At 57.4% G+C, this 115,343-nt stretch carries 94 protein-coding genes (1 of these 94 running past the window's edge); 50 read left to right on the top strand and 44 right to left on the bottom strand.

All coding sequences use genetic code 11. The features are described 5' to 3' along the window. Both aspS and Q1A74_RS16240 read right to left on the bottom strand, forming a co-directional pair. A protein-coding gene (aspS, locus tag Q1A74_RS16245; RefSeq protein ID WP_299598716.1) for an aspartate--tRNA ligase crosses the window boundary here: on the bottom strand, nt 1-513 show its 5' end (the start). 1,266 nt of this gene lie to the left of the window's left edge; only the first 513 of its 1,779 coding nucleotides appear in the window; the start codon lies at nt 511-513; the stop codon falls past the left edge of the window. 78 nt (nt 514-591) lie between these two features. Beyond that, the gene (locus Q1A74_RS16240; protein ID WP_299598713.1) at nt 592-849 is read right to left on the bottom strand and encodes a zinc ribbon domain-containing protein; all 258 of its coding nucleotides are present in this window, start codon (nt 847-849) and stop codon (nt 592-594) included. A 277-nt stretch (nt 850-1,126) separates the two neighbouring features. On the opposite strand from Q1A74_RS16240, the gene Q1A74_RS16235 reads away from it, so the two are divergent. The 4 genes from Q1A74_RS16235 (at nt 1,127) to Q1A74_RS16220 (ending at nt 5,181) form a co-directional block, all read left to right on the top strand. Further along, nucleotides 1,127-1,558: an HU family DNA-binding protein gene (locus Q1A74_RS16235; RefSeq protein ID WP_299598710.1), complete on the top strand. Its 432-nt coding sequence runs from the start codon at nt 1,127-1,129 to the stop codon at nt 1,556-1,558. Between the two features lie 122 nt (nt 1,559-1,680). Then, nucleotides 1,681-3,411 carry a proline--tRNA ligase gene (locus tag Q1A74_RS16230; protein WP_299598707.1) on the top strand — a complete coding sequence of 577 codons (1,731 nt, stop codon included), beginning with the start codon at nt 1,681-1,683 and terminating at the stop codon, nt 3,409-3,411. Between the two features lie 108 nt (nt 3,412-3,519). Next, nucleotides 3,520-4,080 carry a lytic transglycosylase domain-containing protein gene (locus Q1A74_RS16225; protein ID WP_299598704.1) on the top strand — a complete coding sequence of 187 codons (561 nt, stop codon included), beginning with the start codon at nt 3,520-3,522 and terminating at the stop codon, nt 4,078-4,080. A gap of 42 nt (nt 4,081-4,122) precedes the next feature. After that, on the top strand, nt 4,123-5,181 hold the full coding sequence (locus Q1A74_RS16220) for a helix-turn-helix transcriptional regulator (RefSeq protein ID WP_299598701.1): 1,059 nt from the start codon (nt 4,123-4,125) through the stop codon (nt 5,179-5,181). 243 nt (nt 5,182-5,424) lie between these two features. Here Q1A74_RS16220 and Q1A74_RS16215 read toward each other — a convergent pair whose 3' ends face one another. Beyond that, nucleotides 5,425-6,615, bottom strand: coding sequence for an NnrS family protein (locus Q1A74_RS16215; RefSeq protein ID WP_299598698.1), 1,191 nt, complete (start codon nt 6,613-6,615; stop codon nt 5,425-5,427). After that, complete coding sequence (locus Q1A74_RS16210; RefSeq protein WP_299598695.1) at nt 6,612-6,929, bottom strand: c-type cytochrome; 318 nt, start codon at nt 6,927-6,929, stop codon at nt 6,612-6,614. The genes Q1A74_RS16215 and Q1A74_RS16210 overlap by 4 nt, the downstream gene beginning before the upstream one ends. Before the next feature lie 340 nt (nt 6,930-7,269). Between Q1A74_RS16210 and Q1A74_RS16205 the strand changes: the two genes are divergently transcribed. Continuing rightward, nucleotides 7,270-8,121 (top strand): peptidylprolyl isomerase, encoded by an 852-nt coding sequence (locus tag Q1A74_RS16205; RefSeq protein ID WP_299598692.1) that lies wholly within the window; start codon nt 7,270-7,272, stop codon nt 8,119-8,121. Continuing rightward, the gene (locus Q1A74_RS16200) at nt 8,118-9,131 is read left to right on the top strand and encodes a HupE/UreJ family protein (RefSeq protein WP_299598688.1); all 1,014 of its coding nucleotides are present in this window, start codon (nt 8,118-8,120) and stop codon (nt 9,129-9,131) included. Before Q1A74_RS16205 ends, Q1A74_RS16200 begins: the two co-directional genes overlap by 4 nt. On the opposite strand, the gene Q1A74_RS16195 is transcribed toward Q1A74_RS16200, so the two are convergent. The 6 genes from Q1A74_RS16195 to Q1A74_RS16170 all read right to left on the bottom strand — a co-directional run bounded on the left by Q1A74_RS16195 (nt 9,132) and on the right by Q1A74_RS16170 (nt 16,570). Continuing rightward, nucleotides 9,132-9,608 carry an Lrp/AsnC family transcriptional regulator gene (locus Q1A74_RS16195; RefSeq protein WP_299598685.1) on the bottom strand — a complete coding sequence of 159 codons (477 nt, stop codon included), beginning with the start codon at nt 9,606-9,608 and terminating at the stop codon, nt 9,132-9,134. A gap of 124 nt (nt 9,609-9,732) precedes the next feature. After that, the gene (locus tag Q1A74_RS16190) at nt 9,733-10,926 is read right to left on the bottom strand and encodes an aminotransferase class I/II-fold pyridoxal phosphate-dependent enzyme (RefSeq protein ID WP_299598682.1); all 1,194 of its coding nucleotides are present in this window, start codon (nt 10,924-10,926) and stop codon (nt 9,733-9,735) included. Nucleotides 10,927-11,085: 159 nt separating this feature from the next. Beyond that, the gene (locus Q1A74_RS16185) at nt 11,086-13,287 is read right to left on the bottom strand and encodes an autotransporter outer membrane beta-barrel domain-containing protein (protein ID WP_299598679.1); all 2,202 of its coding nucleotides are present in this window, start codon (nt 13,285-13,287) and stop codon (nt 11,086-11,088) included. A gap of 86 nt (nt 13,288-13,373) precedes the next feature. Next, on the bottom strand, nt 13,374-13,889 hold the full coding sequence (locus Q1A74_RS16180; RefSeq protein ID WP_299598677.1) for a DUF2878 domain-containing protein: 516 nt from the start codon (nt 13,887-13,889) through the stop codon (nt 13,374-13,376). A gap of 99 nt (nt 13,890-13,988) precedes the next feature. Next, nucleotides 13,989-15,506 (bottom strand): deoxyribodipyrimidine photo-lyase, encoded by a 1,518-nt coding sequence (gene phrB / locus Q1A74_RS16175; protein ID WP_299598674.1) that lies wholly within the window; start codon nt 15,504-15,506, stop codon nt 13,989-13,991. Between the two features lie 20 nt (nt 15,507-15,526). Further along, nucleotides 15,527-16,570, bottom strand: a complete 1,044-nt coding sequence (locus tag Q1A74_RS16170) for a DUF523 and DUF1722 domain-containing protein (RefSeq protein WP_299598671.1) — start codon at nt 16,568-16,570, stop codon at nt 15,527-15,529. A 246-nt stretch (nt 16,571-16,816) separates the two neighbouring features. On the opposite strand from Q1A74_RS16170, the gene Q1A74_RS16165 reads away from it, so the two are divergent. The 3 genes from Q1A74_RS16165 to Q1A74_RS16155 all read left to right on the top strand — a co-directional run bounded on the left by Q1A74_RS16165 (nt 16,817) and on the right by Q1A74_RS16155 (nt 21,754). After that, nucleotides 16,817-19,894: an FAD-binding and (Fe-S)-binding domain-containing protein gene (locus tag Q1A74_RS16165; RefSeq protein WP_299598668.1), complete on the top strand. Its 3,078-nt coding sequence runs from the start codon at nt 16,817-16,819 to the stop codon at nt 19,892-19,894. A gap of 1 nt (nt 19,895) precedes the next feature. Then, the gene (locus Q1A74_RS16160) at nt 19,896-20,684 is read left to right on the top strand and encodes a tetratricopeptide repeat protein (RefSeq protein WP_299598665.1); all 789 of its coding nucleotides are present in this window, start codon (nt 19,896-19,898) and stop codon (nt 20,682-20,684) included. A 644-nt stretch (nt 20,685-21,328) separates the two neighbouring features. Further along, nucleotides 21,329-21,754 (top strand): hypothetical protein, encoded by a 426-nt coding sequence (locus Q1A74_RS16155; RefSeq protein WP_299598661.1) that lies wholly within the window; start codon nt 21,329-21,331, stop codon nt 21,752-21,754. Nucleotides 21,755-21,878: 124 nt separating this feature from the next. On the opposite strand, the gene Q1A74_RS16150 is transcribed toward Q1A74_RS16155, so the two are convergent. Next, on the bottom strand, nt 21,879-22,559 hold the full coding sequence (locus Q1A74_RS16150) for a hypothetical protein (protein ID WP_299598657.1): 681 nt from the start codon (nt 22,557-22,559) through the stop codon (nt 21,879-21,881). Between the two features lie 277 nt (nt 22,560-22,836). Then, the gene (locus Q1A74_RS16145) at nt 22,837-23,103 is read right to left on the bottom strand and encodes a hypothetical protein (RefSeq protein WP_299598652.1); all 267 of its coding nucleotides are present in this window, start codon (nt 23,101-23,103) and stop codon (nt 22,837-22,839) included. A gap of 196 nt (nt 23,104-23,299) precedes the next feature. Here Q1A74_RS16145 and Q1A74_RS16140 point away from each other — a divergent pair, with 196 nt between their 5' ends. Beyond that, entirely contained in the window at nt 23,300-24,298 is a 999-nt protein-coding gene (locus Q1A74_RS16140; RefSeq protein WP_299598648.1) for a rhodanese-related sulfurtransferase, read from the top strand. Nucleotides 24,299-24,330: 32 nt separating this feature from the next. On the opposite strand, the gene Q1A74_RS16135 is transcribed toward Q1A74_RS16140, so the two are convergent. The 3 genes from Q1A74_RS16135 to apbC all read right to left on the bottom strand — a co-directional run bounded on the left by Q1A74_RS16135 (nt 24,331) and on the right by apbC (nt 26,758). Then, on the bottom strand, nt 24,331-24,669 hold the full coding sequence (locus Q1A74_RS16135; RefSeq protein WP_299598643.1) for a hypothetical protein: 339 nt from the start codon (nt 24,667-24,669) through the stop codon (nt 24,331-24,333). Between the two features lie 494 nt (nt 24,670-25,163). Further along, complete coding sequence (locus Q1A74_RS16130) at nt 25,164-25,553, bottom strand: hypothetical protein (protein ID WP_299598637.1); 390 nt, start codon at nt 25,551-25,553, stop codon at nt 25,164-25,166. Nucleotides 25,554-25,579: 26 nt separating this feature from the next. Then, the gene (apbC, locus tag Q1A74_RS16125) at nt 25,580-26,758 is read right to left on the bottom strand and encodes an iron-sulfur cluster carrier protein ApbC (RefSeq protein ID WP_299598633.1); all 1,179 of its coding nucleotides are present in this window, start codon (nt 26,756-26,758) and stop codon (nt 25,580-25,582) included. A 204-nt stretch (nt 26,759-26,962) separates the two neighbouring features. Here apbC and metG point away from each other — a divergent pair, with 204 nt between their 5' ends. The 6 genes from metG to Q1A74_RS16095 all read left to right on the top strand — a co-directional run bounded on the left by metG (nt 26,963) and on the right by Q1A74_RS16095 (nt 34,247). Then, on the top strand, nt 26,963-29,014 hold the full coding sequence (metG, locus tag Q1A74_RS16120; protein WP_299598630.1) for a methionine--tRNA ligase: 2,052 nt from the start codon (nt 26,963-26,965) through the stop codon (nt 29,012-29,014). Nucleotides 29,015-29,177: 163 nt separating this feature from the next. After that, nucleotides 29,178-30,110: a D-2-hydroxyacid dehydrogenase gene (locus Q1A74_RS16115; protein WP_299598624.1), complete on the top strand. Its 933-nt coding sequence runs from the start codon at nt 29,178-29,180 to the stop codon at nt 30,108-30,110. A gap of 138 nt (nt 30,111-30,248) precedes the next feature. Beyond that, nucleotides 30,249-32,840, top strand: a complete 2,592-nt coding sequence (locus tag Q1A74_RS16110; protein WP_299598619.1) for a zinc-dependent metalloprotease — start codon at nt 30,249-30,251, stop codon at nt 32,838-32,840. Between the two features lie 251 nt (nt 32,841-33,091). After that, nucleotides 33,092-33,382 carry a hypothetical protein gene (locus Q1A74_RS16105; protein WP_299598615.1) on the top strand — a complete coding sequence of 97 codons (291 nt, stop codon included), beginning with the start codon at nt 33,092-33,094 and terminating at the stop codon, nt 33,380-33,382. Nucleotides 33,383-33,454: 72 nt separating this feature from the next. After that, on the top strand, nt 33,455-34,036 hold the full coding sequence (locus tag Q1A74_RS16100; protein WP_299598610.1) for a hypothetical protein: 582 nt from the start codon (nt 33,455-33,457) through the stop codon (nt 34,034-34,036). After that, the gene (locus tag Q1A74_RS16095; RefSeq protein WP_299598605.1) at nt 34,005-34,247 is read left to right on the top strand and encodes a hypothetical protein; all 243 of its coding nucleotides are present in this window, start codon (nt 34,005-34,007) and stop codon (nt 34,245-34,247) included. The genes Q1A74_RS16100 and Q1A74_RS16095 overlap by 32 nt, the downstream gene beginning before the upstream one ends. A gap of 9 nt (nt 34,248-34,256) precedes the next feature. Here Q1A74_RS16095 and Q1A74_RS16090 read toward each other — a convergent pair whose 3' ends face one another. Further along, complete coding sequence (locus Q1A74_RS16090) at nt 34,257-35,603, bottom strand: nitrate- and nitrite sensing domain-containing protein (protein ID WP_299598602.1); 1,347 nt, start codon at nt 35,601-35,603, stop codon at nt 34,257-34,259. Nucleotides 35,604-36,121: 518 nt separating this feature from the next. Between Q1A74_RS16090 and Q1A74_RS16085 the strand changes: the two genes are divergently transcribed. From Q1A74_RS16085 to Q1A74_RS16070, 4 genes are all read left to right on the top strand, one after another. Continuing rightward, nucleotides 36,122-36,970: a formate/nitrite transporter family protein gene (locus Q1A74_RS16085; protein WP_299598599.1), complete on the top strand. Its 849-nt coding sequence runs from the start codon at nt 36,122-36,124 to the stop codon at nt 36,968-36,970. Between the two features lie 213 nt (nt 36,971-37,183). Beyond that, on the top strand, nt 37,184-38,935 hold the full coding sequence (locus Q1A74_RS16080; protein ID WP_299598596.1) for a bifunctional protein-serine/threonine kinase/phosphatase: 1,752 nt from the start codon (nt 37,184-37,186) through the stop codon (nt 38,933-38,935). A 73-nt stretch (nt 38,936-39,008) separates the two neighbouring features. Next, the gene (gene cynS, locus Q1A74_RS16075) at nt 39,009-39,458 is read left to right on the top strand and encodes a cyanase (protein WP_299598593.1); all 450 of its coding nucleotides are present in this window, start codon (nt 39,009-39,011) and stop codon (nt 39,456-39,458) included. Between the two features lie 136 nt (nt 39,459-39,594). Beyond that, nucleotides 39,595-40,521, top strand: coding sequence for an NAD-dependent protein deacetylase (locus tag Q1A74_RS16070; RefSeq protein ID WP_299598591.1), 927 nt, complete (start codon nt 39,595-39,597; stop codon nt 40,519-40,521). Between the two features lies 1 nt (nt 40,522). Here the strand turns inward: Q1A74_RS16070 and Q1A74_RS16065 are convergent, their stop codons facing one another. The 4 genes from Q1A74_RS16065 to Q1A74_RS16050 form a co-directional block, all read right to left on the bottom strand. Further along, nucleotides 40,523-41,593, bottom strand: a complete 1,071-nt coding sequence (locus Q1A74_RS16065; protein WP_299599271.1) for a transporter substrate-binding domain-containing protein — start codon at nt 41,591-41,593, stop codon at nt 40,523-40,525. Nucleotides 41,594-41,781: 188 nt separating this feature from the next. After that, on the bottom strand, nt 41,782-42,663 hold the full coding sequence (yghU, locus tag Q1A74_RS16060) for a glutathione-dependent disulfide-bond oxidoreductase (protein WP_299598588.1): 882 nt from the start codon (nt 42,661-42,663) through the stop codon (nt 41,782-41,784). Nucleotides 42,664-42,743: 80 nt separating this feature from the next. Continuing rightward, entirely contained in the window at nt 42,744-43,310 is a 567-nt protein-coding gene (locus Q1A74_RS16055) for a transglutaminase family protein (RefSeq protein WP_299598585.1), read from the bottom strand. Between the two features lie 37 nt (nt 43,311-43,347). After that, nucleotides 43,348-43,803: a GNAT family N-acetyltransferase gene (locus tag Q1A74_RS16050; RefSeq protein ID WP_299598582.1), complete on the bottom strand. Its 456-nt coding sequence runs from the start codon at nt 43,801-43,803 to the stop codon at nt 43,348-43,350. 251 nt (nt 43,804-44,054) lie between these two features. On the opposite strand from Q1A74_RS16050, the gene rsxA reads away from it, so the two are divergent. The 9 genes from rsxA (at nt 44,055) to Q1A74_RS16005 (ending at nt 56,240) form a co-directional block, all read left to right on the top strand. Further along, nucleotides 44,055-44,630, top strand: coding sequence for an electron transport complex subunit RsxA (gene rsxA / locus Q1A74_RS16045; protein WP_299598579.1), 576 nt, complete (start codon nt 44,055-44,057; stop codon nt 44,628-44,630). A 12-nt stretch (nt 44,631-44,642) separates the two neighbouring features. Further along, nucleotides 44,643-45,251, top strand: coding sequence for an electron transport complex subunit RsxB (gene rsxB / locus Q1A74_RS16040; protein WP_299598576.1), 609 nt, complete (start codon nt 44,643-44,645; stop codon nt 45,249-45,251). Then, nucleotides 45,248-47,437, top strand: coding sequence for an electron transport complex subunit RsxC (gene rsxC / locus Q1A74_RS16035; protein ID WP_299598573.1), 2,190 nt, complete (start codon nt 45,248-45,250; stop codon nt 47,435-47,437). The genes rsxB and rsxC overlap by 4 nt, the downstream gene beginning before the upstream one ends. A 9-nt stretch (nt 47,438-47,446) precedes the next feature. Further along, nucleotides 47,447-48,499: an electron transport complex subunit RsxD gene (gene rsxD, locus Q1A74_RS16030; protein ID WP_299598570.1), complete on the top strand. Its 1,053-nt coding sequence runs from the start codon at nt 47,447-47,449 to the stop codon at nt 48,497-48,499. After that, complete coding sequence (gene rsxG, locus Q1A74_RS16025; RefSeq protein ID WP_299598568.1) at nt 48,499-49,212, top strand: electron transport complex subunit RsxG; 714 nt, start codon at nt 48,499-48,501, stop codon at nt 49,210-49,212. The genes rsxD and rsxG overlap by 1 nt, the downstream gene beginning before the upstream one ends. Continuing rightward, on the top strand, nt 49,212-49,937 hold the full coding sequence (locus Q1A74_RS16020) for an electron transport complex subunit E (protein WP_299598566.1): 726 nt from the start codon (nt 49,212-49,214) through the stop codon (nt 49,935-49,937). The genes rsxG and Q1A74_RS16020 overlap by 1 nt, the downstream gene beginning before the upstream one ends. Before the next feature lie 465 nt (nt 49,938-50,402). Further along, nucleotides 50,403-51,122, top strand: coding sequence for a TetR/AcrR family transcriptional regulator (locus tag Q1A74_RS16015; protein WP_299598563.1), 720 nt, complete (start codon nt 50,403-50,405; stop codon nt 51,120-51,122). 248 nt (nt 51,123-51,370) lie between these two features. Beyond that, entirely contained in the window at nt 51,371-53,707 is a 2,337-nt protein-coding gene (locus tag Q1A74_RS16010) for a transporter substrate-binding domain-containing protein (RefSeq protein ID WP_299598560.1), read from the top strand. A gap of 142 nt (nt 53,708-53,849) precedes the next feature. Next, a complete protein-coding gene (locus Q1A74_RS16005) occupies nt 53,850-56,240 on the top strand; it encodes a transporter substrate-binding domain-containing protein (protein ID WP_299598557.1) in 2,391 nt (796 codons plus the stop codon). Between the two features lie 98 nt (nt 56,241-56,338). Here the strand turns inward: Q1A74_RS16005 and Q1A74_RS16000 are convergent, their stop codons facing one another. The 4 genes from Q1A74_RS16000 to Q1A74_RS15985 form a co-directional block, all read right to left on the bottom strand. Beyond that, on the bottom strand, nt 56,339-57,376 hold the full coding sequence (locus Q1A74_RS16000) for an SO2930 family diheme c-type cytochrome (protein ID WP_299598554.1): 1,038 nt from the start codon (nt 57,374-57,376) through the stop codon (nt 56,339-56,341). Between the two features lie 100 nt (nt 57,377-57,476). Next, entirely contained in the window at nt 57,477-58,790 is a 1,314-nt protein-coding gene (locus tag Q1A74_RS15995; RefSeq protein ID WP_299598552.1) for a parallel beta-helix domain-containing protein, read from the bottom strand. Between the two features lie 472 nt (nt 58,791-59,262). After that, on the bottom strand, nt 59,263-59,865 hold the full coding sequence (locus Q1A74_RS15990; RefSeq protein ID WP_299598549.1) for a Yip1 family protein: 603 nt from the start codon (nt 59,863-59,865) through the stop codon (nt 59,263-59,265). Nucleotides 59,866-60,372: 507 nt separating this feature from the next. Further along, entirely contained in the window at nt 60,373-61,437 is a 1,065-nt protein-coding gene (locus Q1A74_RS15985; protein ID WP_299598546.1) for a branched-chain amino acid aminotransferase, read from the bottom strand. An 821-nt stretch (nt 61,438-62,258) separates the two neighbouring features. On the opposite strand from Q1A74_RS15985, the gene Q1A74_RS15980 reads away from it, so the two are divergent. From Q1A74_RS15980 to glpQ, 14 genes are all read left to right on the top strand, one after another. Further along, nucleotides 62,259-63,569 (top strand): hypothetical protein, encoded by a 1,311-nt coding sequence (locus Q1A74_RS15980; protein WP_299598543.1) that lies wholly within the window; start codon nt 62,259-62,261, stop codon nt 63,567-63,569. 156 nt (nt 63,570-63,725) lie between these two features. Continuing rightward, nucleotides 63,726-65,144 (top strand): hypothetical protein, encoded by a 1,419-nt coding sequence (locus tag Q1A74_RS15975; protein WP_299598540.1) that lies wholly within the window; start codon nt 63,726-63,728, stop codon nt 65,142-65,144. A gap of 40 nt (nt 65,145-65,184) precedes the next feature. After that, on the top strand, nt 65,185-66,381 hold the full coding sequence (locus Q1A74_RS15970) for a hypothetical protein (RefSeq protein ID WP_299598537.1): 1,197 nt from the start codon (nt 65,185-65,187) through the stop codon (nt 66,379-66,381). A gap of 109 nt (nt 66,382-66,490) precedes the next feature. Then, nucleotides 66,491-68,056, top strand: coding sequence for a hypothetical protein (locus Q1A74_RS15965; RefSeq protein ID WP_299598534.1), 1,566 nt, complete (start codon nt 66,491-66,493; stop codon nt 68,054-68,056). A 497-nt stretch (nt 68,057-68,553) separates the two neighbouring features. Then, entirely contained in the window at nt 68,554-70,644 is a 2,091-nt protein-coding gene (locus Q1A74_RS15960) for a PEGA domain-containing protein (RefSeq protein ID WP_299598531.1), read from the top strand. Between the two features lie 57 nt (nt 70,645-70,701). Further along, nucleotides 70,702-70,986 carry a hypothetical protein gene (locus Q1A74_RS15955; protein ID WP_299598529.1) on the top strand — a complete coding sequence of 95 codons (285 nt, stop codon included), beginning with the start codon at nt 70,702-70,704 and terminating at the stop codon, nt 70,984-70,986. Between the two features lie 114 nt (nt 70,987-71,100). Continuing rightward, nucleotides 71,101-71,895 carry a MotA/TolQ/ExbB proton channel family protein gene (locus Q1A74_RS15950; protein WP_299598527.1) on the top strand — a complete coding sequence of 265 codons (795 nt, stop codon included), beginning with the start codon at nt 71,101-71,103 and terminating at the stop codon, nt 71,893-71,895. 108 nt (nt 71,896-72,003) lie between these two features. Continuing rightward, entirely contained in the window at nt 72,004-73,308 is a 1,305-nt protein-coding gene (locus Q1A74_RS15945; protein ID WP_299598525.1) for a hypothetical protein, read from the top strand. After that, a complete protein-coding gene (locus Q1A74_RS15940; protein ID WP_299598521.1) occupies nt 73,298-74,380 on the top strand; it encodes a VWA domain-containing protein in 1,083 nt (360 codons plus the stop codon). Before Q1A74_RS15945 ends, Q1A74_RS15940 begins: the two co-directional genes overlap by 11 nt. Beyond that, a complete protein-coding gene (locus Q1A74_RS15935) occupies nt 74,377-75,378 on the top strand; it encodes a VWA domain-containing protein (RefSeq protein WP_299598518.1) in 1,002 nt (333 codons plus the stop codon). The genes Q1A74_RS15940 and Q1A74_RS15935 overlap by 4 nt, the downstream gene beginning before the upstream one ends. 50 nt (nt 75,379-75,428) lie before the next feature. Continuing rightward, nucleotides 75,429-76,085 (top strand): hypothetical protein, encoded by a 657-nt coding sequence (locus Q1A74_RS15930; RefSeq protein ID WP_299598516.1) that lies wholly within the window; start codon nt 75,429-75,431, stop codon nt 76,083-76,085. Further along, the gene (locus Q1A74_RS15925; protein ID WP_299598513.1) at nt 76,072-76,827 is read left to right on the top strand and encodes a hypothetical protein; all 756 of its coding nucleotides are present in this window, start codon (nt 76,072-76,074) and stop codon (nt 76,825-76,827) included. Before Q1A74_RS15930 ends, Q1A74_RS15925 begins: the two co-directional genes overlap by 14 nt. A gap of 45 nt (nt 76,828-76,872) precedes the next feature. Beyond that, nucleotides 76,873-78,339 carry a M48 family metalloprotease gene (locus Q1A74_RS15920; protein ID WP_299598510.1) on the top strand — a complete coding sequence of 489 codons (1,467 nt, stop codon included), beginning with the start codon at nt 76,873-76,875 and terminating at the stop codon, nt 78,337-78,339. Between the two features lie 274 nt (nt 78,340-78,613). Further along, a complete protein-coding gene (glpQ, locus tag Q1A74_RS15915) occupies nt 78,614-79,744 on the top strand; it encodes a glycerophosphodiester phosphodiesterase (protein WP_299598507.1) in 1,131 nt (376 codons plus the stop codon). An 8-nt stretch (nt 79,745-79,752) separates the two neighbouring features. Here the strand turns inward: glpQ and Q1A74_RS15910 are convergent, their stop codons facing one another. Further along, the gene (locus Q1A74_RS15910; RefSeq protein ID WP_299598504.1) at nt 79,753-81,633 is read right to left on the bottom strand and encodes a diguanylate cyclase; all 1,881 of its coding nucleotides are present in this window, start codon (nt 81,631-81,633) and stop codon (nt 79,753-79,755) included. Between the two features lie 446 nt (nt 81,634-82,079). Continuing rightward, nucleotides 82,080-82,859 (bottom strand): enoyl-CoA hydratase, encoded by a 780-nt coding sequence (locus tag Q1A74_RS15905; protein ID WP_299598501.1) that lies wholly within the window; start codon nt 82,857-82,859, stop codon nt 82,080-82,082. A gap of 313 nt (nt 82,860-83,172) precedes the next feature. Between Q1A74_RS15905 and Q1A74_RS15900 the strand changes: the two genes are divergently transcribed. Beyond that, the gene (locus tag Q1A74_RS15900; RefSeq protein WP_299598498.1) at nt 83,173-83,955 is read left to right on the top strand and encodes a tryptophan 2,3-dioxygenase family protein; all 783 of its coding nucleotides are present in this window, start codon (nt 83,173-83,175) and stop codon (nt 83,953-83,955) included. A 78-nt stretch (nt 83,956-84,033) separates the two neighbouring features. Here the strand turns inward: Q1A74_RS15900 and Q1A74_RS15895 are convergent, their stop codons facing one another. Both Q1A74_RS15895 and Q1A74_RS15890 read right to left on the bottom strand, forming a co-directional pair. Continuing rightward, complete coding sequence (locus Q1A74_RS15895; RefSeq protein ID WP_299598495.1) at nt 84,034-84,459, bottom strand: biopolymer transporter ExbD; 426 nt, start codon at nt 84,457-84,459, stop codon at nt 84,034-84,036. A 167-nt stretch (nt 84,460-84,626) separates the two neighbouring features. Beyond that, entirely contained in the window at nt 84,627-85,097 is a 471-nt protein-coding gene (locus Q1A74_RS15890) for a methylglyoxal synthase (protein WP_299598492.1), read from the bottom strand. Between the two features lie 267 nt (nt 85,098-85,364). Here Q1A74_RS15890 and Q1A74_RS15885 point away from each other — a divergent pair, with 267 nt between their 5' ends. Further along, nucleotides 85,365-85,796 (top strand): hypothetical protein, encoded by a 432-nt coding sequence (locus Q1A74_RS15885; RefSeq protein ID WP_299598489.1) that lies wholly within the window; start codon nt 85,365-85,367, stop codon nt 85,794-85,796. 155 nt (nt 85,797-85,951) lie between these two features. Here the strand turns inward: Q1A74_RS15885 and Q1A74_RS15880 are convergent, their stop codons facing one another. Then, nucleotides 85,952-86,785: a hypothetical protein gene (locus Q1A74_RS15880; protein ID WP_299598486.1), complete on the bottom strand. Its 834-nt coding sequence runs from the start codon at nt 86,783-86,785 to the stop codon at nt 85,952-85,954. 123 nt (nt 86,786-86,908) lie between these two features. On the opposite strand from Q1A74_RS15880, the gene Q1A74_RS15875 reads away from it, so the two are divergent. Further along, nucleotides 86,909-87,784, top strand: coding sequence for a hypothetical protein (locus Q1A74_RS15875; protein WP_299598484.1), 876 nt, complete (start codon nt 86,909-86,911; stop codon nt 87,782-87,784). 81 nt (nt 87,785-87,865) lie between these two features. Here Q1A74_RS15875 and Q1A74_RS15870 read toward each other — a convergent pair whose 3' ends face one another. From Q1A74_RS15870 to Q1A74_RS15860, 3 genes are all read right to left on the bottom strand, one after another. Continuing rightward, a complete protein-coding gene (locus Q1A74_RS15870) occupies nt 87,866-91,027 on the bottom strand; it encodes an efflux RND transporter permease subunit (protein ID WP_299598480.1) in 3,162 nt (1,053 codons plus the stop codon). After that, nucleotides 91,024-92,268, bottom strand: a complete 1,245-nt coding sequence (locus tag Q1A74_RS15865) for an efflux RND transporter periplasmic adaptor subunit (protein ID WP_299598477.1) — start codon at nt 92,266-92,268, stop codon at nt 91,024-91,026. The genes Q1A74_RS15870 and Q1A74_RS15865 overlap by 4 nt, the downstream gene beginning before the upstream one ends. Nucleotides 92,269-92,578: 310 nt before the next feature. Beyond that, the gene (locus Q1A74_RS15860; RefSeq protein ID WP_299598474.1) at nt 92,579-93,280 is read right to left on the bottom strand and encodes a cyclic nucleotide-binding domain-containing protein; all 702 of its coding nucleotides are present in this window, start codon (nt 93,278-93,280) and stop codon (nt 92,579-92,581) included. A gap of 421 nt (nt 93,281-93,701) precedes the next feature. Here Q1A74_RS15860 and Q1A74_RS15855 point away from each other — a divergent pair, with 421 nt between their 5' ends. From Q1A74_RS15855 to Q1A74_RS15845, 3 genes are all read left to right on the top strand, one after another. Then, a complete protein-coding gene (locus Q1A74_RS15855) occupies nt 93,702-94,925 on the top strand; it encodes a TonB family protein (protein WP_299598471.1) in 1,224 nt (407 codons plus the stop codon). A 202-nt stretch (nt 94,926-95,127) separates the two neighbouring features. Beyond that, nucleotides 95,128-97,218, top strand: coding sequence for a M13-type metalloendopeptidase (locus Q1A74_RS15850; protein ID WP_299598468.1), 2,091 nt, complete (start codon nt 95,128-95,130; stop codon nt 97,216-97,218). A 279-nt stretch (nt 97,219-97,497) separates the two neighbouring features. Next, nucleotides 97,498-99,384 carry an MFS transporter gene (locus Q1A74_RS15845; protein WP_299598465.1) on the top strand — a complete coding sequence of 629 codons (1,887 nt, stop codon included), beginning with the start codon at nt 97,498-97,500 and terminating at the stop codon, nt 99,382-99,384. Between the two features lie 109 nt (nt 99,385-99,493). Here Q1A74_RS15845 and tpx read toward each other — a convergent pair whose 3' ends face one another. The 6 genes from tpx to Q1A74_RS15815 all read right to left on the bottom strand — a co-directional run bounded on the left by tpx (nt 99,494) and on the right by Q1A74_RS15815 (nt 106,870). Next, nucleotides 99,494-99,988, bottom strand: coding sequence for a thiol peroxidase (gene tpx / locus Q1A74_RS15840; RefSeq protein WP_299598462.1), 495 nt, complete (start codon nt 99,986-99,988; stop codon nt 99,494-99,496). Between the two features lie 143 nt (nt 99,989-100,131). Then, nucleotides 100,132-101,538 (bottom strand): M20/M25/M40 family metallo-hydrolase, encoded by a 1,407-nt coding sequence (locus Q1A74_RS15835; RefSeq protein ID WP_299598459.1) that lies wholly within the window; start codon nt 101,536-101,538, stop codon nt 100,132-100,134. A gap of 80 nt (nt 101,539-101,618) precedes the next feature. Beyond that, complete coding sequence (locus tag Q1A74_RS15830; protein WP_299598456.1) at nt 101,619-101,966, bottom strand: hypothetical protein; 348 nt, start codon at nt 101,964-101,966, stop codon at nt 101,619-101,621. Nucleotides 101,967-102,033: 67 nt separating this feature from the next. Next, complete coding sequence (locus Q1A74_RS15825; protein WP_299598453.1) at nt 102,034-102,660, bottom strand: 1-acyl-sn-glycerol-3-phosphate acyltransferase; 627 nt, start codon at nt 102,658-102,660, stop codon at nt 102,034-102,036. A 40-nt stretch (nt 102,661-102,700) separates the two neighbouring features. Continuing rightward, nucleotides 102,701-104,284 (bottom strand): peptide chain release factor 3, encoded by a 1,584-nt coding sequence (gene prfC / locus Q1A74_RS15820; protein ID WP_299598450.1) that lies wholly within the window; start codon nt 104,282-104,284, stop codon nt 102,701-102,703. A 195-nt stretch (nt 104,285-104,479) separates the two neighbouring features. Continuing rightward, a complete protein-coding gene (locus Q1A74_RS15815) occupies nt 104,480-106,870 on the bottom strand; it encodes a TonB-dependent receptor (protein WP_299598447.1) in 2,391 nt (796 codons plus the stop codon). A gap of 338 nt (nt 106,871-107,208) precedes the next feature. On the opposite strand from Q1A74_RS15815, the gene Q1A74_RS15810 reads away from it, so the two are divergent. Beyond that, the gene (locus Q1A74_RS15810; RefSeq protein ID WP_299598444.1) at nt 107,209-108,984 is read left to right on the top strand and encodes an aminopeptidase P family protein; all 1,776 of its coding nucleotides are present in this window, start codon (nt 107,209-107,211) and stop codon (nt 108,982-108,984) included. A gap of 36 nt (nt 108,985-109,020) precedes the next feature. Here the strand turns inward: Q1A74_RS15810 and Q1A74_RS15805 are convergent, their stop codons facing one another. From Q1A74_RS15805 to Q1A74_RS15780, 6 genes are all read right to left on the bottom strand, one after another. Next, complete coding sequence (locus tag Q1A74_RS15805) at nt 109,021-110,445, bottom strand: MATE family efflux transporter (RefSeq protein ID WP_299598441.1); 1,425 nt, start codon at nt 110,443-110,445, stop codon at nt 109,021-109,023. Nucleotides 110,446-110,520: 75 nt separating this feature from the next. Further along, nucleotides 110,521-111,051 carry a ribosomal protein S18-alanine N-acetyltransferase gene (rimI, locus tag Q1A74_RS15800; RefSeq protein WP_299598438.1) on the bottom strand — a complete coding sequence of 177 codons (531 nt, stop codon included), beginning with the start codon at nt 111,049-111,051 and terminating at the stop codon, nt 110,521-110,523. Nucleotides 111,052-111,257: 206 nt separating this feature from the next. After that, the gene (locus Q1A74_RS15795) at nt 111,258-112,061 is read right to left on the bottom strand and encodes a hypothetical protein (protein ID WP_299598436.1); all 804 of its coding nucleotides are present in this window, start codon (nt 112,059-112,061) and stop codon (nt 111,258-111,260) included. A 24-nt stretch (nt 112,062-112,085) separates the two neighbouring features. Further along, a complete protein-coding gene (locus Q1A74_RS15790) occupies nt 112,086-113,621 on the bottom strand; it encodes a 2-isopropylmalate synthase (RefSeq protein WP_299598434.1) in 1,536 nt (511 codons plus the stop codon). A gap of 522 nt (nt 113,622-114,143) precedes the next feature. Next, on the bottom strand, nt 114,144-114,638 hold the full coding sequence (locus Q1A74_RS15785) for a MarR family transcriptional regulator (RefSeq protein ID WP_299598432.1): 495 nt from the start codon (nt 114,636-114,638) through the stop codon (nt 114,144-114,146). Then, nucleotides 114,635-115,114, bottom strand: coding sequence for a glutathione peroxidase (locus tag Q1A74_RS15780; protein WP_299598428.1), 480 nt, complete (start codon nt 115,112-115,114; stop codon nt 114,635-114,637). The genes Q1A74_RS15785 and Q1A74_RS15780 overlap by 4 nt, the downstream gene beginning before the upstream one ends. Nucleotides 115,115-115,343: the final 229 nt, after the last annotated feature.

The following is a 115,343-nucleotide window of genomic DNA, read 5'->3' as shown; positions in this document are numbered from 1 at the left end:
AGTCGCGCGAGTCAGGATCGGGGTTTCAATATCCAGGAAACCTTCGCCATCCAGGTAGTTGCGGATGGCATTGGTAATCTGGGAACGGAAACGCAGGTTGCGCTGCATTTCGTTGCGGCGCAGGTCCAGGTAGCGGTACTTCAACCGAACGTCTTCGCCCACCGCGGTGTGCTCGTCCAGCTGGAAGGGCGGGGTTTCGGCGCTGTTGAGGATTTCCAGCTGCAGGCCGTACACCTCGATCTCGCCGGTCGCCATATTCGAGTTCACCGCTTCCGGGGCGCGTGCGCGCACACGACCGGTGACCTTGAGGACATACTCGCTGCGCACACGGTCGGCCAGCTCGAAGTGCTCTGCGGCGTCCGGATCGAACACCACCTGGGCAATACCGTCGCGGTCGCGCAGGTCGATAAAGATCACCCCGCCGTGATCGCGGCGTCGGTCTACCCAGCCACACAGGGTTACTTCGCGGTCAATATCGGCGGATCGCAGGGCGCCACAATAGTCGGTGCGCATGGAGTCTTATTCCCTTAGTAGTGTTTCAATTCTGCTTGCTGTTCTGAATATTGCCTGTTCCAGCCTGGCTCAGATTCATCAGCTGGCTTTGGATTCTGTGCTGCTTCCGCCACTGGCGGGTTTGGCAGCATCACCGGCAAGGTTCTTCTTGCTGCCGGTTTTGAAGTCGGTCTCATACCAGCCGCCGCCCTTGAGGCGAAAGCCGACGGCACTGATCTGTTTGCTCAGTTCCGCTTTATTACAGGCAGGGCAGTCCGTCAGCGGAGCATCGCTCATACGCTGCAGGGCTTCCAACTGGTGGCCACAGGCCTGGCATTGGTATTCATAGATAGGCATCGCTTTGTACCCGGATCTCACTGAATATAAAGGGGCGCAGATTATACATGAGCACCCCCAAGGGAAGAAGGAGCCTGTGATTTGCGGGCACAGCGTACTCCGACGCGGAGTATTCAGCCCATTTCGAGGGCCAATTTTCGAGAAAAACCCTGTAAAAAAGCACTTTTTTCTGTTTTTACCCCGTGCGTGCGGACAAAAACTGGATATACTTCAGCTCAGTACTTGAAGTACGACCACTTTCACCGGAAAAACTCTCATATATAGAAGGAAGCTAACAATGGCCGCGAAGAAGAAAGCAGCAGCTAAGAAAGCACCCGCCAAGAAAACTGCAGCCAAAAAGGCTCCAGCCAAGAAAGCAGCAGCCAAGGCCGCCCCCAAGGCCAAGAAAGTGACTGCGATCAAAGAGAAGTACACCAAAACCCAGATCCTGAACCAGATCGCCGAGAACACCGAACTGTCCCGCAAGCAGGTTCAGTCTGTTCTGGACGAGCTGACCGACCTGATCGAAGGCCACGTGAAGAAGCGCGCAGTAGGCGAATTCGCCCTGCCGGGCCTGCTGAAGATCACTACTGTGAAGAAGCCAGCCAAGAAGGCGCGCAAGGGTATCAACCCCTTCACTGGCGAAGAAACCATGTTCAAGGCCAAGCCGGCGAGCATCCAGGTAAAAGTTCGCCCGCTGAAGAAGCTGAAAGAAATGGCCGAGTCCTGATTCTCGCCGCTTTCCGCCGTGAAAACCCCGCTTTTGCGGGGTTTTCTGTTTGTGGGTTCCCGGCGTAAAATGGCCGCCCTCTGACCTTCACCTAAATTCCATCGACATTAAAAGAAAGCACTATGCGCGCATCCCGCTATCTGATTGCCACCCAGAAAGAAACTCCCAATGACGCTGTGGTCATCAGCCACCAGCTGATGCTGCGCGCCGGCATGATCCGCCGCCTGTCTTCTGGCCTTTATACCTGGCTGCCGACGGGCCTGCGCGTATTGCGCAAAGTGGAAAACATCGTGCGCGAAGAAATGAACAACGCGGGTGCGCTGGAAGTATTGATGCCGGTGGTGCAACCGTCAGAACTGTGGGAAGAATCTGGCCGATGGCAGCAGTATGGCCCGGAGCTGCTGCGGATTCAGGATCGCCACGACAACCCGTTCTGCCTGGGCCCGACCCACGAAGAAGTGATCACCGATCTGATCCGCACCGAAGTAAACAGCTACAAACAGCTGCCGGCAAACTTCTACCAGATCCAGACCAAGTTCCGCGACGAGATCCGCCCGCGCTTCGGGGTGATGCGCGCCCGCGAGTTCACCATGAAGGATGCCTACTCCTTCCACCTGACGCCGGACTCGCTGCAGGAAACCTACGATGCAATGCACGATGCTTACTGCCGCATCTTCGATCGCATCGGCCTGGACTACCGCCCGGTACTGGCAGACACCGGCTCCATCGGCGGATCCCACTCCCACGAATTCCACGTGCTGGCACAGAGTGGCGAAGACGATATCGCCTTCTCTTCCGAGAGCCGCTATGCGGCAAATGTCGAGCTGGCGGAAGCCGTGGCGCCCGCGGGCGATCGCCCCGCGCCCACCAAAGAGATGGAAGAACTGCACACGCCGGGCCAGAAAACCATCGCTGCACTGGAAGAAGCGTTTGGTATTGCGGCAAACACCTCGGTAAAAACCCTGATCGTGCTGGGTGAAACAGACGAGGAAGGAGCCGAAGCACCACTGGTGGCACTGGTACTCCGTGGCGATCACGACCTGAACGAGCTAAAAGCCGAGAAACTGCCCGGCATTGCCAGCCCGCTGCAATTTGCACCGGAAGCACGCATTGCCGAAGAACTGGGCTGCGGCATTGGCTCTCTAGGCCCTGTAGGCATGAAGATCGATGTTGTGGTCGACCGCGCAGCAGCGCATCTGGCGGACTTCGTGTGCGGTGCCAATAAAGACGATTATCACCTGACCGGCGTGAACTGGGAGCGCGATGTGGCACTGACCCGCATCGCGGACCTGCGCAATGTTGTCCCCGGCGATGCCAGCCCGGATGGCCAGGGCAGCCTGGAGATCAAGCGCGGTATCGAAGTCGGCCATATTTTCCAGCTGGGCACCAAGTACAGCGAAGCGATGAAAGCCACGGTACTGGACGAAAACGGCAAGGAACAGATGGTAACCATGGGCTGCTATGGCATCGGTGTTTCCCGTGTGGTCGCCGCTGCCATCGAGCAGAATCACGACGATGCCGGCATTATCTGGCCGGAAGCCATTACCCCCTTCCAGCTGGCGATTGTGCCGATCAATATGCACAAGAGCGAGGCGGTACAGCAGAAATGCGAGCACCTCTACGAAGTGCTGAGCGCCAAAGGAATCGATGTGTTGCTGATGGACGAGCCCAAGGCACGCCTCGGTGGCATGCTGGCGGACACGGAACTGATGGGTATCCCCCACCGCATCGTCATTGGCGACCGCGGCCTGGAGAAAGGCAATATCGAATACAAGGGCCGCCGCGACTCTGAAAACCAGGAATTCTCCGCGGATCAGATCGTCGATATCCTGCTGGAGAGAATCGCCGGCTAACGTTCTGCGCTACTGGCGAATATACGGCCTCCCTGCTCCAACCGAGTAAGGAGGCTCGCTCACCCACCGAGATACCACAATCCCCGCCCTTCCCGTAAAATCCCTCCCATGATAAGAAAAACCCTGACCACACTCCTGCTGTGTCTGCTCAGCACAACAGTGACCGCCCAGGTCAAACAGGTGGATCCGCAGCTATTGCTGGCCCTGAAAGGCGCCGTGACCGATGCCGACTCTTTCGTCGACCGCTTCGACGCGGAGGTTTGGCTGATGTCCAAATCCCAACCTCTGGCCCGTTATATCAAAGAGCCCGAAGAGCGTATGCGGGTACTCAAGGCCATCCACCGAGAAGCCACCCGCGCCGAGCTGCAGCCAGAAATCGTGCTGGCGGTGATCCAGATCGAAAGTGCGTTCAATCCCTACGCCGTTTCCCGCGTGGGCGCCCAGGGCATGATGCAGGTAATGCCGTTCTGGAAAAATGAGATTGGCCGGCCGGAAGACAATCTGATCGATATGGACACCAACCTCCGCTACGGCTGCACCATCCTCAAGCACTACATCAAGAAAGCCAAAGGCAATATGCCCAACGCCCTCGCCTACTACAACGGCAGCTACGGCCGGCATACTTACAGTCGCAAGGTACTGGATGCCTGGGTGGACCGCTGGCGCTGACCCGGCGTGATACCCGCTCAAGAATAAAAACAGAGGTACCCGATGGATTACAGTTTTTTTACCGGCGCAGCCTGTGGGCTATTATTCCTCGCTGCAGCACGCATCGGTATCGGGCACCGCAACAGAACCGGCAGCCTGCCACTGCTGATACTCCTTTTCGGCCTGTTTCTGTACTTGCTGCGGCCACTACTGAATGATCAGGATTCGTTCGCGGACCTGCTGATCGATATCCCCACCATCCTTATTCCGGGCGCCTTCTGGGTCTTCACCCACCAACTGTGCAACGACAAAGAGCCCTTTCCTCGCTGGGGATGGGGAGTGATCGCGCTGGAAATTGCCATCGACCTGGCCAGCCAGCTGCACCTGCACCCGCACTTCTACCTGCTGGTACAGCCCTTCAAGCTAGGGTTAATCAGTGCTGGGCTGGTGACCCTGCTACAACAGTTGCAATCGGATCTGGTGGACGAGCGCCGACACCTGCGCATCGGGCTGTTGATAACCATCGGCAGCTATATGGTGGTGGTGATCTGTGCAGAGTTCCTGTTTTCCTACTTCCCGGTTCCCACAGGTATTCCCACGCTGCATGCGGTAATGGCAAGCGCCCTCGCCTTTGCCGCCTGCCTGTGGTTGCTGGCTCTCTCCCCAAGAGCCCTGGAAGAATCTCTTCCCACCATTACCGAACAGCCGCAGGCGTCGGCACACACCTCTGCTCACCAACTGGTAGCGCCCGCCGAAAAAACAGAGCTGGACGCCAGCCAGCACCAGCTGCTGGAAAAACTGCAACAACATATGCAAAACGGCGGCTATCGCCATACCGGCCTCACCATCCGCGAGCTGGCGGAGCAGCTGGATACCCGCGAACACACGCTGCGTGCGCTGATCAACAAGCATCTGGGGTTCCGCAACTTCAATGAATACCTGAACCAGTTCCGTATCGACGAAGCCAGCCGCCGCCTCGCGGATCCGCAGGAGGCGCATCTGCCGGTGCTGACCATTGCACTGGATATCGGCTACCGCTCCCTGAGCCCATTTAACGCGGCCTTCAAGCGCCGTCACGACCAGACTCCCACGGAGTTCAGGCGCGAGCAATTGCCCGCCTGAACAGGGAATTCACCATAGAAAGAGATCTGCAGAAAGCAAATGACGAAGTGACAATACAGGTTTAAAAATCCGTCAGATTTTTTTCAGTTTCCGCAAGCCAAAACCCGCCCCCTGAGCCACACTCAATCTTGCAGGACCTGCTCTACGGGCATTTAGCCCAGTCACCATATTGTTCGTAGACAGGTTCCTGCAAGCTTTAATATCTCCGCTCACTGAACGCAACAACCCAGCCCCCCCCACACCTCACCCTACTTTTCCGTCGGGCCGCGGGCTCGCCAATATGCCGCTGTAGCGCCACAAAAAAATGCCGTAGGCCAACATCCACAGCATTGCGCTGCTTCCCAACCCAGGGTGCATGGGTATCCAGCCGAATCCGGTAGCAATACGCAGTAACACAGACAGGTTCACCGCCCAGAACGCGAACACCATACCCTTTGGCAACACCAGTGCGCGGCCGGTATGGCCCAGGCAGACTCGCGCCATCACACCCAGGATCAGGCTACCTATGGCACCGGTACCCGCCGCATGGGTCCACGCACTTACCGGCCAACCGAGAAAAAGGTGCCCGACCAACAGCAGCAACGCCACCGGCACCCAGAGGATCGAGACGTGCAGAATCCACAGCAGTGGCTCCCCGCGGGCACGCCACCCCTGCCACTGCCACAGCCGCCACAACATCAGTACCGCCGCGATCGAGGCCAATACGCCTGCTGCGGGGGCTGCACCGAGGATCACCGCAGCCAGCAACAGGAGCATTGTGACCAAGGTCACCAGTGCCAGATTTTGACTGTTGTTCACCACGCCGGTATCCGCGCCCCGCGCTCTCAGCCAATTCGCAGTAAAAGCCGGTGTAATCCGCCCACCGACAATCGATATCAGCGCCATGGCCATAATCAGGGCGCCATAGGCATAACGCATATCCAGGTTCGTAAGAAACGCCAACTGCATCAGCCACAGGAGTGTCATCACCAACAGCAGCATCAGGTGCCGCCACTGCTTGCCCCGCACAATGCGCCACAGCAGATCCAGTGCGACCAGGGGCAGAAATGCCAGGTTTACCCCGATCACCAACCACGGCGGCAGCCCCGCGCCGAAGAGCAGCAGCAATCGCCCTGCCAACCACACCATCCACAAAAGCAGCAAGCGCACACCGTGGGTACGCTCCGTGCCGGTCCACACACAGACCGCGGTGAGAATAAAGCCCGCTATCGCCGCACTCAGGAACCCGAACAGCATTTCATGCTGATGCCAGAACAAAGGAGGAATGGCCGTGGGCAGGCTCACGGCACCAAATAGCAGCATGAGCCACAGGGGTATGGCGAACAGCGCCAAAAACGCGGCAGACAGGAAAAAAATACGAAAGGGATATGCAAATAGCTGGCGCCCGGAAATACCGGGCGCGGAATCACGAGTCCGGGGAGCAGACCCGTTCATTCTTTCGGCGTGGACATGAATTTAATGAGCGCCTTGTAATCCTCATCGGTGCAATCATTGCACATGCCACCAGGGGGCATGGCATTCAAACCATTTTTCACCGATTTCACCAGCGTATCCATTCCTTTATCCAGATGCGGTTTCCACGCTTCGGGATCGTGAACTTTTGGCGCATTGGCGACACCGGTTGCATGGCAAACATGGCACGCCCGCTGGTATTTTTCCTCAACCGAGTCCGACACCGCCAAGGTCGAAAAACCCGCCGCACATACAGTCAACAAGGCGCAGAGCGCAGTATGGTTCATTAGTTTCATAGTGACGCCTATCCCATCTATGGCTATCCGCAAGGCAGCCAAGCCAGTTTCAGAAACGTAATTCTTGACGAGGTGTATGGCGCGAGCACCGGAAACGCCCCAACCCGTCAACAGCTCCCAACTATATAGAGCGCGCTCGCCGCCTCCAACTCCGGGAGATTACGATCGGGGCCTGCATCTCCAGAATCAAATGAATCACCCGCCACCGTTCACTTCACGGAGCCCTCTGCAGCGGTAAGTTTTGATTCTTGAACTATCCTCACTTGACGTAAGAATTCTTTCTTAACGAGCCGTCGCCATCAGAGCAGATCGCCATAAAAGCATAAACCGGAGTTCGTGAATGAGTCTGCATTGGATCAGGGATCCCAGTATTCAATTCGCCGCCATTGGCGCCATGTTATTCGCGGTCAACGGGTTGTTCCAGAGTGGCGCCACCGGCGGTGATGAAGAGATCGTCATTACCCAGAACCGTATCCAGCACCTGTCCAACATCTTCGAACGAGGCTGGCAACGCCCGCCGGAACCTGTGGAGCTACAGGGACTGATCGACGACTATGTCCGCGAGGAGGTGCTGTATCGCGAAGCCATGAAAATGGGGCTGGATGAACACGACACGGTCATCCGCCGCCGCATGCGGATGAAAATGGAGTTTCTGGCGAAAGACCTGGTGGATGCCATCGAGCCCACGGATCAGGTGCTGGAAAACTACTACACCGCCAATATCGAGAAATACACCCTTCCCGCCCGCTACTCCTTCGAGCAGGTCTTTCTCGACAGCGAAAAACGCACGGAAGTGGCCGAAGACGCGCGCATCATTCTCACCAAACTCACTGCCGGCACGGACCCCAAGACACTCAGCGATAGTAATCTGCTGCAATACCGCTTCGAGAATGTGAGCAGTGAGCGTGTTGACCGACTATTTGGCAGCGACTTTTCACTGCAGTTTCTGGAGCTGGAGCCCAATCAATGGAGTGGACCTCTGACCTCCGCCTACGGCGAACATCTGGTAAGAATCTCCGCCGCCGAGCCACGCCACCAGGCTGAATTCACGGAAATCAAAGCGGACGTGCTGCGCGACTGGCAACTGGACGAGCAGAAAAACATCCTGGAAACCCAGTATCAGACGCTTAAGGAAAACTACCGGATTCGCGTTGCTGAGCCGGTTGCTGCGACGGAGGAAGCCGAGCAATGAGAAGCTTTCTTCTTCTGGTCACCCTGCTGTTTTCCTCCCTGACATTCGCCCATGAACTGCGCCCAGCATCTCTCAGTGTCATACAGTCGGCGCCGGAACAGTTTGAGGTCACCTGGCGAGTCCCCGCGCGCGGGGATATGCGTCTCTCACTCTATGTGGAATTCGATGACCAAACCCACGAGCGCAGCCTGCCTACCGCCCAGATGGTCGGCGGCTACTACGTGGAACGCTGGGAAATCTCCCACCCGCAAGCATTGATTGGCAGCACCATCGCCATCGACGGCCTCGCCAACACCATGACCGACGCTCTGGTGCGCATCAGCTGGCTGGACGGACGGGAACAGGTCATCCGCCTGCTGCCAGACCGGACCCGTTTGATTGTGGAGGACAAAGACGGAATCGTGGAGGTTGCCGGTACCTACTTTGTTCTGGGCATCGAACACATTCTGCTCGGAATCGACCACCTGCTGTTTGTACTGGCGCTGGTGGTACTGGTCAGCGGCGGACGCCAGCTGGTGGTTACCATCACCGCCTTTACCCTCGCCCATAGCATCACCCTGGCGCTGGCGGTTCTCGGCGTGGTATCTGTGCCCCAGGCGCCAGTAGAAGCAGTGATTGCCCTCAGTATTGTGTTTATTGCCACCGAAATTCTGCACAAACTGGAAGGGCGCAAAACCCTGGCAATCCGCAAGCCCTGGATAGTGGCCTTTGGGTTTGGCCTGCTGCACGGGCTCGGCTTTGCCGGTGCCCTGTCGGACATTGGCGTACCGGAGCATGCCATTCCACTGTCGCTGGGGTTATTCAATGTGGGCGTGGAGGCCGGGCAGCTGGCGTTTATTGCCGGCATCGCTGCGCTGATGTATCTGCTGCGCCGGGTAAAACCGGTGCAGCTGTGGGAAATCCGTACCGGCACCACAGCCACCGCAGCCTCGGCATTACCGGTGGCCTACCTGGTGGGTGGGCTTTCCGCCTGGTGGTTGATCGACCGTACGATTGCGTTGGTGGTCTGACTAATCCTGGAATAATAATTCCAGTGGATAGCCGGTAAACGGCTTGGTTTTTTCAATCACCAGGTGCGAAGTCATCCGGGTAATCGCCGCATCTTCATCCGCCAGCAACTGCTCGGAGACCCGATTGAAGTCCGCCGCGTCCGGGCATACGAAGCGCAGCATATAATCGAATTCACCGGACATTTTTACGCAGGAAACAATCTGTTCGATCTTGTTGATGGCACGGCGGAAGCTCTCGCTGGTTTTTGAATCCTGGCGTTTCAGCGCGACATTTACATAGAACTCTGCGTGGCGGACCTTTTCCAGGTTCACCTCTGCCTGAAATTCCCGGATAAACTTTTCACTGGTAAGCTTTTTCACCCGCGCAAGGCAGGCGCTCTCGGAAAGGCCAATCTGGTCGGCCAGGTTGAGATTGCTGATCCGTGCATTGGTCTGCAGGACTTCGAGAATTTTTAGGTTGTGACGGTCTACTTTCACGGTACTCTTCTTTTTGCTCCGCCTTTTTACTCCGCCGAATAACCGACTAAGCCCGGCAGTCGGGTCAATTTTTTCTAGGATAGCGCAATTCACGGTTGCAGACACTTGGTGCCGGCTGGACCGGCTAGCCTGCTTTCAGGCAACCGCCGGCGACAAAGCGCTCGATCCGGTCCAGCGCTCGCGAAAGCTCACTTTCGTCCGCCGCCAGTGTCAGGCGTACATGGTTCATCGCGCTTGCGCCAAAAGGCTTTCCTGGCAGTACGGACACCAGCTCTGCGTTTAGCAGGGCCTCGGCAAAAGCCTCACCACTTTCCGCCACTTCCGACACATCCACCATGACGAACATACCGGCTTCCGGCGAGTTACAGCTGAGCCCGGGGATGCGGCCCACGCGCGCCACAATCAGGTCCCGGCGCTTTTCGTAGGCTTCGCGCATCTGCTTCACAAAATAGGTATCAAATTCCAGTGCAAATGCAGCGGCTTCCTGGATAAATTGCGGCACACCGAAAATAGTGGCACCGGCAAATTCAATCAGGCGCTCCACCATTTCCCCCTGGGCCACTGCCCACCCCAGGCGCCAGCCGCTCATCGCGTGGGACTTGGACAAACCGTCAATCACAATCACATTGTCCAGGTTCTCAGCCGCTGCGCGCAGGGAGGTATGGCGGCGCGCAAAGGTGATCATGGAATACATTTCATCAGAAATCAGCCACACATTGCGCGCGCGGCAGTATGCGGCCAGATCCCGCAACTGTTCAGGAGTGGCCATGGCGCCGGTGGGATTCACCGGGGTGTTGATCATCACCGCGCGGGTATTCTCGGTAATCGCCTGCTTGATGGTTTCCGTATCAAAGGCAAATCCCTGCTGCGGGGGGCAGGCGACTTTTTTGACGTCCAGCTGCAGCGCATCGGTAATGGGCACGTAACCGATATACATGGGCTCGGGAATCACAATCTGCTCGCCCGGGTTCAACAGGCAGGACAGCACGGCATAAATGGCATTGGTGCCACCGGGAAACACCACTACGTCGTCGGGGTCGCAGGGGTGCGGACTCACCTTGCTCTCGATATCGGCAATGGCGCGGCGCAGCATGGCCTCCCCGGCAGCCGGGGAATAGTGGGTACGGCCCACCCCCAGACGCGCCCGGGCGAAATCGAGAATGGGTTCGGGAGTATCGAAGTTCGGATCCCCGACACACAGAAAGATGACGTCTTCCCCTTTATCGGCAAGGGTGTGAGCGCGGTCACTGACCGCCCAGACATCGGCGTCTGCACTATGAAGACCTTCGCTCTGTTTGCTGAATCGGGGGCTATACATCGTTGGTGTCCATTCTCAGGGTTGTTATCAACAAGTTCACATCTGGAACAACGATAACAACCACCGGGGTAATCGATGCCGCTTAAACACCGGGGTTTTCGCAGCAGGCCGATTTATTCACCGTGTTTGCCGCAGATAATGCGGCCCTGAAAGTGGGTATCAGAACCGATAGTTCAGGCTCAGGCCGCCCACGGTGTCATCCGGCCGCACCAGCACGTCCGCCGCCACCCGCAACTTTTCGTTGATACTCACCCCCACCATGGCACCCACACCACTCTGGAAATAGCCCGTTTTCTCACTGCGATAGGAAGGCAGGCGCGCCCAGTTGTTGAAGATGGATTTGACTCCAATACCCAGATCGGCGAAATCGTCTCCGCTGGTATTTTCCAGCCAGAGTTCCCCAAACCATTGGTGCTCGGCGGAATCCGGGCTGTTGTAAAAGAAGCCCCCGCGATAGCGCAGGTATTCGCGATCCTGGCCGTGCACCCACAGGGCCAGCGGATCCTGGGTGCGGCCGAATTTGTCGGTATAGGTATAGGGCGTATTCGAACGCTCGGTAAAACCGTTCACGTCGATTTCGGTCCACTCCACCGCGACGAAGGGCCCCATCTGGCTGTCGAGGTTGCGGCTGGCATCGTAGCCGGCGCGCAGGAAGACGTTGTAACCCTCGCCATCGGTATCGGCATCGAGACGGCGACGAAAGGTGTCGCCAATATGCATCGTGCGCTCCACGTCGTCGTACTGGATATCAGAAAAACCAATGCCGCCATCCACGAACCAGAAGCCGTCGTCCCAGCGTGCGAAGGCGCTGACATTGAAATTGCGCGACCTCAGGAAGACATTGTGCGGGTCGTATTCACTACCGCCGTAAGACATACCCAGGCCCCACTCCAAATGGTCGAAGCCTGCAAAGCTCATCCCCAGAAAACCATCCCAGGCGGGTAGCTCCTCGTTGATGGCAGGGCCCGCACCCAATTCTGTGTACCCCACGCTGGCACCGAAGAAAACCGTGGTGAAGGGATCGCGATAGCGCTGGGAAATCAGGTGATGATCGATATTGATCTGATGCTGGCGAGTATTTTGGTAACCAAGATCTGGCAGGACACCAAAGCTCACCGCCGCGGTGAGCGTTTCGTAGTAATAATCCGCCAGCATCCGTTGCCCCACCAGAGTCGGGTGAATACTGTCGTAAAACACCAGCATATCCGCATTAGGATCGGTGCCATTGGCACCGTATATGGGGTGGGGATTGGCGCAATTGATATAACAGGTGGCGCTCTGGTTGATATCGGCGAGGCCAAAGGCGGCCGGGTCCTGCACCAGTAGCTCGAGCATCCCCTCCATATCCAGCAGCAGAATATTGCCGATGTCATTCACCTGTCGACGCAAGGTGTCATTGAACATGTCAGTGCCGTAGTTGGCGTAATTGACCGCCGCCTGGCCCTGTACATACACCGCCGGCGTGCGCCCGATTCTCGGGGCGTTGGTCATCACGATGTATTTGGCACCGGCCGCACGGAGCTCACTGCCGGCGGTAGACAGGAAGGTGGCGGCGCGCTCCATAGACATGGGGCTCAGAGTACCGCCGCGCACGCCGTCGAGAATATTGTTGCCACCACCATTCAGGAAATACAGATCGGAGCGGGAAACCGTATTCTGCGGCAGGTATCCCTGCCCCGTGGCAAACGGAACGCCGGTGAGGGTGATGTTGTTGTTCGGGTCGTCCACCAGGGCCTGCAGGGCCGCCGGATCGTTGAAGGCGGCGCTGGCCGCCAGGACTTCGTTGGTTGTGAGGTATGGGCTTTCACCGGCTGCGGGGTCGCATACGCCATCCGCACCGCAGCGGCTGGAATCCGGCAGGATGGTCGTGAGAGTGTTGTGGTCCGCCACGGTGGTATTCGGAAACAACTGGCGAAAACGCTGAGGGCCAACCAGATCCAGCAACACATCCGCGGTGCGGTTGCCACCCACGGCCCAGTTGGGGCCATTGGTCAGTACGGAGTTGGTTATCTGCTGCAGCTGCTGGTTCAGATCGCCTGCCGCCGGAGCACAGGGAATCAGGCCACCAAAATCCGGCCCCAGGCCATAACAGGAGTTCTGTTTGTCGAGGGTCAATTGATCGGCGAGGAAAGATACTGCCGGCTGGCGCGGGTAAATCCCCTGAGGATCAGTACTGGTGAATACGCCGGCATTGCCGTTGTCGGAAAGGCTATCGCCAAAAACAATCAGAGAGCGAAAAACAGGCTCTTCACCATAGGCGAGCGGGGTACCCAGCACCGCTGCGATGGTGAGGGCCAGAACACTCATGGAACCGAACTTTGCGGGGCGGTTATTTTGCTGGATATCTGTGGTTGCGCGCACTGCGGCCTCCTTGCCACGGCAGAATTTCGTGGCAAGTATAGGTCAGCTGGGCGCGCGCAATTCACCAGTTTGCGGGTATTTCGCGCTCAGGACGTGCTGCCTTCCGCCGGCTCCATCTGCTCGATCAGCGGCATCAGTACACCGCTTAAAAACGCGGCCAGCAGACTCCATACCAGCGCTATGGCCAGCAGGCACTGCCACATGGGGCGCCCCCACCCAGCGGGGCCAAACTGCACACTGTTAAAATAAAACGCGGGCGCTACCAGCAACGCCACCAGTGCCGACCACAGAGGCCGGTTGATCAACCAGGACAGGGAGTAGCGCATGGTGGTGCCGAGCATGGCCCAGATACAGATTGACCAGGCGGGGGGAAGGTTGGAGCGGTAATCCTGCACGCCATTGGCCATAAAGGCCCACTCGACTGCAAAACCACAAAATATAAAACCGAGGATGACGAAAATATCCCGCATATCGCGCCACATCACAAAATGCAGCATTACCACAATGAACAATGCAATCAGTGCCAGTGCATTGCCATACAAGAGGGCCGTCCACCATCCGGCAACAAACAGGGTGAAATTGGCCAGCTTTTTGTAACTCATTGGCGACTCATTTATCAGAAGAACTCTGTACCGCGAGTGCGTCATGCCGGATATTCCCGGCAAATTGAATAAATCAAAGAAGAATAAATCAGAGGTTTCCTAAGACTTCAAGCTGGCAAACACCTCGATTGCCCGTTTGCGGGAGTCGGTCACATCACAGATGGGTGCCGGATAGTCAACGGGAGAAAAAAGGTCCCCGGACGGACTTTGACCCGATGCAGGTTGAACAGCAGGGCAGTGAATCTCCTTGCTGGGAAGGGAGGCCAGCTCCGGTAGATAGCGGCGGATAAACGCACCCTCAGGATCAAACCGCCGGGACTGACTGTAGGGGTTGAAGACACGAAAATACGGGGCCGCGTCGGTGCCGGTCGAAGCCGCCCACTGCCAGCCGCCGTTATTGGCGGCAAAGTCTGCATCCACCAGTTGCTGCATAAAATAGCGCTCGCCCTTGCGCCAATCGGTGAGCAGGTTTTTGGTAAGAAACGACGCCACTACCATGCGCAGACGATTGTGCATCCAGCCGGTCTGATTGAGCTGGCGCATGGCGGCATCGACGATAGGCACCCCCGTCTTCCCTTCACACCAGCGCTCGAAATCTTCCTCCCGGTTGGACCAGGGCACATTTTCGGTTTCGGGCTTGAATGGCTTGTTACGGCATACCCGCGGAAAATTGACCACCAGATGCTGGTAGAACTCCCGCCACAGCAGCTCGCTCAGCCAGGTCGTCGCACCTTCGCTAGGGCCAGCCCAGCGGCCACCATTTTCGGCGACTGCCATGGCAACGCACTGACGTACGGAAACTGCACCACAATTCAAATACGGGGACAGTCGCGACGTGTTTTTCTGCGCGGGGAAATCCCGCCAACGATCATAGTCGTCGACCAGCTCGGCAAACGCCTTCAGAGCCCGCGTGCCCGCGGCTTCACCGACGGGCCAATCCAGTACCCGATTGTGGCCACCGGGGGCTACGCCATAGTCGCCCACCGTTTCCGGAATCGTCCGTACCAGGTTGTTACTGCCAGCCACTGCGATCCACTCGGGCCACACCTCGGCGCAATCTGGGTGGCGGGTGCGCAGTGATGGCAGGGGCGCAAAGGCATCACCGCTGTTGTCGTGGCGGGCAATAAACGCACGCTTGAACGGAGTAAACACCTTGAAGCCTCCGCCACTGCCGGTGGTGAGACTGCCGGGGGGAATCAATGTGCGATCGGTAGCGTACTCCACCGGCACCCCCAGCTGTTTCAGCCGCCGCCGCACCGCTTGATCCCGGTGCAATTCATTCACCGGGTACTCGGCATTGGCGAACAGCGCACCCACCTGCAACTTTTCTACAATCTGCGCCAGCGCCGCAGGCACGTCAGTAAATTCCGCCAACTCGAGAAAAAACAGCGGGATATGTTTTTTCGCCAGCGCCACCTGCAGCTGGCGAAGGCTGCGCAGGCGCATAGCCACGACACGGTCACCATCCCCGTGGCTGGCCCAGGTTTGCGGGCAGGCAATATAAATCGCGGCCACGGCGTTACAAGCCTTGCCGGCGCGATACAGAGCGGTGTTATCGGCGATACGCAGGTCGTTGCGCAGCCACATCAGCCCCCGTTGATAGGCTTGTTCAGGCATGTTGAGATTCAGTCAGTGATTCAGTGAAAATCACACAGCCCTAATTCTGCGGGCTCGGCGGCCAGCAGCACCTGGCTGTGAATAAAACGGTGCGGGCTGCGAGGCAGGAAATGACGCAGTAGAGTCAGGACCGCCGACAGCGGCTTGTGTCCCAGGCGATATTCTTCAATCAGTTCCTTGAGCTCCGCTTTCTCGCGTTTGTCGAGAAATTCACTCAGGTGCCCCGCGCTGTGCATCAGTGCGTTGGTTCTGTCTTTGCGGGAGGCGGGGCGGGAGAGGATATCCATAATGCGCCCGCGCACGGCAAACGCCAGCTCGTCGTCCGACATGGATTTGGCGTCCGCAATCAGTCGTCCCAGCGCGCGGGTCTTTTCCTGATGATGAGCCAGAAGCAGGTATTTGTACGCAGTGTAAAACTCGATGATGCGTGCCGTCAGAGTCGGCAGGTTATCGCGGCTCGACGGTTCGTCTTCACCGCGCAAGGATTCTGGCGGTTGCCCGCCCTGCCCCTCCACACAACGAAACCAGGCATCGTAGGTGAACACACGTGTCAGGAAGTTCTCGCGCAGTTCACTGTTATTCAGCCGCCCCACCTCTTCCATCGGCAGATGTGGAAACTGCTGCTGAAGGCGTCGGGCGAATACGCCCACGCCTTCGCTGTCGATGCCGTGGCCATTGTCGAGATAACGACGCACGCCATACAGTCCACAACTGGGGGAGTTTTGCATAAAAATGTAGCCACGCACCTGTTCCAGCTCCGGGACCACGGAATCCGCGTAGTCGCGCAGGGGCTGTGTCACATCCACTGTCAGGTCATCTACCCCCACAACCTGCACCGCATCTACCGGCGCACCAGCCCGCCCTACCAGCAGATGGATGGGCTTGCGCGGCACCCCCATACCGATGGCGACCTCCGGGCACAGGGGCACGTAGTCAAAGCACTGGGCCAACAGCTCGGTGCAAACTTTGCTGTGTTTGTGCCCACCGTTGAAGCGCACCGGGTCCCCCATGGCACACTGGCTGATACCCACGGGGATCTTCTGTTGTAATCGTTGCCTGCTCATTCTCGCGCCCGCTCCGGGATTCCACCGATCTGTAAAGTGTACTCTCAAATGCAATTTACGGTGCTGAGCGCATGTTGGATGACAAAGGAACGTAGCCCGGTGGTCCGCAATAACCCGGCGTTACCCATTGGTTTCCCCGGTAATTGTTGCGCAGCCCGCCACCGCCGCTAAAATGCCAGTCCTTCTGTATCGACTCAGACAGGTACCCAGACAGGTACCCACATTCAACGAGACCCGGGGCCCGGAATGATTCCAGCACTGCGCGAAATCAACGAAGTACAGGCGCTCTACCTGCAGTTTCTGCAAGCGTTAAAGCAGGGGGGCTTTCACGGTGATGCCAGCCCCAGCTATGCCAGCCGCACAGTGCTCTCTACGGATAACTCCATCTACCAGGTACTGCCTCAGGCGGTGGTGTACCCGCGGGATATCCACGATCTGCAATTATTGATGGAGCTGGCGGACCGGGAAGAATTCCACAAAGTGGTGCTCTCCCCCCGCGGCGGCGGCACCGGCACCAACGGCCAGTCCCTGACCGATGGCATCGTGGTGGACATTTCCCGGCATATGAACCGCATATTGGAGATCAATGCCGAGGAAAGCTGGGTGCGGGTACAAACAGGGGTGGTAAAGGACCAGCTGAACGCGGCGCTGAAACCCCATGGACTCTTCTTTGCCCCGGAGCTCTCCACCAGCAACCGCGCCACCATCGGCGGCATGATCAATACCGACGCCTCCGGCCAGGGCTCCTGCCTGTACGGGAAGACCCGCGACCACGTTCTGGAATTGAAAACCGTGCTGATGGGAGGCGAACTGTGGCACTCCCAGGCAGTCGACGACGGCGAACTGGCAGATATCACCGACAATGACACCCGTGCTGGCAGAATCCACCAGCTGGTAGATGACGTACAGCGGCAAAAGCGCGACCTGATCCACGCCAAGTTCCCCAAGCTGAATCGCTGCCTCACCGGTTACGACCTGGCCCACATCAGAGATGAAGAGAAGGGCAAAGACGGCCGTTTCAATCTCAACAATATCCTGTGTGGCTCCGAGGGCACCCTGGGCTTTATTGCTGAGGCCAAACTCAATGTGCTGAAGATCCCCAAGTGCGCAGCACTGGTGAATCTCAATTACGACCACTTTCAGGACGCCCTCAAAGACGCCACCGACCTGATGAAAGCCGGCCCCACCTCCATCGAGACAGTGGACAGCAAGGTGCTGCAGCTGGCCATGGGCGACATCGTTTGGGACAGCGTCAGTGAGTTCTTTCCGCAAGACGACCGGCCTGTCCAGGGCATCAACCTGGTGGAATACACCGCAGAATCTGAAGAGGCACTGCAAGCCGCGCTCGATAAATTCACCGCCCACGTGGACAGTCTGATCGGCCAGCCGGGCAAGAGCTTTGCCTACACCATCGCCCGCGGCCATGCCCAGGTGAACAAGATCTGGGGCATGCGCAAGCGCGCCGTCGGCCTGCTGGGCAATGTAGCGGGCGAACAGCGCCCGATTCCGTTTGTGGAAGACTGTGCGGTACCGCCAGAAAATCTGGCGGATTTTATTGCCGAATTCCGCGGGGCACTGGACGAAGCTGGCTTTGCCTACGGTATGTTCGGCCACGTAGACGCGGGCGTGCTGCACGTGCGCCCGGCCATTGATATGAAAGACCCGGAGCAGGCGAAACAGGTGCGCGTCATCACGGAAAAGGTGGTGGCCCTGGCTAAGAAGTACAACGGCCTGCTGTGGGGTGAACACGGCAAGGGCGTGCGCTCGGAATTCGCACCGGAATTCTTCGGCGAGCTCTACCCCGAACTGCAGAGAATCAAGGCGGCGTTTGACCCCCGCAACCAGCTAAATCCGGGCAAGATCGCCACCCCCAGCAACGCCTCAGGCCTGCTCAAAATCGACGAGGTGCCTACGCGTGGCGAGCACGATCGCCAGATCCCGGTACAGGTATGGGAGGGATACTCCGAGGGTGTCTACTGCAACGGTAACGGCGCCTGTTTCAACTGGAATCCGGACGATGCCATGTGCCCCTCCTATAAAGGCACCCGCAATCGCATCCACTCCCCCAAGGGCCGGGCCTCGCTGATCCGCGAGTGGCTGCGCCTGCTGGCGGATCGCTCCGTCGACCCGGAAGCGGTGGCGCGCAAAAGCCGCGAGCAGTCATTTATCATCGGCCTGCCCGCGCGTATCAAAAACAGCCTCGCCCGCGCCCGCGGTGAATACGACTTCAGCCACGAGGTGAATGACTCCATGCAGGCCTGCCTGGCGTGCAAGTCCTGCGCCGGCCAGTGCCCGATCAAAGTGGACGTGCCCACCTTCCGCGCCAAATTTCTCGAGTTGTATTACAGCCGCTACTTGCGCCCCATGAAGGACTATTTTGTCGGCGGGCTCGAGTTCATGATGCCGCACCTGGCGCGGGTGCCTAAGTTGTACAACCTTCCCCTGAGCCTGAAGCCGGTGCGCTGGGTCATGGAGCGCGGGCTGGGACTCGCGGACTCGCCCAAAATCTCTGCCACCCGCCTTGACAAGGTGATGCGCGAGCTGGGTGTTCCCTACGCCAGCACCGCCAACTTGCGCGCCATGGGCCCCGCCCAGCGGGCCAAATCGGTGGTGATTGTGCAGGACGCCTTTACCAGTTATTTCGACGCAGACGTGGTGGCAGACACCCTGCGGCTGCTCAAACTACTGGACTTCAATCCCCTGGTGGCGCCGTTTCGCGCCAACGGCAAGCCGCTGCACGTGCACGGCTTCCTGCGCCAATTCGCACAGACCGCCGCCAGCAACAGCGCCATGCTCAACAGCCTGGCGGAAAGCGGCGTGCCGCTGGTGGGGGTAGACCCCTCCATGACCATGACCTACCGCGCGGAATATCAGAAGCTGCTGGGCGACAAAGCGCCCAAAGTGCAGCTGTTGCAGGAGTGGCTGTCCCAACACACCGAACACCTGGCCACCAATAAAACACGCCTGCAGGCCAGCAGCTTTACCCTGCTACCCCACTGCACCGAGCAGTCTAACGCCGCCGGCTCCACCCGACAGTGGCAGCAGGTGTTCAGCGCTCTGGGGATGGAGCTCAGCGCGCAGGCTGCCGGCTGCTGTGGCATGGCCGGTACCTACGGCCACGAGATGGCCAACCGGGAGACATCGCGTACCATTTTCCAGCAATCCTGGGCGCCGAAATTGAATGGCGACACAAGCGCCATTCTGGCAACCGGCTATTCCTGCCGATGCCAGAGCAAGCGCTTCGCGGATACCGAATTGCGCCATCCGCTACAGGCACTACTGGCGCAAATCGAAGATTCAGGGTTTACTGTCAGTAATCACTAACTTGTCCGCCGGTGCACCTCTGTGCACCGGCGGCCCTGAAGATGGACTGGCCATGCTGAGCGCGCGCACACCCCGCTATTTTCTGTTGTCTGCCCTTCTGGGGCTCACCGCCTCCCTGCCGCTGGCCAGTACAGCGATGGCCCAGGGCAACGGCACCAGTGCCGGTACCAGTGCCGGTACCAGTGCCAGTGCACTGATCGTGGAAGCCGAGGAGTACGCGCTGGAGGGCAATTACGACGCAGCCCTGCCACTGTATGAACAGGCCATTGCCAAGCTGGCCAACGAGCCACACCGCCAGAATCAATTGCGCTACCGCTACGGCATCATTCTCAACGCCCTGGGCGGCCAGCGGCCGGACCTTTACCCGCTGGCCCGCAGCCAGTTTGATGCGGTGCTGAGGTACGTTGAATCCTCACCCGGGCTGCCCTTTGAGCACTCGGCGGCGCGGATCCGCTCGGCGCTGGCGCACACTTACCATCAGCAGTCTGCGTTGCAGAGCAACCCCAACAAACGCGCAGTGATGCTGCGCAATGCCTACCAGTTGTACGCCGGAGCCATCGAGGAGCTGCGTCGGGAAGAAGACTGGCAAAACCTCGCCATCACCTCGTTCAATATTGGCCAGGTGTGCGAGTGGCAGGGCAATCTGGAAGAGGCCATTCAGTGGCTGGAGCGCGCGGTATCTCTGGACCGGCGCCACGGCTTTCCGGATCTTGAAGAAGACCAGGCCTATCTGACCGCTCTACGGGAGATGGTCAATCCCGAGCGCCCCGCGAGCAATACCGCTATCTAGCGCGTTGCTCGTCGCCCACTCGCGCACGCAACAATTCCCCTGTTTTAGGTCGATCGACCAACAATATAGACAGCTTCAAGCCTCCCGGGGTCGAAAACCTGTGGGATGGCTGGCCTAGTACGCCGGGCTATCCATCAAATAAAGCGCCTAAATTTTGCTTTGAGCGAGCAAATTCTCGACAGCCATCCCGCTTACAGCGCTGTCACCGGGCGGCGTCTTCACTTTTGAACTAGCGGTCGCAAATAACCCGAAAAAAATTTTGTTCCCTTGGATACCGCTTCCTAGCGCCCAAATCGTGCAAAAAGCCATCAGCAAAAGATGACATCGCTGTCATGTATATTTTTTACACGGAAACCCGGTGCTAATAGACAACGGGTCATTGTGCCCTGCACTGTCATCATCCGGTCACAAACGGGAAAATCACCCAAATATCACTAGATAAGCGCCATATTTGGCTCATCATCGAAGTCGAACGAAAACCCTGTACGGGAATCCGGCGGCGATACCAGAAAGATTGATTCCGTCCCGTGGACGTTTAATATGACCTTCCCTGATCAAACATTGATCACTTATTACGAAATCAACTTGGAGGCCACACAGACAGAACGAGTCTGTGACTAAAGCGCTTTCGGAGGTACTGAAATATGCGACAGAGTCTTAAAAAGTACGCGATCGTACTCGCAGCATCACTCTCGGCACTGGCCGGTGGAGACGCCTTTGCCGCTATCAAGGAGTCCACCGACAAGAAAAAGAAGTCCATGACGGTCGTCGCAACGGCTTACAACTCGGTGAAAGGCCAGACCGATGACGACCCCTGGACTGCGGCCTGGAACAACCGTCTGCGCCCCGGTGACAAGATCATCGCTGTTTCCCGCGATCTGGAGAAACACGGCCTGACTAACGGCGCCAAGGTTCGTATTGAAGGTCTGCCCGGTACCTATACCGTGCGCGACCGTATGAATAAGCGCTTCACCAAACGCATTGACGTGTGGATGGAAAAGGACATCAAGAAAGCACGCCAGTGGGGTAAAAAAGAACTGAAAATCATCTGGGATCACAAGAAAAAGTAACCAGAGCATGACAACTAGCACGCAATAGCTAGCAGGCAACAGAAAGTGCACAGGGCTTTGCCAGCGCTGCTTTCAAACAAAACCCCGCACTGCGGGGTTTTGTTTTTGTGCCGCCGCAAATTGTTCAGGGCTCGGTGGTTACTTCCACCCCCTTCAGCTCCCGGCAACCTTCATTTTCGATATAGGGAATACTCGGCTGCTGAGCCTGGTTGTACCGGTGCTCAACGCCTTCATCCCGGAACACCAGTAAATATTCTTCTTTTGCCCATCCCTTTTCCGTGCGGTATTCGCTCAGCCACAACAACGCGGGCGAACTCTCATGGCAGTTGCCGTAAAACATGCGGGTTTTCTCCACCAGCTCTTTGGTGAGGTAATCCCGGTATTTTCCCGGATAGGTGAACCGCTCGCCGGACAGATCGATGTCTGCCACTCCGTCCTCGCTCCCTTCCATTTCCACCTGGGAGCGGTCTCGCCGCGCTGCGGCACTCTCCGCGGAATCACCTTGTTCGAGGCGTGCAAATTCCTCCGGCTCGGGAGGCTCATCCTGCCCCGGGCGCGCGCGCACAGGCTGACCCTGTCGGCCATCAATTTTTTCCAGGAAGATCGCGGTGTTTTCATCGCAGTCGATACAGGTGCGCCCGGCAATGATCGCGTAGCCTCTCAGCTCAGAAATCAGTTTCGCCTCGGCGAGATCCACATCGATCACCCGGTCGTCGGACAGCGTGAGTTCGATACCCGATTGCGCCGGCATCGCCGACGAAAAACACAACAGGGGGATAACGAGAACGGGAAGGAAATTTTTCATGCAGAGCAACCACACTTTATACATCTGCAAACTGTGGCGAGCCGAAGTCCGCGACAGTTGGCACCGCCAGGGCAACTTTCCTTGCTGCCCGTTGGCGGCGCCGCGATTGGGTAGTGCTGTTACACTGTCGCGATTCCCTTCTACTAATAACCATAGCAGGCCGCGGCAAACCTGCTGCAAGTGGTGTCTTTTATTTGCAATCGCTCTGGTGAATTCCGCTTGCCGGTACTAAGCGGCCCCCGCTAGACAACATACACAGGACACCCCGACCGGCGGATCAGGGCGCCTCCCAGCTGCCACTGGCTTCTACAGGCCCGATAAACGCGCCCACCCCTTCTTCCTTCAGCGCATCCAGCGCTTCCTGCAATGCCTCTTCGTCAGTGTCGAAGGCGTCCTCCCACACGGTGGTGTTGTTGTTCTCGTCGACGATCTCGAGCAACCAGGCGCCCTCGCCATCGGCGTAGATATCGATGGCGACAGTGTGGTTGCCATCGCTGAACGCGCGGCTCAGTGGGGAATCCTGGGGAGTGATGTCATCGGCCATGGGGAAAACCTCGTTGGCTACCGGGGCGGCAAGTGAAAGTGCGGTGCCCACCCCGGCAGTATATGAACCTGCAGTCAGGGGCTGCTCTCCGCTGTCGAAAAAGTGTACGACAGCTCTCAGGTTTTTCGTTAAAATGCGCGGCGATTTTTTACCGAATGCCCCGGATTTACGCTCCGGCCTGCAAAAGGACACAACAATGACCAACGCAACCGACGTCGTCGTCTGTGCGCTGTACAAATTTGTCAGCCTCGACGACTTCGAATCCCTCCGCGACCCTCTGCTCCAGACCCTGCTCGACAATGAGGTACGCGGCACCCTGCTGCTGGCCCGCGAAGGCATCAACGGCACCGTTGCTGGCAACCGCGCCGGTATCGACGCCCTGCTCACGTATCTCAAGTCCGATCCGCGCCTCGCGACCCTGGACTACAAAGAGTCCTACACCGCCGAGATGCCCTTTCTACGCAGCAAGGTCAAACTCAAGCGGGAAATCGTCACCATGGGTGTGGAGGGGATAGACCCGCGCCAGACTGTGGGTACCTACGTCAAACCACAGGACTGGAATTCGCTGATTTCCGATCCGGAAGTGTTGCTGATTGATACCCGCAACGATTACGAGTATCAGGTCGGCACCTTCGAACACGCGGTCAACCCGAACACTACCAGTTTCCGCGAGTTCCCCGAGTACGTCAAAGAGCACCTGGATCCGCAGAAGCACAAAAAGGTGGCGATGTTCTGCACCGGCGGCATCCGCTGTGAGAAATCCACTGCCTATCTGAAAGAGCAGGGATTCGACGAGGTTTACCATCTGCAGGGCGGTATTCTGAAGTATCTGGAAAACGTTCCGAAAGACGAGACCCTGTGGAAAGGCGAGTGCTTCGTGTTCGACGACCGGGTGACGGTGAACCACGATCTCGAGCGGGGCAGCTACCAGCAGTGCAACGCCTGCCGCATGCCGGTGACCGATGAGGAGATGCAGTCGGAGCTGTTCGAACAGGGCGTGAGCTGCCCCCACTGCCACGACTCGGTATCAGAGGCGGACAAGACCCGCTTCCGCGAGCGCGAGAAACAGATCCAGCTGGCAAAAGCCCGCGGTGAAGACCACCTGGGACACGACGCCAAAGCCACCACTCTGGCCCGCCGCCAACAGAAGCAGGAACTGCGCCGCCAGCAGGCGGAACAGTCTCAGGGCTCCTGACGCCCTACCCCGGCGTGTGCCGAAGTGTTCGCTTAACTGGGCACTTCGGCGCTACTGGTCAACCAGCTCATTGCTTCGGCCTCGGTCAAAAACGAATGCAGCTCCAGCCCACCATCGCGCGCGTGATTGCGCATCACCGCGGTGGTGTTGAGTTGGGCCGTATTGAGAATGGCGACACGAGCGCCTTTTAACGCCTCCAGCTGCCCCAGGTAGGTGCCATAACGCTGCTGCTCATCGTGCGTCATGGACATTTTGGTAATACGGCGTACGTCTGCGAGCACCCGCAGCGGCTTCAGGTGACCATATTTCGCCACTAACTGGCGCACCGCTTCCATTCGATTTTCATAAGTCGCCTCTCCGTATAGCAGCATTTTGACTACTCGATGCTTACTGTCATACCGGGTCTGAAAACTCATTACTGCAACTACTCCAATCCATTCTGCTGCTACTGCTTTTGTTCCTTCCGCACCCAGCGGCACATAACCCGGGCACCGATGAAACCTGCGACATCAACACCATCCTAGACCACCAGGTCATGACTAGCATAAACATCCACACTCAACTTACTTTTATGGAACCCTGTTCTCATTAAGGTGAAAACAAAGTATCGAAATGGTCTCCTTGACCACAAGAGTAACGACCGGGAAACGACAAGGCCGGAAGGCGCCGACGGCCTTACCAGGAAGGAAGCATGCATTTGTCACTCCAATTCTGACCCAAGCGTACCAATTACGCCTAATGCTTCGCGGGAAACTGGCGCCAAAAACCTTGGGTAGCAAAAAGCGGTGAGGAGAGTAGAGGTATGCCGGAAGAGCAGGTGCCGGCCAGAGAAGGCGTAGCACCGCGATGAGAGGTAGCGGAGAAGTCAGTGAGCACCCTCATCGTCTGAGCCGGAAGTAGTGAGCCACTCCAGCGCAGCATGCTCAGTGACAAACTCCAGAATCCGCATCCCTTCCGCCTGGGCCGCGCTGTCGATGACCACATTGGCATTGCGATCAGGGGCGTGCAGTACCGCCACATGACCGTGGCTGGTGCCCGGCTGGCGGGCAACAAAGGTGCCGAAATACTGGCGCTCATCCACCGAGAGAACCAGGTCCGCACGGCGCACATCCACCAGAATCATCAGCGGGTGCAGGTGGCCGTACTTCTCGCCCACCTGACGGGCGGACGCGAGCTTTTCGTCGAGATCCACACGGTCAAAATAGACGATGGTGACGATGCGGGTTTCGGGACTGAAACGTATCTGAAAACTCAACGATCCTTCTCCTGGGCGGCTTCCGGTCAGCCAAGTTCAATTTCCGGCAACTCATCGTCGCCAGCGAGCCACACCTGCGCGGCCGCTTTGCGCGCGATGTCTTTATACAGGGCCGACACATCCCCGCTGGGGTCTGCGGCCACCGTCGGGCTGCCGCTGTCGGCCTGCTCACGGATCGACATCGCCAGGGGCAGCTGCCCCAGCAGGCGAGTGTCGTATTCCGCCGCCATTCTGTCACCGCCACCAGCACCGAAGACTGGCTCGCGGTGGCCACAGCTGGAGCAGGTGTGCAGGGCCATGTTTTCCACAATGCCCAGTACCGGTACCGATACCTTGCGGAACATCTCCACGCCTTTGATCGCGTCCACCAGCGCCAGATCCTGCGGCGTGGTCACGATCACTGCACCCGCCAGCACCACCTTCTGCGACAGCGTCAACTGGATATCCCCGGTACCCGGGGGCATATCCACCACGAGATAGTCCAGGTGGCCATCTTCAGCGCCTTCCCCCCACAGGGTTTGGGTCAGCATCTGGTTGAGTGCGCCACTGGCCATGGGCCCGCGCCAGACCGCTGGGGTGTCCTCTGTCAGGAGGTAGCCCAGCGACATGGTGGCGATCCCCTGCGCCGGTATCGGCACAAAAAACTTGCCGCTTTTCACCTCGGGTCGCAGCCCCTCGGTACCGAGCATGGTCGGCAGGCTGGGCCCGTAGATGTCGGCATCCAGCAGACCCACCGAGGCGCCCTCCGCGGCCAGTGCCAGCGCCAGGTTCACCGCGGTAGTGGATTTCCCCACACCGCCCTTACCGGAGGCCACAGCGATGATGTTTTTCACCGCACGCAAAGAGTCTGGCACCTCACCACTATCAGTACGCCCGATATCAAAAAACAGATCACTCTGTATTTCCGCCCCCTGCAGGGGACCATCGGCCAATAGAGGCTCACAGGCGGTGCGGATACGCTGCGCCCAGGCGCCCTGCTGGCTGGCACAGGGATAGCCCAGGGTCACACCGGTGTACACACGGCCCTCATCGAGCCCCACCTCAATATCCGCTTCCAGTTGATCCAGTGGCAAACCGGTGGCCGGGTCTTCCAGCGCACCGATGACTTCGGCAACGCGCTCCAGCTGGGCCTGGACGTCGGCAGGAATATCTTCGTGGCTGTGGTCATGACAGTCGTCGTGGCTATGGTCGTGATGGTCGGTCACACTGCGATCCTCGCTGGAGCTCAAATTCGGTCGGCATTGTGGGCAAGGTCTGCGGCCAACACAAGACTAGCCTTACCCCGCCGCGGGTGCCTTGCAGAGCCCATTTCTGCTATATTCCGCGCTCTTTTCCCGCCGCCCGGATACCGCGCGCGGCCGCACCAGATTTACCAGGACAATCCAGTCTCGCAGCTTTTGGAACCAACGATGTCTCAGACTCGCACCCAGCCCAGAAACATCCTCGTCACCAGTGCCCTGCCCTACGCCAACGGCTCCCTGCACCTGGGGCATATCCTCGAGTACATCCAGACCGATATCTGGGCCCGCTTCCAGCGCGCCCAGGGCAACCACTGCCTGTACATGTGTGCCGACGATGCCCACGGCACCGCGATCATGCTCAAGGCAGAGCAGCTGGGACTGACGCCAGAACAGCACATCGCCAATATGCAATCGGAGCACGAGCGGGACTTCAACGATTTCCTGATCGGGGTGGATAACTATCACTCCACCCACTCGGATGAGAACCGCGAACTGTCGGCCATGATCTACAAGCGCCTGCGCGAAAATGGCCATATCGCCTCGCGCACCATTACCCAGGCGTTTGATCCGGAAAAAGAACTGTTTCTGGCGGACCGCTACATCAAGGGCACCTGCCCGAAATGTAAAACGGAAGATCAGTACGGCGATAACTGCGAAGCCTGCGGCGCAACCTATAGCCCCACCGAGCTGATCAACCCGGTATCCGCCATCTCCGGTGCCACCCCGGTAGAAAAAGAGTCCGAGCATTTCTTTTTTACCCTGCCGGCCTTTACCGATTTTCTGAAGCAGTGGACTCGCTCCGGCACCCTGCAGAGCGAAGTGGCCAACAAGCTTTCCGAGTGGCTGGACGACGGCCTGCAGGAGTGGGATATCTCCCGCGATGCCCCCTACTTCGGTTTCGAAATTCCCGACGCCCCGGGCAAATACTTCTACGTATGGCTGGACGCACCTATCGGCTATATGGCCAGCCTGAAAAACTACTGTGACAAGAACGGTGACGGGGACAGCCTGAATTGGCTGGACTACTGGAAAAAAGACAGCACTGCCGAGGTGTATCACTTTATCGGCAAAGACATCGTCAACTTCCACGCGCTGTTCTGGCCGGCGATGCTGGACTCTGCCGATTTCCGCACGCCTACCAAGGTGTGTGTGCACGGCTTCCTCACGGTCAACGGCAAGAAGATGTCCAAGTCCCGCGGCACGTTTATCAATGCGCGCAATTACCTGGACCACCTGAACCCGGAGTACCTGCGTTATTACTTCGCAGCCAAACTGACCGGCGGTGTAGACGACCTGGACCTCAACCTCGATGACTTTATCGCCAAGGTAAACTCCGACCTGGTGGGCAAGGTGGTAAATATCGCCTCCCGTACTGCCAAGTTTGTGAGCAAGTCTGGCGGTGTACTGGCTGCCGACCTCGCTGACGAACAACTGTGGAACCAGTTTGTGGAAGCGGCCCCGCGCATCACCGATTTTTGCGAAGCCCGTGAATACAGCCGCGCTATCCGCGAGATCATGGCCTTGGCCGATGCCGCCAATGCCTGGATTGCAGAGAAGGCCCCCTGGTCGTTGGCCAAGGAAGAAGGCAAGGAACAGGAAGTCCTGGCGATCTGCTCCCAGGGCGTGAACATGTTCCGTGCACTGATGACCTGGCTGGCGCCGGTACTACCGGAAACGGCTAAAAAAGCCGAGGAATTCCTCGGCGTTACCCTGGACTGGAACGCGGCCACCACGCCGCTCGCTGGCCACACCATCAACAAATTCAAGCCGTTGATGCAGCGTATTGAGAAAACCCAGGTAGAAGCCATGCAGGAAGCGGCAAAGGAATCTCTGGCGCAACTGCAGGCGGAAACCAAAACGGTCACTGGCCCACTGGCGGACGATCCGCTGGCGGAGCAGATTCAGTTTGATGATTTTGCCAAGGTGGATCTGCGTATCGCATTGATTGCCAATGCGGAGCATGTGGAAGGCGCAGGCAAGTTGCTGCGCCTGACTTTAGATCTGGGCGGCGAAACTCGCAATGTATTTGCGGGGATCAAGAGCGCTTACAGCCCGGAAGATTTGATCGGCAAGCATACAGTGATGGTCGCCAACCTGGCGCCGCGCAAGATGCGTTTTGGAGTGAGTGAAGGCATGGTATTGGCTGCCGGCCCCGGCGGTAAAGACATCTGGATTCTGGAACCCCACCAGGGCGCGCAACCGGGCATGCGGGTAATGTAATACGCGTTACCCGGTACGCGGAGCTACCCATACGCTCAGGAACGATTTCCGGGCGGCCCTCAGGGGCAGTTTTCTGCTCCACAACCTGGCCGGCAATCGTTCCGCAGAAAACAGCCCCTGAGGGCCTTCTCGGCGAGTTTGATGATTCAAAAGGAGATGACAGGTGCGCGGTGTATTTCTGGATGCGATGACCATGAAATTGGACGAGCTGGACACTGCCGCTCTGGATAAGTCCCTCGACCAGTGGGATTTTTTCGAGACAACCTCAGCGGAAAAGACCGCCGAACGCATCAAAAACGCCGACGTTGTCGTCACCAATAAAGTGGTGCTCGATCGCGCGCTGATCGAGAACGCCCCCAATCTAAAACTCATCTGTGTCTGCGCCACCGGCACCAACAATGTCGATCTGGATGCTGCCGCCGAAAGAAATATTCGGGTCAAAAATGTCACCGGTTATACCGGCACTTCCCTCGCGCAACATACCCTCGCGCTGATTCTCGCCCTGGCCACCCGCTGGCAACAGTACAGTAAAGATGTGAAGGACGGCCGCTGGAGCCAGTCGCCGATTTTCTGTCGGCTGGATTATCCGGTTATGGAGCTGGCAGAAAAGAAGCTCGGCATCATCGGCTACGGTGATCTGGGACAGAAAGTGGCGCGGCTCGGTGAAGCACTGGGTATGGAAGTGCTCGTCGCCGACTCCTTCACCGGTGAACAAAAGCCAGGCCGTGTGCCGCTGGATCATCTGCTGGCGGAATCCGATGTCATCAGCCTGCACTGCCCGCTTACCCAGCAGACCAATCAACTGGTTGACCGCAATTTTCTCACGGCCATGAAAAACTCCGCGTTTCTGATCAACACGGCGCGCGGTGGTCTGGTAGACGAAATTGCGCTGGCCACTGCACTGAAAGATCGACAGATCGCCGGCGCAGCGCTGGATGTACTCAGCGTAGAGCCGCCTCCCGCTGATCACCCACTGCTGGCTGCGGACATCCCCAATCTCATCATCACCCCCCACAATGCCTGGATCAGCCGCGAGAGCCGTCAGCGACTGCTCGACGGCGTCGTCGACAACATCACCCGCTATTCTCAGTCATAGCTCGGCTGAGAACCCCAAAAGCGGTGGCGCGCTGGTCTCTCTTATAAAAATTTGGTTTACTCAGTCGGTCAACAGGAAGATGTACGGCTGTTTGAACCCCTGTTATGACAGCCCACACACAATAAAAGGACTTTCCTCATGGCCAGGTTTTCCATCGCGGCCAGGCTGATTTCTGCCGCCGCCATTTCACTCTTTATTACCGCCTGTAGCGACTCTTCAACAACGGAGTCTGAGAAAACCGCAGACAACGGTATCAAATCTGTCGCTGAAATCACCAAAGGCACCTCGCACACAGCCGGTCTCTTCGATCTGTATCAGGACGAGAAATCGGGCACTGTCTACCTGAAACTCGAGGCAGATCAGCTCGGAAAAAACATCATCCACCATATGCAGGTGAGCAACGGAATTCCCGGGCAGAATATTTTCCACGTGATGGGTATGTATTTTGAACCGCGGGTACTGCGCTTTGAGCGCTATTTCGACAAAATCCATGTGCGACAGGAAAATACGATTTTCACCTTCGACAAGGAGAATCCCGTTAGTCGCGCCAGCCACGCCAATATCAATCGCCCGCTGCTGGCTGCGCTGAATATCGCCGCGGAAGACAAGGTCAGCGGGGCCATACTGGTCAATGTAGACAAGCTGTTTCTCAACGAATCGTTGCGGCAACTCAAGCCCTCCCCGAATCCGGAAGAAAAGCCCGGGCAGCGACTCGGGCTCGGCAAGCTCAACGAAGACAAAACCCGATTTATCGGGCTGCACAATTACCCGCAGAATACGGATCTGGAAATCGAGTATGTATACGATAATCCAGAGCCGGTACTGCCAAAGGAATTCGGCACGGATATCAAAGATTATGCCCTGGGCGACGAGCGGAGCCTGGCGTTCAGCATCCGACATATCCTGGTACAGGCACCCAACAATGACTTTGTGCCACGCCGCGACGACCCACGCCTCGGTTATTTCACTAGCCTCCGCCAGGTAATGACTTCTGACAGCGCCGCGCCCTACGGCGACGTGATCAACCGCTGGCACCTGGTAAAGAAAAATCCAATGGCAGAGGTATCGGAGCCTGTCGAGCCCATTGTGTGGTGGATCGAAAACACCACGCCACTGGAATACCGGGACACTATTCGCGATGCAACCCTGGCATGGAATGCCGCCTTCGAGCAGGCGGGATTCCAAAACGCGATACAGGTGAAGGTACAGCCGGACGACGCAGACTGGGAAGCGGGGGATCTGCGCTATAACGTATTGCGCTGGACGGCTTCACCGCAGCCGGCGTTCAGCGGACTGGGGCCATCCCTTGCCAATCCGCTCACCGGCCAGATATTGGGCGCGGATATCATGCTGGAACTCGCGGGTATTCAACGCCGCGCCAAACTGCCGGAAATATTCAATGTACCGACCGGTTCGAACACCCATACTGCGGACCATCAGCACTTCAGCCACGCGCCACTCTATATAGGGAGCACCTTCGGGCTCGCATCACTGGATGCCATGGGTGCGGAGCTTGAAACCACCAACCGCTTTATCAAAGAATTCCTCTACTTCCTGATACTCCACGAGGTGGGCCACACCCTCGGGCTGAATCACAATTTTGCCGCAAGCCAGCACCAACCACTGGCGTCGGTGTTTGACCGCGAGCACACCCTGTCGGAAGGACTGACCGGCTCGGTGATGGATTACCCCGCGCCCAACCTGTCCCCCAACCCGGAACTGCACAGCCAGTTTTACGACGTGGCCCCCGGGGCGTATGACCGCTGGGCGATCGAGTACGGCTACTCACCAGCGGTTGTGGAGCCCGACGAAGAAGAACAGCGGCTCAGCAATATCCTGGCCCGCTCGACCGATCCCGCACTGGTATTTGGTAACGACGCCGATGACATGCGCAGACCGGGTGCCGGCATCGATCCTCGGATCATGATTGAAGATATGAGCAGCGATGCTATTGGCTACGCGCAGCAACAGTTCGAGCACAGCCAGCGCATTCTGCACACCATGCAGGAACGGATGCTCACCCAGGGCGAGTCTCGCCAGGAACTGGCCAATGCGGCCAGCTCTGCGCTGCATTACTACGGGCGAGCGGCACAGACGGTGTCCCGCTATGTAGGCGGGGTCATGGTCGACCGCTCCATGGTTGGCCAGGAAGGTGCGCACAAGCCGTTTCGCCCGGTTTCGACCGAGCAACAGAAGCGCGCTATGGACGTGCTCGAGCAATACGTGTTCGCTCCGCAGTCTCTCGAAGTCCCGTCTTCTCTGATTCAGGAGCTTCAGCAGCAGCGCCGCTGGTTCTTCTTCTACGGCAAAACCGAAGATCCGAAAGTTCACGATATGGTGCTGAATTTGCAGAAATCCGTACTGGATCACCTGCTCAACCCGGTGGTGCTCAAGCGTATCCAGGACTCGTCCCTTTACGGCAATGAATACTCGATGACCGACCTGTACGCGGATCTGAATCTTGCGATTTTCTCAGCAGACGCAACCGGCAACGTGGATTCGTTCCGCCAGAATCTGCAACGCGAGTATGTAAACCGACTGATCAAACTGTCCCAGCCCACAGCGGATGATGCCCGTCAGCAGCAGGCGCAAGCGCTGGCCAGATACTCTCTCAAACAGATCGACCGCCAGCTCAAGACCGCGGGAAATGACCCGGTGTCGCAGGCGCACAAGGAGTATATCCAGTTTGTCATTCGCGAGGCGCTGAACCCCCATGACGCCAACGGGTAAAAACCTCAGAGGAAAATCTCCGTCTGTCCGCGATCTTCTGAGCGCGACATGAAAACAGTTCGGCCCCTGATTTATGGGGCCGGATTTCCTTCCTCCCCCGCAGTGCCGCAAAATTGTTCCACCCACATATACGGTTTTGCATAAGCCCATCACGGTTAATACCGATTACTTGTATTAACGATTTTCCACTGTGGTTTTCTGCCGCGCCTTCTTACCATTCCCGCTCACCCTGACTATCGGAGGAGAGCGTCATGGCAACTGCAAAAGCCCCTAACAGTGGTACGCATTCGACTCGTGAAAAGTTGAACAAGGCCTATCACCTGGCCGGTGAAGCCGCCCACGATACTGCCGAAAATGTAAAGGCGCGCGCGCATGAGACGGCAGAAACCGTCAAGGCTCGCACCCGTGCTTCCATGGACAAGAGTAAGGAGCGGGCACACGATGTGCAGGTGAAGGCAGAAAACTCCATCAAGGCACATCCTCTGGTCAGTGTTGGCTGCGCATTTGCTGCCGGCTGGTTGATCGCGAAAATTCTGAAATAACTCCTGTCCTGAGCAGGCGATACTTCAGCGATTTACGCAAATCGTTTTACTGACGAGTGTGGGGACTTGTGAATGACCGGATCGGACAAACCGGAAAAGAACAGGGGCGGCATCGACACCAATGGCAATGCCAACCCTGACGAATACCGCGAATCCCCACAACCGGCTGCAGACCACCGCAGCCGGGATTCCTATTCGGAAAAAGGCTATGCAGACGATCGCTCGGCTGGCGGCGGTGCGGAATCCGACGCAGAACCGGAACTGAAATCCGAGATCGACGCACTGATGCAACGTGCCGAGGCCACCATGACTCTGGCCACCGCCTGGTCGGAAAATTTTACTCGCCTGGTGCATCTTGAATTCCAGCGCACCCTCGGCGCGGGGAAGCGTATCGTCGTTTTCGCCCTGCTGCTTTTTTTCTTCGCTATCGCACTGGCGATAAGCCTGTGCGCGGGCTTGGGGTTACTCGGCTACTACTTCACCCAGTCGGTCTATATCGGCTTTGGGATTTTTCTGGTTTCACAGTTTCTGATTGCAGCCGGGTTGCTGTTGTCCATTAACGGACTGCGCAAATTACTCGGCTTTGAAGAATCCAAAAAACAGGCAAGAGAGGCGCTCAACGATGTCACTGCGCTCTTTAAGCAGACAGATTGAAACCTGCCAGCAGGACCTGGAACTGCAACGCCGCAGTGCCGTCAGTCTGCTGGTGCAGCAGCGTGCGCAAGCGCTGACACAATCACGCAAGATTCCCCTGCCGGTGGCGATGGGTGTGGCCTTTGCCGGTGGCTTTGTGCTGCAGCGTTTTTTCAATACCCCGACACCGCATACACTGATGAACTGGTATCTCACCCTGAGGGCATTTTAGCCGCGCTCTCTAGCTCCGGGCTTCCGGTGCGGAGCGCGGATTATCGCCGCCACTGACCGTAGCATTCCGCTGGTTACCAATTTCGATAATCTTTGCGGCCACATCCGCCAGTTTCAGATTCATTTCCATGGCCCGCTGTTGCATGGTGCGATAGGCATCGTCCTCACTCAGCCGCAGGCTGCGCATCAGCACACCTTTGGCGCGCTCGATCAGTTTGCGTTCGGTCAACGCCCGGCGGGTTTCTTCCAGCTCTTCACTGACGCGGTGGATATGTGCCACCTGTGAGCGGATCAGGTCGTACAGGGAGTGTGCCAGGTTCTGCCCGTGCAGTGCCGGTACTCCGGTGGAGGATCCGCGGCCATAAAGCCCCGGAACCTCGGGGTCGAACAATACCGCCAGCGCGGGCATACGGCTCCAGTCGGTGGATTTCATTTTCTGCAGTTGTGCGTAGTGGTGCCCCAGTTCCGATTGCGCATCCGACACCCGTTTCCGGCTCACCTTCAACAGACGTGCGGCCATGGCATCTTCCAGCCTATGCATGGCGTCGATACGGGCAGTGGCCAGCTGATACCACACCTCACTGACTTCCGCAGCAATGGGTTCACCATTTTTCAGGCCGGCAATGACTCGACGCAGACGATTGAGGTCCCGGGTTTCCTCGCTGTCTTCAATGGCCTGCCAGCGAGCCTGTTCGGTATCTCCGGCAAACTCCTGAAATATCTCCAGACTGCGCCGCTGACAATCCTGCAATTGCTGTAAACGCTCGTGCAGAGTTTCGTCAAAGTGGCTGCCAGCAAATCCGATCGCCCCCCAGGCCCGCTCCTGTCCAGAAAATTCCTTCGCCTGCATGAAATTGAACAGGGCCACCAGCAACCGCGTCACCTCCGGATCATCCGCCACATCTGCGGCTTCAAACACCACGGACAAGAGCCCGGCGATCAGGCGGCAGAAAGCATCGGTAGACTGCAGTGCGCTGACCTCAAAGACATCCACGTGCCGGCGCAGCTCTTCCAGCTCGTCGAGTCCGTGCAGGGAATAGGCAATGCTGTTCAACAGCCGCATATCCCGCGGATTCGTACACCGCCCCTCCTGCAGGTAGTGGTCGTGCAACAGTTGGCGAAAAGAATCGGCGCTCCGGCTGCCAGCCGCCATCTGCTCTGTGCGCAACCCGGAAAATCGCTGCCCGGATGAAACCAGGTAGATATTGCTGATCCCACGTTCTCGCTGCAGCTGGTGTACCAGGTCGGAAACCGTGGTTACCAGTTCGCAGCTGTTCGCCAGCCGCTCCAGCGCCTGGATTTCCGATCGCTTTGCAGCGAGCAGGAATTTTTCTGCATCTTCACTGTGGTTTGGCATAGCGGCGCTTCCCGGCAAAGAGTGATAGAGACCGTTTCAAAGGCTCTTACTATTCCCGAGCAATAAGTATTCCAGCCGTGCCTCCCACACATTTTTCACACGCCGCGCGCTTTGCTCAGCGCTGCACACTCAGGCTGCACACGCACCAAAATCGCGCATCGCAACGAATTTGTCGCGGTATTTGGCGCCACAGGCCAGAGGCAACCGCCTCCGCTTCGCATTCCCACGGGTTATTCGCCCGCAAAGTAAAGTTGGCACCTAGATTGCTAACTATTCAGGTGTAGGTTTCTTGCGCGGGGGTTGCGTGAGAGCCACTGGGCCCAGTAAGGCCCGCAACAATCAGAACACTCTGGATAAAGGCGTCCTTCACTTTCCGGCTTCGGCTGGAGTGTGTGGGCGCCTTTTTTTGTGCGTCGGAATAATGCGCTAGCGACACAGCGACCGGGCACAAGTAGCAACTATCCAGCACCGAAATCACAGTTGGACAAACGGTCCCAAAACCAAAAAAGGTGATAGCTATGGCTTATCTCGTTCCCAATGAATTCGTGACCAAGATGGTCGACGCGGGGGAATCCAAAATATTTATGTCGACCCGCGATACCCTGGTGCGGGCCTATATGGCCGGCGCCATCCTCGCACTTGCGGCGGTATTTGCGGTGACCGTAGGGGTCGCCACCGGCTCCCACCTGGTTGGCTCCATCCTGTTCCCGGTAGGCTTCTGCATGCTGTACCTGATGGGATTCGACTTGCTCACCGGTGTGTTTGTTCTTTGCCCCCTGGCATGGCTCGACAGACGGCCTGGGGTCACCTGGGGCGGAATCCTGCGCAACTGGGGACTGGTGTTTCTGGGCAACTTCGGCGGCGCATTGACGGTCGCAGTGATGATGGCCTTTGTGTTTACCATGGGTTTCAACATCGAACCCGGTGCGGTGGGCGCCAAACTCTCCTCCATCGGTGAAGCGCGTACCCTGGGCTACGCGGAATACGGTGCGGCCGGTTGGTTTACCATTTTTGTACGCGGCATGCTGTGTAACTGGATGGTTTCCATGGGTGTTGTAGGCGCAATGGTTTCCACCAATGTCAGCGGCAAAGTCATTGCCATGTGGATGCCGATCATGCTGTTCTTCTTTATGGCATTCGAACACTCGGTGGTAAACATGTTCCTGTTCCCCACTGCGATCCTGATGGGCGGTGATTTCTCAGTAATGGATTACCTGATCTGGAACGAGATTCCCACTGCACTGGGCAACCTGGTTGGCGGTCTCGCCTTTACCGGTCTCACCCTCTACAGCACCCACTACAAAACCGCCCCCAAGCGTCAGCTGACGGCTGCCAGCGCCAAGTCCGGTAAAGAAGCGCTGGCCTGAAACTGAACCCAGCTCCCGAAAGTTCCACCGTCACTACCACGTTTAGTGGCGGTGTCGCTACCGGGTGGGCGATTGCGAGACACGCCGTGAACCCATCCATGGGGGCTCTTCTAAAACGTCCCTGTTTTAGAAGGTCTCGCAAGCCCCTACCCGGTATCGACACCTTCGCAACACAGTTCTGCGCACTCCTTCACGTTGAGAGCTCACAAGTAAATGACAACCCTCATCCTAGAAGCCGGCCAACATACCTGTGCGGGTTTAAAGGCAGAAAACCAGGACAGCTGTGGCGCGCATCTGCCACCGGAGCCGCAGCTGGGTCTGAAAGGTGCGGCCTTCGCCATTGCCGACGGCATCAGTTCGAGTTCCGTCAGCGCCATTGCCAGCGAAAGCGCAGTAAAAAGTTTTCTCGATGATTATTACTGCACCTCCGACGGCTGGAGTGTGCAGAACGCCGCGGAACAGGTGCTCAAGGCCAGCAACGCCTGGCTCTACGGCCAGACACAGCAGAGCCCCTACCGCTACGATAAAGACAAAGGCTATGTGTGCACGTTCAGTGCGGCCATATTCAAAGGAACGGAAGCCCATCTTTTTCACATCGGCGACTCCCGCATCTACCGCCTTCGGCGGGGGTCCCTCGAACAACTCACCCACGACCACCGGCAGTGGCTGGGCGAACAGAACAGTTACCTCAGTCGCGCGTTGGGGGTTGAACCTCAGGTCGATACCGATTACCGGCGACTGACACTGGAAGCCGGCGATGTGTTTATCTTCACCACCGACGGCGTGCACGAATCACTGTCCCAACAAGCCCTGATACAACATCTGGAACAGCGCGACGACACGCTACCCAGAAGCCTGGAAAGCATTGCCAAAACCCTGGTGGCAGAGGCCCTGGCCAATGGCAGTAACGACAATCTCACCGTGCAGCTGGTGCGCATTGCCGCACTGCCGGAAAGCACACCGGAGCTGAGCGAACAGGCCGAAAAGCTACCGCTGCCACCACTGCTGAAAACCGGTGACAACTTCGACGGCTACACCATCGAGCGCGAGATCCACGCCAGCAGCCGCAGTCACGTCTACCTCGCCATTGATGGCGACAGCAGCGCCCGTGTTGTTCTGAAAACGCCGTCTATCGATCTCTCCGACGACCCGGCCTACCTCGAACGGCTGCTGATGGAAGAGTGGATAGTGCGACGCGTCAACAGTGCACATGTAGTGCGTGCCGCGCCCACCCATCGCCAGCGCAATTACGTTTACACTGCAATGGAAGCGGTCGAAGGTCAGACCCTGCGCCAGTGGATGACAGACAATCCGGACCCAAGCCTGGAAACGGTGCGCGGCATTATCGAACAGGTGGCAAAAGGCCTGCAGGCCCTGCATCGCGCAGAAATTTTGCACCAGGATCTGCGTCCAGAAAATATCATGATCAGCAGTGCCGGTACCGTGACCCTGATTGATCTCGGTTCCGCGCGGGTCGATGGTGTTGCAGAAAGTTATATGGACAGTTCTGCGGAAAGCGGCCAGCTGATTCTCGGCACCGCCCTTTACAGCGCACCGGAATATTTTCTCGGCGACCTCGGCACACCGCGCTCAGACCTGTTTTCCCTCGCCGTGCTCACCTATCACCTGCTGTGTGGTGAATTCCCCTACGGCACCCGAGTTGCCCGCTGCACCACCGTGGCGGCGCAACACAAATTGCGCTACCGCAGCGTGCTCAGCGAATCCCTGGAAATTCCCACGTGGATCGATGCCACCCTGAGAAAGGCGCTGCAAACCAATCCACTGCGGCGCCACGACGCCCTGTCAGAATTTGTGCACGAGTTACGACATCCGAATCCGGAATACGTCAATGCCACGCGGCCGCCTTTGATGGAGCGCTACCCGGTGCGCTTCTGGCAATCCGTCAGTGGCATTTTACTGTTGGTCATTATTTATCTGCTGAGCATCATGAATAACACCAGCTGACATTTTCGTTTCCCCCCCGTCCCGATCCACAACCCCAACTCACAAATCCCAAAAAATAAACAGGAGCCACCCCATGATCAGTAACCGCGAACAAGTCACCGCAATGATCCTCTCCGCCAAAGTGCGCAAGGATCTCAAATGGAGCCAGGTGGCCGATGCTGTCGGCCAGTCCAAGGAGTGGACCACCGCTGCCTGCCTGGGACAGATGACCTTTACCAAAGACCAGGCAGCCGTGGTGGGCGAGCTGTTCGACCTCAGCGACGAAGCCACCGCGTGGCTGCAGATCGCCCCCTACAAAGGTTCACTGCCCACTGCAGTACCTACCGATCCGCTGATCTACCGCCTGTACGAACTGGTCAATGTCTACGGCACCACCATGAAAGAGCTGATCCACGAAGAGTTTGGTGATGGCATCATGAGCGCCATCGACTTTTCCATGGATATCCAGCGCGAGGAAGACCCGAAGGGCGACCGGGTGAATATGGTGCTGTCTGGCAAGTTCCTGCCGTACAAAACCTACTAAGGCCCGACGCGCTCTAACCACACATGCGCTGGCGGCCGCTGTGCCGCCGGCGCAACGCTCTGTAATCTGCGTGCAAACTTCCGCTGCCAGACTCGCTACAATACTGCTCCTGATGTCATCCGGAACTCCCCCTGCCATGAGTCTGAGCACACTTTCCTCCTCGAGCACCGCTGAAGAAAAATCGATTGTCGCCCCCACCGGTACGACAGAACTGGCCGCCCGGCAACTGGCTGCGTTTATTCGCCAGTACCCGCGTTTGACCGTGCTCACTGGTGCCGGTGTCAGCACCGATTCCGGCATCCCGGACTACCGTGACCGCGATGGGCAGTGGAAGCGCAAACCACCGGTGGATCACCGGGACTTTATGGCAACCCCCGCCATTCGCCAGCGCTACTGGGGAAGGGCGTTGATTGGCTGGCCGGTGATCCGCAATTCCGCACCGAACCCGGCGCACTTTCACCTGGCAGAGCTGGAGCGAAGCGGGCATATCCAGCTGCTGATCACACAGAATGTGGATCGCCTGCACCAGCGTGCAGGCAGCGAGCGTGTGATCGACCTGCATGGGCGTGCAGACGAAATCCGCTGCATGGATTGCGAGTACCGCGCCATACGACAGCTTGTGCACGACCGCAGTTACGACCTGAACCCGGAGTTTCGCCACTACACCGCGGACACCGCACCGGACGGCGATGCAGACCTGGAAGTGGATTTCAGTAATTTTCAGGTGGCAGATTGCCCGGAGTGCCAGGGTATTCTGAAACCGGATGTGGTGTTCTTTGGCGACAATGTACCGAAGGAGCGTGTCCAATTAGCGATGGATGCACTGCGTGAAAGTGACGCACTGCTGGTAGTGGGCTCATCACTGATGGTGTATTCCGGGTTTCGCTTCTGCCGCTACGCGAAAGAGTGGGGAAAACCGATTGCCATCCTGAACCGGGGAAAAACCCGCGCGGACGACTTGCTGCCGTTGAAGCTGGACTCGGATATCAGCCAGAGCTTGGCCGGTGCACTGGAGATTCTCAATTCTTCGCCAATGGAAATGACGGGCGAACGCACGAGTTGAATTAGCGCACCGGTCCAAAATATTTTTGTTTCAGGTTTGGTATCAGACCTTCCTCATGCGCGGCAATGACCTTGACGCTAATGGGCCTCGCCAGTTTACTGCCCCGAGGCAACGCAAACGCATACTTATCTGGTTCAAATATTTTTCCCACCAGATGCACGCCCATTCCCGGATGCTTGAACGTGTAGTAGGCCAGCACTGGCGCATCGCCAACCAAGGCCTGCACGTCTCCGGAGCGCAACGCGGTCACCGCTTGCTCGATACTTTTGTACTCACGAGTTTTTATCGCCCGGCGTGCCATGGATTCTTCAGCCGTACTACCATCAAGCACGCCAACCGTTTTACCCGGCAAATCCTGTAAGCCATTGACCTGGCTGGTGAGCGCAAGAGAAGTCATAACACTGGTGATGGAAGCGGTGATATACGACACGACGGCCACTCCACACACCAGCCACACCCCGCCCCAGATTCTCCCAACCCAGCCAAACAGGTTCTTCCGCTGGATTTTTCCGGTGGTCGCAATCGACATCACCGAGTAGAAACTTTCCGCCAGGCCATCCCGCCAACGGCGGGGAAACTCCGTATCAAAGCGTCTGTCAAACAGGGTGAACAGCAGGGTTGCGGTCAAGATGATTCCGATCAACCACAAATATCCCGTCAGCAAGCCCGACCGGTGCAGGCCGCGAAAAATATCTCCGATACTCGTGGTCCGCTCCGTACTGACCATGACTCGCAGGCCAGCATCAAACCAGGGCTGGGTAAAATCCACCCGCATGGCGCGGCCTTCGGTAATCGTCAGGTTCGTCACCGCGACATCGATTTTTCCCTGCTCCGTGGCATCCACCAGGGATCGCAAATCTGGGTAGATGCGATAGACAGATTTCAGATTCTGATCGCGCGCGATGTCCTGCCACAGATCGATGGCCATCCCTGTATAGCTCTCCCCCTCCTCCATGACGAAGGGTGGGCTTAGGTAGAGGCCGACGTCTACGGTCTTTACGTCATTCGCGCCCTGATCTCCGCCCTGCGTAGGAGGCGCAGGCTGCCCGTACGCGTGCCCACTGAGACCCACAGCCCCCAGCAGTGCAGATAGGGATAACCAGAACAGAAACGTACGAATCACGATTGAATAGCCTGTACTGCCGGTCGGACAATAAGAATAGAACAGGCTGTACAGAGGAGTGAAAGGGGGAATGGAAGCTGGCGATTGAAACGGGGCGGTGATCAGGCCGCCCCGTCGCACAGGAAACTCTCCGGACGTTATCCAGCGCCGTCGCCGGAACCTTCGATTTTATCCTGCGTGCGCCGATCGAAATCACTGGCGTCGTGCCGCTCGTGCAACTGCCCCGAAGGCTCACCCCAGGTGCGGTTCACCATTTTTCCACGCTGTACCGCCGGACGCTCGCCAACTTCTTGCACCCAGCGATTTACGTTCTTGTAGGTGTGCGCCTCGAGAAATTCCGCCGCATCGTACGCTTCGTTTTTCACCACCGCACCGTACCAGGGCCAGATGGCCATATCTGCAATGGTGTAGTCTCTGCCCGCCACGAACGGATGCTCGGCCAGTTGCCGGTCCAGTACATCCAGTTGGCGCTTCACTTCCATGGTGTAGCGGTTGATCGGGTATTCGTATTTTTCTGGGGCGTAGGCATAAAAGTGGCCAAAGCCGCCGCCGAGAAATGGCCCGGCGCCCATCTGCCAGAAAAGCCAGTTGAGGGTTTCTGTGCGTTGCTCCGGTGTGTGCGGCAGAAAAGCACCGAATTTTTCCGCCAGATAAAGCAGGATCGAGCCAGACTCGAATACACGAATCGACGGGGTTGTGCTGTGGTCCACCAGCGCGGGGATTTTGGAATTGGGGTTGATATCGACGAAACCACTGCTGAACTGGTCCCCTTCAGTAATGCGAATCAGATGGGCATCGTACTCTGCACCCTCGTGGCCCAGCGCCAATAACTCTTCGAGCATGATCGTGGCTTTCACGCCATTGGGCGTGGCCAGGGAGTAGAGCTGCATGGGGTGTTTGCCCACCGGCAGGGCCTTGTCGTGGGTGGGGCCGGCAATGGGGCGGTTGATACTGGCGAACTGGCCGCCACTTTCAGAATCCCACTTCCAGACGTTTGGTGGGGTATAGGCGTCCGACATCGTTGCTCCTGATCTCTATCGAGGGTTGAATGTTGAGGGTTGGGGTTCAGGAGCTAAGAGTAAACCCACTGGCCCGGAGTTCAAACGTCCGGCAGGTTTTCCTCGACCTCGGTACAGGTTGCGCACTTGTTCAGAAACGCGACAACCTCGGGCAGGGGCTCGGCGTGATTCCCCGGCAGATCCCGCTCGCCCTCCGCTGAAGGGGTATAGGCCAGGCGCTCCTGGGGAGGAATAAACTCCGCCGTGATACCCGGCTTGTTGCCACGCGCGTCAATACGCAGCCAGCCGTAGGCGTCCAGATGAACGGTGTTGAGGCCGTGCAGGCAGAAACGGCCATTCGCCTCATCCAGCAGCAGCCGTTGATAACAGAACCCCGCGGGAATGCCATTGGCGCGCAACAACGCCGCCAGCAGATGGCTTTTGGCGAAACAGAACCCGGTACCCGCTTCCAGTACATCCGAAGCGCGGCAGGTCACCGGGTTCAGCTGATGGTCGCCGCTGTGGCGGATTTCATCGCGCACGAACTCGAAGCAGTTGCGCACCGTACCGAAACGCGCCCCGGAGCGACACGCCAGGTCTTTCGCCGCTTCCTGAATCAGCGGGTGCTTCCAGTCGATGATAGAGGTGGCCTGTAAGTATTCGTTCATGCTCAATCGTTGTTATTGAATCCGCGCGGAGCGTCATTCAGAGGTCAAGCGCCATATAAACGCTGTTAGGGTCGTCTGTATATCCTCCGAAGGGAGGACATGGGCAAAAACCGTGGCGGCGATACAGGCGCCTGGCGGGCGTAAAGAAATCCATCGAACCGGTTTCCAGGCTCAAACGCTGATAGCCTCGATTGTCCGCCTCCCCGATGATGTGCAGCAACATCGCCGTCGCCACGCCACGGCCGCGAGCGGTAATATCCGTGCGCATGGATTTGATTTCGCCGTGGGTCGCACTCAGCTGTTTGAGCGCGCCGCATCCCACCAACGCCCTCTCATGGTAAACCGACCAGAAGGTGATCTCCGGCTGGCGCAGCCCCTCCAGATCCAGCGCGTGCACACTCTCCGGGGGCGATGTCGCGCGCATATCGTCTATGTGGGCCTGCAGAAATTTCGCGATGGCCGGGCCGGAAAGGTCATCAACATGGATTTTCACCCTGCTCTCCTACTGCTTAAAGGGACCAGATTCTTTCTATATGGGGGATATGGCAAGTTGAACGCCTATTTCCTCTCGCCCATAATACCGCCCCCTACTCTGACAACAGAAAACTGCAACTTTCACGCCACCGCGGCCATTGTGTACGCAAACGGCACGGCACCCTCCGGCGTCGATCCATTGCCGGCCTGATGCCCAAAATTTATACGAGCTGCAGCAGCTCCCGGCGCTATCGCCCGAACGGAATCACTATGACCGAATTTACCGTCATTCTGCTATCCACCATCCTGGTGAACAACTACGTGCTGGTACAGTTCCTGGGACTGTGCCCGTTTATGGGGGTTTCCAACAAGCTGGAAACGGCGGTTGGTATGGCTGGCGCGACGACCTTCGTACTGACCCTGGCGGCCATCTGCTCCTATCTGGTGAACACCTACCTACTCGAACCCTTCGGGATGGAGTACCTCCGCACTATTTCCTTCATTCTGGTGATCGCGGTGGTGGTGCAGTTTGCGCGTATGTTTATCGAGAAGACCAGCCCGCTGCTGCACCGGGTGCTGGGGGTTTTCCTGCCTCTGATTACCACCAACTGCGCGGTACTGGGTGTGGCGCTGCAGAACACCATGAAAGCGAACAACTTTGTCCAGTCCACCCTGTATGGCTTTGGCGCGGCGGTCGGCTTTTCCCTGGTGCTGATCCTGTTTTCCGCCATGCGCGAGCGGCTGGCGGTGGCAGATGTACCCAAGCCTTTTAAGGGCGCGGCCATCGGTATGATGACCGCGGGACTGATGTCCCTGGCCTTTATGGGCTTTAGCGGACTGGTATAAGGAGGAGCGACAATGGAATGGCTGTCTGAAGTATCCACGCCCCTGCTGATTCTCGGCGGTATGGCCCTCGTATTCGGCGCCCTGCTGGGCTTTGCCGCGGTGCGCTTCAAAGTCGAGGGCGATCCCATTGTGGATCAGATCGATTCCCTGCTGCCCCAGACCCAGTGCGGCCAGTGCGGCCACCCGGGCTGCCGTCCCTACGCCGAGGCCATCGCCAACGGCGAGCCCATCAACAAATGCCCCCCCGGCGGCCAGGCGACCATCAACGAGCTGGCCAACCTGCTGGATGTGGAGCCAACCCCGCTGGACGCCGAGCACGGTGTGGAAGACGTCAAAAAGGTAGCGTTTATCCGCGAGGCCGAGTGCATCGGCTGTACCAAGTGCATCCAGGCCTGCCCAGTGGACGCCATTGTCGGTGCCGCCAAGCAGATGCATACCGTAATCGTGGACGAATGCACCGGCTGCGACCTGTGTGTGGAGCCCTGCCCGGTGGACTGTATCGATATGGTGCCGCTGGAGGCCAGCCTGCAGCAGTGGCACCCGAACAAACCGAAAGACGGAATCCAATTGATCGCCAGTGACCGCCCCGATCTGCACACCGACGACCGGAGTGCAGCATGAGCCAGCTCGACGAACGACCGAGTGCCAGTGAACGTCGCGCCGCCCGCGAGGCGCAGCTGATCGCCAGCGAAAAGGCCCGGGACCTGTCCCGCGAGCTGAAGATCAACGATTTCCACGGCGGTATCCACCCGCCGGAAAACAAACACCAGTCCACCGGCGAACCCATCGGCAGTATCCCCCTGGCGGAGGACCTGATCGTCCCGCTGAACCAACATATCGGCGGCACCGCCATTCCCCTGGTGAAGCTGGGGGACCTGGTATTGAAAGGCCAAAAGATTGCCGAAGCGGATGGCCCGGTGAGCTGCCCGGTACACGCGCCCTCTTCCGGCAAAGTGGTCGCCATCGAGCCGATGTCGGTACCCCACCCTTCAGGCATGGTGGCGGACTGTATCCAGATCCGCACCGACGGCCGCGACGAATGGTGTGCACTCACTCCGCTGGAAGACTATCAAAATCGCGATATCGATGAGGTACTGGAGCAGATCCGCGAAAGCGGCATCGCCGGTATGGGCGGCGCCGGCTTCCCCACCGCGGTCAAGCTGAGCCCTCGCGGCAACGCCACCATCGACACCCTGATCATCAACGGCACCGAGTGCGAACCCTATATTACTGCCGACGATATGCTGATGCGCGAGCGCGCCGATGAGATTATCGGCGGCGTGGAAATACTCGCGCACCTGCTGGATCAGCCGGAGCGGGTATTGATCGGCATCGAGGACAATAAGCCGGAAGCGATACAGGCCATGCAACAGGCCGCCGAGGGCACCCGCTTCCATGTGGTGGTCTTCCCCACCAAATACCCTTCTGGTGGCGAGAAACAGCTGATCGAAATCCTTACCGGCCGCGAAGTGCCCAACGAGGGCCTACCCGCCCATGTAGGCATCGTGTGCCAGAACGTGGGCACCGCGCGCGCGGTATTCCGCGCAGTCAACCTGGGGGAACCGCTGATCAGCCGCGTCACTACCGTGGTGGGGGAGTCCCTCGAGCGCCAGCGCAATATCGATGTTCCCCTCGGCACGCCGATCAGCCATGTACTCGAAAGCCACGGCCTGAACCGTAAAGCACTACAGCGTATCGTCATTGGCGGCCCCATGATGGGTTACACCATTGAGGACGAAGCCGCACCGGTGGTGAAAACCACCAACTGCATCCTTGCGCCCAGCAAGCAGGAGCTACCTACACCGCCACCGGCCCAGGCCTGTATCCGCTGCGGCCTGTGTGCCGAGGTCTGCCCGGCGAGCCTGCTGCCGCAGCAGCTGTACTGGTATGCGCGCGCGGAAGACCGGGAGAAACTGCAGGCCTACAACCTGTTTGACTGTATTGAATGCGGTGCCTGCTCTTACGTGTGCCCCTCCAGTATCCCGCTGGTGCAGTACTACCGCGCCGCCAAGGGCGACATCCGCGAGGCGCGCCTGGAAAAAGAAAAAGCCGACCGCGCCCGCGAGCGTTTCGAGTACCGCAAGCTGCGTCTGGAAAAGGCTGAGCAAGAAAAAGAAGCCAAGCGCCTGGCCCGCAAAAAAGCCGCGGAAGAAGCGCGCAAAAAACGCGAGCAGGACGCCAGCAGCCCCGAAGCTCAGGCCGCCAAACAGGAGTCCGACGTCGTGGCCGCTGCACTGGCGAGGGTAAAAGCCAAGCAGGCCACCCCGGAGCAACAGCTCGCCCGCGCCCAGCGCACCCTCACCAGTGCCGAGCACCGGGTAGCGCGGATGCAGAGCAAGCTGGCTGAGGCCGACGACGCCCACAAAACGCAGCAGGAAGCCCAGCTGAAAGCCGCTGAGCTGAAATTGAAAGAGGCACAGGAAAAACTGGCGGAAGCAGAAAAGCAGGCGGCAGCAGCACCTGCGCCCGAGCAACCCCAGGCAAGTGACCGCAAAGCAGATCCGTCGGTTACCGCAGACAAATTGAAGGTCGCCGGTGCGTCTTCTTCCGCTGCCAGCGCCGCCATCGAAAAAGCCAAGGCCGCAGCCGCCGCCCGCGCCAGTATGAGCCCGCAGGAAAAGCTGGCCCAGGAAATCGAAGCCTTGAAAAAACGCGTGGAGAAAGCCGAGGCGCGGCTGAACAAAGCCCGCAGCGAAGACGACCCCAATACCGGCGCTTTTGAAACGGCGCTGGAAAAAATGCAGGGCAAGCTGCAGGAAAAGTTGGCCCAGCAGAGCCAGTCTGACGACCACGACGGCAGCGAATAGAGAAAACCCATGTCCCTGATGCGAGTCACTTCCCCCCACGCCCACTCCGGCCAGAGCACCAGTAAAGTCATGCTCCAGGTCGCCGCGGCCACCGTTCCCGGCGTGCTGGCACTGGTGGTCTTTTTTGGCCCCGGCGTACTGATCAATATCGCCCTGTGTGCGCTCACAGCCCTCGGTACCGAAGCCGCAATAATGAAACTGCGCGGCCGCCCCATCGCATTTTACCTGAAAGACTACAGCGCGCTGGTCACCGCACTGCTGCTGGGTATTGCCCTGCCTCCCTACTGCCCCTGGTGGATTCCGGTGATTGGCAGCGTGAGCGCCATTCTGCTGGCAAAACAGCTCTACGGCGGAATGGGCTACAACCCCTTCAACCCCGCCATGGTGGGCTATGTGGTGCTGCTGATCAGCTTCCCGGTGGAGATGACCCGCTGGGTGGCACCGGCGGAGCTGATTCAGGGCATGCCGGGGCTGGGTGAGACCTTCTCACTGATTTTCGGCAATATGAATGTGGACGGCTTTACTCGCGCCACACCGCTGGAAATCGTGCGCCACAATCAGTCCACCATCCTCGCCCAGCTGTACGAGATGGAACCGATGTTCAACACGGGCACCGTCGCCGGCCTGGGCTGGGAGATGGCCAACTTCGGCTTTCTGCTGGGCGGCCTGTTCCTGCTGTTCCGCCGCCTGATCACCTGGCACGGCCCAGTGGCCATGCTCGCTACCCTGACACTGCTGTCCATTGTGTTCTACGACGGCGGCAGCTCCCTGAGTGAAGGCTCACCTCTGCTGCACCTGTTCTCCGGCGCCACCATGCTCGGCGCCTTCTTTATTGTCACCGACCCGGTGAGCGGCTGCACCAGTAACAAGGGCCGGCTGATCTTTGGCGCCGGCGTGGGCCTGCTGGTATTTGTCATCCGCGCCTGGGGAGCCTACCCGGACGCCGTGGCCTTTGCCGTGCTGCTGATGAATTTCGCCGCGCCCTTTATCGATAACTACACATTGCCGCGCACCTACGGCCACAAGGCCGCGCGCAAGGCCACCGACCTGGAGGAACAGTAATGCTGAAGCGCTCCATCGGTAGCAATGCCGCCATTCTGGCGCTGTTTGCACTGGTCACCGCCGGCACCCTGGCGGTCACCCAGATCACCACCCGCGAACCCATCGAACGGGCCATCCGCGAAGCGGCGGCCAAGGCGCTGCTGGAAATCATCCCCATCGAGCGCCACAGCAACGACCTGCTGGTAGATACCTACCCGATACCCAAACAATATTGGGCCATGCTCGGGCTGAAACAGGGTGGGAATATCAACCTTGCCCGAGAGCGCGATGGCACCATTGACGCTGTCATCGTTCCCGCCGTGGCTCCGGATGGTTATTCCGGGCCGATCCAGATGCTCGTGGGCGTCAATCGCGACGGGACGGTAGCCGGTGTACGCGTCACCAACCACGCGGAGACACCGGGGCTCGGCGACAAGGTAGACGTAAAAAAGAGCGACTGGATTCTCTCCTTCAACGGCACATCGCTGGCGGATCCAGGCCCCGACATGTGGAAAGTACAGAAAGATGGCGGCGCCTTTGACCAGTTCACCGGGGCCACCATCACCCCCCGGGCAGTAGTGAACCAGGTGCGCACCGTGTTGGACTTTGTCGCTGAACACCGGCAGGACATCTTCAGCGCGCCGGTATCCAAACGCGCCGTGGAAGTGGAGCAGCCGCAAGTGGACCAGGACCAGAACCAGCACCAGGAAGAGCAAAAAGGGGAAGACAACTGATGGCCACGCCGAACCCCTCCCATAACTACCGGGAAATCACCCACAACGGCCTGTGGAAAAACAACCCGGCACTGGTACAGCTGCTGGGCCTGTGCCCGCTGCTTGCGGTAACGGGCTCTGTGGTCAATGCCATTGGCCTCGGGCTCGCCACCACCGCGGTACTGGCCTGCTCCAACCTCGCAGTCTCCCTGGTGCGCCACCAGATGCCGGAGACGGTACGCCTGCCCGCCTCAGTGATGATCATTGCCACCTTCGTGACCTGCGCCGAGTTGTTGATGAAGGCGTTCACCTACGAACTGTATCTGGTGCTGGGGATTTTCATCCCACTGATTGTGACCAACTGCGCGATTCTCGGTCGCGCCGACGCCTTTGCCAGTAAAAACCCGGTGCTGCCATCTTTACTGGACGGGCTGATGATGGGGGTGGGGTTCAGTGCGGTACTGATCGTAATTGGCGCGGTGCGTGAAATAATCGGCCGCGGCACCCTGTTCAGTGATATGGACCTGCTGCTGGGGCCCGTCGCCGCCAACTGGACACTGCCGATACTCGGGCAGGATTACTCCGGATTCCTCGTCGCCGTACTGCCCCCCGGTGCTTTCCTGGTGGCCGGACTACTCATCGCGGCAAAAAATGCCATCGACGCGGGCATTGAGCAGCGCCGCAACGCCGGCGTCAGCGTTGTCAGTGGCAGCAAACGTGTGAGGACGACCGGGAAAATACAATAAGAACAATACGCGGGACTTGAGTCACATCATTTCCCGCGCTGCCCGGGCGGTATTGCCCGGCTAATTTGTTACTAACCACTTGGCCAGTTCAGGCCAATTCTTACCGCCGAACAAACCAATCCGCCCCTAATTCGAAGTATCCTTCAAATAAAGTTCTGCTGTAAGCAAATGTAATGGGATACGCTTCACAATCCTCAATTCTTAAGTAGCTAAGCCGGGTCACATCGCTAAAATATCGCGGCCGTCCCAGAATGGCTTGCTGGTCAAACCTATTCATGGCAATAAGCCCGCGATATTCGTTAAACTGATCGCAAAGAACAAGACCAAGCGTTTTTCTGAGTGCGGAGCACTCTGTTCTGGCAACGGCGCCCACAGTTTTATTTTCACGCTATTTATATCTGGATTTCGCATTACCTGATCCCCCGATAGCCATTCGCTTACTACCGCAAAGGAAATTTCTTCACCATGACCTTAGACAAAGGAAAGTCTGAACTGGTTTACAACGGGCGCAAAGCCCAGCGCGCAGATAGTCGTCAGCGCCGCAAAGCCATTCTTGAAGCGGCCCTGCGTCTCATCGTCAAGGAAGGAATCCGCGGTATTCGCCACCGCGCCGTCGCCAAAGAAGCGGCAGTACCTCTGGCGGCCACAACCTATTACTTCAAACACCTGGACGACCTGATCAGTGATGCCTTCACCTATTTTGTAGAACAAAATATTGATCAGACCCGCACACTACAGGAAGAAAGTTTTTCCGCTGCTCGCCAGCTCTCCGCCGAACAGCTCGCCGCCCCTGCGGGCCGTCGCCAGTTGATTCAGCAGCTCACCCGCTTTGTACTCTCCCATATCCGCGCTCAGGCCAGTAACCGGGACCATCGCGTTATTGAGCTGGCATTCAAAAACGAAGCATTGCGCAACGAGCAACTGACCCGCGCAGTAAGAATGGCGAATCAGGCAACGGAAAATATGATCGTTGAATTTTTTGAGCTACTGCGCCACTCCGACCCGATCGCCGCCGCGCAGATTGTCCACGGCACCATTCTCAATCTGGAGTTTCAGGTACTCAGTAGCGCCGTGTCGATCGACTCACCACTACTTGAACGCACCGTTGCGATGATGATCAAGGGCCTGATTCCTGCGAGCCTAGAGACTGCCGTAAACGGAACGGCTGAAAACGTTATCGCCTGACTTGCCTGGTAGCGCAACGCTACCATAAAAATTCCCTGGCGCAGGTTTTCGCTGCCCTGCGCCGGATCCCCTCCCCCCTTACAAATCGCCCCATCACGCCAGGCACAAACTCCGCGCATTAATGCTTTAAGCGCGCACCTCGCATTCAGGCCGACCGACACAGGCTAGACTTTGATACACCTGAATTCATCTTCAGTGAACCCCGATCAATGGACTGAGCGAGCCCGATGTTCCGACAAGCGACACGTTTGCGTATAAATTCTGCCTTTGCAATTACCTGCGTATTTATTGCGGCCTGCCTTACCATTTCGCTAAGTGGCTGCGATCGACAAAAGGCAACAGAAGCAGCGTCCAGCCCCGGCACAGAACCCGCTTCTGACGAAGCTGCCACACCGGCACAAAAAGGCGATCTCCGCGGAGAGGCCCTCTGGCCCCCGGAAACCACCGGTGAATACCCCATTGCGAAATACGCCAACTACGATGAGACGGGCGACCTCGATGCCATACGTCAACGAGGAAAATTACGCATACTAGTGGACGTAACACATACCGACAGCCTCCACAGAAAAGCCACTGAACAGGATATCGAACTACAGGATGCCCGGCGCTTTGCCCGCAGCATTGGCGTAGAACCCGTAATACTTTATGCCGACCATTTCAAAGATCTGATACCCGCACTTGTCGCCGGGAAAGGCGACATCATTGCGAACAACCTGATAATGACCGATGAACGAGATGAAGTAATCGACTTTACGATCCCGGTTTCTGAAACACGACTGGCGGTGATCTCGACGAAGGATGCGCCCGATATCAAAAAACTGAAGTCGCTCAAAGGTAAAACTCTGGCCGTCACAAAAGGCACACTCTATGCGGAAGCCGCAAAAGAATTCGCGAAGGACTACCCGGATGTAGAAATTCAGGTGCGTGACATAAATTACGCTGATCTACTGCTGGACGTATCTCACGGCCATATCGACTACACAATATCTGAAACCCTGACCCTCGATATGGTCAACCAGTTTCGCGACAACCTGAAACGGAATTACTTATTCCCACCGGACGACCAGACCGCCTGGGGCATCCGTGCAAACACCCCGAAACTGCAAGAAGCGCTCAACGCTTTTCTCCACCAGGAAAAGCTGACTGAGAGCCTGAAACCCTCTACCGATGATTACGCTGAGATATCCAAGCGCGGTTTTCTTCGTGCCACCACCCGCAATCAGTTTGGCACCTACTACATGTGGAAGGGGCGCGTCATGGGCTTTGAGTATGAACTGTTGCAAATGGCCGCGAAAGACATGGGCCTGCGTCTTGAGATCATCGTAGCCAACAGCCATGAAGACCTGCAAAAAAACCTCACCAACGGTCACGCCGATGTGGCCGCCAGCCTTTTATCCATAACCGAGCGCAGAAAAAAAGCGGGCATGGCATTCGGGCCCATCTATCTGTCCACACCAGTCGTTCTCGTTTCCCACAAGAGCGGCGGCGCCACCATCAGCGACCTGCAGGCGCTGACCGGGAAAACCATTACCATTTTGAAATCTAGCAGCCACTTTGATGTAGCTGAGGAACTGACACGCCAGATACCTGGCGTCGAGATTGCGTACGCGCCGGAACTTCTCAACACTCACGATGTGCTCGATAAGATTTCGGAAGGGGAATACGCCTACACAATCGCAGACCAGGCAACCGTAGAACTGGCTCTGGAAGACGGCGCTGATGTTCGCATTGATAAAGTATTGAAAGCGGAGGGAAACGACTATGGATGGATGATGCGCACCAACAATCCCGAGCTGGTTGCCGCCATAGGTGAATTCTTCTCCAAGCGCGAGAATAGAAAGAAAATCGCCGCTCTGGAGAAAAAATACTTTAAAAAACCAAAAAAATCGCGCAAAGAAATCCTAAGTCTGAACAAGAAAGGACAAATCTCGCCTTACGACACCGTCGTCCGCAAATATGCCGAGCAGTTCAACTTCGACTGGCGATTGATCGTCGCACAGATGTTTCAGGAAAGCACCTTCAATCCCAAAGCAAAATCCTGGGTCGGCGCACAGGGGCTACTCCAGGTAATGCCGGATACCGGTAAACAAATGGGAGAAAAGAATCTGTTCAATCCTGAGAATGGTGTTCGCGCGGGGGTGAAGTATCTTGACTGGCTACATCGGAAATTCGAAGACAAAGGAATCACTGCAGAAAACCGCATGTGGTTCACTCTCGCCTCTTACAATGCCGGTCTTGGCCACGTGTACGATGCACAGGATCTGGCAGAAGAAAAGGGTTGGAATAGAAACGTCTGGTTTGAGCATGTGGAGAACGCCATGCTGCTTCTCGCCGACAAGAAATACTACTCAAAAGCGCGCTACGGCTATGCACGTGGGCGCGAACCCTACGACTATGTGCGCAAGATCCAGGCGCGATATCGCACCTATGCACAGCTGCTCGACGATTACGAGCGGCAAAAACCGGCTGTAAGCTATATCCCGGGGTCGGGACTGCTGGGCCTGACCTACAGCAAATTGATCCCCTCAAGCGTCCGCTACCCGCGACCTCTCACTATAGGCCGCCCCCTACCAGTACTCCCATAAAACCGAACCTGGCGCGCCCCAAGGCTTTGGTAACTCGTTGAATAGCCAGCCAGTTCCCGGTTGGTCTAGCAGCGGTTCGCGCACAGATCTCTGCGCCACAGCTAGACTTCATTAGAATGTATATTGGAATTGTATCCGCGTCATGGAACATCCCTTTCTCACAAGGCTTTTACGCTATCTCGCACTGATCGTATTGATCGCATTAGCGGCTGCGCTAAGCGCCTGTCACAGCGACACTGCACCCGCTCCAGAAAACGAACAGTCGGGGGAAGCCCACCCGACTGAAAGCATACCAGGCGGGGAAAAATCGAAATCAGCGCCAAACAAATCAGATACCACCGGGGGAAAAGCTTCAACAACCCGAGCAGCGGATACGAACGATCTGAGACCTGAGGCGTCATGGCCTCCAGAAACCTCTGGTGAGTATCCGATCAATGCGTACGATAACTACATTGAAACTGGTGACCTGCCAAGTATTCGCGACCATAAAAAACTAAGAATACTTGTCGATATATCGAATAGTGATTCACTACACCGAGAGGCAACACTTCAAGATGTCGAGCTCAGTGAAGCAAAAAAAATGGCCCAACGAATTGGATTGGAGCCCGTCGTCCTGTATGCAGACAATTTTGATCAATTACTACCGTTACTTAAGGCAGGAAAGGGCGACATTATCGCCAATTACATGATTGTCACCGATGAGAGAGAGCAGGAAGTTGCCTTCTCGACACCCATGGCGGAAACACAGCTTGTTCTGGTTTCCCGGAATGATATGAAACCCGCCTTAACATCGGACAGCCTGAAAGGTAAGACACTCACTGTCACCAAGGGTACTGTATTTGAAACACGCGCCAGGAAATTTGTACAAAAATATCCAGACCTGAAACTGAATGTGTCAGAGAAAAACTACGTTGAGCTGGTCATCGACGTCGCAGAAGGAAGACTGGACCTCACAATCACCGAGAAATATGTTTTCAATCAAGTGTCGCAGTTCAAAGATAATATTATCGAGAATATTGTATTCCCTGAAAAACATCAGGTAGCGCTGGCGGTGCGAAAGGATTCACCTGAATTATTGACTGCCGTCAACAACGCAATACGGCATAGCAAGCTCACCCGAACCGTCAAACGCTCTACTGGCGACCTGGATGCCATCCGTGAACGCGGCTACATTCGCGTGCTAACCAGAAACCACCCCGGCACCTATTACATGTGGAAAGGGCGCGTAATGGGCTATGAATACGAACTCGCCCAGGCGTTCGCAAAAAAGCTCGGCTTGAGACTCGAGATTATCGTTGCCCCGTCACACGCTGACCTATTGCCAATGATCCAAAATGGCCAGGCTGATATAGCCGCCGCCCTCCTATCCGCAACAAAGTCGCGCGATGACAGCGGCATGGACTTCTCCAAGCCCTATATGGAAGAGCGCGTGGTCGTCGTAGGAGAGGATAATGACAGTATCGACTCTCTCGAGGAGCTGGCAGGACGAACCATCTACGTCCGAAAATCCAGCAATCATTATGAAGCGGCAATGGATCTCAAAAAGAAGGTTCCGGATGTAAACATTGAACTTGCACCGGACGAACTCAATATTCAGGAGGTAATCGATAGAGTAGCCGATGGCGATTACGATCTTGCCATCTCAGATGGCATTTCGGTGAAGCTTGAGCACAGCTGGCGAACCAATGTTGAAGCCTTGATAGACCTGGGGATTGAAGGCAACACCTACGGCTGGATGGTGCGGGAAAGTAATCCAGAGCTACTCAAAGCAATCAATGCGTTTTTTAAAAAGAAAAGCACTCAGAAAAAAATGCGCATTTTATATACCAAATACTTTGACGCCCCAAAGCGCACCCGCCCGGAGATAGATGAACTCAGTAAAGACGGAACGATTTCACCGTTCGATAAGTACGTGAAGAAATATGCAGATGAGTACGATTTTGACTGGCGCCTGATCGTTGCGCAAATGTTTCAGGAGAGCACATTCAACCCCAAGGCAAAATCCTGGGTCGGCGCGCGAGGACTGATGCAGGTAATGCCGGATACTGGAAAGCAGGTTGGCGAAAAAAACCTGTTCGACCCTGAATCGAGTGTCCGGGCGGGATTGAAATACCTGGAATGGCTACACCGAAAATTTGAAGACAAAGGCATTAGCCCGGAAAACATGATGTGGTTTACCCTCGCCTCCTACAATGCGGGACTAGGCCATGTGTACGATGCGCAGGATCTAGCGGAGCAAAAAGGTTGGGACCGCCGAATCTGGTTCGACAATGTCGAAAACGCCATGCTATTGCTCTCGGACAAGAAATATTACGAAAAAGCCCGTTATGGCTATGCTCGCGGCCAGGAGCCTTTTGATTACGTGCGTAAGATTAAAGAGCGTTTTCGGACATATGTCGCGCTACTGGAAGATTATGAGCGACGAAACACGACCGACACCGGGTATCTTCTGGACTTTGTACACCCCGAGTTCAATCGTCAGTTTATCTGGACATCGAGACACAGCGTTGATTTAGCGAATACCGCGCAGTAGTAGACAATGGTTAACCTGGTCGCATTGGAACCTGGCAATGCGACCAGGTTAAAAAGAAACAATAAACGGCGGTGAGTGACCGCCGTTTATGTTGCTGCTCAGCTACAGTTACCCGGCATTGAGGCAATCCAGGTCTTGAGCAGTTCAGCCCCTTCCTCGTGCGAGAGGCTGCGCCCCAGCTCGGGCATCATGGCACCCGGGTCTGTGGACTCCACACGGAAGTTCAAAATGGACTCTTCCGGGCTGCCGGGAACAATCGCAAACCGGCGATCACCGGAACCGGTACCTGCAGCCACTGGTGGTTTGCACACCCCCAGTTTACGCATGTCCTGCTCTGCGCCGTACAACATCAGTCCCGACGTATCCGCCGGTCCACTGGGGTTATGGCAATGGCCGCAGTTGATGTCCAGGTAAGAGCGGGCGCGCTCGTCCAGAGACGCGCTGGCATCTTTGTAATTGACGTTGTGAGGCACTTCCGCCAGATCCGGCAATCCAGTCAAATAACCCACCTGCTGCCAGTAAACCAGCTGGTTCTCAGTACCACTTTCGTAACCGTAACCTTTGTTGAGGTGACGGGCGCGAGGACCGATGGGGCGCACGGCTTTTTTGGCGTGGTTGTCTGCGTGACAGCCCGAGCACTGATTGAAATCCGGCACCACATAGGTAAACGCTTCGCGATCACCGCTTTCACTCACCAGTTCCAGCCGCTTGGCGTCTCCGGCAATTTCCAGCACGGCATCGGTCTGAGCATCGTTCCATACGTAAGGCAGGGCTTGCCAGCCATCCGCGCGCTTGACCAGTAAACGGGTTTCAATCAGTTTGACCTTGTCCAGGTTCAGGCCACTTCCGGCATGTCCCTGGGTAAAATCCTGCGAGTAGTCGTCCGTGCGCAATACGGAACCATCTTCGGCAATGGGGTAGTAAAACGTTTTGCTGATGATGGTTCCGACGGGGTAGTCGAAATCGTCTTCGCCGTAGCCCGCACTGGTGCCTTCGGGCATCCAGACAGTTCGCAGCTTGTGCGCATAATCAGTAAACAACGCGGTATTCAGATCGTAGGGCGTGACGCGCTCGTTCAGTGCGAGCTTTCCGCCCTGCACTTCAACCACGTGCCACTGGCTCAGGTTGTCAGGCACAGTATTTCTTTCGTGCAGTGTGACCGGCTTTTGGGGTGCACCGCACCCCGCCAGCGCCAAAGCCAACACTGCGCCCCCTAACCAGCGGGGCGACAGCAACTTACGCATCGGCTACCTCGTTATTTGCGTGCTGCTCTTCCTGAGGTTTTTCCTGTTCGTCATCAAACTCGAGCACAACCTGCGGCAGTTTTTTCAGGCTGCATTTGTGCGGTGTCATATCGGTAGAGATGTTTTTGTAGCCACCCTGAAGGTCGACGTTGATGATGCCCACACCTTCATCTTCGATACACAGTTTCAGGTTTTCCGGCAATTTTCCTTCGACCATTTTTTTCTTGTCGATAGCACCGTCCCAAAGAACATCCGGCAGGCTGCCAGTGAAACCGAACTTAGCGACTTTCAGTGCTTTAAGCTCCATATCACCCGGGGATTTACCACCACCAGTAAACGTGTTGTCGTAGATGTAAATACCTTCGGGATAGGGATCGAAATTTTCCTGAGTGGACTTATCGCTGTAGTAGCCGGCGGCAAAGTAGCTGCTCACGATCACGTTGGCGGTGTCATTATCGGAAATTTCGTTATTGAAGATTTCCACAAAGTCATTGGAGTTGATCACAACACCAGAACCCGGCGGAATTGCGGCTACCGGGGTACCTTCGTGGCCAAAATTTTCGTAATTGTTTTTGAAAATCTTGTTGTCGTACACGCGGGTACTGTGGCCCGGCTGCGGCAGGTTTGGCATGTTGAATACCAGGATACCGCCGGTGTTGTTGGTGGCCACATTGTCGTAGACATCGGCACCGATGGTGTTTTCGATTTCGATGCCCGCCACGTTGTACTCAGCGCGGTTGTTGCGCACGATCACATTGCGGGACTGGCCCACATAAATACCTGCGTCGGAAGCACCGATGGCGACAGTACCTTCCACCAGGGTGTTCTCTGTCTGTACCGGATAGATGCCATAGGCACCGTTCTCGGTGGCCGGGCCGTTGGTCCACTCCACACGGATATCGCGGATGATGATGTTCTTGCCTTCATTGACCTTCAGCGCATCGCCGATGGTGTCTTCGATGGCGAGGTCTTCAATGGTGAAGTCGCTGGCGTTGACCAGCAGGCCTTCCGCGCCCTGAATCTGGTTTTTGAAAGACAGGATGGTCTTGTCCATACCTGCGCCGCGAATGGTCACCCCATCCACGTTCAGGGAAAGGCTGCGATTGAGCTCGTAGCGTCCTTCCGGAATTTCGATCACGTCGCCCGACTGGGCGGTAATCAGCTGCTTGAGCAACTGCTTCTGAAAATCGGCGGACGCCGCGACTGTCTCGGCACTGACGCTGGTGTTGTCTGACCCCTTGTCCTGGGAACAGGCTGCGGCCAGGGCCGCCAGTACGATGACACCCAACTTGACTGGTGCTTTCATGGAATCTCCCGCTTTCCTTAATTATTTCGTTTTTTATGACGTTTTTTATTTGGTCCAACTGCTTGTGAGAGTACTCCCTACTCGCGGGCTCACCCCGCGTTCGGACCCCCTCCCGATACGGCCCTGACGGCATCACGGTTTCTGCCGTCATAGTGACAGATATCGTGACCAAATTCCCCACCCCATACTCAATTGGTACGATTGTACCAATTAGAGAGCGAAGAACACGGCGACTACCGATGGCTGGATAGTATCCAATGCCCAGAAGCGCAGCAACGGATAAAAAGGAACTCTGTCTCGTTTTAACCAGTTTCTTAGTGACTGGGAAGTCCAGCTATGGTTCGAAAGCCAATAGGTCCCGGTTTGCTGCTCGACTTACCGACATCCCAAACAAAACAGGCCCAGCCGACATGGGTGCCAGCTGGGCCTGCTTTTGTCGAGAATAGTTACGGAATACTATTATCGGCGGGTGTCAGTGCTGGAACACGGGTGCCGCAACAAAACTCCAGAACAATACGGTTCCAACCATCACTACCACGGCCATCACCAGACAAACTGTCACCACCGCACTGGCAAACAGGAAGCCGCGCTCCTCGTTGACATTCAGCACGATCGGAATACCCACATACAGCAGGTACACCGCATAGGCCACCGCCAGCGTCGCCAGTAATATATCGAGCCAAAGAATGGGATAGAGCCCGGCAGCGCCGGCTACAAAGATTGGAGTGGCGGTAAAGCCCGCGATCACCATCCCTTTCATGGGATGAGACTTGGCACCGTAGGTTTTCGCCATCCAGTGGATGAAATACCCCACGGCAATGACCGCAAGGATCATGGTGACGTAAAACACGGCCACCAGCGACAAGGCACTGTTACTGGTCAGGGTCCGGACCGGCCTGCCGTGACCAATATTCCAGCCGATTTCCGTGGTACCAAAATACCAGCAGAGGGCCGGCAACAACGCCAGGATGATGACGTAAGGAATCTGACGGTTGAGACCCTTCTCAGACAGTCCAGCAATTTCCTGCCACTGCCTGCGCGGTTGCACCATCAGGCCATAGAGATGATTCAGCATTCCCGTTCTCCTCACTTGCGAGGAACCTCACGGCTTGTGGCCGCGGGGGAGAGCCTTTTTCAGGAGTCACAGTCGCAATTCGACTCCTGTGTCTCAAATTGATCTGGATACTACTTGTCAAAGTGAGGGATACCGCCAAAGGCCTTTCCCAAAAGTTCCAGTTTCTTATTGTTGACGCGTGCCGTTAAAACAGCTGCGTGTTACCCGCGCAGGGCGCGAGCGCCAGCTTCGACAACCCCGCGATCCCTATGATGAGTTTTCTAAAAAGACTCTTTAAATCAGCGGCCACGAGGCAAAATTCAAAGCACCATAAAGTTGTAACACCTCAGTCATCCAAGTCAACGCGGGGGAGGCAAAAGGCGCAAATAAAAATGCGGCCGTTTCTCCAGGAAACAACCGCATTTCACTGAGTGCTACTTATGCACTCGAACCGTATTAACCGGCATTTTTACCGACCGGAGCGAGGGAGTTCCCGCCGCCTGATTTCGGCCTTGGAAGCAGCGCGCGTCAGTAGCTGGCCACCGGCACCATTTGCATCCAGCCAAAGCGGTCTTGCGCCCGCCCCTCCTGAATATCCAGTAACGCGCGCCGCAACTGCTCGGCCACGGGCCCCGGTGCCTGGCTCAGACGATAGCGCTGGTCACCATCACCCAGTTCACTGATGGGGCTGACGATTGCCGCCGTACCGCAGGCAAAGGCTTCACTACAGGTTCCGGAGGCGACCAGGGCCAACAGGTCATCGATGTCGATTTCCCGCTCGTGCACCTCGAGCCCCAGGTCCCGCGCCAGGTCGAGCATGGAGTCCCTGGTCACCCCTTCAAGGATGGAGCCGTTCAGTGCCGGTGTGTGCAGAGCGCCGTCCATGACCGCAAAGAAATTCATCCCGGAGAGTTCGTCAATGGTGTGACGATTGCCCGGATTGAGCCACAACGACTGGTCGTAGCCGCGCTCACTGAGGCCGGCAATACTCTGCAGAGAAGCCGCGTAGTTGCCCCCCACCTTGGCGTCACCGGTACCGCCCACCGCCGCACGGCTGTCCTCGCGCTCCACCCACAGGCGCATATTGCCCGCGTGGTAGGCCTCCGAGGGGCTGGCAATCACATAAAACTCGTAGGCGCGACTGGCGGTGACCGAAAGATCCGGTTGCGTCCCCATAAGGAAGGGGCGGATGTAGAGCGATTCACCGCTGTTGCCCGGCACCAGAGTGGCACAGTGAGACGCCACTGAGGCCACGGCCGCCATAAACAGGTCTTCCGGTACCGGCGGCATGCACAGGCGGCGCGCGGAGTGCGCCATACGCGCTGCGTTGCGCTCTGGTCGAAACAGCGCGACACCGTCGCCGCAGCGGTAGGCTTTGAGGCCTTCAAAACAGGACTGGGCGTAATGCAGCACCTTGGCTGCCGGGTCCAGCGCCAGCGGACCGTAGGGGATCAATTCGCCGTCGCTCCAGCGGCCATCCTGGTAGCGAGCACGAAACATTACCGGGGCCATGACGGCGCCAAACCCCAGGCGCTCCGGCATTTCAAACCCCCGCAGGCTGGTAATGGCTTCAGGTTGTATTTTTATATTCACAAAACGCTCCCACTAAACGTGCACAGTTTCCGTCGATTCCACGGATTATGGCCCCAACTGGGCACATCTCCAAATGCAACCACCAACAGAACCTCATTTTCCGCAACAATCAACCACCGAAAAAGGAATAATTAGGACAAGAATAACCAACAGCCCCAGTTCCATCCGGCCAGCGCTCTGGCTGCCCAGGCTGCCCTCGAATCGCTCACCCAGGGCGCACCGGCTCCCAGCTGCCGGTCGCCTCACCCCACAAGCTAGCTCGCCGGCAACAGTGCAGGTGTTCACAGCCGTCAGAATTTGCCCGCTTCCCCGAATTATTGGCACCGGGTTTTGTGAGAAGTACCCCCCACCTTTTCTCCGCCTGCCAGACTCATTGAACTCGTCAACAGGCCACTACCGGTCATCGGTGCGGAGCATGTGAGGCGGCCCCGGAACAGGCTCGCGCCACCGCCTCACGATGATGTTTTCGCGGCTGTGGCGCCCCACCACACCTGTAGAGGCAAGGGGCGAAAATTCGTTGGCTATACTGAAAATACATGGACGGCGACCGCCAATTGCAAGGGAAACCAATGCCAATTTACGGCTTTAGAATTTCCCGCGGCACCAGAGTCCAGCATCGACACCGACAACACACCGGGTAACCGGCAGGAAAGTGAACGAGCCACACTTCAGGGAGAGAAGCCCCGTGCAACCGGGGTTGCCGCAGGCACACCTGTGCCGGCCAGGCAGCCATCGCGCCACACGGGTTTCGAGCTCGCCAGCCCAGTTGCTATGCAACGGCAGGCGGGTCAGGCAAAACATGGAATGGAAGTGGTTCAACCGTGACACAGACAGATACCAGCAACTCAATTGCTATCGGCTTGATGTTTACAGCCTCAGCTCTGCTGTGTGGCTCTGTTACGGCGGAGGAAATCTCTGCCCTAGACTCTGCCCTCGACAACGCCAAGGCTCCTCCAGCGGCTTATATAGAAGCGGCATCAAAACCACTGGAAAAACCCAAACGGCAGCTGCGTCCGTCCCAAGCAGCCGAAGATTACCGCCAGCGCATCGAAGACATGGAAGCGGAATACGGCGCTTATGGTGCCGGCATTGACGAACAATTAATGGGACTTGCCAGCGCATTGCAGCGCAGTGGTAATCACGAAGAAGCGATTTCCGAGTATCGCCGCGCGATGCTGATCAATCGCGTCAATGAAGGGCTCTACTCCCTCAACCAGGTGCCCATGATCGAGCGCATGATTGAGAGCCAGATCGCACTGAACCGGTGGGAAGAAGCCAACGATAATCACGAATATCTGTTCTGGCTCCATGCAAAAAACTACGGCGAAAAAGATCCGCGCATGCTGCCGATCATCAACCAGTTGAGCAGCTGGCACCTGCAGGCCTATATCGATGAAAAAGGGGCAACCCTGTTCGAGCATCTGATCAATGCCACCAACATGTATGCCCTCGCAGTAGACATTATCTCGCAAAACTTTGGCGCCAATGACTTGCGGTTGGTGGAGGCCCTCCGCGGCCTGAAAGCAACCAATTATTACCTGGCCACGTATTCCGGTGAGCCCCAGGAGGCCATCGTCATCAATGCCAGTTTTGCCGGCAGTGGCAATGCGAGCCCGGAGCGGCGGGCGCAACTGGACCACTACCGCATGAACAGTTTCAGCTCCGGTAAAACCGCGATTACAAAAATCATGGATGTTTACCGGAAAAATCCGGCCTCGCCACCAGCGGCCTCGGCCAAGGCCAAAGTGGAGCTGGGTGACTGGTACATGATGTTCAACAAGTGGCACTCCGCCCGCGAGACTTACGGCGAGGCCTATCAGGCGCTGTGGGACAACGGCGCCACAAACCAGGAAATTGAAGAAATTTTCGGGCGTCCGGCGGCACTACCCACGCTGCCGCTACTGGACGAAGACCGCGAAGCCCTGGCGAATTCTTATGTGACGGTCTCTTACGACGTCACGGCATTTGGCAAGGCGCGCAACATACAGATTTTAAGCGCCAGACCGGAGAGCAAGGTGAGCATTCGCTCTCGGGTCCGCAACGTACTCAAGCGGGCCAAGTTTCGCCCCCGGTTTGAAAATGGCGAGCCGGTGGAAACCACCGGTATCGTGCAGAGGTTTGTGTTCGACTGATGTAGCGAAGTTGGTTTGATTTGGGACGCGGGAAAAACTGGCAGTAGATTAATTCTGCCTACAAAACCCGCACCGATGAAAACTGTCGAACAAGCAAGGAGCAATACGGGCCGCCGCGATTCCGCCGCGGCCCGTGAACGCATCAGGAGATAACTCATGGCATTACGGACGATCGCACAACGCTTTACCCGACATTCAAAAAACACCGATGATAAATCCATCGGTTTACGCTGGCAGACTCTGGCCTCTGTAGTGGTAATGGCCGCGGTCATCAGCGGCTGCAAAAACCAGCAGACCCAGCAACAACCGCCGGCGCAGCCGCAACAGCAGTCGAAGTCGAGCTCGTCCAGCCCCTCACAGTCGCAGTCACAATCACAGTCACAATCTTCCAGTTCGTCTTCGAGCAAGTCGCAGTCGAGCCCGTCGACTGCCAGCAGTATGCCGTCACCAAGTTCGCCGAGCAGCAGCCGCAGCCCGAGCATGTCGACGTCCAGTAGCCAGGCGCAGCCGAACACTTCTTTCCCGAGCATCGAGTCCGGCGACCGCTCCAGCAAGGAATCCAGCACTGCCTCGCGCGACGGCGAAGAATCCAAACGCCGCTCGCGCTCCTCCAGCAGCAGCGCTGAAGACCCGACGGCCAGTAGCAATTCATCGACGCCGGTATACAGCGACTCCGACCAGCGCTCGGAAGAATCCCGCATGCCACCGGACCCCTCCTCTAACAACGAGGGTGAGCCGCCGGAAGAAATCGACTTCTCCGAAGAGGAAAAAACCGCGAGCAGCAGTTCTTCGTCAAGCTCCTCGTCCAGTTCTTCGGCCAGCTCTTCGAGCAGTGCATCGTCAAGCAGCAGTTCGTCGGCCAGTGCCTCTTCGAGCAGCAGCGCGCCAAGCAGCGCCTCCAGCAGCTCGCCGTCCAGTAGTTCGCCTTCAAGTAACTCTTCCGCAAGCGGCGCACCAGCCAGTGCCCAGAGTGGGGGACAGGCCAGCGCCTCGGCAGGTGGGCAACCCAGTAGCGGCGGAGCGCCCGCCAGCGCATCCAGCGCCGGCAGCCCTCCCAGTGGTGGCAGCAGCGCCCCCAATGAGGCGCCCACCAGTTCCGCAGAGCGGGTGGCGGAACTGGAAGGCCAGTTTGAATCCACCATGGCCAGTTACGACGGCATGATCTTGCGTGAGCGCGACTATGTGCGCGATCGCCCCGCATCCGCCGAGGAACAGGCAGCCGCGGAAGACGAAGTGCCGCCCGGCGAATCTCTGGAAGATTTAATCCAGTCCGCCGAAGCGGAACTACCCCCCGGGCCACCCGCACCTCCCGCCGGTGGCGGTGAAGGTGGCAGCGGCCCGGAGCAGAACAATTCCAGTGGTCAGGCTACCGGCCCGGGCCTTCCCACCAAGGGTCGCAAGGGCGAATACAACCACACCAATACCGCCACGGTAGTGCCGGCGGATGTACCTACCGGTGATGACGACGATGTCGTCGCACGCCAGATCCGCGAGGCCGCCACCCGCGAATCGGATCCGGAATTAAGAGAGCGGCTCTGGGAAGAGTACCGGAAATATAAAAAATCACAGAAATGAGATGAGTATTCATCAGGGACACTAGAGAGAGAGTATTGCCATGTTTTTCTCGCACACACGCACAACCCTTTGCACGCTGGCGCTGAGCCTGCTGACACTGGTGGGCTGCACAACCACGGAAGTGCGCACCACCGCCTACACCCCACTCACAGTGGAAGACACCACCATTGCGGAAAACCGACTGCTGGATGTGGGCATCGTACAGTTCAATGCCGGGCTTGAGCAGGAAGAAGAACCGGAAGACGACGAACTGGTTTTCCCGGAACTGCGGCGTGCGGAATCCCGCTATATTGCAGTAACTCTGGCCGACTCACTGCAATCCAGTCAGGGCTGGGGCGCAGTGCGCGTCATTCCCAGCGCGCGCACCAACATCGATGTAACCGTGACCGGTGAAATTGTGCAGTCCGACGGCGAGACGCTTACGGTGGACGTCACCGTTACCGATTCCCGCGGCCAGGTGTGGTTTACCAAGCAGTATACCGAGCAGGCCTCCCACTACGCGTACGACCGCAAGCACCACACTGAAGGCGATGCGTTTCAGGGGGTCTACAACCGCATTTCCAACGACATGCTGATTTATCGCCAGCGCTTGTCCGATCACTACATTGCCGAATTGCGCACCATATCCGAAATCAAATTTGCACAGAGTTTTTCTCCCGGTGCCTTTGATCGCTACCTCGTGCAGGACGAAGCCGGACTCTACCAGCTCACCGCGCTGCCCGCAGACAACGACCCGATGCTGATGCGCGTACGCCAGATTCGCGAACGCGATTACCTGTTCGTAGACACGCTGCAGGGCTATTACGACACCTTTGTAGAAACCATGGAGGTACCCTACCAGGAGTGGCGTGCCATGAGTTACGAAGAGGTCAAACAGATGCGCGAACTGAAACGCAAAGCGCGCAACAACACCATCATGGGTGTGGCCGCCATTGTCGGTGGTATTGCGGCCGCGGGCGCTGGTGGCGGTGCCGCGCGGCAGGCAGGTAACGTCGCTGTCGCCGGCGGTGGCTACCTGGTGAAAAGCGGGTTTGACCGTCGCTCAGAAGCCAAGATGCACATCGAGGCACTGCAGGAACTGGGGGATTCCATGGAAGCCGAAGTGGAACCCCGCATCGTGGAACTGGAAGACCGCACTGTGACCCTGTCTGGCTCGGTCGAAAACCAGTACCGGCAGTGGCGCGAACTGCTGAAGGAAATTTATGAAGTGGAAACCGGAGGCATGAGCGATATTTAAATCGTTCCCGGCGTATTCACTGACGTTAAAGCACCTTCGTCGGCCCTTGCGAACAGAATCCTCGCAATGGCCGGCGACCGAAAATAACAGCGAACACAGCGGAATCACCATGCAACACCGCGATCCATCTTCAGAAGATCAGTCCGTCATCCAGCCCGCCGATTTTTCCTTTGGCGGATCCCCTGAGGGCGATACACCCAACAAAAAAGGTTCGGGGAAACGCGCTCAAACGCAATCTGAAAAAAACAGCAAGCTGGTGCCTGTACTTTTGGGCGGCGGCATGGTGGCGGCGCTTGTCGGGGTATTCTGGGTACTGCCACAAATGGTTGAAAAGCCTGTGGTGGCGACGGTAGCCAAATCCAGCGAAAGTAGCGCTGCCGCCGCAGCGACCAAAAAAGTCAAAGAATCTCCGTATACCGATGCCGAGATCACAGCCCAGCGCAGAGAGGTTCAACAGGTTCTGCAGGAAATTCTTCAGCTCCAGGAAGAACTGCTGGAGCGCCGAGTGGAAACCTGGGCCGCCGAGGAATATTTTGCCGCGCGCACACTGGCTGAAGAAGCCGACGGCATTTATCGCCAGCGCAAATTCATGCAGGCACTGGAACAGTACCGCCTGGCATTGGTGGGCATGCAACAACTGCGCGACAGTATTCCCGAGCGTATAGAGCAGCACCTGGCGGAAGGTCATAAAGCTCTGGATACCGGTGACGCAGAAGCCGCCCATAAGGCATTCGATCTGGCACTGACCATTTCTGAAGAGCACCCCCGCGGCGTAAAAGGTAAAGCCCGCGCAGAGCTCTTGCCGGAGGTCTGGCCACACTTCACAACCGGTGCGGAAGCCTTTTCGGAAAATGCTCTGGATACCGCCAAAGCCGAACTGGAGCAGGCGCTGAGCCTGGACCCGGATACCACACCGGCCAAGGAGTTACTGACCAGGGTTAACGCCGCCATTGTCGAGCGGGACTACAGCGAGGCCATGTCCGCTGGCTACGCATCCATTGGCAATAGCGCGTTCGATGAGGCCAAAGCCTTTTTTATCAAGGCCCGAAAACTCAAGCCGGACGCCTCTGACCCCGGGGTTGGTATCACCCAGGCCGACAATGGCATCGCACAGGCGCGAATTGACCGCCTGTTCGCCAGCGCCACCGAAAGTGAGCAGAAAGAGCAGTGGCACAAAGCCACCGAGAAATATCGCAAACTCATCGCCGAAGATGGCAGCCTGGTGGAGGCGGTGACCGGTAAGGCGCGCTCGCAGGCCCGGGCGAAGTTAGATGATCAACTTCAGGAATTACTGGACGACCCGCTTACCCTCGGTCAAAGCAAACGCAATCAGTTCGCGCGCAAGGTCCTGGCCGACGCTCGCGCACTCAACGCGGAGACACCGCGACTTTCCGGGCAGATAGAACAGTTGGAAGCAGCGCTCACCAAATCCCTGATTCCGATTACCGTCTTACTTCAGTCCGATACCAGCACCAACGTGACCATCTACCACGTCGGAAAACTGGGGAACTTTGCAGAGCGGGAAATTGCGCTGAAGCCCGGGCGTTATACGGTGGTGGGCACCCGTCAGGGTTATCGCGATGTGCGCCGGGAACTGGTCGTGGATCCGTCTGAAGAGTCGCCAGTGGTAACCATCCAGTGCGCGGAAAAAATTAACAGCGCCAATAATTCCTGATCCCCGAAACCCTTTGCCCGCGGACAGATCAAAAACTGCACGAATTCGGAATTGGATTTACACATGGGTTCACTGCGAACCCTCTGTGAACACTCCGTTACCCGGGTTTTTACGTAGCAGGTTTTGATGTGGTTTTTATGACGACACTGTCTGCGGGTCTCTCTAGATCTCTCCAGATTTTCTGACTGCCCGCCCACACTCTTGAACCGATAATTACACCGGAAAGCGCGCCGGGAACTGCACCCGTACCGCATTGTTCGGAATGGACGAAAATGTCGTCCCGGTATCGGTAAAACAGAGAAAGCCACGCCAAAAACACCGCGCCTCAGGCTGCGGCCCCGAGAGCGGGCTAAGCTGAAATGCGCGGCGTTGTCTCTGCCAGTTTGTGAACAGACACCCGCCCGGACCGGATAGGGAATCGATGCGACAGCATCGTCCGGCGGCAGAGATTTCAGCTACGTAAAAACCAATAAGTGCGCAGTAACAGGAAATCATAAATGACAGCCAAGGAAGCGGTACCCGTTCGCGCCAGCGAACCGGAAAATGAAGATGCATCCGTCATTCAACCGATCGGATTCACCCCAGCCCCGGTATCCACTGGTGGCAACAAACTGCTGCTGTCTCCCAAAGCCATCGCCGTAGCCAGCGCCCTACTGCTGGGCGCGCTGATGTTGATCTACCTGCTGGTGGCGCGCTCGCTGATTTTCGAAACACAGCCCGCCGACGCAGACGTGTCCGTCAGTGGGCTGGCACTGCCCCTGGGGGATGGCCACCTGGTGCTGCCCGGCCACTACAGTTACACCGTCAGCGCCACCGGCTACCTGCCCCGGAGCGGCGAAGTGGAAGTGAGCAGTGACAGCAACAGCCGCCACGCCGTCAAACTCGAACGTCTGCCCGGGCATCTTCAGGTTGTGACCGACCCTCAGGTACCGGTTCGGGTGCTGGTCAACGGTGCGGAAGTGGACAGCACCGACGGCTTGGCACCGTCCATTCCCGCCGGACGCAAGCGCATCACCATTCTTACCGAGCGCTACCTGCCGTTCAGCAAGGAAATTGAGGTCGAGGGGCTGGACAATACCCAGACGCTCACCGCCAAACTCCGCCCCGCCTGGGCCAATGTACACATCACCAGCAACCCGGCTGGCGCCACCGTCAGCGTGGAAGGCAAAGTGCTCGGTACCACACCCCTCACTGCCGAGCTGGTACAGGGCGACCGCCTGGTAGACATCTCGCTACCAGACCACAAAACCGCGCAGATCCCGGTTCCGGTTACCGCCGGTGTAGACCAGACGCTCACCACCGTGGACCTCAATGCCGCAGACGGTACTCTGCGTGTGGTCAGCAACCCGCCCGGGGCCAGTGTCACCGTCAACGGCGAGTACCGCGGACAGGCCCCGATGGATCTGGAACTGGCCTCCAACAATCGTCACCAGCTGCGCTTTTTCCTCGACGGCTACAGCACCGTTGAGCGCACCGTGGATATACGCGCGGGCGACATGCGCGATATGAATGTGGATCTCAACGCAGTATTCGGCAAGGTCTCCATCACCAGCAGTCCACCGGAAGCCCAGGTATTTGTTGATGGCAAACTGGCAGGTACCGCTGGCCAGACCTTTACCCTGCCAACCCGCAGCCACCAGATCACCGTGCGCAAACCCGGGTACGAGGACTACACCACCACCATTGTCCCCTCCAGCAAGTTGAAACAGTCCGTGCGCGCCGTATTGCTCACCGGAGAGCAGGCGCGCTGGAGTGGTGTTCCTTCCGAGATCACCCACGGCGCCGGTGGAAAAATGCTGCTGATGCGCCCCAACGCCCAATTCACCATGGGTTCGTCCCGCCGCGAACAGGGCCGCCGGGCCAATGAAGTGCTGCGCAAGATTGCCCTCACCCGGCCCTTTTATATCGGCGCTACCGAAGTAACCAACCGGGAATTCCGCCGCTACCAGCGCATGCACAGTTCCAGCCACGTCAATGGTGTGAGCCTGGACAACGACAGCCTGCCGGTGGTGAACATCAGCTGGAACGACGCCGCCCTGTTCTGCAATTGGCTGAGTGCACGGGACGGCCTGAAAGAGGTATACCGCAGCGAGCGCGGTCGTGTAGTCGGCTTCGATGCCAGTGCCAACGGCTACCGCATGCCCACGGAGGCGGAATGGGCCTGGGCGGCGCGTTTCGAACGCGGCGCCATGCGCAAATTCCCCTGGGGCAATGCACTCCCGGTGGGCAAAAACTCTGGTAACTACGCCGACAGCAGTGCCGGACAGATCGTGCCTGCGGTGCTGCGCACCTACAACGACCGCTACGCGGCCACCGCCCCGGTAGGCAGCTTCGGCACAAACCATATTGGCCTGTTCGACATGGGCGGCAACGTCTCCGAATGGATTCACGATCTTTACACCATCGGCACCGGGCTTTCCCTCAAGCAGGAAGAAAACCCCGTTGGGCCACAGGACGGCGACTACCACGTGGTGCGCGGTTCCAGCTGGAAGCACGCGGGCCTGACGGAGCTTCGCCTGTCCTATCGGGACTACGGTGCCGAAGCCCGGGACGACATCGGCTTCCGTATCGCCCGGTGGGTAAACTGAAACACGCGTCTGCTTGCAACAACGCAACGCACAACAAATTCGTCAGGAGGCAGTGGTATGCAACGCAAAACATTTTCAGGCGCCATCGCACTGGCCCTATCACTGCTGGCCCCGGTTGCTGTGTCGGCTAGCGCACAGACTGCCGAAGAAACCGAGGCGACCGCAGAAAATCAAGCCGTGAAAGCCGAGCCGGTCAGTGTAAAAACCACTGAAAAACCCGCAAAGGCCGCCGCAAAAAAAACACCCAGAATCAAAGCACAGAGTGCACAGAGCGCTGACAAATACGAGGCCTCTGAAGAAATCTCGGAAGATCTCTCGGTCTCCTATCCGGTGGACATTTAACCCTGAACCTACACCTGAACCGACACCTGAACCGACAGATACAGCGAACACAGCCAGAGCAATACCCGGGCCGATAGCCAACGGAATGGCCCCACAAAAAAAGCGGGAAATCCCATGAAATTCAAGTCTTCAGATTTTGTCTTCCAGCTGTTTGCCCTGCTCGGGGCCATCATCCTGGTACACGCGATTTACGTGTCGATTATTCGCCCCAATGCGGATGCGCTGATCGCTGAACAAATGGCCCGGGAAGAAGCCGGCGAAACCTACATACAACAGCGATCGATCTACATCGTCATGCGCGATTACGAGCAGGAGGCCTGTTTCGTCCTGATGCTGTGGGCCATGGCCATCATGGGGCTGAAAGCCCGCCGCAGCATGCGCGAGCGCAGACTGCTGGATCAGGCGCTGCTCAATGTGAGCGAAGGGACCCCTATCCTGCCCGAGGACGCCCGCGATCTATCGAGGCCAATACAGGCCCTGCCGGAAGAAGAGCGCAATTTCCTGCTGCCCCGCGCGCTGCTCACCGCACTGCAACGCTTCGGCTCTACCCGTAATGTGGCGGCGGTTTCCAACTCGGTCAAAGACGTTTGTGAGACCGAGGGCGATCGGCTCGACTCCGAACTCGCCATGGTGCGCTACATCACCTGGGCCATTCCCTCTATCGGGTTTATCGGCACGGTGCGCGGTATCGGTGAAGCACTGGCCCAGGCCCACCGTGCCGTAGAAGGGGATATTGCCGGGGTAACCGTAAGCCTGGGTGTGGCCTTCAACTCCACGTTCATCGCCCTGGTGATCAGTATCGTGATCATGTTCTTCACCCACCAGCTGCAGTTGATGCAGGAACGCCTGGTACTGGACACCCAAAATTATTGCGACAACAAACTGCTGCGTTTTTTAAAGGTGGGCTAGCAAAGCCGGAAATTCATGTTCCGAAAGGTCTGAACCAGAAGGCCTAAAAAAAGGGTCTACGGGTAGCCAGGGAAATGGATACCCGCACAAGGGAAAACAGGAGCTCCCATGAGCAAAGGTGTACTGGATATCAACGATTGCGGTCTGCGGGTTTTTGACGGCAACAACGAAGTACTCGAAAGCCCCGGCGTGGCCATTATCAACAATCACGAGATTGTGACCGGCACCGCCGCGCTGATGCGGTCGCGCAGCCATCCCACACAGGTCAATCATCAGTTCTGGCGCCGCCTCAGCCTGGAGTCGGTGAAGTCAGACAACCCTGGTTGCCGCCACCACGCAGACCTCGCCTTCTGCCACCTCAAGCACATCGCCGAGCTGTGTGATCTGCCAGACGAAGTGGCCCTCGCGGTACCGGGCAATTTCACCCGCGAACAGCTGGCACTGTTGCTCGGGGTCATCAAAGAAAGCCCACTCAATGCGGTCACCCTGGTGGATGCCGCCACCGCCTGTATCAGCAGCTGCGCGCCCCGGGGGGTGCACCTGCATATCGAACTGCACCGTCATCAGACGCTGGTGAGCCGCGTGGTGGTACACGAACAGGCAGAGCTGGATATTGCCGAGACGGTGACCGATGCAGGCCTGCTGCACTTCCAGGACGCCTGGGCACGGATTTTTACCGACGCCTTCATCATGCAGTGCCGCTTTGACCCGCTGCACTCCGCCGAAGCCGAACAGCAACTCTACGACATGCTGCCCCAGTGGATCGCCCGCGCCATGCGTCAGGGCGAAGTTATGGCAGAGCTGGACGACCGCACCGCAAAAGTCAGCCTGCGGCAATTGCAGGACGCCAGCACCCCAATTCTGTCGCGGGTACGGGCGATGATCGAAAATCTGGGCGAAGCCAACAGCGTAGTGTTTGTTTCCCACCGCTGGGCAGAAATTCCCGGCGGTGCACAGTTGGCAGAACGGATTCACCTGCTGCCCCACAACGCCGTGGCTCAGGCCGCAGAAAAGCACTGGCAGGAAATACACAGTGACAGCGGCAGCCTGCGCCTGATCACCGCACTGAGTGCGGCACCGGCTACCGAGGTCGCAGTGCAGGTCAATGCCGCCGCCGAAGCGGGCGCCACCCACCTGCTTTACGGGCACCGCGCCCTGGCAGCGCAGCAACCGCTGTTTGTGAGCTGGCAGGAGGGCAAGCTCGACCTGACCCCCACCCCGCCCACACACCCGGCCGCCACCATCACCAATCACGCGGGCCGCCTGGCTCTGCGCGTGGATGCGGGCGCACAGTTGATGCTGAACGGCGAAGAAATTTCTGCACCGGTCAACCTCACCGCTGGCGACCGCATCGGTGCAGCCGACTTCAACGACGTAATCACCGCGATCAGCGTGGAACACTATGGCGCGTAAAAACCGGCGGTTTTCCGCCTTCAGCCTGTCGTTCCTGGACATCATGTCCTGTGGATTCGGCGCCGTGGCACTGATCTTTCTGATCATCAAACACGGCACCGATCACGACATCGAAGCTGAAAACCAGGACCTGGCCGCAGAAGTGAATCTGCTTGAGGAAGAAGTTCAGTTTGGTCAGGAACATCTGGTACTGGCCCGCAATACCCTGGATACCACCAGCGACGACCTGGCTACCGCCCAGGGGCTGGCGCGGCGCATCATGGAACAGATCGAGGAGGTGAAAGGCAACATTGCAGAGGTGGACAGCACCACGGACGAAATGGATATTGCCCGCCTGCAGGAAAAACTGAAAAAGCTGGAGCAGGCCAAAAAAGAGCTGGAAGCCGAAAACAAAAAGCTCGGCAACAACGTGCGCAAGTTTGTCGGCGACGGCGATCGACAATATCTCACCGGCCTGCGCCTTGGCGGCGATCGTATCCTGATCCTGCTGGACTCTTCCGCCAGTATGCTCGGCGACGAGCTGATCAAGGTCATCCGCACCCGCAATATGTCCGATGCGGTAAAGCGAGACACCGAAAAATGGCGGCGCGCTAAACAGACAGTATCCTGGCTTGTGTCCCAGTTCCCTCAGGACAGCCAATACCAGATCTACACTTTCAATACCGGATTCCAGGCCGCCATTGTTGGCACAGAGGACCGCTGGCTGAATGTGGATGATCGCGCCCAAATGGACGACGCCATGAAGGCGCTGGACAACGTAGTTCCGGAAAACGGCACCAGCCTGGAGCGGATTTTCAACGCGGTGAACAGTATGTCGCCCCTGCCGGACAACATCATCCTGATTACCGACGGCCTTCCCACCCAGGGTTTGAAGGCGCCGCGGGGCAACACCATTTCCGGAAAAGACCGGCAGAAACTATTCCGGGACGCGGTCAAAGCCCTACCGAAAAGTATTCCGGTCAATGTGGTCCTGGCACCCATGGAAGGCGATCCCTTCGCCGCCAGCGAATACTGGAAGCTGGCCATGGAAACCCAGGGGTCTTTCCTCGCACCTTCTAAGGACTGGCCATGAGCAAACGCAACAAACGGCAACAGGAAGAGTTCAGCATCTCCTTTCTCGATGTTATCTGCTGTGGCTTTGGCGCCATCGTGCTGCTGTTGATGATCGCCAAAACTGTAGAACCCATCGTGCTGGAGGAAGCAGAACTGGATCTCGACGGTCAGGTACAGGAACTTCAGGAACAGCTGGCCGAAATCCGCGGCGAGACCTCGGTACTGAACCGGGATCTCAATGCGAAAAAAGAGCAGCTGGATATCGAGACCAAGCGCATTGCCAAACTGAAGGGAGAACTGGATACCCTGCAGGCTCAATATGCGCGCAAGACCGAGGGCGAAACCGAGGAAGGCAAACTCAAGGGTGAGCTGACCATCGCACTCCAGTCGATGACGGTCGAGATGAAGCGACTGCTGGGCGAAAACTACCAGCGTAAAAACAATGTCATCGGCGGTATTCCCGTAGACAGTGAATATATCCTTTTCATCATCGACACCTCCGGCAGTATGTTCAATTACGGCTGGGACCGCATGATCCAGGAGATGGTCAACACCCTGGAACTCTACCCCAACGTGAAAGGCATCCAGGTGATGAACGATATGGGGGACTACATGTTCTCCAACTACCGCAACCGCTGGATTCCCGACACCCCCGGGCGTCGCAAAGCGGTACTCGATCGCCTGCGCTCCTGGAACCCGTTCAGTAATTCCAGCCCTGTTGAAGGCATTCAGAAGGCAGTGCGCACCTTTTACGATCCGAACAAAAAAATCAGTATTTATGTACTCGGCGATGAGTTTACCGGCAAGTCCATCCGCAATGTGATGCTGGCGGTGGATCGGGTCAATGCCCAGCGCGGGGAGGACCAGCGGATGGTCCGCATCCACGCCGTCGGCTTCCCGATCCAGTTCTCACGTCCATTGCATCTGCAGACCACAGGCCTGCGCTTTGCCGCACTGATGCGTGAACTCACCTATCGTAACGGCGGTACGTTTGTAGGCCTGAACGATTTCCGTTAGCGGAAGCAAACAGAGACGAAATTGGGTTGGGAGAAACCCGGGAGCAAAGCATGAATCGCTTGTTAAATGGAATTGGCGCGATCCGACACCTCGCCCTGGCAGCGACAGTTACTCTGTTGACTGCCTGCGCGCATACCGTCTCCGTGGATGGAGAGTTCCCTGCACCTGTGGGCGACCCACACCCGCTGTCTGTGGGGGTCTACCTGAGTGAGGATTTTCAGCAGTTCACCTACAGCGAAAACCGCGATGACCGCGACGAGTGGAATATCAATACCGGGCGCGCGCAGAAAAACCTGTTTGAAACCGTGCTCGGCTCCATGTTCCAGGAAACAATCAATCTCGCGCAGTACCCCTCCAACCTGCCCCAGGGGTTAGATCTGGTGATTGTTCCGGAAGTGCGCGAGCTGCAGTTCACCATGCCCCGGGAGACCCGGGTCAATATTTTCGAAGTGTGGATCAAGTACGACATGCATGCCTACAACCAGCAGGGGGATTCTGTCGCCGAATGGGTGATCACTGCCTACGGCAAAACCCCCACGGCGTTTCTGAAATCCCAGGAAGCCGCTCTCGCTCAGGCCATCAATGTGGCCCTTCGGGATGCGGGGGCGACCCTGTATACCGGGTTTGAGCGAGTACCTGAATTGCAGGCCTTTATCGCCAACAAGCAGCGTGCCCTGACCATGAAGCAGACGGGTGACAACGAATAATTTCCACAGGACGGTGGAAATTCCATTCGCGTACGGCGTACGCGAAATTCTCAAGGAGGATGTACCGGTGAAATTCCTGAGCGCAGTATTTTCTGTTTCCGTACTGGCCCTGTTATCCAGCGGCTGTACCACGGTGGTGATCGATGAATACCGCCGCAGTACCGGTGAGCTGGCATTGGGCGATTCCGTAGTCATTCTCGGGCGCCGCCATTCCAGTGATTATGAAACCGAACCGGACCTGATCGACTGCGTGGGAAACACGCTGCACAACCCCAAAGCCGGCGTCAATGTAATCCCCGAAGCGCAGTTTGTAGACGCGCTCTACCCCTGGTTTGAACCGCGCACCGCACCCATGCACGTCAAATCCCTGGGCAAACTGATGGATATTCCCGATGTGCGCGATCGCATGGCGCAGTACGGAGTGAAGTACATCGTGTGGATTGACGGTTCCACCGAAACCACTTCCAGCGCCGGGTCTATCGGCTGCTCCATTGGTACCGCCGGTGCCGGTTGTTTCGGCTTTGGCACCTGGGACAAAGAGTCCGATTACGAGGCCTCGGTATGGGATTTCCGCGATCAGGAGCTTTCGGGAAAAATCAGTGCAGACGCGCAGGGAACCTCTTATATGCCCGCCATCGTGGTGCCGATTCCACTGATCGCAAGGGTTCAGAACAATGCCTGCAAAGGCATGGCAGCGCAATTACAGGAATTCCTGTTGCCGCCACAATCCGCCAGCCGCTAACGCGGCGGTGCTTCTCACTGGAGACAATAACGACAGGAGACCCAGATGCACACGTTCAACAAGCTACTCACAGCGATACTACTGGCAACCGCCGCGGGCTGCGCCTTCAACCCGGCCACCAACCGCCCGGATCTGGTGCTGATGTCCGAAGAAAAGGAAATCAAGATCGGCCGGGAGATGCACGAAAAGTTGGTAGCGAGCACGCCGATCTACAACGACCCGATTCTCAATGCCTACGTGGAGCATGTCGGCCAGAAGGTGGCAAAAGCCAGTGACCGCCCGGATCTGACCTACCACTTCACGATTATCGATAGCCAGGACATCAATGCCTTCGCCCTCCCAGGAGGTTATGTCTACATCAACCGCGGCCTGCTGACCTATCTGCAATCCGAGGCGGAAATGGCGGCGGTGCTGGCCCACGAGGTGGGGCATATTACCGCCCGCCATGCGGTGCGCCAGAAAACCGCGGCAACTGGTGCGGGGGTTGCCTCGGTACTCTCGGTGCTGGTTACCGGCAGCGGAGTTGTGGGCGACGCGGCCAATCTGTGGAGCACCGCAGCGGTAAAAGGCTACGGCCGGGATATGGAACTGGAGGCGGACCGCTTCGGCGCCCAGTACATGTATAACGCCGGTTACGACCCCCAGTCGATGATCAATGTAATTGCCTTACTCAAGGATCAGGAGACCTTTTCACGCCGTCGCGCGCGGGTAGAAGGCAAGAAGCAGCAGACTTATCACGGCGTATTCTCTTCGCATCCACGCAACGATGTGCGCCTGCGCGAAGTAGTTTCCGCGGCGGGCGAGCTGCCAGAAGACAAGAAAATTACCAAGGTGGAATACTACCGCGAGAAAACCGAAGGCATTGTGTACGGGCAGAATGCACAGGAGAGCGAAAAAAATCGCTTCAATCACAAGAGCCTGGGCTTTTCCCTGTTGTTCCCGGAAGGCTGGACGGTGGAAAACCAGCGCTCGGCGATAGTGGGTACCGCCCCGGACCAGTCGGCCACGCTGACCATCCGTGTGGACAAGCGGGATGGCAACCAGCCGGCGGATATGGCGTTGCGCGGCGTATACGATGTGCGCAGCCTGGAACAGGATGAGGCGCTAAGCCAGTATCGTCTGGAAGGCCACACCGGCAGGTTGCCGGTAAGTGGCGAAGACGTGCCCGAGCGAGTTGCGGTGCTGTTTTACGGAAGCCGCCAATACATTCTGGAAGGCAGAGTGAACGGGAAGCCCTCGGAGGCCAAACCAGAAACGGAAACGGAGAAGACCGCGTATGACGATCTGTTTCTGACCAGTATTCGCAGTTTCCGACCTCTGCGCAAAACGGATATGGTGAAGCCGGATATCAAGCGGGTGAAGTATGTTCAGGCGAACGATAAAACCACCTTCTCGTCCCTGGCCCGGCACATGGAAATTGGAGAGTATGCGGAGGAACAACTTCGCCTGCTGAATGGCTACTATCCCCGCGGCGAGCCAAAGCCCGGGGAGTGGATCAAGATTGTACAGTAGCCTGCTTCCCGCTCTCGGTCGCGCCTAGCGCCGGAACGGGGTTTAAAAGTGGGCCACGCCCCCTGCAATCTGCCCCCGTAGGCTATGCCGGCGACACCCCAGTCGCCGGCGCTCTTGAACGCACCTCCTCCTTCACTCAACCTTCCCCCCTCTCTCCCTTCTCTCTCCCCACTTCGCTCGCCACACGCATTGTCACAATTCGGTAGTGTTACTGGCTGTTAACTCAGGGTATGTTTAGGCAACCCTTCAAGTAGCCTTTGCACAGTTCGTTGCCATGTATTTCAAACTTAAAAATCGGTTTCCCGCTGTCAGTCTGTTTACAGCGCTCCTGCTATCGTTTTCTCCTGTTCCCGCGTCGGCCGACACTGAACTTACGCCCATTGTAATTGCCCACCGCGGCGCATCCGGTTACCTGCCGGAACACACCCTGGAGGCGAAGGCACTGGCCTATGGCATGCGCGCGGATTATATCGAGCAGGACCTGGTGCTGAGTAAAGACGACCACCTGATCGTGATGCACGACATCTATCTGGACAAGGTCACCGACGTAGCGGAAAAGTTTCCCGCGCGGGCGCGGGAAGACGGCCACTTTTACACCATCGACTTCACGCTGAACGAGCTCAAACGGTTACAGGTGGCGGGTCCATTTGTACCGGCTCTGGGAAGAAACACACCGGTGTACCCTGGGCGTTTCCCGCTGTGGAAATCGCGGTTTGCGCTGGCGACCTTTGACGAGGAGCTGGAACTGATCCAGGGACTGAATCACTCGCTTGGCTACAACACAGGTATCTATCCGGAAATCAAAAAACCGTATTTTCACCATGCCGAGGGCAAGGATATCTCCCGGGCGGTACTGGAAACCCTCAAGCGGTATGGCTATACATCCGCACAACAGAAGGTGTTTCTGCAAAGTTTCGACGCGGAAGAATTGCAGCGTATCGAATCCACCTTGATGCCTGAACTGAAGATGGATCTGCCTCTTGTGCAACTGATCGCGGAAACCGATTGGGAGGAGAAACGGGTCAAGGTCAATGGTGAGTGGACAAATTACCAGTATGACTGGATGCGTACACCGGAGGGGCTGAAGAAAATTGCAGGGTATGCGGCGGGTATCGGCCCCTGGTTTCCAATGCTGATTGAAGAGGTGTCCAGCGGTGCAGGCCTTGCGCCCAATACACTGACCGAAAGGGCACAGGCGTTGGGCCTGCAGGTACATCCCTATACTTTCCGCGCAGATCCTCAACAGGTGCCCGAGTCTATCGGGAGTTTTGAGGACCTGCTGGCACTGTTCGTAAACCGTGTAAAAGTAGACGGCTTGTTTACCGATCAGCCGGATAAGGTCCGCGACTATATTCTAAGCCGCTCCATTTCAAGCCAATCCATTTCAAATCACGCTGAGCGATAGGTTTTGATTCAGGCCGGCGCCGGATCGGTACTTTCTACCATTTCGATCTGGACGCTGCGTGTTTCGCCGGCTCGCCCGGATTGATCGTCCTGCAGATACTCAACCACGGTATTTCGCCCCTGCTCTTTGGCCCGGTACAGGGCCTGGTCGGCCTGGCGCAGCAAAATTTCCACTGAATCTTCCGGCGCACAGTGGGCCACGCCAATACTGGAAGTAAACTGAATTTGTGTGTCTGCGGCATCTACGCGAATACGGGCAATATTGTCTCGCAGTCGCTCGGCGGTATACAGCGAGTCCGGCTTGGTCTCAGTAATCAGCAACGCAAACTCTTCTCCGCCGAGTCGACCAAAAATGTCGGTTTCCCGAATTTTTTGCTGAATGGTCTGGCTAAACTGGCGCAGCGCCTCATCACCGACACCATGACCGTGGTTGTCGTTAATGGATTTGAAGTGGTCGATGTCAAACATCAGCAGGCTCACCGGCTCGCCCTTGCGCTGTGCACGCTTGATACACAGTGCCGCTTCTGCGAGGAAGCTGCGGCGATTGCGAATACCAGTAAGTGGATCCGTGCGCGCCTCGGCCTCCGCCTGTTGCTTGGCCTTTTCCAGCTCTTCAGTGCGCGCGTGTACCAGCCCTTCCAGCTCCACCTTCGATTTTTCAAGGTGACGCCGGTATTGCCGCTCAGACTCGAGCCCCTGTAAACGCACCCGTCGCAGTTTGAGCCCCATGGCCGCCATAATGGTTACCATCTCAATGAATGAGCTCAACGGCGGCAGGTAATAGTTGACCAGGTTATGCTCGACGTATCCAAGGTCTCTTAGCGCCTGGTAAAACAGCCCGCACAGTAACAGCGTCCAGCCAATGGCAAACACCATCGCTTCACTGGAACCCTGACGCCAGCGCACCAGCGCGATAACCGTGGCCGCGGGATACATCAATAGCGCAAACGTAATACTGAGAAGCGCCATTGCCTTGATCTGCAGCAGGGCACTGACGAGCAGTACCACAGCATTCCACATCATCAATTTCAAGATGTAATCAAGCCTGGGCGTGTACTTGCGCGTCTGCAAAAACTGCCGATCAAAGACCACACCACACAGGATACTCACCGCTCCCGCAGCGGACATGTAATGCCAGTGGAACTCTTCCCGCAGGAGGTACTGCTGGGTGAACCCCATGATGGTGCCCCAGGCAACGATCTTTGAAATACCGTACACGAAGTAAGCAAAAAAACTCGATTCACCGGTGGTCAACCCCACAATGAGGGAGAACAGGGAGATGAGTACGATTCCACCGAATAGAAAGGCGAGAACCGCCGTTTCACCGGTATGGGACTTGCTCAACTGTTCGGGCGTCCAGATGCGCATGGAAGGAAAGACAAACCCGGCCTCCTCGGAATCAAAGCGCATCAATAGCTCGATGGTTTCCCCAGCGTTCAGGGTCACCGGCACCACAAACCGGTTGTGGAATACCGGACGGGAGGAAAACGCATCCTCCATCGCCAGCTCGGCAATCTCATCAAACCCGCTGGCAGACGCATCACTACGCGCGTAGGCCTGCAAACGTATCAACTGGTGATCCACATACTCCAGATACAGGGTGACGGGACCAGCGGCCGCGTTGCGCAACGCAAAGTGCGACCAGTGGCTGCCTTTCTGCAACCCGGTGGACCCTGCACTTTCCAGGGGCACAAAGGCACCCTCGGCGAGTGCCCGGCGCGCGTCGTCAAGCCCGGCGCTGCCGGAGGTGTCATGCCACACCGCCTTCTGGCCAGTACGCTGGCTGCCGTCTTCCACCGCGTGAATCGCAATTGGCGCCGGGGCGGACAGGTCTGCAGCGCCCACCGTGACAGAGAGCAGCGTGAGCAAGGCCAATAGCAGGGGGCGCATCGGGAGCGATACCGTTTGCAGGGCGGAGGCTGTCCGGGAAAAGCAAGAAGAAATCATGGTCCTGAAAACCAGGTTGCCGCAGAAACACTGCGCGAATATTGAGCCCCGCCATTTTATTGGATCTTATCTTATGGACAGGGTCCAGCGGGGGAACCGGGGCTCGTGGCCTGCCGGCATCGGTACAAGGTGAAAGTGTACCGGCTCACGATCCGATAATCATGCGCCTTTTTATTGGCTGCGTGTATCAGCCTGCAAATCACTCAGGCGCGGGGCAATCCTGTTGGCTCGAAAGGGTCAGGTGATGATCAGAAAGCAACCGTCTAAAAAACAGAAAGGCCGCTCGCAGGCGGCCTGTGTGGCGGAATATATGGCGGAGTGTGTAGTGATATCTCTATCGACAGGCAAACGATGACCAGCCTTTCTGAGCCAGTCGCAGGCCGGGGCACTCAGTCAAACTTGGAAAAGTCTGCAGGCCGCTTCTCCATAAAGGCTGTGGCAGCTTCGCGAAACTCTTCCGACTGCAGCCGGCTCTGGAAGTGGCCGGCCTCTTCCCGAATCACCGCCAGCCCATTTTCGAGGGTGCCCTGCCGCAGCAATTTTTTTGTCAGTCGCACCGCTTCGGGCGCCTTGAGTACGAGCTCACGGGCATACTCCCGCGCCCGCCCCAGGGCTTCACCGGAATACACCACTTCATTGCAGATATTCACGTCTGCGGCGGTCTGGGCGTCGAATTTTTTCCCCAGCAGTAGCAGCTCTGAGGCTTTGGCGTGGCCCATAATCCGTGGCAACAGGAAACTGGAGGCGTATTCCGGGCACAGCCCCAGATTGACAAATGGCATCTGGAACAGCGCGTCGTCATCGGCGATCGAGAGGTCGCAGTGCAGCAGCATGGTGGTTCCAATCCCCACCGCCGGCCCGCTGACCGCAGCCACCACGGGTTTGGGAAAGTTGTACAGTGCCGACATAAACTGGAACACCGGGGATTCCTCACCGGACGCAGAGCCGCCGAGGAAGTCTCCCAGGTCGTTGCCACTGGTGAATACACCGCTGGTACCGGTGAGAATCACCACGCGCACACCCGGATCCGTCGCTGCGCTGTTTAACAGCTCAGCCATGGCCGAGTACATGGTCATGGTAAGTGCGTTTTTGCGCTCCGGCCGGTTGATGGTGATCTCCAGTACCCGGTCGGATACCTGGGCCTGAATTTCTGCACATGTACTCTGCATAGCGGACTCCGCGTTTGGTGTGGTTATCACAGGGTTTGCAATCGCAAGTGGGCATATGACCAAGGAGACAGATTATGGTCACTGCGAACAAGTCACTAGTTTAGCCACTCCCCCTCCCGGCACGAGGTCCGAATCGACCAGTTTGGGTAACGTATTCTGAAGCATCCCATAAAACGGTTTTTTCCAACATTCCACCACAAGACCTTATAATGCGGCCACAGTTTGGCAAATTTACGCAATTTAATATTTATAACCCTGCAGAAACCGGTACAACCATTTCGGTCGCAGGAGTAAGCCGAGGAAATACCCCACCATGACCGTGACATACAGTTCCTACCTCAAGGTAGACGACCTGCTGAAATGTCAGCAGCCGCTCTCGGAGGGGCCGGAACACGATGAACTGCTGTTTATTGTCATCCACCAGAGCTACGAGCTCTGGTTCAAGCAACTGCTCCACGAACTGGATTTTCTCGTGCGGCTATTCAATGCCGGCGAGCGCAACCGCGCACTGCACACGCTGAAGCGGGTAGACGCCATCTACCGCACGCTGATCCAGCAGGTGGATATCCTGGAGACCCTCACCCCCCTCGAGTTCAGTTCATTCCGCGACCGCCTGTCCACGGCGAGTGGCTTCCAGTCGTTCCAGTTCCGTGAACTGGAGTTTTTGTATGGCGCCAAGGACCCGAAGAAGCTTGTGAATTACGAACCGGGATCAGAGCACTTCCTGCGTTTGCAAAAGCGCCTGGACGCACCGACGCTGTGGGATGCGTTCCTGACGTTTCTCGCTCACGAGGGGCACGAGATTCCGGCTTCTGTACTGGAGCGCGACTTCAGCCAGACCGCCGAACCATCACCTGCGGTGCAGAAAGTCCTGATCGACGTCTATCGCAACGATCCGCTGGTAAGCGATATCTGTGAGGCGCTGGTGGATATCGATACTTCCCTGCAGCAGTGGCGCTACCGGCATGTGAAGATGGTGGAGCGTACTATTGGCAGGAAGATGGGGACCGGCGGCTCCAGCGGTGTAGGTTATCTGCAGAGCACACTGTTCAAACCGGTCTTTCCGGACCTCTGGGAAATTCGCTCAGAGTTTTAATACCGGGGCCAATCAACAGACACAAAAAAAGCCAGCTATGCTGGCTTTTTTTGTACTCGCGACCGAATCGGTAGGAAATTATTCCTTCTCGAACGGCACCAGGGAAACCTGAATGTTCGGGTTTACCTCTTTTGCCGCATCGGCAATGGTCACGTAAGTGTCCGCGCTGGACTTGTTGTGAGCGCGAATAATCACGATTGCCTGCGGGTTTTCCGCAAACATCTGTGCAATGCGGGCACGTACGGCTCGGCTATCGATGCGGTTCTGACCCATCCAGATTTCGTCAGCAGAGTTTACTGTGATCAGAATATTCTGCTTGTTGGGATCTGGCGGTGTGCTTTCCGTCTCATTAGGATCAGGCACGTTCACATCCAACGCCTTCTCTTTTACGAAGGATGCCGTCACGATAAAGAAGATCAGCATGATGAACACGACGTCCAGCATGGGCGTCAGGTCAATATCGGCCTTTTCTTCTTCTACGGCCTTACCGCGTCGTCTACTCATAAAACACCGTACTGTTTTTCAATTCGAATTCGCCGGATATACCGGTCTAATCAGGTGGGGAAGATTGCCGGGAAATGGCCATCTTTGCAAGTGCAACCTGCGTAAACGAGATATACCCCTTTAAAATCAACCGGTTAAAAGGGGCGTGGCACTCAAAAGCTCACAAATCACACAGCCAATTCGTCCTTTCGTGCCGCCAGATAGCCCTGATAGTCAGGTATCTGCCGGGGAAAACTCTGCTTCATCAGCTCAGAATGGATCATCATATCCGCACTGCTCGCATTACAGGCCACGGGGATATTCCACACTGCCGCGATCCGCAGCAGTGCCTTTACGTCCGGATCGTGGGGCATGGGTTCGAACGGATCCCAGAAGAAAATCAGGATATCCACCTCACCCTGGCAGATTTTAGCCCCCAGCTGCTGATCCCCGCCCATCGGGCCGCTGAACAACTGCTCCACCTGCATACCGGTGGCTGCCTCGATCTTGCTACCCGTAGTGCCGGTTCCCAGCAGCTGATGCTGCTCGAGAATCCCGCGGTGCTTACAACACCATTCAATCAGTGCCGACTTGCGGTTGTCGTGTGCCACCAGGGCAATGCGCTTTTGCGCGGCTATCGGCTGGTCAATGTAATCCACGTGGCCCCCAGGCAAAAATTGGTCAGATCATTGGCGGTCCGGGCAATCGACGGCCAGCTGAATTGGGCCCGATTGAGAACGCGCCTGATGATTATGCTAAATTCCGCGCCCAGCATCCATTCCGGGAAGCGGGCGTGCCCCTAAACCACTATTTGCCACCCGCGTGCCATCGGCGAGGCCGGGTAGAGCAGCGAGCCAAGGTGCGTATAATCCGCCCCATCCAAACACATGCACTGTTGTCTGCATGCCTACCTATAAGGAGTACATATGAGTGTCGGCGCCTGGGAACCAGAAAACCAAGCTTCCAACGACCAATCGCGCACCGAGATCGACCGTGCACTGCTCCAGCGGATCATCGATGCTCTGAATGAGGCGGACAGTGAAAGCGAGGGCGAAGAAGCCGCACCAGATCTCAAAGCGATCGATCAAGAAATACAGAACGCCAACTGGCTCGCTGGCCTGCCAGCAACCCAGTGGCTGGATGAGGCCTCCCACTGGAATGACTCGCAAGTGTGGGCACTGATCCGCTTTTTTACCCTGGCGGAAATGCAGTTGACCGACTGGCAGGGCGGTGCCGAATCGCCGGTGATCCCGCTGGCGAAATCTCTGCGTCAGCGCAAAGCGCCCTTGCAGCGGGAACAACTGCTGTGGATTCGCCAATATTCGGACAACCGTTACCTGCCCTACGGTCCTCTTTAAAGGTTCACGTTAAAGGATCACGATTCGGCGCCGAACCGTTTCAAATACCGCCCGCTAACCTTCATCGGCACACCAGGCCCCGAAGGGACATTGCAAAAAAGGCGCAGTGGAAACTCCACTGCGCCTTTTTTCTGCCCCGATATATGTCCCGAGCTTCAGTCTTCAACACGGAACAGCTGTGCGCGCAGCAGGTCCACACCCGCCGGCACCCGGTAATTCATCGACAGCTCTCGCCACAACACAACCCCTTCAGCATCGATCAACCAGGCGCTGGGGCGTACCGCATCCCGCACCCAGGGGCGCAAAATTAATGGTGCCGCCGAGGGTGCCGCAAATCGCACAGCATTCTTACCTGACATTTCCAGCTGCTGAACCTGAACCCCCGCAGTGAGAGACGCAGCCCATTTATTTTCTGGCTGCCCGCTCAACAGGAGCAATCCAATATTACGACGAGCCAGGTCCGCCAGAAGATTGTGCACCTGGTGCAGTTGATGCCGACTATCGGCGCAGTAACTCCCACGCAGAAATATCACCAGCACTCCATCCAGGCCTTTTTCACGGCAAAATGCTGCGGCCTGCCAATTTCCGTCGCCCGCAATCGCGAGCGGAGGGAATTCCTCATCCAGCGCGGGCATTTTCGGGTGGCCCACCGCGCTCAGGTGATACAGATAAACCAGCAGAACAAACAGGTTACCGATTGCCAGGTAAACCGGTAGTCCACGCTCGCTGTCGGTGAGTAAAACGATCGCCAGCCCGACAAGCACACAGGAAAAGGCCGCGGACTCCCGCAAATCACCGGCGAGTTTTTCTGGACTTCGATAGCGCAATAACATCCATACCGGCAGCGCCCAGGCATTAATTAATAACCCGACCCAGGCAAACAGAGAATTACCTACATAGCCCTTTGTGATCGCGTAAATAGCTCCCGCTCCGCAGAGCAATAACCAGAAAAACGCGATAAATGTAAAAAAAACCTTAAATTTATTCATTACAGAGTAAAAACACCCTTAAAAAACTTGCATTCAAGTATATAAATGAGCTGCAATTAGCGCGATGAATTCCACTCATCCAAAATAACACCTAAATACTAAATTTAGATACAGGGATATTTTATGGCCGCACGTAAAACTGCCACCGCAAATAAGGTGAATTCCGTCGCGAAGATGGAAGCGGAACTCGCCTCACTGAAAAGCCAGCTTGAGAAAGCGCGCAGCTCCCAGGAAGCCGCTGCTAAAAAGGAAGCTGATAAAGCAACCAAGGAAGCTGACAAAGCTGCCAAAAAAGCACAGGCTGCCGCCGCCAAGGTGAAAGCTGCCCGCGCGAAAAAGAAGTCTGCCGCTCAGCAGAAGCAACTGAAAGCCGCGCAAACCGCTGCTGCCGCTGCTAAAAAGGCCGCTACCGCTGCCAAATCTGCCGCTACCGATGCCAAATCCAAGCTGTCTGTCATCAGCGCCGACAACGCACTGGCTACCAAAGTAGCCAAAGCTGTGGCCAAGGAAGAAGCCGCCATCACCAAGAAGCTGGCCGCTGCTGAGAAGAAAAAAGCCGCTGCCGCTGCCAAGAAAGCCGCTGCCGCCGCCAAGAAGAAGGCTGCTGCTGACAAGAAGAAAGCCGCTGCTGCTGCGAAGAAAGCCGCTGCCGCTGCCAAGAAGAAGGCCGCCGCTGCCAAGAAGAAGGCAGCCGCTGCTGCCAAGAAGAAAGCTGCTGCTGAGAAAAAGAAAGCTGCTGCTGCAAAGAAAAAGGCTGCTGAAAAAGCCAAGAAGGTCGCTACCAAAGCCAAAACCAAGGCTAAAGCTGGCGCCAAGAAGAAACCTGGCCGTCCAGCCAAGAAGGCGGCCACCAAGAAAGCTGCTACCAAAACTGCAGCGAAAAAGCCGGGTCGTCCTGCCAAATCTGGCGCAGCCAAGAAAAAGCCGGGCCGTCCGCCCAAGTCTGCTGCCGCCAAGAAAGCACCTGGCCGTCGCGGTCGTCCGCCGAAGGCTAAATAAGCCGGCATTTCTGGCATTTGAAACGAAAAAACCCCGGCTCGCCGGGGTTTTTTCGTTTAGGCCTTAAGGCCGCTGCTTATCTCAGGTTTCTTGCGCCGCGCGGTCGCGCACCGGCAATATCCGCCCGAGTGCACTTCTTGCGGCCGATGGCAGTGCCAGCATCACCGGTGTGACAATCAATGTCAGCAAGGTCGAAAAGCTCAGGCCGTACACGATCGCGCTGGCCAGCTTCACCCAGAAGGAAGCGATAACCCCATTCACCACCACCGTACGCCCAACCATATCCACGCTCACCCCCAGCGCCAGAGGCAACAGGCCGAGAATGGTGGTGGTCGTGGTCAGGAATACCGGGCGCAGCCGCTGTGCGGCCGCCTTGACTGCAGCTGCCCCGTGGCTCAACTCGGGCTCCGCTTTGCGCACATAGTTGTAGGTATCGATCAATACAATGTTGTTATTCACCACGATACCCGCCAACGCAACGATACCCACCCCGGTCATGATGACACTGAATGTGCTCTGGGTGAGTGTCAGCCCCAACATAACTCCGGCGGTGGACATGATTACCGAGGAAAGAATCAGTGCAGACTGATAAAAGCTGTTGAACTGGGTCACCAGCAGAATAAACATCAGGAACAACGACAGGGAAAAGGCCACCTGAAGGAATACCAGGGACTCGTTCTGATCCTCGTCCGCACCGCGGAACAGCAGTTCCACCTGGCCATCCATCGGGTTATCCGCCAGCCACTTGCGGATTTCCCGCACCTTGTCGTCGGCCAGTACACCATCCTCCACATCCGCTTTGACCTGCATACGGGTAATGCCATCGATTCGCTCGATCTTGTCGACCTTTGCACCCGGCTCGGTGGAAACAAAACTGCTCACTGGCACCGCACCATTGGGGGTATTCACCTTCAATTCGTCGAGGGCGGTGATGCCGCGCGCGTAATCCGGGTAGCGAATGCGGATATCCACTTCCTCATCAGAATCATCCGGCCGGTACTCAGCCATCAATACGCCGTTGGTCACCAGCTGCACCGCACGCCCCACACCGGTGAGGTCGGCACCATAGAGAGCCGCCTTGGCTCTATCGACCTTCACTTCCCATTCAATACCCGGCAGCGGTGCGGTATTGACCACGTCCCGCAGGCCACCGAACTCACTCACCATGGCGCGGTGCAGGCGCCAGGTTTCCGCGAGCAGCTGGTCGTAATCGCGGCTGCGCAACTCCAGAACAATATCTTTACCCACCGGCGGGCCGCCTTCAAAGGCATTGGCACTGGTTTTGATACCGGCAAAATTGGCCGTGCGTTTGCGAATATCCGCAAATACCTCTTTGCTCTTGCGCTCGCGCTCCATTGACGGCAGCAGCTCCACCAGCAGGTTGGCAATCTGGTCCGGGGATTTTTCCGAATTGCCGGAAATACCACCGGAGCCAATGGCCGAATAGACCACCCGCACTTCAGGGACGCCCATCACCGCGGCTTCCACCTGCGCCACCAGCTCTTTTTTCTCTTCGACGGAAAGGTTGCCCTGCGCCCGCACCTCCACGTTGCCGTACTGCTCTTCCGTCTCGGTAAAAAACTCCACTCCCGGATTGAATGTACTGAATGCAGCAAAAATACCAATCAACACCAGAATGGTGGCGCCGAAGGAAACAAATGGGCGGCGCACGACCGGACCCAACAGGCGCGCATACAGGCCGGTAATCCCGGGTAACCCACTCGGGTCACCAGACTCCAGCTGCTTCAAATATTGCTGGCTCTTCAGATCCGTATTGCTTTTGCCAAATACCGAGCCCAGTACCGGCGCAAAGAAGAGCGCATACACCAGGGAGCCCGCCAGTACAGAAAATACGGTAACCGGCAGATAGCGCATGAAATCCCCCACCACACCGGGCCAGAAGATGATGGGCAGGAACGCAGCCAGGGTGGTTCCGGTGGAGGCAATCACTGGCCAGAACATCCGTCTGACCGAAATGGAGTAAGCCACTCGCGCCGACAGCCCCTCCGCCATTTTGCGGTCGGCAAATTCGGTAATCACGATGGAGCCGTCGATCAACATGCCGAGGGCCAGCAACATGCCGAACATCACCATAAAGTTGAACGAGTAGCCCAGATACCAGGTAATGATGGAACCAAACAGCAGGGAAAAGGGAATCCCAAACCCTACCAGTAGGCCGGAACGAAACCCCAGTGCCGCCACCACGATGATCATCACCAGCAACATGGCAGTGAGGATATTCCCCTCCATCTCGCTGACCATATCCCGCGCAACTTCAGACTGATCGAATACAAAATCTACCGTCACTCCGCGCGGCAGGTACTCGCGTTCGGCATTGACTACCGCACGCACGGTGTCTGCCAGGTCTACCGCACTGGCACCGGTGCGCTTTTCCACATTGATCGCGAGCCCCGGGCGGCCATTGACGCTGGTATAGCTGGTAGCATCCTTGAAGGTGCGACGGATATCCGTCACCTGCCCCAGGGTCACCACGCCGTGCTCCGACTGTTTCAGCGGAATCTGATACACATCTTCAGCGGTTTCAATCAGGCCCGGCACCTTGACCGAGAAGCGCCCCTTGCTGACATCCATTTCTCCCGCGGGAATCAGCAGGTTGTTTCCCAGTACCGCATTGATCAGCTCACCGCTGGTAATCTGATAGTGCTCCAGCCGCACCGGGTCGATAGTCGCCTCGACTACTTCTTCCCGGTTGCCGTTGATATCCGCACTCAGTACTTCGCTGATGTTTTCGATCTTACGCTTCAACAGCTGGGCACTGCGCAGCATCTCGCGCTCACGGACCCCCTCACCTGCCAGCGTCACCACAATCGCCGGGAAGGGCTGCGCGGAGGCCTCCTCGACAATCGGTTCTTCTGCATCCCGCGGCAATTCCGCTTTCGCGCGGTCTACTGCATTGCGCACCTCGTCCACCGCCAGGTCGATATCCAGTGCCGAGTCAAACTCGATCACCAGGTACACCAGCCCTTCGCGGGCCGTGGCGATCACTTCCTCGACACCTTCCAGCGCGCGAATTTCCTGCTCCATCGGGCGGACCAGCAAGCGCACACCATCTTCAGGCGAAATGCCTTCGTGCATCACCTGCACGATCACGATGGGCGGATTGACTTCGGGGCTGGATTCCACCGTCATGGCGCCGCGCGCAGCGATGCCCATGATCACGACCAACAGCATCAGGCTGATGCTGCTGCGAAAACGGTTTACCGCACTATCCAGCAGCTTCATTGCTGGGGCTCCTGATTCTGGTCACGAGTTTCAGACTGCTGCACTGCCACACCCGAGGTGGAATCAATCAGGGGCTGGCCAACAGCCGCTCCACCCTCCTGGGCTGCACCTGAACTGGACAGGGGCGCCGGCAGATCGCCGCCAGATTCTTCAAGCTCCACCGCAACCTGCTCACCTTCACTTACATACTCCTGCCCCACCGTGATCAACAGCGGGCGTGCAGGCAGGCCAGCGACCCAGACGCCTGCGTTTTCATCACTGACAAGCTGCACCGTCATAAAGCGGACCCGGTGGTCCTCATCCAGGGTGCGCACCCCCAGTTGTCCGCGATCATCCAGTGTTAACAGGGAGGCATTGATGCGATGAGCGAGCACCTCACCAGTGGGCAGCGCCATGCGCGCGCTGATGCCGCTGCGCAGAGCACCGTCGGCGTTAGGCACCGCAACTTCCACGCGATAGGCACGGGTATTCGGATGCGCCTGCTGACTCACGTAGCGCAAGCGCCCCTCGACCAACTGCCCCTGCTGCAGCTGCGCGCTGGCCGAGCCTCCGACATTGAGGTTACCGACGTGGGACTCGGATACCTCTCCGACAATCAGCATGGGATCCAGGTCCAGCACCGTCGCACACTCTTCGCCGCGACGAATAAAGTCCCCCAGCTCCACCGCCCGGCTATTGACCAGGCCGTCATAGGGGGCTCGGATCTTGAGATTCTTGACATCCACCTGGGCGCGCTTCAATTCTGCGCGGGCACTGGCCAGTGCCACTTCCTGCTGGGCCATGGCGGTTCCGGACTGCAACCCGCGGCCCTCCAGCTTCTTGGCACCGGCGAAATCCAGCTCGGCCTTGCGCAGTGTCGCGCGCGCCTGCTCCAGCCGCTCCGGCCGGTCCTCCGCGGCAATTTCACAGATCACATCCCCCGCAGCCACCCGCTGGCCTTCCTCCACTGGCAGTGCCGCGATGACACCATCCAGCTCGGCCCGCACCTGTACGCTGCGATTGGCTTCAGTACGACTGTTCACCACCACCCGAGTGACATAAGGCTGCGCATCCAGTCGGCGCGCCTTGACGGTGATCTCTTCGGCAACTGGCCGCTTGGCACTGGCACCCGGCACAGGCTCGGACGCACCGTCGTTGGCACCAGAAAGAAGGCCACTCAGCAGCCACACGACAGCAAGAATCGCGACGATCGCAGCGATTCGATAGTTGCGTTGCCGCCAGAGAGAAAACAGAAAGTTCATACCTGCAGTATTCCTGTGTATTAGGAAGATGTTCGATTTGAGGTCGACGTGACCTGTTGGGCAGTCTCGAAGTGTACGCATTTTATGCGCAAAGCGATCACCGTGCAGTGGCGAAAGCTGCCCAATTGCGAAATCCATCGGGGAATTCAGGCCTGTCGGCGAATTTTGAGATATCTCAGAAAGACAGGAGAGATTAGTACGGGGACTGACTACAAAGCCACGATATCGAAGCGTCAATAAAGGAGGTAATAAAAGAAAGGACGAGAGTGGCAAACACAGGCCCGACTGCACCGGCCGGGCCAGAGAAAACTCAGGAGAGGATCGACTCGAGAAAATCTGTCATATCGGACTCTTCGGCAACCAGTTGGCCACTGCCAAACTCCGCATTCCAGTCCAGCAGAATCCGCGCAAGATCTTTTGCCTGACCGGCCAGAGCCACCAGCTCCTCTTTACTGTTTTTCGGCCCGGTATAGAGCTTCAGGCGGCGGTGGCTATTGGCGAGTTCGTGGGTGGGATACTTCGAACGGTACACTTCGAGCTTCCAGCGTAACGAGTGCACCATATTGCGGTAGAACACCAGCTTGGTAGGCAGGTGCAACAGGGAGAAGTCTTCGAGGTCGCCAAACAGGGTACAGTCGACCGCCAGCACCTGAATATCCTGTCCGACCGGCGCGGCGACAATGGTCGCGCTGCGCGGCTCGGCCAGCAGCATGGACAGATCACCAAATACCTCGCCCGGACGAATCACCGCCAGCGGGCGCTCTTCACGGGCCGCAGCCTCATTGTCCACATGCACGTGCAGTTCACCGCGCAACAGAAAGTACACCCACTGGTCCACATCCCCAGCGTGCAACAGTGCCTCACCGGGAGACAGCGTCGACAGCCGCGAACGCTTCAGCAGCACGTCGTACTGCCACTCGCTGGTAGCACGAATATCGCGAAAGAGATGTATGACATTCAGGAGGCGATCTACCGCATCCCGCGGGTAATCACTGAGCGGTTTGTAATCCATGAAACTCTTGGCTTAGTCGATTGCTTGATCGAACCGTTCTTGTGTGTGTTTGCTGTGAGGTTGCGACGGCCAATTCTGCCTGACTCGGCACGCACCATCTGCTGCTGCATTCTAGGCGGAAAGTGACGGCTGTCTGCCCTGCCATTCCCCGGATTTGAAAAAACGAGACATTTTACCCATTTCAGGGTTGAACTCCATTGCAGTTACAGTAGAGTTGAGCAGAGCCTCGGTTAATTTCAGCCAAATACTGGATAAAAAATATCCGCTCGATTTCTGGCAGATTAACACGGGGCCCGTACCTTTCGGGGGGAGGGTGCGATCGAAGCGGCTGGAAATTTGTCTGGGGTATTTTGATTGATTTTTCAGCGCTTTATCTGCCGGGTTCTGCCCATCCGGCTTTCAATCAGATACCAAAGCAAAAATGAAAACGACCAACCTCGTCATTGCCCTGCTGTTGTTCGCTACGGCCCTGGCTGCAAAGGCAGCGCCGCTGCTGAACGGTCTCGCTCTGGAACAACAATTCAATAAAGATCAATACATCGCTGCCGTCTACTCGGAACGGCTCTCCGGTGAGGCCAGCGCGCTGCTCGACAATAACATGCCACGCAGCCTGGAGGTCCGCATCATCGCCGACCGGCTCTCCGCCCGCCGCTTCCGCAACCAGTGGATGGAAGGCATCGCCATCAACAATCCCGGCAATGTGCTGACAGGCCAGGCCGAGAACATGGTCACCTTCGCCAATCTGTTCAAAGGCCGACTGACGACCGGAGATCAGCTGCGCATCGATTTCGCCGCAGACACCGGCACCACCTCGGTATCCCTGAACGACATCATGATCGGCATGATCGAGGACCGTGAATTTTTCAACACGCTGCTGCGCGCCTGGGTTGGCCCGGTGCCACCATCCACCGACTTCCGTGACGGTCTCATGGGGTCCGGCCAGGTTGATTCCGGCATGCTGGCCACCTATGAATCCCTGCAGCCGGGCGCAGACCGCGTGGCCCAGATCGCCGCAATGATCGACCAGCAGGAAGCCGCACAGGAACAGGAAGAGCAGGCGGCAGCGCCGAAAGCCGAGCCAAAGCCCGAGCCGGTCCAGGTCGCGGCCACCAGCCAGCCCAAACCTGAGCTCAAGGCCAATATCCCAGCGCCGACCCTGGCCGCCATCGGCGCGCCCACCGTTGCGCCGCCGGTGCCAGCAAGCGCTGAGCCCAAAGCGGAAAGCGCTGCGGTACAGGCGCCGGCCTCTCAGCCCAAACCCCTGAAGCCCACCACTACCCGCCCCGCCACACCGATGGAGGAAGAGGAGCTGGAGGAAGAAGAGGAAGCACCGCTGACTGCCGATATGATTCTGGCTCGCCAGATCTATCACTCCATGCTGCTGCGCCACACCTTCAAGCACATTCGCTACCCCAAACGCGCCCAGGAGCGTGGCCAGGAAGGCAGTGTCCGCCTGAATGTGACCATCGACAATCAGGGCAAAGTGAAAAACGTGAGTACACTGCAGGAATCCCGCTACTCCAGCCTCAACCGTGAGGCCCTGGAGGCCGTTGAACGTGCGGGCCCCTACCCGGCCACGCCAGCGCAGCTGAAAATCGACGAATACCGATTCTCTGTACCGATCACCTTCCGCCTGCCGGACTGATTCGCGCTTAGTCGCATCAAGACGTATTCACCCTCAAAACCCCGCTCTGCGGGGTTTTTTATTGGCCGGAATCCATCGCTCTTGCCCTACAACTGACCGCATGCCGGTTTGCCCTCTCGCCACCCCGGTGCATACTAGAGGGCTGTTACCACTGTCATCCGGTCTGGTGACCGGCAACGATAACAAGCCCAAAAGGCCATCCATGAAAAAACTGCTTCTACCTCTGGCAATTGCCGGCGCCATCGCCGGAACTTCCCTGACTGGCTGCTCACAGTCTGAAAACCCCAGCGCGGACAGCCCCCAGAATACCGCTTCAGCCACCGATGCTTCTGCCGCACAGGTTGCCGAACTCGGCTCCGGTATCGACCTCACCGCCATGGACACCAGCGTCCGCCCGCAGGACGACTTCTACACCTACGTCAACGGCAACTGGATGAAGAACACCGAGATCCCCGCGGACAAATCCCGCTGGGGCGGTTTCAGCATATTGCGTGACAAAGCCACCGAAGAAGTAAAAGCACTGATCATGGAGGCCGGAGAGCACGCCAACAGCGCCGGTGCCAAGCAGATCGGTGATCTGTACAACAGCTACATGAACGAAGAGCTGATCGAGAAAAAAGGCCTTGACGCAATCGCCGGCGAACTGGCCAAGGTAGACGCCATCCAGTCCACCAAAGACCTGACCGACTTCTTCGCCTACGCCGATACCGTCGGTTACAGCACACCCTTTGGTGCCGGCATCTGGCAAGACCTGAAGCAGGTTGAAAACTACATCACCGTCATCTGGCAAGCAGGCCTCGGTCTGCCCGATCGCGATTATTACTTTGACGACTCCGAGAAGGGCCAGACCTTGCAACAGGCATACCTGGCCTACCTCGCCAAGATGCAGAATATTGCCGGCCTTGATAACCCCGAGCAAAATGCCGATGCCATTTTCCAACTGGAAAAAAGCCTGGCAGAGCACCACCGCACCCGCGTCGACAACCGCGATCCGGACAAGTACTACAACAAATTGAGCCTGGCAGAGCTTCAGGAACGCATTCCCGCAGTAGACCTGGAAAGCTACCTGAGCAAAGCACACCTCGAAAAAGCCGAAAGCTTTATGGTGGGCCAGCCGGAGTACCTGGAAGCGGTCAACCAGATTATCACTGACACCGATCTCAAGACCTGGAAGCGCTACCTGAAACTCAAGGTGCTCGCCGCCAATGCACCGTATATGCATAGCGAAATCGCCCAGGCCAACTTCGACTTTTACGGCACCACCATCCGTGGCACCAAAGAAATGGAGCCCCGCTGGAAACGCGCCGTGCAGTTCGTAAACGGCTCTGTCGGTGAACTGGTGGGCCAGCGCTATGTGGAAAAATACTTCCCGCCGGAAGCCAAGGCGCGCATGGTCGAGCTGGTGAACAACCTGAAGGCCGCCTACAAAGAGTCCATCGAATCCCTCACCTGGATGAGTGAAGACACCAAGCAGGAAGCGCTGACCAAGCTGGCCAACTTCACCACCAAAATCGGGTACCCGGACACGTGGCGCGACTACAGTGCACTCCAGGTCAGCACCGACGATCTGGTGGGCAACGCCGTGGCCGCCACACTGTTTGAAACCCTGCACGAACGCAACAAACTGGGCAAACCACTGGACCGCGGTGAGTGGGGCATGAGCCCGCAGACCGTCAACGCCTACTACAATCCGGCAATGAATGAGATCGTATTCCCCGCCGCCATCCTGCAGCCGCCTTTCTTCAATATGAATGCGGACGATGCCGTGAACTACGGCGGTATCGGCGGCGTGATCGGCCATGAAATCGGCCACGGCTTCGACGACAAAGGCTCCAAGTTTGACGGCAAGGGCTACCTGAATAACTGGTGGACCGATTCCGACCGCGACAACTTCGAGCACCTCACCGGCAAGCTGGTTTCCCAGTACAACGGCTTTGAGCCGCTGGAAGGCGAGCATGTGAACGGCGAGCTGACTCTGGGCGAGAATATCGGCGACCTGTCCGGCCTCGGCATTGCCTACAAGGCCTATAAAATGTCCCTGAACGGCGAGCAGGCACCGAAGATCGACGGCTTCACCGGTGATCAGCGTGTGTTCCTTGGCTGGGCACAGGTATGGCGCAGCAAGATGCGCGACGAAGCCCTTAGCGAGCGCCTGAAAACCGACCCGCACTCACCGGCGGAATACCGGGTGCAGGGCGTAGTGCCGAATATTGAAGCCTTCTACTCCGCGTTTGACGTGAAAGAAGGCGATGGTATGTATCTGCCTGAAGAGGAGCGGGTGGTTATCTGGTAACGCCCGTTACTCCACTCCGCCAGTACACGGTTCTTGTGTGCTGGCGGTGTCGCTGCCGGGTATTGCTTTGTGAGACACGCCGTGCACCCATCCCTGGGGGCTCTGCACCGCCATCCATGGCGGTGAAGGTCTCACAAAGCAATACCCGGCATCGCCACCTTCTCTCCGGCTTGATCATTTCAACAGACCACCCTTCTTCACCGAACTTTTCTTATTGATCCTGCCCCTCCCGTGCTGAATGGCTTACCATAGCTCGCAAAGGACTTTGGGGAGACCAATATGGCCCATAAGAACCAGTTCCAACTGCTGGGTAGCCGCCGCTTTTTACCGTTCTTCTGTACCCAGTCTCTGGGTGCGTTCAATGACAATGTGTTCAAGAACGCACTGATTGTCATGATTGCGTTTCGCCTGGCCACCAGCGAGGCGAACTTCCTGATCAACCTGGCCGCCGGCCTGTTTATCCTGCCGTTTTTCCTGTTCTCTGCCACCGCCGGCCAGGTAGCCGACAAGCTGGATAAAAGCGTGCTGATCCGCCGCATCAAACTGGCGGAAATAGGCATAGCGCTACTGGGTATCGGCGCCCTCTACACCGGCAATAATTATCTCTGCCTCGGCGTGCTGTTTCTGCTCGGCGTGCAGTCGGCCTTCTTCGGGCCGGTGAAATACGCGATCCTGCCGCAGCACCTGCAAAAAACGGAGCTCGTAGGTGGCAACGCGTTGGTGGAGATGGGGACCTTTGTATCCATTCTCACGGGCACCATCGTGGGCGGCCTGCTCGCAGGCTTTACCGGCGAGGGTGAGTCTGGTCTGCTGTGGATCTCCGCGGTGCTTCTGGCCGCCTCCACTACCGGTTACCTGGTGAGCCGTGCAATTCCCGAGGCCATTCCGCCGGCACCAGACCTCAAAATCAACTTCAATCCCATCACCCAGACCGGCCGCATCCTCAAAGAGGCTGCAAAAAAGCCGTCGGTGTTTTACGCAATCATCGGTATTTCCTGGTTCTGGCTGCTTGGTGCAGCCTACCTGACGCAGATTCCCAGCCTCACCCGCCATGTACTCGGCGGCAGCGAGTCGCTGGTCACCCTGCTTTTGTGCTGCTTTACCATCGGTGTGGCAATTGGCTCGCTACTGTGCGGGCGCCTTTCTGGCGGACGAGTGGAGCTGGGGCTGGTGCCGATTGGTGCGGCAGGGCTGACCGTTGTGGGCATTTTATTGGCATCTGCCACCGGTGATTATCAGCCTCCGGCGGAAACCACGGTTGCAGCCTTCTGGGCCAACGATGGCGCCCTGGGAATCCTCGTCAACCTGACCCTGATCGGTATTTTCGGCGGTTTCTTTATCGTCCCGCTCTATTCCATGATGCAGGAGCGCTCCGATCCAGAAATTCGCGCACGAATCATTGCGGTAAACAATGTGCTCAACGCCCTGTTTATGGTGGTGGCAGCGGTACTGGGGATTGTATTCCTGAACATTCTCAAGGCAACCATTCCGCAGTTTTTCCTGATCATCGCACTGATGAATGCGGCAGTCGCCATATTCGTATTCAACCGGGTTCCAGAATTTGCCATGCGGCTGCTGATCTGGCTGCTGTCGCACACCATGTACCGGGTAAAACACCAGGGACTGGAAAAAATCCCAGCGGAAGGCCCGGCGATAATTGCCTGCAACCATGTAAGCTATGTAGACGCCCTGCTTCTGGCCGGCGCAGTGCGTCGCCCCATCCGCTTTATCATGTACAAGCCCATATACGAGATTCCGGTTTTACACTTCATTTTTAAAACCAGCCGCGCCATTCCCATCTGCTCCCGACAGCAAGACCCTGCAGGGTACGCAAAGGCATTTGAGGAAATCGAGCAGGGTCTGAGGGACGGCGATCTGCTGTGCATTTTCCCGGAGGGGCAGCTGACCAAAGATGGTGAACTGCAACCATTCAAGGCGGGCATAGAAAAAATCCTGCAGAGCACGCCGGTACCGGTGATCCCCATGGCATTGCGTGGCCTGTGGGGCAGCTTCTTCAGCCATAAGGATGGGCGCGCGTTCAGCACCCTGCCTCGTCGCTTCTGGTCACGCGTGTGCGTGGTGGCAGGTCACCCACTCGCCGCAGCAGAGGTCAAAGCTGAAGCGCTGCAGGAAACCGTATTGGATTTGCGCGGCGAGCGTCGTTAAAGCAAAAGATATTCAACGAAAGAACGTGACGCTGCCGGCACGTCCCACAAACAAAAACGCCGCGGAAATTCCGCGGCGTTTTCTTAAAGCGACCATCAGCGGGCATGAATTACAGCGCGCCGATCGCCCCTTCGTAACTTGGCTCATCAGCGGTTTCTGACACCTGCTCGGTGTAAACCACTTTACCGCTCTCGTCGATAACCACCACCGCGCGAGACAGCAGGCCTTTCAATGGGCCGGTTTCAAAGGCCACTCCGTAGTCGCCACCAAAGCTTGCACGGAATGCGGAGCCCAGCTTCACATTGTCGATACCTTCGGCACCGCAGAAACGCGTCATGGCGAAGGGTAAATCCGCAGACACACACACCACCACAGTATTATCCAGAGACGCCACTTTTTCGTTGAACGTGCGTACAGAGGTGGCGCAGGTCGGGGTGTCTACGGATGGGAAAATGTTCAGCACCACACGTTTTCCCGCCAGGTCCTGCAGGGTAAGTTCCGACAGATCTCCCTGCACCAGGGTAAATGCCGGTGCCTCGCTGCCAGCTGCGGGCAGCTCACCAACGGTGGTGATGGGATTTCCTTTCAGGGTGATATTGGCCATTGCGTATTCCTTGACTTGCCTGATGAAAGTGGAGGCAGCATGACGACGGGATATGACATTGTCAATCAGATGGCGGGTAATGTGCTGGCAGTAAAAAAGCCCCACAAATTGCGGGGCTTTTAATAGAGAATCAGAGGTGGAACTTAGTGCTCCGCCGGTACCCGGCCAAAGGTCCCTTCCATTTCTGTCGCCAGGAAAGACATGACAACCCAGGCCGCCACGTTCTGCTTGAGGTTTTCCGGGTCAACCTTGTCCAGGGTATCGTTCGGCGTGTGGTGGTAGTCAAAGTAGTCGGTGCCGTCTTGATACAACCCCATGGCCGGAACGCCACGAGCTACAAAGACACTGCTGTCCGGGCCACCGGATGACTTGTTGTTACCGCGCTCGATACCCAGCGGGGCCAGCAGCTGCATCATCTGATCGGCGATGGCGAACTTGCCTTCCGGGATGCGGGTATCAAAACGCCACACCTTGCCGGCGCCGAAATCAGATTCAGAAACCATGATGATCTTGTCCAGCTCATCCTTGTGCGCATCCACATACTGGCGGGCACCAACCAGGCCAATCTCTTCCGCACCAAACAACACGACCCGCAGGGTGCGGCGGGGACGCTGCGGCAGCTCTGCGATCAGGCGCGCAGTTTCCATCACAATGGCAACGCCGGCGCCGTCATCCAGGGCACCGGTTCCTTCGTCCCAGCTGTCCAGGTGCGCGCCGATCAGCACAACTTCTTCGGGCTTTTCACGGCCGACCACTTCGCCGATCACATTGAACGACGGACCATCGGCCAGTGGTTGATTGTGTACGTCCAGCTTGACTTCTACCGGCTTACCGCGCTCCAGCATGGCTTCCAGCAGGTTGGCGTCCGGGGCGGACAGGGCCAGGGCCGGCACCGGGTTTTCCACACCATCAATGGACATCATGCCCGTGTGGGGGAAGCGGTCGGAGTCGGTACCCACGGAGCGCAGCAGCATGGCCGCCGCACCCTTTTCCGCCGCAGCGCGCATACCTTTGCTGCGCCCCTGCACGGCCGGGCCGTAGCCTTCACCGGTGCGCGCGCGCTCCATACGCTTGTTGATAAACGCGATTTTGCCTTTGACCTTGCGTGCCGGAGCTTTCATCAGGGCTTCCACGTCGGCGAACTCGACGATCTCCGCAGTCAGGCCACCTTCCGGAGTGGAGGCGCCGTAACCGAGTGAGGTCACAACCAGTGGCTGCGGAAAAGGCGCAGTGACTTCCGCATGAGCGTGGCCGCGGGCCCAGCGTTTAACGTCAATCTGCTCGGTGTATACACGATCGAAACCCAGGGCTTTCATTTTTTCCTGTGCCCACGCCACTGCGCGCTCATCCCCTTTGGTGCCGGCGCGACGCGGCCCGACTTCCACGGTAAGAGACTCCACCAGACTGTAGGCATCGGAGGACTCCAGTGCGCGGTCACGCAGCACTTCCGCCACAGACAGGTCTTCCTGCTTCAGGGGTGCGGCCTGCGCCGTCATCGCCAGCAGTACGGCAGCAAAGCCACCGGTAATGCGCATCAGAGGTTTCAACATGATTTCTCCAGTTACAGCGTTAGGATTGTTATCGGGTTGTAGTTGTCGATTTGTACGTATCGGGTTGTAGCGACCGGCTTTCAGTCGGTTTCGTCCTGCGATGGCAGGGCCAGCAGGCGCGCGCGCAGGTCACGCAGCCTGCTCAGGCCGGCCTCGGTAAACAGATACGGTAGTTTACCGGTGTATTCGTCTTCTTCAATCTGCTGGCATTCCAGGCGCAGCTTTTCCAGTGGCGGGTCGTGACGCATCGGATAACTGACCAGAACCCGCCACTCGTTGTCGTCGGCCTGCCCGGCGATGACGTCTTCCAGCCCGCGCTGGAATTGGTCCCTTTCCATGCGAAAACGCGGGGTACGCATATGCATCAGCCCCCACACGATCAGTGCAAACACACAAAAGGCTATGCACACAGTCAAGACGATCGTCATCGCAAATCCCTCCTCGATTTCCGGGTTCGGGACACGGGGACAGTAACAACTGCCATCAGATCAGCAATCAGCCCGCATCCACAAAGTCGGTTTGATTTTCCGGGTTGCGGCCGCGGTATTTGCTAAAGCGCCGCTGTATTTCGTGCATATCCACTTCCAGGTTGCCGGTAGTTTTATACACGGAGTCGATACAGATCCGCTTGGTAGGAAAGTCCCAGGCAACCAGCAATATAGGAACGTTGGAAGCGTGAGCGATACGCAGGAAGCCATTCTTCCACTTGGTGGCTTTTTTGCGAGTACCTTCCGGGGTAATGGCCACCCACATTTTTTCGTTCTTTTTGAACTGGCTGGCCACCTGTTTGGCCATGCCGCCCGCTGCAGACCGGTCCGTGGGGATACCGCCCAACCACTGGAACAGGCCCTTGAAGGGAAAGAAAAACGCTTCCTTTTTCATCAGCCAGGAAGCCTTCAGCTTCAGCGCCATGATAAATGGCATGGCCACTACAAAGTCCCAGTTGGAAGTGTGCGGGGCCAGTGCCACCATCAATTTTTTCTCCGGCGGGAATTCACCGTCGAAACGCCACCCCAGCGCCTTTACGATCAGCAGGCCAATGCCCTGGGTCAACCAGTTACCACTGCGCGGCATTTCTTCAGGCAATGGTGTGGGAATCGTTGTTTTCTTTACGGCAGTCACTGCAACAATCTCTTCAGGTTTTGCGGATTCAATGTCCGGGTCAGTGCTCACGGGTCGCGTAGAAGCGCACATCCGGGTAGCGCTCTTCGGCAAGCTGCAGGTTTACCCGGGTAGGCGCCAGGTAAGTCAGGTGTCCGGAGCCGTCCACGGCCAGGTTGATGCTCGCCTTGCGCTTGAAGTTTTCCAGCTCCTTGGCACTTTCGCTGTCGACCCAGCGCGCGGTGCTTACATTCACATTTTCGTAAATGGCTTCCACCTTGTACTCATCTTTCAGGCGATAGGCCACCACTTCAAACTGCAACACCCCCACCGCGCCGACAACAATGTCGTTATTGTCGAGGGGGAAAAATACCTGGGTGGAGCCCTCTTCTGACAGCTGCTGCAGGCCTTTCTGCAACTGCTTTAACTTGAGTGGGTCTTTCAGGCGGATACGGCGGAACAGTTCCGGGGCAAAGTTCGGAATACCGGTAAATTTCAGGCTCTCGCCCTCGGTAAACGTATCGCCAATCTGAATGGTCCCATGGTTGTGCAGGCCGATGATATCGCCAGCAATGGCTTCTTCCACATGGGTGCGATCGCCGGCCATAAAGGTCACTGCGTCGGCAATTTTTACATCCTTGCCCAGCCGCACGTGCTTCATTTTCATGCCGCGACTATAGGTGCCGGAACAGACCCGCATAAAAGCGATGCGGTCCCGGTGCTTGGGATCCATATTCGCCTGGATCTTAAACACGAAGCCGGAGAACTTCTCCTCGGCCGGCTGCACTTCGCGATCGTTGGTGGCGCGGGACTGGGGGCCTGGCGCCCACTCTACAAAGCCGTCCAACATTTCACGCACACCGAAGTTGCCCAGTGCGGTGCCGAAGAACACCGGTGTCAGTTTACCGGCGCGGTAGGCTTCCAGGTCAAATTCGTGGGTGGCACCCCGTACCAGCTCGATCTCATCACGGATTTCTTCGGCGTATTCGCCCAGCAACTCGGTCGCTTCGTCGGAGTCCAGCCCTTTGATCTGGATGTCCTCCGGGATGGTATGGCCCTGCCCCTGTTTAAACACATGAATGGTGTCGGTATAGAGGTTGTACACGCCCTTGAACAGCTTGCCGGAACCCAGCGGCCAGTTGATGGGCGCCGCCTGGATATTCAGCACTTCCTCGATCTCGTCCATCACTTCGATGGGATCGCGGATATCCCGGTCCAGCTTGTTGATGAATGACAGGATGGGGGTTGTGCGCAGACGACACACATTCATCAGTTTGACAGTGCGGTCCTCGACGCCCTTGGCGCCGTCAATCACCATCAGTGCGGAGTCCACTGCGGTCAGCACCCGGTAGGTATCTTCCGAGAAGTCCTCGTGCCCCGGGGTATCCAGCAGGTTCACCACCCGCTCTTTATAGGGGAACTGCATCACCGAGGAGGTCACGGAGATACCCCGCTCCTGCTCCATGGCCATCCAGTCCGAGCGGGCGTGGGGGCCCTTCTTACCTTTGACCGAGCCCGCCAGCTGAATGGCATTCCCGAACAGCAGTAACTTCTCGGTCACCGTGGTTTTACCGGCGTCCGGGTGGGAAATGATGGCAAAGGTGCGGCGGCCGTTGATGCCCGCCAGAGAGGAAGATTGACCCATAAGGACCTTGTATACGGCTGGATAAAAAACAGGCGCGCATTATACAGGAGATGGAGGGCCACAGGAGGCGGCATCGGCAAAAAGCCGTGGTGCATCGCGGTTGGCACCTGACCAGAGAGGTGGATAGAAGGGATCGCCGAAGGCAAAAAAGCCGGCCCCGGTGGGGCCGGCGGAATCCTGGATAAGGAGGGAGAATCAGAAAGAAACGTTGACGCCGACCCAGAAGCTGCGGGCCTTGTCCTTGACGTTGTAGTCGTCTGTGAACACTACCTCACTAACCGCGCCGCGGCCGGAGGCGTACTCGTAGACACCGTCGCCGTTGAGGTCGGTGTAGTCCGTGCTGTAGGAGGTGAAGTCCTCGTCCAGCAGGTTGTTGATACGGCCATTGACCGATACGTACTCGTTGATGGTCAGGCGCGCACCCAGGTTCAGAACCTGGTAGTTCTCGAAGTACAGGGGCTTATCCAACACATTGTCCCACGAACGATAGCGGTCAGAGCGAAGCTCAGCCTGCAGGTACACCTCCAGGTCGCCGGTGGCCTGCCAGTCCAGAGTGGCATTGGCCATGTGCTCGGCGGTGTTGGTGAGCGGCTGCCCCTCTTCCGGGCCACTGAGCTGCTCGCTGTCGGTCCAGGTGTAGTTGGCCTGCAGGGACCAGGCTTCGGCCAGTGCTACCTGCCCCGCCAGTTCGAGACCGGTGATTTCCACCTCATCGACGTTGATCTTCTGGCTGTAGGTGTCATAGCCGAGAGAGTCATAGGCACCTAGGTTCACACAGGGGCGCTCGCCACCGGTGCGCTCACAGCTAAAGATGGTATCGCCACTGGCGATTTTATCTTTGAAGTCCGTCTGGAACAGAGTGGCATTGAAGTTGTGCTGTCCAGAGGGTGCAGTCCAGTAAACCGCGACTTCACTGTTTACACTGGTTTCCGGCTGCAGATCCGGGTTGCCGGCAAACGGGGAGGTTCCCTGGCCGCCAAAACCGGTAATACCATCGTACAGGTCGGTGGTCAGCGGCGTTTTGTAGCCTGTGCTCACACCGCCTTTTACGGTCCAGCTATCGGTCAGTGCATACACGCTGTAGAGACGCGGAGACACCTGACTGCCGAACGTGTCGTGGTTGTCATAGCGCACGCCCGCGGTCAGGGTCATGTCGCCCACCGGGGTCCAGTTGTCTTCCACAAACAGGGAATACATCTGCTGTTCCTGAATACCGCCGGCGGCATTGTCTTCCATGCCGAACACATCGTCTTCCAGCTCACCGTCGATCACCTGACCGCCGATCACCAGCATGTGCTCACCCAGAGCGTTGCTCAGGGGTACATCCATACGCGCGTCCAGGGTGTACTGGTTGCTGGCGAGTGTGCGCTGTGGACGGGGCAGGAAGGTCTCCTCCGCCAGCGCCTTGCGGGCCTCTTCGTCCATGCCTGCATAGTCACCAATACCGTCGTACATGTCCTGTAGCTGCAGACGCTGGGCTACGGTAAACGGCAGGGTACGGCCTTCGTTGTTGGTATCCACATAGCTCAGAGAGACGCTGCTACTGGCAAAGCCCCAGTCGCCCTCGTGTGACAGTGACCACCAGTCGCGGGTAAACATCTGGTCCGCGGCGTAACCGGTGCGCGGGTTCACCTGACCACCACTCTCACGCCATACGGATTCGATATTGTCTTTGGTACCCAGCGGATAGGTGATTTCACCGGTGTTGATATCGAAGCTCGGCGTGTTGTCGTACACCTGCTCGGAAGTGTCGTAGTTGAAGCGCACAAACTGGTTGTCACTGGCGTTCCAGGAGAAGCTGACGCCGTACTGTTCACTGGTGTTGTCGACCGTACGACCACCGCTGCCGAAGCCCATGGAGCGCACATGCACGTCGCCGCTAGGATCCACGGCCGGCTGGAATTCCGGGTTGGAAGCAAGGCGCTCATATACACTGCCGTGCAGACCCAGGCTCAGTACACCGGGGATCACCGGGCCAAGCACACTGAAATCGGTGGTGATGTCATCACCGAAATCTTCATTAGTCTGGAGGCTGCGGCCATAGCTCATACCGCCGCTCCACTCGTCTGAATGGCGCTTGGTGATCACGTTGATCACACCACCCAGTGCATCGGCGCCGTACAGGGTGGAGGCGGGGCCGCGGATGACCTCGATCTGCTCGATGGCTTCCTGGGGCGGAACATGATTGAACTGGTTGCCACCAAAGTTGTTCGGGTAAATATCCCCGTGGTTGTTCTGACGCTTGCCATCGATCAGTACCAGAGTGTACTCACCAGTGAGGCCGCGCATACTGATGGAACCCTGCCCGGTCTTGTCGCGGCTGCTGCCGATATCCACGCCTTCCTGATACTTCACAGCATCGAGCAGTGTGGTAAAAGGGCGGGACTTGAGCTCGTCCTGGCTGATCACGGAAATGCTGGCCGGCGCATCGGTAAGCTTCTGCTCGAAACCGGTGGCCGTCACAACCACGGTCTCCATTGCTTCGGCTGTGCTTTCCTTTTTGCTCAACTCTTCCGCGTGTGCTGCGGTGGCCAGTATGGCGATTGCGGCCGCCAGTCCCTGCCGGTAAAAACCTGAAACGTTCATATCCCTTTCCATATCCCTTTTGCCCCATTTTTATACAGTGCGCAGTTGATTACGTTGTTGATCAAGTAGTTGCGCTCTGAACATTCGCCGCCATCCCCCGATCGCGACGCGCAAATGATAATGATTAGCAACTATAAATCAATAGCATTCGGGAATGATTTTCCTTAGCAGGCGCATTTTCTATCCTCCCAAGACACCCCCGCCTCCGTTTATGGTTTTTGATACCTCCGCAAATGCGCTAGGCTCCGCCATCGAAATTGCCCGCCGCAACCTCTAAGCTAGAAATGGCCGCGATGGCGGTACTGCCACAGCAGCACAAGCAAACAACAGGAGCCACCATGAGCGACGCAAAAATCCAGGCACTGCAGAAAGCCCTGGGCAAACGGCAATTGCACGGCTTCCTCATTCCCCGCGGCGACGAATATCAAAACGAATATGTGCCCGCTACCGACGAGCGCCTCGCCTGGCTCACCGGTTTTACCGGCTCTGCCGGACTCGCGGCGGTGACGACGCGCGGTTCGGCGCTGTTTGTCGACGGACGCTATACCCTGCAGGCACAGCAGCAGATTGGCAGCCAGCCACTGGCACAGAAAAACCTCACCGCAAACGATATCGCCGACTGGCTGTGCGAAACCCTGCAGCAAGGCGATGTACTGGGCTACGACCCGCGCCTGCACACCGCGCCGGGTCTGGCCCCACTGAAGAACCGTTTGAGCGAGCGCGGAATTTCCCTGCAGCCACTGGATGACAACCCCCTTGATGGGCTTTGGCTGGACCGTCCGGATCCCCCATCCAACCCCGCTCGTCCACACCCCCAGACATTCACCGGCGAGAACAGTGCCAGCAAGCGCGACCGTATCGCCCGACTGATTGCGGAAAAAAATCAGGACGCGCTGTGGCTGGCCAATCCGGAAGTCTGCGCCTGGCTGTTCAATATCCGCGGCAGCGATATCCCCCACCTTCCAGTGCCTTTGTGCATGGGGCTCCTTTACCGGGATGGCACGGCAACCCTGTATCTCGCGGAATCCGCAGTCAGCAATACGCTGCGCCACCACCTGGGCAATGACATCGAAATCGTCCATCAGAAAATGGATCTGTTTTCTGCAGCGGAAGGTCGGCACTTGCAATCGGTGTGGGCAGATCCGCAGTTGACCAACAGCTGGACACTGGAGCAGTTGCGCAGCCGGACGATCGACGTCCTGCGGGAACGCGATCCGATCACCCGGGCAAAGGCCGTGAAAAATTCAGTGGAACTGGACGGCAGCCGCGCCGCCCATATACGCGATGGCGCAGCGCTGTGTGAATTTCTCGCCGAGCTGCCGGACGCCGTGCAGCAAGAAAATTTCGGCGAACTAGAAGCGGTAAAGCTGTTGAGAAGCAAGCGGGAAATGCGTGAAGGTTTTACCGACGACAGCTTCGATTCCATCTCCGGATATCGCGGCAACGGCGCCATCGTGCACTACCGGGTCGATGCAGAATCCAATTTGCCGATGCAGGCTGAGGGGATTTATCTTATCGACTCCGGCGGTCAATACCCGGACGGCACCACAGACGTCACCCGCACCGTCGCCCTTGGGCCTTTTCACGCCGAGGCAAAAGACCACTTCACCCGCGTGCTCAAGGGACATATCGCCCTTGCCACCTTGCGCTTTCCCGAAGGGACCTGCGGTGAGCAAATCGATGCATTCGCGCGACAGTCACTGTGGAGTGTGGGACTGGATTACGCCCACGGCACCGGACACGGTGTGGGCAGTTTTCTGAGTGTGCACGAGGGCCCGCAGCGCATCGGCAAGGCAAATTCCAATGTCCCCCTGGAAGCAGGGATGATTGTGTCCAACGAACCGGGGTTTTATCGCACCGGTGAGTATGGCATTCGTATCGAGAATCTTATTTTTGTAAAACCCTGTGATGATTTTTCGGGCTTTCTTGAATTCGAAGAGCTGACCCTCGCGCCCATCGAACGCCAGTTGATCGAGCCGACATTACTGACCGACGACGAGCTGGAATGGCTGAACCGGTACCACCAGAAAGTTCGCGAGACACTGGCCCCCCTGGTAAATGCTCGCACCCAGAACTGGCTGACCACGGCCACCCAGCCCATCGAAAGAGAATGATATAGGGAGGCACAGAGCAGGAAAGTGAGGCGGCACCTACTTGGAAACAGCCCGGTCCGAATTAGCCTGGCCCGACATGCCAGCGGGTTGTTCCGGCACCGCACGACGAAGTTCCGTGCTATGGGATTGTAAATACCGACGCAACCACCACCAGGCCAATACGCCCAACAGCAGGTTGGAAATCAGCGTGGCCACAAATAGCCCCTGAATCCCCCAAAACTGGTTACCCAGCCAGGCCAAAGGCAGGTAAATCCCGAGCACGCGTAAAAATGAAATAAAGGTGCCGGGCAGCGGGTGGCCGAGGCCATTAAACGCTGCGTTAGCCGACATCACGAAGCCGTATCCCGCGTAACTGAACGGCACCAGGCTCAGATAAGCCACCGCCACTGCAATCACTTGCGGCGAATCACTAAACAGGGATACCACTGGACCGCCGATCACCCAGAGCACAATCGCCAGCCCCATGCCTGACAACAGGCAAAATTTTGCCAGCACTACCAGTGTCTCGGACAAACGGTCGAACTGTCCCGCTCCGGCGTTCTGCCCCATAAAGGGACCCACCACAGACGACAGTGCGTAAAACACGATCAGGGCTACAGGCTCAATACGCAACGCAACACCCAGCCCCGCCACCGCATCCACCCCGTGGCTGGCAACCAGCGCGACCACCACACCACCAGACATGGGAATAATCACATTGGTGGCAATTGCGGGCAGCCCCACTGCGAGCAGTGCACTCCAGGAGCTCCGCAGTACAGGCCATTGCCAGCTGGGCATTACCAGAATCTGTTCACGCTTCACCAGCACATACAGCGCGATCAGAAAACTCAATCCACGGGCGATCACCGTCGCTACTGCCGCCCCCTGCAATTCCAACCGGGGAAAGCCATACAAACCGAATATCAGTAGCGGATCAAGAATCAAATTGAACAGTGCAACCGCCATCAGGATCTTGCCGGTAATCGCGCTATTGCCGATGGCTCGCAACGCCGACAGGGAAACCATGGGAACGACTGCAAATACCGCCCCCAGATACCAGGGCACCATGTATTCCGCAATCAGCGGTAACAAACGCGGCTCGGCACCGAGTAGACGGAACAGCGGTTCAATGGTCAACAGCCCCACTGCACCCACAACCAGGGCAATCAGCAGCGCGAGCAAAGTGGCGTCGCTCACCAGTTGGCGCACGCGAGCCATATCTCCGATCCCGTAGGCACGCGCCACCGCCGATGAGGTGCCCGCCCCCAGGCCAATGGCCAGGGCATTGATCACCATCACAACCGGAAAAGTAAAACTCATCGCCGCCAGGGGCGCATCGCCCAGCTGCGCGACAAAGTAGGTGTCCACCACATTGAATGACATGGTGGCAAGAATGCCCCACACCATAGGTAACGCGAGGCGGCGCAAGTGACCTGCGACCGGTCCTTCGAGCAGTGACGGATGGGTACGATTGGTCGGCATGGTAATTCCGGAAATAGAAGCGGGCGGCTGGCACCGTGATACATACACTGGCGTCGCGGGCCCCACGGCTGAAGCCTACAATACCAGACTCATCAGCAGCGCGTCTTCCCGGCTACCATCCGGTTTTGGATAGTAGTTTTTGCGGCGCCCGTCTTCAGAAAACCCAAGCTTGCGATACAGCGCACGGGCGGGACGGTTGGACGCACGCACTTCCAGTAATATCCGCGCGATGTCTTCCGGTAGCTGCGAAAAAATATCCTCCAGCAAGCGGCCGCCGACGCCCTGGCGACGCCACTGCGGCGCTACTGCGACATCCAGAATTTCCACCTCGTCAAACAGTCGGCTGACCACGCAGCAGGCGGCAATTTCCCGGCCGCCCACCTCATCATCAGCGGCACGCAACACCCAGCAAGTATGCCCGGAAGCGAGACTGTCTCGGTATTGCGATGCACTCCACGGGTGGCTGTGGGCGCTGCGAGCCAAGGCCGCCAGAGCGTCACAGTCTGAATTATTTGCCTTCCCGAGGCATAAGCCCTCGTCGGGTGCCAGAGAAGTTGTCTCGGGAGATGTGGTGCTGGAGCGAGGTTTGGAGGAGGGAGGGTTCACTGGAGCGGCTTCCGTGATCGGCACTGGGCACTTGGTGTTGAAACGTTTAGTGGTCCATGCGGGAAGTTCGGTTACTAAGGAGCACAGCCAAAGCGTTCAGATTAAGGCGAGAAAGCGCAGGAATAGTGGTTCTATTTCAAACTTTCTCAACGCAGAGCTGGACGCTTTGGCGAAGCGAACAGTTACGCAACTTTCCGCATGGACCACTAACGCCGGGTCTGTTCGGGATAGAGTTTGCGCAGCAGATTCCACACTTCACGCTTGCGCGCGGGCTCCTGTAACAACTCGGTCAGGCTGGGCATAGAGAGGATGCTTATGCCCTGCCAGTCATTCACTGGTTCGCCTACCTCCAGAGGAACAGGCGCGCAAAATTCCTGGGCCTGCTGCCCGAGCAACCAGATAGATTTCACCGGGTTGCGCAGACACGCCGCTTCCAGCCAGCTGCTACAGGTATCTTTGGCATCATCAGCACCCGCTGCTGCTGCAAACGGGTTTTCTGCCAGTGGCCAACGCAATTTATTGCGCTCGGATTCCAGCTGTTGCCACCCAAGCGCACGAACAATATTTCCAAACAGGGATTCAATCGGTAGTGCTGTCCCAGGTTCCCGGCTATCCACCGCCAGCACCTCGTCACCCAGCCGCCAGCAACTCAACACAAAGGGGGCTACCTGCCGTTGCGGGGGCGCAACCGGCGTTGCCTGCTGCGCAGCGGCAGAGGTTACGCGAACCTCTGCGGCAATACTGCCGATTACTCGCCCCACATCCGGCGAAGGCGCGGCAGGCGTACTATCTGCCGCGGCAGTCGCTTCGCTGGACGTAGTAGCCGTTGCTACAGCGACCCCGGCAGCCGCCATGGCCGCGGCTGCCGGGGCTACCGTCACCGGGGATTCATCGAGCGGAGGTGGCAGGAGCGCCTGTAACGGCTCCGGTGCCAGCGGCAGACAGAAGCGCGGCATATAACTGGTGACGCCCAGTGCCGTGAGATATTCCGTCCGCTGCAGTTCGTTCACATTGAATCCCGGTATGGTTAGCGCTCAGACGCCCTGGGGTTTGGCGCTTTTGCTGGCCAGCAAGTTTAACGCATCCAGGTAGGCTTTGGCGGACGCCACCAAAATATCCGTATCCGCACCGACACCGTTGACCAGCTTGCCATCCCGCTCCAGACGAACCGTCACACTGCCCTGGGAGTCAGTTCCCTGGGTGACCGCATTGACAGAGTAAAGCTTCAGATCGGCATTACTGCCGACAACCGATTCGATCGCCTTGAAGGTGGCATCCACCGGGCCACTGCCGTCCGCGCTGCAGGTTTTCTTTTCACCGTCGATGACCAGCACCAGGTGTGCCTGGGGGTAGCTTCCGCTTTTACTGCGCACTTCGAGGTCCGCCAGCTGGTAGTGTTCCACCGGGTCAGCGGCACCGGAGATCAAGGACTGCAGGTCTTCATCAAAAATCTCGTGCTTTTTATCCGCAAGGTCCTTGAAGCGCTGAAACAGCACATTGAACTCGGCCGGATCCGCGAAGGTCACACCCAGCTCTTCATAGCGCGCCTTTACCGCAGCGCGGCCAGAGTGTTTGCCGAGCACCAGGCGATTCTGACCCCAGCCCACATCTTCTGCGCGCATGATCTCATAAGTCTCGCGATGCTTGAGCACGCCGTCCTGGTGAATACCAGATTCGTGGGCAAAGGCATTGGCACCAACAATGGCCTTGTTCGGTTGCACCGGAAATCCGGTAATCGATGACACAAGACGGGAGGTCGGCACAATATGCGTGGCATCCAGGCCAGTCTCTACCGGGTAGAGATCCTGGCGCGTACGCACTGCCATCACAATTTCTTCCAGAGAGGCATTACCAGCGCGCTCCCCCAGGCCGTTGATGGTGCACTCTACCTGACGAACCCCGTTCATCACGGCAGACAGGGAATTGGCCACTGCCAACCCAAGATCATTGTGGCAATGCGTGGAGAAGATCGCTTTATCAGCGTTGGGGACGTTCTCGATCACCCGCCGGAACATGGCTCCGTACTCTCCAGGCTCGCCGTAGCCCACGGTATCTGGAATATTGATCGTGCCGGCACCCGCCTTGATCACCGCTTCAATAATGCGGTACATGAAATCCGGCTCGGAACGGCTGCCGTCTTCCAGGGAAAACTCCACATCGTCGGTGTGCTGACGGGCAAGCTTGACCGCATCCACCGCCTGACGGAGTACGTCCTCGGGATCCATCTGCAGCTTGTACTTCATGTGGATCGGAGAGGTGGCGATAAAGGTGTGAATGCGGGAGGAGTTCGCTTTCTTCAGCGACTCGGCGGCGCGCAGGATATCCGCCTTTACGGCTCTGGCGAGGCTGCACACGGTAGAATCTTTTACGGTTTCCGCAACCGCCTGCACCGCTTCAAAATCACCCTGGCTGGCAATCGCAAAGCCCGCCTCGATCACATCGACACGCATACGTTCCAGCATACCGGCAATGCGTACCTTTTCATCTTTGGTCATGGATGCGCCGGGGCTCTGCTCGCCATCGCGCAATGTGGTATCGAAAATGACTAACTTATCTTTTTTAGTGTTCATCAGGGCTCATCTCCTAGTCTGGCCCGAGGCTAAACAGCGGAAACGCCGCTGTCTATGCACTGCTCGAATTAAGTTCGGAATTCTGTAGAACGATAGGGGAATAAAATTATATGCCGCGGTGCGGCAGTCGTAGCAGGCTTGCTAGTAGCAGGAAGGCAGCAGCCGGCTGGGCGCAGGAATTCGCCAGGCCGGAAAGGAAATAATTGACGAAAAGAGATGAGGCCTGAGGCCTCACGACCGGAGATATCGGGTCGACGGGGGCTACGGAGTTCATGGCTGCTGTTTTCAGTGTCCTGGTTATGGAGCAACTTGGTTTGAACTGTCTTTTGAACAGTTACCCAAAGTTGTGGTGGATTATCTTCATGTCCACGCTACCGGCACCTGGGACAGTACCCAGCTACCAGAGCGGTGAACTATAAGACGACCGGGCAGCCAACATCAAGATCCATCCTAATATTAAAGGCACAATAACACATTTACACAAAACATTAACAAATCCAAAGGATTATCAAGATACTCATCCTATTTCCCACCTGTAGACTGAAGTGTATCCAGCAGTGTCCACAGCTCCTTTTGCAAAGCCACCAACCGCTCCTTCGGCACGGCGAGCTGATCCAGCGCAGCAGCCCGCCAGGACCTCGCCAACGACTGGAGCTGCCGCCCCTCATCCTTGAGCCGGATGAGTGTCACCCGCTCATCCAGAGTCCCCCGCTCCCGGGCCACAAGCCCCTGCAGCTCCATGCGCTTCAGCAATGGTGTCAGAGTACCCGAGTCCAGCATGAGCTGGTCACCAAGGGCACTCACTGTACTTTGCCCGGGATCTCTCTGCTCGTTATCCCACTGCCACAAAACCAGCAACACAAGGTACTGAGGGTAGGTGATACCGAGGGTACGCAGCATGGGTTGGTAGGCCCGGGTCATTGCCCGGGATGTCGCATAGAGGGCAAAGCAGAGCTGCCTATCCAGGTTCAACGATGCCCCACCAGAATCTGGAGATTTGTTTGTCGGGTGGCTCAAAGCAGCTTCTCGATATCCGCTTCCAGGTCTTGCGGCTTGTCTTTCGGCGCATAGCGATTTACCACCTCGCCGTCGCGATTTACCAGGAACTTGGTGAAGTTCCATTTGATACCCTCCGTACCAAGGATACCCGGCGCAGCCTGCTTCAGGTGCGAGAATAGCGGGTGAGCGTTAGAGCCATTAACCTCCAACTTCCCGTAAACGGGAAAACTCACCCCATAGTTCAAGGTACAGAACTCCTGTATTTCGCTGTCACTTCCCGGTTCCTGCTGGCCAAACTGATTACACGGAAACCCCAGTATCACCAGACCGCGCTCTTTGTACTTTCGATACAGCTCTTCCAGCCCCTTGTATTGCGGCGTGAAACCGCACTTGCTCGCAGTGTTTACGATCAGTGCAACTTTCCCTTTGTAATCTTCCAGTGTGGCCTGCTGTCCGTCATTGGTCGGTACGGGAATGGTGTAGAGGTCTGTCATCGATGCATCTCCTGGATAAGTATGTTTTTCACAATTAGATTGCGCACAATCTAATTGTTTGAGCTTTCTATTTCCAGTGCTTTCTGTATGCAGTCGTGAGTAACTTTTTCCGTTAAACCGCCCAGGTGATCCCCGGCTGGATTCTCGAGTTACTTGTGGATTGATTTAAATACGGTTTTTTTAGTTATTCACAGGCGTGTTACACACAGAAACCTTGGACAGAGCTGTG

It is taken from the genome of uncultured Microbulbifer sp. (genome assembly GCF_947504145.1).
Classification (GTDB): Bacteria; Pseudomonadota; Gammaproteobacteria; order Pseudomonadales; family Cellvibrionaceae; genus Microbulbifer.
Note: the sequence above shows the minus strand (reverse complement) of the source record. Positions and strands in the feature narration are given on the sequence as shown.

Excerpts from the sequence above, each read along its gene's own strand:
- Q1A74_RS15905 (WP_299598501.1), bottom strand. The coding sequence starts at position 82,859 with ATGCAGAGTACATGTGCAGAAATTCAGGCCCAGGTATCCGACCGGGTA.
- Q1A74_RS15805 (WP_299598441.1), bottom strand. The coding sequence starts at position 110,445 with ATGCCGACCAATCGTACCCATCCGTCACTGCTCGAAGGACCGGTCGCA.
- Q1A74_RS15870 (WP_299598480.1), bottom strand. The coding sequence starts at position 91,027 with ATGAAGCTGCTGGATAGTGCGGTAAACCGTTTTCGCAGCAGCATCAGC.
- Q1A74_RS15880 (WP_299598486.1), bottom strand. The coding sequence starts at position 86,785 with ATGAATAAATTTAAGGTTTTTTTTACATTTATCGCGTTTTTCTGGTTA.
- Q1A74_RS16155 (WP_299598661.1), top strand. The coding sequence starts at position 21,329 with ATGCGACAGAGTCTTAAAAAGTACGCGATCGTACTCGCAGCATCACTC.
- Q1A74_RS16005 (WP_299598557.1), top strand. The coding sequence starts at position 53,850 with ATGGAACATCCCTTTCTCACAAGGCTTTTACGCTATCTCGCACTGATC.
- Q1A74_RS15975 (WP_299598540.1), top strand. The coding sequence starts at position 63,726 with ATGGCATTACGGACGATCGCACAACGCTTTACCCGACATTCAAAAAAC.
- Q1A74_RS16215 (WP_299598698.1), bottom strand. The coding sequence starts at position 6,615 with ATGAACGGGTCTGCTCCCCGGACTCGTGATTCCGCGCCCGGTATTTCC.
- Q1A74_RS15910 (WP_299598504.1), bottom strand. The coding sequence starts at position 81,633 with ATGCGCCCCCTGCTATTGGCCTTGCTCACGCTGCTCTCTGTCACGGTG.
- Q1A74_RS16230 (WP_299598707.1), top strand. The coding sequence starts at position 1,681 with ATGCGCGCATCCCGCTATCTGATTGCCACCCAGAAAGAAACTCCCAAT.
- Q1A74_RS15885 (WP_299598489.1), top strand. The coding sequence starts at position 85,365 with ATGAGTGTCGGCGCCTGGGAACCAGAAAACCAAGCTTCCAACGACCAA.
- Q1A74_RS16105 (WP_299598615.1), top strand. The coding sequence starts at position 33,092 with ATGGCAACTGCAAAAGCCCCTAACAGTGGTACGCATTCGACTCGTGAA.
- rsxC (WP_299598573.1), top strand. The coding sequence starts at position 45,248 with ATGAGCCAGCTCGACGAACGACCGAGTGCCAGTGAACGTCGCGCCGCC.
- Q1A74_RS15860 (WP_299598474.1), bottom strand. The coding sequence starts at position 93,280 with ATGGATTACAAACCGCTCAGTGATTACCCGCGGGATGCGGTAGATCGC.
- Q1A74_RS16110 (WP_299598619.1), top strand. The coding sequence starts at position 30,249 with ATGGCCAGGTTTTCCATCGCGGCCAGGCTGATTTCTGCCGCCGCCATT.
- Q1A74_RS16165 (WP_299598668.1), top strand. The coding sequence starts at position 16,817 with ATGATTCCAGCACTGCGCGAAATCAACGAAGTACAGGCGCTCTACCTG.
- Q1A74_RS16135 (WP_299598643.1), bottom strand. The coding sequence starts at position 24,669 with ATGCTGCTATACGGAGAGGCGACTTATGAAAATCGAATGGAAGCGGTG.
- rsxD (WP_299598570.1), top strand. The coding sequence starts at position 47,447 with ATGTCCCTGATGCGAGTCACTTCCCCCCACGCCCACTCCGGCCAGAGC.
- Q1A74_RS16145 (WP_299598652.1), bottom strand. The coding sequence starts at position 23,103 with ATGGCCGATGACATCACTCCCCAGGATTCCCCACTGAGCCGCGCGTTC.
- Q1A74_RS15930 (WP_299598516.1), top strand. The coding sequence starts at position 75,429 with ATGAATCGCTTGTTAAATGGAATTGGCGCGATCCGACACCTCGCCCTG.
- Q1A74_RS15990 (WP_299598549.1), bottom strand. The coding sequence starts at position 59,865 with ATGCTGAATCATCTCTATGGCCTGATGGTGCAACCGCGCAGGCAGTGG.
- Q1A74_RS16180 (WP_299598677.1), bottom strand. The coding sequence starts at position 13,889 with ATGAGTTACAAAAAGCTGGCCAATTTCACCCTGTTTGTTGCCGGATGG.
- rsxB (WP_299598576.1), top strand. The coding sequence starts at position 44,643 with ATGGAATGGCTGTCTGAAGTATCCACGCCCCTGCTGATTCTCGGCGGT.
- Q1A74_RS15955 (WP_299598529.1), top strand. The coding sequence starts at position 70,702 with ATGCAACGCAAAACATTTTCAGGCGCCATCGCACTGGCCCTATCACTG.
- Q1A74_RS16200 (WP_299598688.1), top strand. The coding sequence starts at position 8,118 with ATGAGAAGCTTTCTTCTTCTGGTCACCCTGCTGTTTTCCTCCCTGACA.
- Q1A74_RS16170 (WP_299598671.1), bottom strand. The coding sequence starts at position 16,570 with ATGAGCAGGCAACGATTACAACAGAAGATCCCCGTGGGTATCAGCCAG.
- Q1A74_RS16090 (WP_299598602.1), bottom strand. The coding sequence starts at position 35,603 with ATGCCAAACCACAGTGAAGATGCAGAAAAATTCCTGCTCGCTGCAAAG.
- Q1A74_RS15935 (WP_299598518.1), top strand. The coding sequence starts at position 74,377 with ATGAGCAAACGCAACAAACGGCAACAGGAAGAGTTCAGCATCTCCTTT.
- Q1A74_RS15945 (WP_299598525.1), top strand. The coding sequence starts at position 72,004 with ATGAGCAAAGGTGTACTGGATATCAACGATTGCGGTCTGCGGGTTTTT.
- Q1A74_RS15855 (WP_299598471.1), top strand. The coding sequence starts at position 93,702 with ATGAAAACGACCAACCTCGTCATTGCCCTGCTGTTGTTCGCTACGGCC.
- Q1A74_RS16225 (WP_299598704.1), top strand. The coding sequence starts at position 3,520 with ATGATAAGAAAAACCCTGACCACACTCCTGCTGTGTCTGCTCAGCACA.
- phrB (WP_299598674.1), bottom strand. The coding sequence starts at position 15,506 with ATGCCTGAACAAGCCTATCAACGGGGGCTGATGTGGCTGCGCAACGAC.
- Q1A74_RS15960 (WP_299598531.1), top strand. The coding sequence starts at position 68,554 with ATGACAGCCAAGGAAGCGGTACCCGTTCGCGCCAGCGAACCGGAAAAT.
- Q1A74_RS16055 (WP_299598585.1), bottom strand. The coding sequence starts at position 43,310 with ATGAACGAATACTTACAGGCCACCTCTATCATCGACTGGAAGCACCCG.
- Q1A74_RS15815 (WP_299598447.1), bottom strand. The coding sequence starts at position 106,870 with ATGAACGTTTCAGGTTTTTACCGGCAGGGACTGGCGGCCGCAATCGCC.
- Q1A74_RS16210 (WP_299598695.1), bottom strand. The coding sequence starts at position 6,929 with ATGAAACTAATGAACCATACTGCGCTCTGCGCCTTGTTGACTGTATGT.
- Q1A74_RS16240 (WP_299598713.1), bottom strand. The coding sequence starts at position 849 with ATGCCTATCTATGAATACCAATGCCAGGCCTGTGGCCACCAGTTGGAA.
- glpQ (WP_299598507.1), top strand. The coding sequence starts at position 78,614 with ATGTATTTCAAACTTAAAAATCGGTTTCCCGCTGTCAGTCTGTTTACA.
- Q1A74_RS15965 (WP_299598534.1), top strand. The coding sequence starts at position 66,491 with ATGCAACACCGCGATCCATCTTCAGAAGATCAGTCCGTCATCCAGCCC.
- Q1A74_RS16080 (WP_299598596.1), top strand. The coding sequence starts at position 37,184 with ATGACAACCCTCATCCTAGAAGCCGGCCAACATACCTGTGCGGGTTTA.
- Q1A74_RS16100 (WP_299598610.1), top strand. The coding sequence starts at position 33,455 with ATGACCGGATCGGACAAACCGGAAAAGAACAGGGGCGGCATCGACACC.
- Q1A74_RS15875 (WP_299598484.1), top strand. The coding sequence starts at position 86,909 with ATGGCCGCACGTAAAACTGCCACCGCAAATAAGGTGAATTCCGTCGCG.
- tpx (WP_299598462.1), bottom strand. The coding sequence starts at position 99,988 with ATGGCCAATATCACCCTGAAAGGAAATCCCATCACCACCGTTGGTGAG.
- Q1A74_RS16140 (WP_299598648.1), top strand. The coding sequence starts at position 23,300 with ATGACCAACGCAACCGACGTCGTCGTCTGTGCGCTGTACAAATTTGTC.
- Q1A74_RS15790 (WP_299598434.1), bottom strand. The coding sequence starts at position 113,621 with ATGAACACTAAAAAAGATAAGTTAGTCATTTTCGATACCACATTGCGC.
- Q1A74_RS15970 (WP_299598537.1), top strand. The coding sequence starts at position 65,185 with ATGTTTTTCTCGCACACACGCACAACCCTTTGCACGCTGGCGCTGAGC.
- rsxA (WP_299598579.1), top strand. The coding sequence starts at position 44,055 with ATGACCGAATTTACCGTCATTCTGCTATCCACCATCCTGGTGAACAAC.
- Q1A74_RS15900 (WP_299598498.1), top strand. The coding sequence starts at position 83,173 with ATGACCGTGACATACAGTTCCTACCTCAAGGTAGACGACCTGCTGAAA.
- Q1A74_RS16070 (WP_299598591.1), top strand. The coding sequence starts at position 39,595 with ATGAGTCTGAGCACACTTTCCTCCTCGAGCACCGCTGAAGAAAAATCG.
- Q1A74_RS15995 (WP_299598552.1), bottom strand. The coding sequence starts at position 58,790 with ATGAAAGCACCAGTCAAGTTGGGTGTCATCGTACTGGCGGCCCTGGCC.
- Q1A74_RS15810 (WP_299598444.1), top strand. The coding sequence starts at position 107,209 with ATGAGCGACGCAAAAATCCAGGCACTGCAGAAAGCCCTGGGCAAACGG.
- Q1A74_RS15920 (WP_299598510.1), top strand. The coding sequence starts at position 76,873 with ATGCACACGTTCAACAAGCTACTCACAGCGATACTACTGGCAACCGCC.
- rsxG (WP_299598568.1), top strand. The coding sequence starts at position 48,499 with ATGCTGAAGCGCTCCATCGGTAGCAATGCCGCCATTCTGGCGCTGTTT.
- Q1A74_RS16190 (WP_299598682.1), bottom strand. The coding sequence starts at position 10,926 with ATGTATAGCCCCCGATTCAGCAAACAGAGCGAAGGTCTTCATAGTGCA.
- Q1A74_RS15780 (WP_299598428.1), bottom strand. The coding sequence starts at position 115,114 with ATGACAGACCTCTACACCATTCCCGTACCGACCAATGACGGACAGCAG.
- Q1A74_RS15850 (WP_299598468.1), top strand. The coding sequence starts at position 95,128 with ATGAAAAAACTGCTTCTACCTCTGGCAATTGCCGGCGCCATCGCCGGA.
- Q1A74_RS16095 (WP_299598605.1), top strand. The coding sequence starts at position 34,005 with ATGTCACTGCGCTCTTTAAGCAGACAGATTGAAACCTGCCAGCAGGAC.
- yghU (WP_299598588.1), bottom strand. The coding sequence starts at position 42,663 with ATGTCGGACGCCTATACCCCACCAAACGTCTGGAAGTGGGATTCTGAA.
- Q1A74_RS16205 (WP_299598692.1), top strand. The coding sequence starts at position 7,270 with ATGAGTCTGCATTGGATCAGGGATCCCAGTATTCAATTCGCCGCCATT.
- Q1A74_RS15950 (WP_299598527.1), top strand. The coding sequence starts at position 71,101 with ATGAAATTCAAGTCTTCAGATTTTGTCTTCCAGCTGTTTGCCCTGCTC.
- prfC (WP_299598450.1), bottom strand. The coding sequence starts at position 104,284 with ATGGGTCAATCTTCCTCTCTGGCGGGCATCAACGGCCGCCGCACCTTT.
- Q1A74_RS16020 (WP_299598566.1), top strand. The coding sequence starts at position 49,212 with ATGGCCACGCCGAACCCCTCCCATAACTACCGGGAAATCACCCACAAC.
- Q1A74_RS16150 (WP_299598657.1), bottom strand. The coding sequence starts at position 22,559 with ATGAAAAATTTCCTTCCCGTTCTCGTTATCCCCCTGTTGTGTTTTTCG.
- Q1A74_RS15835 (WP_299598459.1), bottom strand. The coding sequence starts at position 101,538 with ATGTTGAAACCTCTGATGCGCATTACCGGTGGCTTTGCTGCCGTACTG.
- Q1A74_RS16220 (WP_299598701.1), top strand. The coding sequence starts at position 4,123 with ATGGATTACAGTTTTTTTACCGGCGCAGCCTGTGGGCTATTATTCCTC.
- Q1A74_RS15940 (WP_299598521.1), top strand. The coding sequence starts at position 73,298 with ATGGCGCGTAAAAACCGGCGGTTTTCCGCCTTCAGCCTGTCGTTCCTG.
- Q1A74_RS15845 (WP_299598465.1), top strand. The coding sequence starts at position 97,498 with ATGGCCCATAAGAACCAGTTCCAACTGCTGGGTAGCCGCCGCTTTTTA.
- Q1A74_RS16235 (WP_299598710.1), top strand. The coding sequence starts at position 1,127 with ATGGCCGCGAAGAAGAAAGCAGCAGCTAAGAAAGCACCCGCCAAGAAA.
- Q1A74_RS15865 (WP_299598477.1), bottom strand. The coding sequence starts at position 92,268 with ATGAACTTTCTGTTTTCTCTCTGGCGGCAACGCAACTATCGAATCGCT.
- Q1A74_RS15895 (WP_299598495.1), bottom strand. The coding sequence starts at position 84,459 with ATGAGTAGACGACGCGGTAAGGCCGTAGAAGAAGAAAAGGCCGATATT.
- metG (WP_299598630.1), top strand. The coding sequence starts at position 26,963 with ATGTCTCAGACTCGCACCCAGCCCAGAAACATCCTCGTCACCAGTGCC.
- Q1A74_RS15830 (WP_299598456.1), bottom strand. The coding sequence starts at position 101,966 with ATGACGATCGTCTTGACTGTGTGCATAGCCTTTTGTGTGTTTGCACTG.
- Q1A74_RS16085 (WP_299598599.1), top strand. The coding sequence starts at position 36,122 with ATGGCTTATCTCGTTCCCAATGAATTCGTGACCAAGATGGTCGACGCG.
- cynS (WP_299598593.1), top strand. The coding sequence starts at position 39,009 with ATGATCAGTAACCGCGAACAAGTCACCGCAATGATCCTCTCCGCCAAA.
- Q1A74_RS16015 (WP_299598563.1), top strand. The coding sequence starts at position 50,403 with ATGACCTTAGACAAAGGAAAGTCTGAACTGGTTTACAACGGGCGCAAA.